This window comes from Nocardia sp. GTS18 (genome assembly GCF_013839555.1).
GTDB lineage: Bacteria > Actinomycetota > Actinomycetes > Mycobacteriales > Mycobacteriaceae > Nocardia > Nocardia rosealba.
In genome coordinates, this window is sequence record NZ_JACBIU010000016.1 from 1 (window position 1) to 96182 (window position 96182).

Below are 96182 nucleotides of genomic sequence, written 5' to 3' on the forward strand. Positions count from 1 at the left end.
CCTCCGGCCACACCGCCTTCCACCTCCCCACCCAGGGCGCCATAGCCACCGGCGACGCCCTCATCACCGCCCACCCCACCTCGAACCACCAGGGCCCCCAACTACTCCCGAAGTTCTTCCACCACAACACCGAAGAAGCCCTGAACGCCCTCGGCGCCCTCGAACCCCTCGACGCCCCCCTCGTCCTCCCCGGCCACGGCCTCCCCTTCCGGAAGGGCATCACCGAAGCCGTAACCCGAGCCCGCGAACACGCAACAATTCAGCTCCGCTGACACAGCGCTGAGAACGACCGGATCTGAAGTCCAGCAGCCGCTGACAACGCCGGCTGAAATAGGTCAGCGGAGGCGGAGTTCGGTTTCGGCGTCGAAGTAGAAGATTTCTTCGGGTTTGGGGCGGAGGTGGAGGGTTTCGCCGAGGGTGGTGTGGAAGCGGCGGTCCACGCGGACGACGATTTTGCCCGCGCGGGTGGACCAGTCGGTGCCCGCGCCGTGGGTGTAGACGAAGGATTCGGCGCCGAGTTCCTCGAGGAGTTCGGCGACGACGGTGATGCCGTCGGGGTCGGTGGTGACCTCCCAGGATTCGGGACGGATGCCGAGGACCACCCGAGCACCGGTAACGCTGCGCGGCAACGGGATTCGCAGGCCGTCGAGGACGGCGTGACCGTCGGTGACGGGGGCTTCGAGCAGGTTCATGCCGGGTGAGCCGATGAAACCGGCGACGAAGGTGTTCACCGGGTCGTCGTAGAGTTCGCGCGGTGCGGCGATCTGCTGCAGGGTGCCTTCGCGCAGCACGGCGACGCGGTGGCCCATGGTCATGGCCTCCACCTGGTCGTGGGTGACGTACACCGTTGTGGTGCCGAGGCGCTGCTGTAGGGCGGCGATCTGCGAGCGGGTGCTCACCCGCAGTTTCGCGTCCAGGTTGGACAGAGGTTCGTCCATGCAGAACACCTGTGGGCGGCGCACGATCGCCCGCCCCATCGCCACCCGCTGCCGTTGCCCGCCCGACAGTTTCGCCGGTTTGCGGTCGAGCAGCGGCTCGAGTTCCAGCATGGCTGCGGCTTCGCGCACGCGAACAAGAGTGTCGGACTTCGACATTCCCGCGTTGCGCAGCGCGAAGCCCATGTTCTGCGCCACCGTCATGTTCGGGTACAGCGCGTAGCTCTGGAACACCATCGCCACATCGCGCGCCCGGGGCGGCAGGCCGGTCACATCACGATCGCCGATGCGAATCGTGCCGTCCTCCACCGATTCCAACCCGGCGAGCATGCGCAGGCTGGTCGACTTGCCGCACCCGGACGGTCCGACGAGCACGAGGAATTCGCCGTCGGCGATATCGAGATCGAGTGCGTCGACCGCGGCGGTCTCGCTGCCGGGATAGCGGTGGGTAACACCGTCGAACTGCACTGTCGCCATGGACTTCTCCTCGAAACGCGGGGACTACTTGGGCAGCTTGGGGGTGATCTGCCGGTCGATGATCGCCTGGATGTCACCGGCGACCTTCGCGAGAACCGTTGCCGGATCGGCGTTCTGCAGACCGATCTGCTCGTATCCGGTGCCGATGATCTGGTCGGCGCCGGGCACGAACACCCGCGCGTAGTCCTGCGACTTGGTCACCGCCAGTTGGTCGATGGCGGTCTTGGAGTGCGGGTTCTTCGCGAGGAAGTCCACCTCGGTGGGATCGCTCACCGCCGACTTGCGCACCGGCATGTAACCCGTGTTCTGCGAGAAGTACGCCGTATTGGCGGCATTGGTCGCGAACTCGATGAACTTCAGCGCGTTCACCTTCCGCTCGGCGGAGATGCGCGAGGGCACCGCGAGACCGGCACCACCGGTGGTGACGCCGGGCCCACTGGGATGTGGCAGGAATGCCGTGCCGAGCTCGAACTTGCCGGTCGCGTTCTTCTGGATGCCCTTCAGGTCACCGGTGGAAGCGATGGTCGAGGCGGCGACCCCGGTCCCGAAATCGACGGCGATCTGCGGACGGATCGCCGCGTACTTCTTCACATTGATCGATTCGCGCAGGTAGGTGGCGGCCGCGATCGAACCGGGATCGGTGAACTTCAGCGCCCACTTGTCGGAGTAGGCGCCGCCGAAGGTCCAGTTCGGGCCCTGGAAGGTCCAGCCGAGGTAGTTCTTGGCATCGCCCCAGGCATGCGCGAACTTGTCGCCGCCGACCACCGACTGGATCTTGGGCCCCCACTCGTCGAACTCCTGCCACGAGTTCGGTCCACGATCGGGCAGCCCCGCCTTGGCCCACACATCCTTGTTGTAATAGAACAGCGGCGTCGAGCGCGCGTACGGCAGCGCGTAGTGCTTACCGTCGAACAGGTAGTCCGCGGCCAGCGAATCGACGTAGTCGTCGAGCTTCACCCCCGCGTCACCGAACAGCCCGTCGAGCGGTTCGATGGCACCGGTCAGCGCGTAGTTGAACCACCAGACATCGGACAGCACAACAACATCGGGCAGGTCACCACCGGTGAGCGCGGCGTTGAACTTCTGCGCCACCTCCTCGTAGTTCTTGCCCGCGTCGACGAGGTTCACCTTCAGCTCGGGGTGCTGTGCCTGGAACCGGTTGATGAGCTCGAGCTCGAGTTCCTTGGAGGTGCCGGGGTGATTGGACCAGAAGGTGATCGTGTTCGCGTCGCCGCCACCACCGGACCCGCCGCCGGTGCCCGCGCAAGCGGTGAGCGCGAGACCGGCGGCGACACCGCCGGACAGGCCGAGGAAGCCGCGACGGCTCAGCGCCGGAAATCGTGAAGTTGACACGTGGATCTCCTGTTCGAGAATCAACCCTTGACCGCACCGGAGGTGAGGCCTTTGATCATGTGACGTTGCAGCGCGAGGAACACCACGAGAATCGGCAGCATGGTGAGCACCGTGCCCGCCATCACCGGACCCCAGTTGGTGACGCTCGGGTTCTCGGTGTTCTGTAGCAGCGTGAGCCCCACCGGCAGGGTGGCGACGTCGGCGGAGTCGGCCATCAGGAACGGCCAGAGGTATTCGTTCCATTCGTTCACCAGCGTGACCACCGCGAACGCCACCATCGTCGGCCCTGACATCGGCAGCACGACACGGGTGAGCAGCCGCCACCAGTTGGCGCCGTCCATGCGGGCGGCCTCGATCACCTCACCGGGTAGCGACAGGAAGTGGTTGCGCATGAGGAAGGTTCCGAAGGCCACGCCGCAGAGCGGGATGATGATGCCCTGGAAGGTGTTGCGCCAACCGAGCTGTGCGATGAGCGCGTAGTTGGAGATGACGGTGATCTGGTTGGGCACCATCAACGCGGCGATGATCGCCAGGAACACGATGTTCTTGCCGGGGAAGCGCAGGAACACCAGGCCGTATGCGCTGAACACCCCGAGCGCGAACTTCACCGCCGACACCACCCCGGTGACGATCAGCGAGTTGCGCAGGAACGTCCAGAACGGGACGGTCGTCGTGGCGTGCCCGTAGTTCTCCGGGTGCCAGCTGTGCGGCCAGTACACCGCGGGCTGGGTGTAGATGTCGGCGCGGTCCTTGAACGAGGTGATGAGGATCCAGAACAGCGGAACCCCGACCATGACGAGCACGCACAGCATCGCCGCGTACCCGAGCAGGGTGATCGCGCGTTCCCGCCTGCGATACGAAACCGTTTCGGGACCAACGTGTTTCATCGTTCACCTCGATCCATCACGCGCACCTGGATCAGGGTCACCACGAGCAGCACGGCGAACATGATCGTCGCGACAGTCGCGCCGTAGCCCGCCCGGAAATTGCGGAACGACTCCTCGTACACCTGGAAGACCATGGTTGTCGTGCCGTTGCCGAGCGGCCCGCCACGTGTCATCACATTGATGATGTCGAATACCTGAAGCGAGTTCAGCAATACCGTGATCGAAAGGAAGAATGTAGTCGGACGGAGTTGCGGCAGAAGTACTTTGGTGAATGTCGTCCACCGGCTCGCGCCATCCATTTCGGCGGCTTCCAACAGTTCGCTCCGCACGCCCTGCAATGCCGCCAGATAGATGACGAAGGTGTATCCGAGATTCTTCCAGATGTAAGTGATCGTCACCATGAACAACGCCCACTGCGGATCCTGGTAGAAATCCGGCACATTCGTCACGCCGAGGCGGTGCAACACATCTTGCACGAGCCCGAAACTGGGGTCGAAGATGAATTGGAACGCCACCCCGATCGCCGCACCGGAGATCACGAACGGCGCGAAGATGGCAGAGCGAACCACATTGCGCCCGAACAACTTCCGGTCGAGCAACATCGCCAGCGCCAGGCCGAGCGCCATGCTCACGACCACCGCCGCGACGGTGAAGATCACGGTGTTGCCGACGACCTTCCAGGAGTCGTCGCGCTGCCACCATTCCACGTAGTTGGCGAAACCGATGGGCGTGGCGACGGGGTCGGCGATGTTCCAGTCGGTGAACGAGAGCCGGATGTTGTCTGCCAGCGGCCGGTAGACGAACATCCCGAGCAGAACCAAGTTCGGGACTACGAGTAACAGAAACAACGCGTAGTCCTGCCACGGCCGATTTCTCAGGCCACGACCTCGCTGCACGGGAAGAACCCGCTCCGGACTGCTACGCACCGCGGCAGCTTTACGGCGCATGGCGAACCGCTGGTTAACCCTGCCCGCCGATTTCCTGAACATCGGGCGCACAAAGACGAGTACAGCAAAAAGCCGAACAACACGACCTGGTTTGATCGTATTGTTCGGCTTTTGTTCAGTGCCGCTGGGGAATCAGTGGCGCCGGGCTGTTAGTTCCAGTCGCCCAGGCCGTCGCCCGCGCTCAGGGTGGGGCCCTGGGTGCCGGTGACGATCACCGCATCACCGCGACGCGAGTTCTCCAGGAACCACTTGGCATCCTCGGTGCTCACGTTCAGGCAGCCGTGGCTGGCATTGGAGTAGCCCTGCTGACCCACCGACCACGGGGCGGCGTGGATGAAGATGCCGCTGTTGGACAGGCGGGTGGCGTACTCGACCTCGAGCTTGTAGCCCTCGGGGTCGGTGACCGGCACACCGTAGGTCGACGAGTCCATCGTCATCTTCTCGAGCCGCTCGCCGACGATGTAGGTGCCGTTGGGGGTCTCGTAGCCGGGCTTGCCGAGCGAGGTGGGCATCTCGCGCACCACTTCACCGTTGCGGGTGACGGTGATGACCTTGGTGGCGTCGTCCACGGTGGCGACGAGGGCGTCACCGATGTGGAACGAGCTGGTGGTGCCGCCGGCGACGACGGTCACGTCGGTGTTGGCGGGCCAGAACTCGGTGGGCTTCCAGCGCACCTGCTTGTCGCCGGTCCAGTAGAAGTTGCCGGGCACGTTGGCGCTCGAGGTGACCTTGATGGCCCGCTCGGCGGCCGCACGATCCTCGATCGGGTCCTTGAAGGTGATGATGATCGGCTGTGCGACACCGACCGTCTCGCCGTCGGCGATGTTGATGTTCGGCGGCGCGAACGTCGCCTGCGGCGCGGGCTGCTCGACCACGGGGTTGCTGGAACCCGCGCCGGGAAGCACGGGCTGAGCCTGCGCGGGAACAGCGATGAGCGCGCCGGTGGCCGCGATCGCCGCCGTCAGCAGCAGACCACGGCGAAGCCGATGGGATTGCTGCCGGTTTGCCTCGTAGTGCATTAGGTTTCCTCGTCTATATCTTCGAATGACGCGGAGTCCGCATGGGGTCTCCACGGGGTAACGACGCCCCGACCCTGACCGCTCATTCCTACCCGTCCGGGGTGACAACGTGCCAGCTCCGTTGCATCGCGATCACGGAACGGCAACGCTGTGCGCTGTGTCACATAACAACCTGTGACTCAGCGGCTTTCGTCAAACGCCACGCTCAGGGCGGCGAGTCGGAAAGGCGTCGGCACCACGGTCCGGAAGCACACGCATGTGACTCTCAAACCTGGAGTGAGGGAGATCACGCCGTGCGTGTGAAGTGGATCGCCCGTTTCGGCGCGGTCGCGAGATTGTGCGGCACCGTGCGCGGCCGGCGGCCGAGGGCCAGCGCGGGGTCGAGGCGCAACCGGGCGCGGGTGAGCAGGGTGGCGAGCACGACGCGCAGTTCGTATTCGGCCAGCGTGGCGCCGATACACCGGCGATGACCGCCGCCGAACGGCGCGTACTCGAACGGGGTGAACTTGCGGCCGAGGAAACGGTCGGGGTGGAACATTCGTGGTGCCGGCCAGATCGACGCCTGGCTGTGCAGTACACCGACCGCCAACCCGATCGTCTGTCCGGCGGCCACGTCGACCCCACGCCAGCGCCACGGTTCGCGCAGCTGCCGCAGCACGATGGGCACCGCCGGGTGCAGGCGAAGCGTCTCCTGGCAGACGGCGTCGAGCAGCGGCGCGGTGGCCTGTTCGGCCGGGTCGTCGCCCGTCTGTGCCAGCTCGTCGGTGAGCCTGGCGAGCAGGCCGGGTTCGCGATGCAGGTGATACAACGCCCAGGTGAGTGAGGTCGCGGTGGTCTCGTGCCCGGCGACGAGCAGGGTGCGCAACTGTTCGCACAGTTCGGAATCAGTCAGCGCGGAGCCGTCCTCGTAACGGGTGGCGAGCAGCAGATCGAGCAGATCGCCCGCGGCCGGGCCCTCGGCGCGACGGCGCGCGATGCCTGCGAGCAGCCGCCGATCGAGCCGGCTCCTGGCCGCGACGAAGCGGTCCCACGGCCCGAAACCGCCGGTGGCACGGCGCAAAACGGGAGCTACGAGTAGTGGCGTGGTGAAGGTCGAGAGGAAATCGTCGACCGCGTCGGCGTATTCACTGTCGGCACCAGCGCCGAACACTGCCGCGAGGATCGTGCGCAGGGTGATGGATCGTGCCTTCGTCAGCACGTCGACCCGGCTGCCGACCGGCCAGGAAACCCCTGTACCACTGTCGGATTCGAGTTCGCGCAACGTCGATTCCCGGATCACTTCGCCCAGCGCCCGCACCTTCGCGCGGTGGAACGCGGGCGCGAGCATGGCCCGATCCGTGCGATGACGCGGCCCTGAACTGAGGATCAGTGACGCCGTGCCGACCATCGGCTCGATCGGGTTCGGCCGCGGCGGGTCGACGAGCTCGACCGGCGCCCGGAACAGTTCGCGCGCGCCCTCGGCGGTCCCGGTGAACAACACCGGCGGAAATCCCGGAAAACCGACCGCGAACGGGTCACCGCTCGCCGCACGTCGACGCAGGTAGCCCTCGAAATCGAGGCCTGCGGCCAAGCCGTGCAGCAGGGCGGGGCGTGGTGGGCGCTGACCGTTCATGCTGTGTCCGATCGGCATGCTCGGGCGGCCTCCGTGGTTACGCTTCGCTGCCGCCTCCGGCCGCTGACCTCTCATGCCGGGTACTACGGTGTGCGCCCGCGTCCGGTTCGACTACCGCTCGGCGCGGGTGCGCCGCACGGTGCCCTGGGCGATGGCGGCGAGCTTGGCCAGCCGTGCGTCCCCGAGCGCGGTCACCGCGTTGCCGAGGCGGTTGGTGACGAACGCGATCGACATGCCCAGATCGGGATCGGCGTAGGCGCCGGAGCCGCCGACTCCGTAGTGGCCGAAGGCATGTCGTGGTTGCTGCTTGGTCATCAACACGGGCCGGTGGTAGCCGAGGGTGAACCGCAACGGCAATCCGAGCACGTAGTCACGGCTCTCGGTCTGCTGCGTGCGGTTGATCTGCTCGATCGTCTCCGGGCGCAGGAACTGCACCGGCGAATCACCGTCGGCCACAGTATTTTCCGCGTCACCCGTATAAACAACGCCACCGTTGGCCAGCGCGCCGTACATCCGCGCCAGCGCCCGCGCCGAGAACACCCCGTTCCAGCCGGGCATCACCGCGTCGTGCACGCGGGGATCGCGCACCAGTTCGTCGAAACTCTCCGGCATCCCCGCCTCCGCGAGGCCACGCACGGGCCGCACCCAGGACAACACCGACGACGCGGTGTTCCAGCGGATACCCGGCGGTGCGAGATGCGGGAATATCTTCGCGATCCGGCGGCGCTGCGCGACGGGCACCTGGAACCAGAACTCGTCGGTGCCCAAGGGCTGGGCCACTTCCCGGCGCAACAGCTCGGTGAAGGATTCGCCGGTCGCGCGCTGCAGGATCTCCGAGACCAGCCAGCCGAAGGTGATGGCGTGGTACCCGGAGGTGCGGATGCGGCGCGGGTCGGCCGGACTCTCGGCCAGGGCCGTCACCACCGCGCCGTAGTCGAGAATCCCCTCGCGGCCCGGAACCAGCCCGCGCACCCGATGCAACCCGGCCCGGTGCGACAGCACATCGCGCACGGTGATGTCGTGCTTGCCGTGCGCGGCGAACTCGGGCCAGTACTCCGCGACCGGCGCCTCGTAGTCGATCAACCCCCGCTCGGCCACCCGGTGCAGCACGGTGGCGGCTACACCCTTACCGGTGGAGAAGGTGAGCGCCACATGCCCGCCGTTCCACCGCTGATCCTTGGCCGCCCACCCCGCCCAGACATCGACGACCGGGCGTCCGTCGAGGTAGATCGCCAGCGCACCGCCCCCGCGGCTCGGCTGCTGGAACATCCCGAAGAAGTGGTCGGCCAGCCGGATGAACCTCGGATCGATGCGCATCTGCCGTGGCGCGGTCGGCGTTCCCGCGTCCGGCTCGCCCGCTGTTGCTGACACCATCGGCCCAACCTCCTGATGCTGCGTAGCGATCCGCCGACCGGATCGGGTCGACGCCGGTGGCTTCGGTGGTGTATTCACAGTAGGTGTTTGCAGATCTGTCCATCCGCCGGTTGGCCGGCGCGCTCGCCATCACGGCGTTCGCGCTCGGTTCGAGCGCGTGCGGCGGCACCATCGACGGCTACGCGCAGCCGGCGATCGACGTGGTCCCCGCCACCAGCAGCGCCGCACCGACCACCAAGAAACCGGGCAAGTCGACGACGAGCAAACCGGCACCCACCACCAAAAAGGGTGGAACCACCGACTTCCAGGCCAGCGTCGGCGACTGTGTGAATCTCGGCGGTACCGCCGAGGACGCCACCATCGAGAAGGCCTCGTGCGGCAGCCGCTCGGCCAACTACAAGGTGATCGGCAAGGCGCCCAACCGCGACGGTTGTATCGCCGACAGCGACCAGAACTACTTCGAAACCCTCGACGGCGTCGAGACCGGCGCCCTGTGCCTCGACATCGACTGGGTCGTCGGTGGCTGCATGGACGTGGCCGCCGAACAACTCGTCGCACGCCGGATCGACTGCAACGCCTCGGGCAACGAGCCGGTGCGGGTCGTCACCATCAAGAGCGACGCGACCAGCGCCAACGACTGCCCCGACGACGCCGACGTGGGCTATGTCTACGACACCCGCCGCTTCGTCGTCTGCGCGCAGACGCTGTAGACACCGACGACGAGACGGGCCGCACGGTGTGACCGCGCGGCCCGTTGTCTGTTCACTCGCCGATCAGATCGGGTGGAACCCGGATCCGTGACCGCCGCGCGCGTTCATGTCGTTCATGATCGCGGACATGTTCGTGCCGACCTCGGGGCCGAAGCAGGCCACCGCGAGATAGGCGTTCACCATCCCCACCAGCGTCGAGCCGACCACCACCGGCGCACCGGAATCGCCTTCCACGACGCACATCTGCGACCACGTCTCCACATTGGTCGCGAACACGTCGCCCCAGGTGATGCCGCAGGTGTTGCCGGTGGTCCGGCCCTCCTTGCACACGATGGTCGGGAACTGGGCGGGCCCACCGACGCCGGTGATGGTGACATTGCCGATCCGGTTCACCGGGGTGATCCGGCCGGGGGTGAATTCGATGACGGCGTAGTCGAGTTCGGTATTGCTGTAGACGAACCTGCCGATCTCGCCGTATCCGCGATCGACCTCGGCGGCCACGGGTGCGCCCGCGTCACCGCAGTGCCCGGCGGTGAGGCCGACGAGCCTGCCCGCGCCGTCGTGGCCGACCGTGGTGAGGGTGCATTCGAAGGTGTTGTCGATGACGATCCCGGATCCGCCGCCGATCACCGGTGGGCCGGGTTGTGCCTGCGAGGTGCCCGCGCCGGTGCCGAGTAGAGCCGCACCGAGGGTGAGCGCGAAGGCGGCCGTGGCCACACGCGCGAGTTTGCTGAACATGTCCCTCCAGATGTCGGAAGTTCGCACGATATCAATACGGTCTGTCTATAGCCGCAGTATTCGATCCCGGGCGCGCCAGAGCGAAGCCCTCGGATTGCTGCTTACCAGGCGCCGCGACACCCCGGGCAGTGATAGCGATTCTCTATCGAAATCGTGATGAAGCCGGCCCTGGCGAGTTATACCCGTGATCCGTGCGAGAAATCAGACGTGTCATTCGTTATGTATGACAGTTTTCCGCAATATTCTTTCCGGCAGCCGCAGACGCTGGGAGTCCGTGCTCGGAAACGACATCCGGCGCAAACTCCTAAGCGGGACAATTCAGGGCTGTATGGTCCGTCATGGCAGTGGTCATAAGGGCCGCCGACAGTGATATCCATCTATGACAGCGCTCACATGTCGGTGGTGTGTTCTGCACTACTCCGTAGTAAGGTGCGTCAAGCAAACAAGTCGTCGGGGTGTTGATGGCCTGGCGTCGAGAGGGGTAATAGCAGTGCAGTCGACCAAGAGTCCGCCCGAACGTTCACGGGTCAGTGAAGCTGTGGACTGGACCAAGGGCCTTTGGGAAGACCATCCGAAGAAGTCCCTCGAAACCTTCGGTCGACAGATCACGATGGGTATCGAAGCCATCACGGAACTGATCGTCGCGATCTTCCGTAAACGCTTCCCCTTCGACGAGTTCGTCCGCCAGTGCGCGTTCATGGCCAACGTCGCCGCCGCACCGACGCTGCTCGTGGCCATCCCCATCGCCGTGATCGTGTCCATCCAGGTCGGCGCGGTCGCCGGTCAGGTCGGCGCGACCTCGTTCATCGGCGCCGCCAACGGCCTCGGCATCATTCAGCAGGGCGCGCCCCTGGTCACCTCGATCATGATCGCCGGTGCCGTCGGCTCCGCGGTGTGCGCCGACCTCGGCTCACGAACCATCCGCGAAGAGATCGACGCCATGAAGGTGATGGGTGTCGACCCGCTGCGCAGGCTGGTCGCGCCCCGCCTCGGCGCCGCCATGCTGGTGAGCTTCCTGCTCTGCGGTTTCGTCGTGTTCGTCGGCTTCATCACCGGCTACATGTTCAACATCTTCGCCCAGGCGGGCACGCCCGGTTCCTACATGAGCACCTTCGCCTCGTTCGCGGTGACCCGTGACCTCGCGGTGGCGCTGCTCAAGTCGGTCATCTTCGGCATCATCGCCGCCATCATCGCCTGCGACTCGGGCCTCAACGCCCGTGGCGGCCCCGGCGGTGTCGCCAACGCGGTGAACTCGGCGGTCGTGAGTTCCATGGTCATGCTGCTCGGCGTCAACGTCGCGATCACGCAGATCTACGCCGCTGTCTTCCCCCCACAGGTGGTCTGACCATGTCATCGACTTATGTACCTCCGCTGCTGCGGCCGATACGCCAGCTCAAGGCGGCGGGCAAAGCGCCCGTCGACATGCTCGCCCGCCTCGGCCACCAGGTGTTCTTCTTCCTGCGGTCCGTCGGCTCTATTCCGCTGGCGTTCAAGCAGTATCCGAAGGAGATCTGGCGCCTGCTCTCCGACGTCACGTGGGGAAACGGCAACATCGTCGTCGGTGGTGGAACCATCGGCGTCATCCTCATCATCAGCGCCTTCGGCGGCATGACCGTCGCCATCCAGGGCCACACCTCGCTCGACCTGCTCGGCCTGAGCCCGATCACCGGTGCCATCTCGGCCTTCGCCACCACCCGTGAACTCGGTCCGCTGCTCGCGGCGCTGGCGTTCGCGGCCCAGGCCGGCTGTCGATTCACCGCGCAATTGGGCGCCATGCGCATCTCCGAGGAGATCGACGCGCTCGACTCCATCGCCATCCGCCCGCTGCCCTACCTGGTCAGCACCCGGATGATGGCCGCGGTCATCGCGATCGTTCCGCTGTACTGCATCGGCCTGGTGATGGCCTATCTGTCCTGCGCGGTCACCGTGCAGCTCATCGGTGGCACCGCGGCGGGCACGTACTCGCACTACTTCTACCAATTCCTGGTACCGACGGACGTGCTGTACTCGCTGCTCAAGGCGATCATCTTCGTCATGATCACCACGTTCATCCAGTGCTACTACGGCTTCTTCGCCTCGGGTGGTCCCGAGGGCGTCGGCGTGGCCGCGGGCCGGGCGATCAAGATGTGCATCATCCTGGTCGTGTTCGCCGACCTGTTCATGACATTGGCGATCTGGGGCGTCGACCCCGGCATCAGGATCTCGGGGTAGGGCCAGATGATCATCGATCCCAGTGGGCGCGGCCCCACTATGAAACAGCTGTACGTCGCGGGCCTGTGCGGCCTGGTCGTCTTCGCTGTGATTCTCGCTTTCCTCATGGCCAGGTACCAGGGCTACTTCGTACCCAAGGTGAACGTGGCCGCGAACCTGTCGACCACCGGTGACGGGCTCCCGTCCAACGCCGACGTGAAGTTCCGCGGTGTGCTCGTCGGCACCGTGAAGGACGTCGACATCGTCGACCAGGGCGCCGTACAGAAGGTGAACATCGAGCTCAAGCCCGAGTTCGCCAAGGGTGTCCCGAGCAATGTCACCGCTCGCATCGTGCCGAGCAACCTGTTCGCGGTCACCTCGGTGGAACTGGTCTTCAACGGTGCCTCCGCCGACTACCTCGAAGAGGGTTCGGTCATCCAGGAGGACCGCAGCGAGGGCACCATCGCGCTGCAGGACACCCTCACCACGGTGCGCGACATCCTCAACGAGGTCGACCCGGTGCAGCTGGGTCGTGTGCTCGGCACCCTCACCCAGGCCCTCGACGGCAGCGGCCGCGTGCCCGGTTCGACCATCCAGCGCCTGGACGAGTGGATCACCACCGTCTCCGACGCGGGCCCGAACCTGGCAGGCATGCTCGACGACTTCTCGGCCTCGGCCAACGCGCTGAACCAGTCGGCGCCGGAACTGCTCGACGTGCTGGGCAGCTCGGTGCAGACCGCCAACACCATCGCCACCAAGCGCGACCAGCTGGTGGCGCTGCTGATGGGCGCGAGCGCGACCACCGACCGGGTCAACGACCTGTTCGCCAGCAACCCCGATGTGGGTAAAGAAGTCACCGTGGGCATGAACGCCACCCTCGGGGCCGTCGCGCACGAGCCGAGCTCGATCACCAAGACCTTCCAGGTGTTCGGTCCCTCGCTCGCCGCGCTGAACACCACCTTCCACGGTGGTCCCAGCGGCAAGCAGATGGTCTGGAACGCGGGCCTCACGTTCACCCCGTACCAGCCCAACACCGTCGCGGATTGCCCGCGCTACGGCGATCTGCTCGGCCCGAGCTGCTTCACCGCGCCCGCCGAGGTGAGCCTGCCGCCGCTCCCGGAGAAGCTGCGTCCACGGGCGCTCGACTCCGCCGCGGGTCTGCCGCCGCTGGTGAACATCCCCGGGCTGCCGCAGATTCCGGGCCTCACCATCCCGGCCGCACCGCTGCAGGCTGCCGCCGGAACCGAGATCACGCCGTTCGCCGGTACTCCGCTCGAGGGGCTCGTCCCGTCGTTCCAGATCCCGGGCCTGCCCGGTGCTGCGCCCGCCGCCGCACCCGCGCCTGCGCCCGCACCCGAGCAGGCACCCGCGGTGCCGTCGGGTACGCCCATCTCCTACCAGGGCAACGACGCCATCGTCGAACTCCTCGGCCGCAAACCGACGGTCTCCGAGCTGCTGCTGCTCGGTCCGATCATGAAGGGCGGAATTCTGACCGTGTACGAAAACGAGGGTGGCGTATGAGTATCCGCAAGCCACTGATCGGATTCAGCATCTTCGCGCTCGTCTCGATGCTCGTCATCGTGGTCGTGTGGAATACGCTCGCCCGTTCGGTAGACGGTGACACCCGCAAGTACACCGCCATCTTCACCGACGTCCTCGGGCTGCGCCCCGGCGACGACGTCCGGATGGCCGGTGTGCGTGTGGGCAAGGTCGAGAAGATCGAGCTCGACGGCAAGAACGACGCCAAGGTGTCGTTCATCGTGCAGAGCGACCAGGACGTCTTCGACGACACCAAAGCCCTTGTCCGCTACCAGAACCTGATCGGCCAGCGCTATGTGGCGCTCACCCCCGGCAAGTCGCCGAGCCCGCAGGTGCTGGCCAGCGGTTCGGTGATCCCGCTCGAGCGCACCGAGCCCTCGTTCGATATCTCCGCGCTGCTCAACGGTTTCCAGCCGCTGTTCCAGGCGCTGGAGCCGGCCCAGGTGAACGCGATGTCGGAAACGCTGATCCAGGCGTTGCAGGGTGACGGAGTCTCGTTGTCCTCCTTCATCATCCAGGCCGCACAGCTGGCCACCGACTTCCAGCGACGCGATGCCATCCTGAGCGATGTCATCACCAACCTGTCGGCGGTGATGGCCGGTCTGGCCAAGCGCGGCGACGAACTGGAGACCCTGGTGACCCAGACCCGCGCCCTGATCGGCGGGCTCTACGACCAGGGCCAGTCGCTGCAGAATTCGACGGCGACGCTGGCCGACGCCACCACCTCACTGGTCGCGATGATGAGCAAGATCCAGCCGCAGCTGGCCGCTACGCAGAACTCCACCACCGCAGCACTGAACCTGTTGCTCGCCAACGGCGCCAAGCTCGACCAGGTGGCCATCGACATGCCGTCGATGCTCGCCGACCTCGGCCGCATGACCTCCGAAGGCACGCACGCCAACGCCTACCTGTGTGGTCTCGATGTCTCGCTGTACGGGGTGCTCTTCCCGCGCGGCCTGTTCAGCCAGATCGGTGGCACGTCGCACTCGGAGGTGTGCCGATGAGCAAGCTCAAGAAAACCTTCCTCGGCAACCGCAACTTCTGGCTCGGTGTCATCGGCTCGCTGGTGGTCGTGCTGTTGCTGGTCGGCTCGAGCATCCTGCAGTTCATCGGGATCGGTAAGCAGACCATCGATGCCGAGTTCGTGCAGGCCGCGGGCATCAGCACGGGCGACAAGGTCGCGGTGTCCGGTGTCCAGGTCGGCACGGTGTCGGGCGCCAAGATCGAGGGCGACCACGTGGTCATCACCCTCGACGTGGACTCGAGCATCAAGTTCGGACCCGATGCGCACGCCTCGATCAAGATGGCGACCCTGCTCGGTGCCCGCTACGTCGACCTGAAGCCGGGCGACGGATCGGGCTTGAAGAACGACACCATCCCGCGCTCCAACACCGATGTCCCCTACGACATCGCCGATGTGGTGCAGGTCGGCACCCCGAAGTTCGAGGCGCTGGACACCAAGAAGCTGGCCGCCTCGCTCAACACCATCAACGGCGAGCTCGGCGATTCGCCCGCGCTGGTCGCGCAGGCGCTCGACAGCGTCGGCGCGCTGGCCAAGGTGATCGACAAGCGCAAGGGCGAGGTCGACAGCCTGCTCAAGGACCTGGACCGCGTCACCCAGCTGCTCGCCGACAACCGCAACAGCGTGCTGCTCGTCATCACCCAGGGCGAGGCCATCGCCAGCCGGGTGATGGAACGGCAGAACCTGCTGCGTCAGCTGCTCGACAACATCGCCACCCTGACCCGTCAGCTCGAGGAGATCGGCGGGCAGAACGGCAACCAGTTCGCGGGCACTATCGAGCAGCTCAACACCATGTCGCAGGGCCTGCAGAAGAACAAGGACAACCTCGACAAGCTGTTGCAGATCGGTCAGCCCACCGCGCGCTACTTCAACAACGCGCTCGGCAACGGCAACTACGGCTCGGTCGCGCTGCCGTGGTTGCTCCCCGACAACTGGCTGTGCTTCGCACAGGTGATCCAAGGGTGCGCAGGATGAAACTGAATTTCGGACGCGGTAAGGCGCTGGTTCGCGCCGTGCTGATCGGCGCGACCGCACTCACCATCGGCAGCTGCTCGTTGCTGCCCAGCCAGGTGGACGACGCCCTCGGCCGCTCGACCAAGATCACCGCGGACTTCGAGAACATCGCGGGTATGTACGAGGGCAACGAGATCATGGTCCTCGGTCTGCCGGTGGGCAAGGTCGACAAGATCGTGCCCAAGGGCACCTTCGTCGAGGTCCACATGACCATCGAGTCGGGGGTGAAGATCCCCAAGGAGGCGATCGCCGCGATCATCTCCCCCTCGATCGTCACCGACCGCCACATCGAGATCACCCCGCCCTACACCGGTGGGGAGGCACTCGAGTCCGGTGACCACCTGCCCAAGGCGCGCACCAGGACACCGGTCGAGCTGGACACGATGATCAAGACCATCGACCAGTTCGCCGCCGCACTCAAGCCCGAAGAGGGCCAGGAAGGGCTCGGCCCGCTCTCGGGCCGGGTGCTGTACCCGGTACTCAACGGCAACGGCCAGAAGATCCGCGAAACCCTCGATGCCCTGTCCTCGGCCCTGAAGGTCGGTATCGACAACAAGGACGCGATCTCCAACATCATCATCAAGCTCAACGAGCTCACCACGATGCTGGCCGACAACGACCAGTCGGTGCGCGACTTCAGCAACCAGGTCACCCAGATGTCGGGGCTGCTCGCCGAACAGGCCCCGGGCCTGCAGGCCACCCTCGACCAGCTCAACGGGTTCCTGGCCAACACCTCCACGACCTTCGGCGAGCACGCCGACACGTTGTCGGAATCGTTGACCGGGCTCACCACCGTCACCAACCAGTTGCGCGCCAACTCCGGTGCGATGGTCGAGATCGTCGATGTCGTCCCGCTGCTGATGCAGAACATCGACGGCGCGATGAACAAGGAGAAGGGCTTCGTTCGGCTGCACGCACTGATCGGTACGGCTCTGTCGGGCGAAATGATCAGCCTGTTCTGTGAGCGGATCCAGATGAAGTCCGATGGTTGCCGCACCGGCAAGATGGAGGATTTCGGTCCCGACTACGGGTTCACCGCCGCACTGCTGGGACTCACGAAATGACCGGACCTATGACGAGGAAACTCCGCCGCAGCATGCTTGCGGCCACCGCGCTCGCCACCGTGACCATCACCACCGGTTGCGGTTTCACCGTGGAAGATCTGCCGCTACCCAAGCCGGGCGCCGAAGGCGACACCTACACCATCCACGCGGAGTTCGACAACGCGCTCAACCTGCCCGACCAGGCCAAGGTGAAGATCGGTGGTTCCGACGTCGGGGTGGTTTCTTCGATCAAGACCAAGAACTTCACGGCCATCGTCGACCTGCAGATCCGCTCCGACATCGACCTGCCCAAGGGCAGCACCGCCGAGTTGCGTCAGGCGACGCCCCTCGGTGACGTGTTCATCGCCCTGAACAGGCCGAAGAACAACACCGGCACCGGCGGAAACCTGGCCGAGGGTGACACCCTCACCCAGGAGTTCACCTCCGCGGGCGCCACCGTCGAGGAACTGCTGATCTCGGTGTCGATGCTGTTCAACGGCGGCGGTGTGGCCAGCCTCAGCAGGCTCGGCACCGAACTCGGTTCCATCCTCAACGGCCAGGGCGGCAACCTGGCGCACCTCATCACCCAGATGACCGGTGTCGTCGGCGAATTGAACAACAACAGCGCCCGCGTCGACGCGGTGCTCTCGGAGTTCAACACCCTGGCCAACACCATCGAGGCGAACAAGGCCCAGCTCGGTCAGGTGGCCGACACCCTGCCGCAGGCCATCGGCGCGATCGCCGAGAACAACCGGGCCATCGGCGATCTGCTCGCCAAGGTGTCGACGGCCAGCGCCGCGCTCGGTGACTACGCCAACACCACCGGTGACCAGCTCTCCGAACTGCTCACCAACCTCGACAACCTGATGAACGCCCTCGCGGCCTCCGGTGACAGCTTCGGTTACGTGATGGATCAGCTGATCGACATCAAGCCGAAGGTCACCGAGACCTTCCAGGGCAAGTCGCTCGCGCCGTACGCGACGCTGACGAACCTCGATGTGGGCCTGCTGACCGATCCGGCCAACAGCAAGTTCCCCGATATGAAGGACGTGAACGACTTCGTCGGCAGCTTCATCCAGGTGCTGCAGATCGTCCAGGGCCGAGTGGGAGGCCACCGATGAGCAAGGTCAAGAAGTTCTTCAGCAGCAAGATCGTGCTGGCGAACTCGGCGCTCGTCGTCGTGCTGATCATCGGCGCCAGCTACCTGCTGGTCAATGTGATGCGGGTGAACCCGCTGCGCTCGGAGTACGACGTCACTGTGACGCTCGACCGCTCCGGTGGTCTGCAGCCGGGCAACGACGTGACGCTGCGCGGACACCGGATCGGCAAGGTCGACACGGTGGAGCTCATCGACGAGGGCCAGGCCATCGCGGTCAAGGCCGTGATCGACAAGACCTACAAGATCCCTGTCGACACCATGATCCAGGTGGCGGCGCTGTCGGCGGCCGGTGAGCAGTACATCGACTTCCGGCCCAACAGCGACGCGGGCCCGTTCCTGCGTGACGGCGCGGTGATCGAGTACAACCCGGAGCAGATCAAGACGCCGGTCCCGGTGTGGGCCGTGCTCGACGATACGAGTGCGCTGATCGGGCAGGTAAACCCGCAGCAGTTCAAGACCATCCTCGCCGAGCTCGACATCGCGCTCGGTGCGGGTCCGGATCAGCTGCGCGGCCTGATCAACGGTGTGAGTCTGGCGGTGGCCGGCCTGCACAGCCTGCTGCCGCAGACGGTGAATCTCATCGCCAACCTGCGGGTGATCGCCGATACCACGTCGAACGCGCAGCCGGATCTGCAGACGCTCACCAGCAATTCGGGCACCCTGCTCGCGCAGTTCAACAACGCCAACGCCGAGCTGCAGAGCGTGCTCGACAACTCGCCTGCCCAGTTCGAGGCGCTCGGTGCGGTGCTGGACAAGACCGCCGATCCGATCAGCGGGCTCGCGGCGAACTTCGTCGCCATCACCCGGGCGGCGCAGTTGCGTCAGCCGGCGCTGCGGTTGCTGTTCCCCTCGCTGGCCCAAGGCCTCGGGGCGATCGCGGTCCCCGCGCACGACGGTGAGTTCCACACCATCCTCGATATCTGGCCCCGCCCGACCTGCAACTACAACACCGAGTACCGGCGCAACGAGGAAGTCCAGGACGGGTCGATCCCGAAGTGGAACTACTGCGTGAATCCGCCCGCCGATCTGCAGATCCGTGGTTCGGCCAACGCGCCGCGCCCGAATGTGCCCAACAACGGTGCGCAGATGCCTCCGGGTGTCGATCCGAACGAACGCACCCCGATTCCGGCCAAGTGAGACCATGCCCGGTCCTACGCTCCGGCGTGGGACCGGGCATACTCGGCGGGGGACACTGTGGCCCGCCTCACGGGCCAACGAACGAAGTCGGTGCGAGTGTGTGCCGGGAAAGAGCAGGATTGATCTAGATGACCAGCGACGACGCCGAGAGCAAGAAGGACGCTACCCCGGCGGAAAAGCCCGAATCGGCCGCTCCCGAGACCACCGCCGACGAGACGGTGAAGCTCGACAAGGCCGAGTCCGAGACGCCGAAGGCGGCCGAGACCGCCGCCACGGCGGCAGCGGCCCCCGCGGAGCCCGCCGCGTCGTCCGGGGGCAAACGCCCGGTCGGCTGGCTGGTCGCGGCGGGTACGGGTGTTGTCGCTGTCGGCGCGATCACCGCCGCGGTGGTGTTCTTCCTGCAGAGCAACGACCGGGGCGACAAGCTCGACGCCATCGAGGAGTCGACGAAGGCGGCCTGCGCCTACGGCCGGGTGGCCACCAACTACGACTACTCGAACAACATCGACAAGTACTTCGAAGACATGCGCTCGGGCTCCACCGGCGACATCAACCAGCAGTTCACCGAGGCGGGCGACCTGCTGAAGGACATGATGGTCGAGCGCAAGGTGAAGTCGCGTGGTGAGGACATCCAGTGCGCGTACCTCAGCGGCGGTGAGGACCAGGCCAAGGCCATGGTGACGCTGGCGCAGTACAGCTCCAACATCACCGGTGTCGAAGAGCCGCCGATGAACATCGCGATCGAGATGACCCTCGACCGCGAGGGCGACAAGTGGCTGGTGAGCAAGATGGAGTCGCCGGTGCTGAAGAACGGTGGCGGCCTGATGGGTGGCGTGCCGGGCGGGGCTCCGCAGCAGCCCGCACCCGAGACGCCTGCTCCGGCTCCCGCGCCCGGTAACTGATCGGGTAGTACGACAGTGCCTCCGGCGGAATCGATTCCGCCGGAGGCACTGCCGGTTGCGGACGCACTCCGGTCGCGCCGCGTCAGAACAGGGTGAGTGTTCCCGACGCTGTCGGCGCGACCGGCTTCCCCGTGGTCCGCGGCTGGGTGGTTCGGTTGGTAACGGGTGTCGCGGCGTGTTCGTGGCCGTGTGCCGCGGCTTCCCTGGCGGCGATGCCCGCCAGCTTGTCGGCTTGCTCGTTGAAGTAGTTGCCCACGTGCCCGCGGACCCAGCGGAATCGCACGGGTCCTTCGCGGGTGGTGATGGCGCGGTCGATCTGCTTGATGATCTCGACGTTCTTCACCGCGCCGCCGGTGGAGGTGCGCCAGCCGTTGCGCCGCCAGCTGCCGATCCATTCCGAGGCGCATTTGATGGCGTATTGGGAGTCGCTCTCGATGAGCATCGGTTCGGTGCCGGGGTGGGCGAGGATGGCTTCGAGGACCGCGCGCAGTTCCGCGATCTGGTTGGTTCCGCTGGCCGCTCCCCCGCTGGCCACCGGTCCTTGATGATTCACCCAGGCCCAGCCGATGGCACCACCGGGATTGCGCAGGCAGGACCCGTCGGTGCTCACGATGATCATGACCGCCACCCTAGGCGATGCGGCCGACAAGATCGGTACCGTGGAATGCCTCTATCTCCCTTCGCAACCGCGATTCTGTGCGGCGCAGTGCCGATCTCGCGGCCGCGTCGACGAGGCCGTGGCACATGCGGCCGAACGCACCGCGTGGTGGTGGATAGCCGGCTTCGGCGGTCAGTACCGACCGTTCGTAGCCGAGTGGGTCGAACCGCAGTGTCACGGTTCCGTATACCCGCCCCCGCAGGGTATACCCGATCACCGCATCGCGCCGGTATTCGGTGATCTCGCAGGTGAGTGTCATCGGGATCACCCCGCCGAGGCGAACTTTCAGCGAACAGCTCGCGCCCAGTCCCTGTGCCGGTGCCGCGCCCTGTGTGGTGACGGAGGTGACGCCTGCCATCCAGTGTGCGAGGTGCTGGAAGTTCTCGGTATAGGCGAAGGCCGCGTCGGTGGGCGCGCCGACGTCGCTCGCGTACCTGATGTGGCCCACAGGCCAAAAATACTACAAGAATCCTATTTATTTGCTGGAAGCTGGATCTGGTCAACCAGGTATCGGGCGATCGGCATGGCCGAGGTGGCGGCGGGCGAGGGCGCGTTGAGGACATGGATGGATCGTGGCGTGCGCTCGATCAGGAAATCGTGCACGAGGGTGCCGTCGCGCAGCACGGCCTGCGCCCGGATGCCCGCGCGATGGGGCAGCAGGTCGGCGGTGCCGAGTTCCGGGCAGTACCGGCGGCATTCGGCCAGGTAGCCGCGTTTGAACACAGAGTTGCGCAGCTCACGCACCCCGGTGCGCAGGTGGGTGCGGGCCACCCGGTGCACGCCGGGGAAGCGCAGCACGTCGAGGGCGTCGCGCCCGTTCACGCTGCCCTTGCGGTAGCCCTCCCTGGCCAGCCCGAGCACCGCGTTGGGGCCGACGGTCAGGTCGCCGTCGATGGTCGGGCTCAGGTGCACGCCGAGGAACGGCAGGGCCGGATCGGGCACCGGATAGATCAGCGTCCGCACCAGTCCGGCGCGTTCGGCGGGCAGGCGGTAGTACTCGCCCCGGAACGGCACGATCCGGAAGTCGTTGCGGATTCCGGCCATTCGAGCCAGGCGATCGGCCTGCAAACCGGCGCAGACTACAAGAGTGTTCGCGACGACCGCACCACTCGGGCCGGAAACCGTGACAGCGGAGTCCGTTTCGACGATCGACTCGACGGTCGTGCCGAGCATGATCCGGCCACCCATGTCCTGTACCTGCGCAGCCAGCGCGGCGGTGACCTTCGCGTAGTCGATGATGCCGGTGGCGGGCACGAAAAGTGCTCCGACACCGCGAATTCCGGGTTCCCGGCGGGACAGCTCCGCGGCATCGATGGCCTCCACCTCAACACCGTTGGCGATGGAGCGCTCGTAGAGGTCGAGCATCCGGGCGTGTTCGGTGGAATCGGTTGCCACCAGCAGCTTTCCGCACACCTCGAACGGAATGTCGTTGGCGGCGGCGAACTCCTTGGTCCACTGCGCGCCCGCGCGGCACAACCGGGCCTTGAGGCTGTCGGGTGGGTAGTAGATGCCGGAGTGGATCACGCCGCTGTTGTGCCCGGTCTGATGGGCGCCGAGCGAGTTCTCCTTCTCGATCAGCACCAGGCTCGCGCCGGGGTAGGCGCTGAGCAGGCGATGCGCGGTGGCGACACCGACGATGCCGCCACCGATCACGCAGAAGTCGTACACCCCGTCATGGGTACCGCCGGAAATCACACGCCGACGGTAGTCGGCTCTTCGACGGTCTCGGATCCGGGCTGGTCGCCGGGCGCTTCGATGCGCACGGTGTGCTGTCCGAGCGTGGGGTCCGAGAGCACGAATTCCACCGCGCCCTTGCGGGTGTCGACCTCGGTGTGCAGCGAGGTGACTCCCACCGGCTCGGTGGTGATGCCGAGATACTTGCCCGCCTTGTTCAGCGCGTTCGTATCGACGGTGAAGCTGACGATGTCGGTGCGCGGCGTGGCGGCCTGGGCGCCGACATAGGTGGTGCCGATGCGCAGTCTGCCCTCGAGCGCCCGGCCGTCCAGTGCCTGGTTGCTCTGCGGTGTCGCGGCAGTGGCGGTCTGGTGCTTGACGGCCGGTGCCCGGCCTGCCTCGGGAACGAAGCGTTCGGTGGTCCAGGCCAGTTCGACCACGTCGTCGGAGACGGCGCGGACCGAGTCGTCGGCCCGGTGGTGTTCCCCCGGATCGGCGATGTCGGCGGGGGCGGGGTCGTCGTGCGGCGGCACGAGCTGGGGCATGTTGTTGACGATGTAGGCACCCGCGGCCACGGTGAGGCAGAGGCTGGCGGCCCCGGCGGCCACCGTCGCGGACAGCCGCGCGATCTGTGCAGGTCGTTGTGCGGTCACGATGCAGTCCTCCCGGTGGGTGTGGATCTACCCGAGCGCTGTGCTCGCATCGTTGAAAGCCACGCGCTGATTCCCACGTTACGCCGGTGCTAGCTGGAGTTAGCACCCCTGATGCTGAGATCAGGGTCACATCTGAAACATGCGTGTATCGCACCTGGTGGGCGCGCGTGTCGTCGGCGTGGTTGTTTTCCTCACGTCCGACGGGGTATTCCGGGAGTGCAGGCGAGCGTCATTCACGACTGCCACGGGCCTACCCCGGCCAACGTCGTCCGGGGCAGTCAAGAATGGCGCTCACGGACGACGCTCGCCTGTGCTTATTGGAGCGCTGGCGCGCTCGAGCGCGGCCCCTGGAGGGCCACGCGAACAGCGCTCGAGACTTGCGCTTCGCGCATGCGCTTCGAGCGCTGTTCGCGCGGCCGGGCCGCTACGCCGCTTCGCGGCGGACCCTCCTCGAGGTCGGGTCGTGCGGGGTTGGGAATGCGCTCATGGCGGACTTCACGTGAACTGATTTGGCTCTCGGCCGGGCCCAGGGGGGCCCGCGAAGGCTTGGGCGATGGTGAGCCAGTGGTCGGCGTCGGGGCCGTCGGTGGTCAGGGCGGTGTCTTCGCGGTGGCGGCGCTGGGTGGCTACCAGGCAGAAGTCGAGGGCTGGGCCCGATACTTTTTGGTTCGCGTCTTCGGGGCCCCAGGTCCAGAGGGTGCCGTCGGGGGCGGTGAGTTCTACGCGGAATTCTTCGGCCGGGCCGGATTCGCCGTGGACGGTGTAGGCGTAGTTCCTGGCTCGCACGCTGATGTGGGCGACGGTGCGCAGGCGGTCGGTGGGTGTTCGGGTGACGCCGAGTGCGTCGGCCACGTCCTGACCGTGCGCCCAGGTTTCCATGATGCGGGCCGAGATCATCGAGGCGGCGCTCATGGGCGGGCCGAACCAGGGCAGTTTGGTGCCGGGCGGGACGGCGGCCAGGGCGGCGACGAGCTGTTCGCGGCCCGCGCGCCAGCGGGGCAGCAGGTCGGCGGGCGGAATCTTCGCCAGTTCCTCGGCGGCCTCGTCGACGAAGGTGAACATCTTCGCGGCGGCCTCGGTGAGCAGCTCGGCGAACGCCGCGTTGTCGGTGGCGGCCAGGACGGAGACCTCGTCGGTCCAGGTCAGGTGGGCGATCTGGGTGGCGATGTCCCAGCCGGGAGCCGGTGTGGGGGTCTGCCACTGTTCGGGGGCGAGCGGGGCGACGAGTTTCTCGAGGTCCGCGCATTCGGCGGCGAAATCGTCGAGCAGCGCTGCGAGGTCAGCCATGTGATTCCTTGGGGCGAAGCGTTCGCGCCACCGGTCGGGTGCGCCGTCGTCACCCAGAATCGCAGCGCCACCCCAAAAATGCAAGCACGCGTGCTTGTTATTGCCTACCAGCCGAAGATGAGCAGGTGAATCGCGCCGACGGCGATCCCGAGCGCCCCACCGTGCAGGTACAGCAACCAGGCGTCCTGCTCAACCGACGCGTAGAACATCTCCATGAACTCGCCGGGCGTGAGCGTGCGCAACTTGCGGGCCGCGAAATCGTCGATCTTCTTGGCCTGCTCGCGCACGAACTGCTCGTCCTCGACCATGCCCGGTGCCATGCTCAGCCCGGCCCCGGCACCCGAGACGGCGAGGTTCTCGAACTGCTTCTTGCCCATCGCCGCGCGCACCATGAACGCGGTCGGCCCGAGCTGACGGTGGATCTCCTCCGACACCACCCGCTCGATGAGCTGGCGCGTCTTGTCCCCGTTGGGTCCCTCGAGCAACTCGTTGGACAGGTTCTCCACGGTGAGCACCTGGTAGGCCAGGATGTGGGCCAGATCGGTCGCGGCCTGCGGCTGGCGCTTGGCCAGCAACGCCTGGCGCCACAGGTACTTGTAGCGCGGCTGCGGGTCGCCCGGTTCGAACACCATCTTGATGGCGATCACGTTCACCGTCACGCCGATCATCGCCGAGGCGAACAGCACGATCACCCAGGCCGGAATGGCGCCCCAGTACGGGATCTGCGAGTGCACGTGCAGGTACAGCGCGAGAATCAGGCCGAAGGGCGCGCCGAGCAGACCGATGCGCGCCATGAACTTCAGCTCGGGCGCGGCGATGGTGGTGGTGAGGTCCTTGAGGATCTGCGGGTTCTTCTCCAGATACCGGATCACGAAGTTCTTCACGTCGAGCAACTGATCGATATTGTCGCCGAGGCTCTCGAACGCGCGCCGCGACAAGGTGGGCAGCTGCCGGTCCACCCGCTGGTAGACCGCCTGCTTCATCTGCCGGGGCAGCGAGCGCCACAGGTCGGGATTCTCCCGGTACATGATCTCGTCGACGATCGACTGCACCTGTGGACGGGCGTGTTCGGCCAGGTAGTCGCCGATGCCGTCGAGGTCGAGTTCGTGGATGAAGTCGCGCGGGCTGCCGATGCGCATCAGCGCCTTGTCCACGCAGATGCTCGCCATCTTCTCGGCGCGCGCGGGAATGAAGCCCTGGAAACCGAGCATCCGCCCGTCGCCGGAGAACGTCGGAAGCACCTGCACCCGGCGGGGCAGGTACGGGTAGAGGATGTGCAGCATCGGCACCCGGAAACCCTTGAAATGCAAGGGCCAGAACAGCATGAGCACGCCGGTCCAGTTGGTGAGCCAGCCGGCCAGGGCGCTGAAGATCGGGAAGCTCACGAGATCGACGACGAATTTCGACTGGCCGGTGAGCTCTTCCCAATCGATGAAGAGTCCGGAGGCCAGTGTGGTCATCGAGGAGCCCCCTAGAGCTGACGCGCGAATTTCGTGAAGAACGTGAGAATAAGGCAACCACATTCTGACCGGTCATGACGGGGTGTCAACGAACAGACCACCCGCCGCCAGCGGTGTAGCAACCGTTCGGCAGCCGGTTGGCGATAGGCTTGCCAACACGCTTGACGACGAGTTCTTCCCACCACCACCTGTGTAGAGGGAGTCACCGTGAGTGTTCCGCAGGATCATCTGAATCGTCCGGTCGCCGTGATCGGCGCGGGCACGCTCGGCAGACGGATCGCCCTGATGTTCGCCACCCGGGGCGGCAAGGTCCACATCATCGACCCGACCGCACAGGCCGGTGCCGAGGCGGTGGACTACGTGCGCGAACAATTGCCCACCGTCGCCGCGTCGGTCCCGAGCGGGTCGCCGGGTTCCGTGGAGTACATCCAGGACCAGGCGAGTGCGGTGCGGGGCGCCTGGCTGGTCGTCGAGGCGGTGCCCGAGATCCTCGACCTGAAGAAGAAGGTGTTCGCCCAGCTCGACACGCAGGCCGACGCCGACGCGATCGTCGCCTCGAACTCGTCGTCGTACGCCAGCCGGTTGTTCACCGAGGACTGCGAGACCCGCGACCGGATGCTGAACACCCACTTCTACATGCCGCCCGCGTCCACGGCGCTCGATGTGATGTCGAACGGGCACACCTCGCAAGAGGTGCTCGATTTCGTGCTGCGCACTTTCCCCGAATACGGTCTGCACCCGTTCCTGTGCCGCAAGGAGAGCACCGGTTTCATCTTCAATCGCATCTGGGCCGCGATCAAACGCGAAGCACTCGAGGTGGTCGCCGAGGGCGTTTCGGTGCCCGAGGACATCGATCAGATGTTCGTCCTGAATTTCGGGACCGAGGCGGGGCCGTTCCGGATGATGGATCAGGTCGGGCTCGATGTGGTGCTCGATATCGAGGAGCACTATCAGAAGGAGAACCCGAATCTGCCGGAGGGCCCGATCACGGTGTTGCACAAGTATGTCGACGCGGGCAAGCTCGGCGTGAAATCCGGGGAGGGTTTCTACGACGACTACCCGAAGCAGGGCTGAGCGGTGACCGAGTTGCTGGCCCTCGATCTGGCCGCCGGTGCCGTCCTCGCCGTTTCACTGGACGGCAGCGAGGTCCGCACGCTGGTGAGCGGGCTCGATCAGACACCGGACGGCATCGTCGTAGACCAGTTGCGCGGCCACATCTACTGGACCAACATGGGCCGCCCCGATCCCGGCGGTCGGCCGGGGATCGAACCGGAGTTCTTCTCCCGCAACGGTTCTCTCGAACGAGTCGACCTCGACGGCGGCAACCGCACGACCCTCCTCGCGCCCGGGTCGTTCACCACGGGTAAACAGCTCACCGCCGATTTCGAAGCGGGGCGGTTGTATTGGTGTGACCGGGAAGGCATGTCGGTGCTCACCTGCGACCTGAACGGTGACGACCTGCGACCACTCGTCCTCGCGGGCAACGACGCACAGCTGCAGACGAATTGGTGTGTAGGTATCTGCCTCGACACCGATCGCCGCCTCGTCTATTGGTCGCAGAAAGGCTCACCCGATGCGGGCGAGGGCCGGATCTTCCGCGCCCCGATCGACCTGCCTGCCGGCATGGACCCGGCCGCCCGCACCGATATCGAGATGCTGTGGACAGGATTGCCGGAGCCGATCGATCTGCACCTGCGCGGCACCCACACCCTGATGTGGACCGATCGCGGCGCCGAACCCGACGGCAACTCGCTCAACGAGGCTCTCGTCCAACCCGACGTGGGCCGGCCGAAGATCTTGTCGCGCGGGTATCGCGAGGCCATCGGGTTGGCCGGGTTCGACGCCCACTTCTATGTGAGCGACCTCGGCGGCTCGATCCGCCTGGTCGACCTGGGCGCGGGCACCGACACCGAACTGGTCCGCATCGGCAACCCGCTCACCGGTCTGGCCTTAGCCGACCTGTAGCGCCGGGCGCAGCACCACCCGGACGGTGATGTCGATCCACCGCCCGATCAGCAGCGACGGCGCGCGCAGGCCGAGTCGGGTGCGGTCGAGGACCGTCGAGGCGGTGACGGTGACGGTCGTGTCGGTGACGTCGATGGCGTCGACGGTGAAGATCAGCGGCACGGTCCGTCCGCGCGCCGAGGCGACCCCGGCGACGCGCCACCGGCCGTCCTCGGCGGTGATGTCTTCGGCGGTGAAGGTCATCCGTGGATGACGGTCGAGGTCGAGCAGGCGTGGTTTGCGCAGGTCGCGGTCGCGCCGGGCGTGGCCGGTGTCGATCGCGGCGAGGTGGATCACGCCTGGGGCGGTGACCGGTCGCCCGTCGGGTGCCAGCGTGAGCAGACCGGCCATCACCGGGGCCTCGCCGCGGACGGGATGCCCGAAATGGCCCACCTGGAAGGCGGCGGTGCTGTGTGCGGTGTCGGCCACCCAGTCGGTGGCCGTCATGATCGGGTTCACGACCGTGCTCCTTCGGCGTAGATGGTCGCCCGGTCGCGGTGCACGTGGACCGGGCAGATCTCCACCCGGTCGGGTCCGGGCAGCAGGGCCGGATCCTCACCCGGCAGCAGTTCGGTGGCGAGGATGGCCGCGCGCACGGCGTGGATGGCGGCTTCGGTTTCGGCGATGCCGATCACCAGCCCCGATCCGTCGTCGCGGCGCAATTCGTAGAAGTCGAGCAGGCCGGGCACGGTGGCGACGGCGGGCTGGATGCGGTGGGTGGCGGCGAAGTCGGCGGCCGCCAGTTCGGCGGCGCCGCGTGGGCGGTCGAACCAGACGAGGTGTGCGTACATGATGGGCTCCTGACCTGCGATGACGTGGTGATCTCAGGATTGCCGCCTGCGGGCTTGCGCGGATCAGTGCCGGTACGTATTCGCGGTACTGAACTTCGCCCGATGCGCGGATACTGGGACGATGCAGACTCCGGTCGTCGGGCGGCACGAGGAGCTCGCCCGGTTGCGGGCCGCGGTGCTGGCCGCGCAGTCGGGCTCGGGGCGTTTCGTGCTGGTGAGCGGGCCCGCCGGGATCGGCAAGTCGTGGCTCGCCGACCGGGCAGCCGAGCTCGCCGCCGAAGCGGATATGCCGGTGGCGCGCGGCAATGCCGTCGACGACGCGGGCATGCCGCCGCTGTGGTTGTGGCGGCGCGCGGCCCGTTCCATACCCGGTCTGGCCGCCGCGCTGGACACGGTCGCCGAGCCGGGCGCCGCGGCCGAACGCCGGTTCCGGATGTTCGCCGAGGTCGCCGACGCACTCACCGCCGCGTCCTCGGGGCCCGGCCTGCTGCTGATCGTCGAGGACCTGCACTGGGCAGACCCCACCTCGCTCGCCCTGCTCAGCCACATCGCCGCCCGGACCGAGCGCACCGGACTGCTCATCGTCGCCACCGCCCGCGAACCGGCGGGCGACGACCTCCTCGCCGTCCAGCCCGACTGGCTACGCCTTCCGCACGCCCATTTCCTGTCCGTCCCAACCCTTTCCGAGCCCGAGGTCCGCTACTGGCTCGAATGCCGTCATCTCCCTGCGGAATACGCTCCCCGCGTCCACGCCCGCACCGACGGAAACCCCCTCCTGGTCCGCCTGGTCATCGATTCCGATCCGGCTCGCTCCGGAGACCCCCTGATCGAGGTCCCCGGTTTCCGCCGCCTCGTTCTCACCCGCCTCGATCACCTCTCCCCCGAACAGATCGACGTCCTCGGCACCGCGGCCGTCCTCGGTGAACGGATAGACGTGGAGCTCCTTGTCCGCGTGTACAAGTCGATCTGCACGCAGTCGGCACCGCGAGACCGGCTGGATCAGGGCACGAGCGTCGAACAGGACGCCCTGTCTGCCGGCCTGCGCACGAATCGCGGTGCTGCTGGTGGTCGAAAACAACCGGAGGTGGAGGGCGCGCGGGAGCGGGTGCTTCGGGCGCTCGACGCGGCGACGGCAGCTGGGATCGTGCGCCGTTTCGCCGAGGGTGCGACCGGGTTCGCGCACGCGTTGATCCGGGATGCGGTGTATGCCGATCTGGCCCCGTCGCGTCGGGCGGTGCTGCATCGGGCGGCGGCGGTCACCTTGGCCGAGAGCTGCGGGGATGGGCTTGCGGGTCTGATCGCGACGCATTGGCGGCAGGCGAGTGGGTGTGGGGAGTCTCCGTCGTGTCTGTACTGGTCACGGGTGGCGGCGCGGTCGGCTCGGGCGGCGGCAGCGTATGCGGAGGCGATCCGGTTCGGGCAGTGGGCCATCGACGCGGCCGGGTCGGCTGCCGAGGAGCGGGCCGAGTTGCTGATCGACCTCGCGCGCGATGAGTTCGCGGACGGACGGATCGCCGACAGTCTCGAGCACTGCGTGCGGGCGAGCGATCTCGCCGAGCAGGCGGGCCGCCCCGATCTGCTCGCCGAAGCGGGTCTCGTCGTCCACGGCGTCACGACGCCGACCGTCATGACACAGCTGGATCACCTGTGTAACAGAGCTTTACAGCAGTTGGATCCCGCCGAGCACGCCGACCTGATCGCCCGCATACTCGCCCAGCGAGCCCTGTCGGCGGCCGATCGCGGTGCGGGTGCCGAGGCCAGACGTCTGTCGGAGCAGGCCATGCGCGCCGCCGAGGGTTCCACCGATCCCGATGTCGCGCTGGATGTCATCCATGCCCGTCACCTCTCGCTGGCCACCACCGAATACCTCGAAGACAGAACGGTATTGGCCGCGCGGGCGATCGAGATCGCGGTCGATGCCGAACAACCACTGGCGCAGCTCTGGGGATATGTGTGGACAGCCGACGCCGCCCTGCAACGCGGCGACCTCCCCGCCTTCGACAACGCCCTCGACCACATCGAACTCCTGGCCGACCGCCGCAAGCTACCGGTGGCCCGCTGGCACCTGCTGCGCTTGCGCGCCACCCGCGCGGCCCTGGTCGGCGAACTCGACGCAGCGCTCGAATTCGACGCCGCCGCCTATGAATTGGCACTCGGCATCGGTGACTACTCCCTCGCCGGGCTGCACCACGCCTTCCGGGGAATGCATGCGGTGATCGTCGGATACGTCGACCGCACCGTCCTGGACGAAGCCGTCGCCGCGCTGGCCTTCGCCCCGAAAATACCTATCGCACAACTGTTCTCCCCGATGATGCACGCCCTGGCAGGCGATCTCGACGAGGCACGCACCCTGTTCGAGCCGCTCCGCTCGCTGCCCGACACCCTCGAGATCGGCCCACGCTGGAACGGAACGGTGTACTCGGTCGGTTTGGTAGCCGAACTGCTCGACGACGCCGCCACCGCCGACCGGGTCTACCGTGTGCTGGCCGGCCGCGAGCACAACTACGCCGCCGACGGCACGGGTGCCCTGATCTGCGTCGGCTCCCTGGCCCGCGTCCGCGCCGACAACGCCAGGGTGGCAGGCCACCTGAACGCCGCCATCGACCTCTACCGCCTCGGCCTCACCATGGACACCGAAATAGGCGCCCACCCCTTCATCGCCCTCGGCCACCTCGGCCTGGCCCGCACCTACCTGGCCCGCGCTATCCGCGTTCCCAGCGACCCCGACCGGAGCGTCGACGACGACGCCGACCCTCATGCCGGGCGCGCCACCGGCCCGCGTGCCGATCCCACGGCCGTCTCCTCCGCCGACCTGAGCGGTGGTGGCCGGACCGCCGGCCTGCGCGCCGCCCACACCAGCCCCGGCGGGAACCGCATCACCGACCTCTCCTCGGCTCGCGCAGCCGCCGAACAGGCCGCCAACGCATTCCGCCGTCTCCACATGCCTCACCGCCTGCGGCAAGCCGACGACTTGCTCGCCGCGATCACCACCGCTACCCGCACCGCCGACCCCCTGACGGCCCGCGAGCGGGAGGTACACGACCTCGTCGCGGCGGGCGCGACCAACCGTGAGATCGCCCATCGCCTGGTGCTTTCCGAGCGGACCGTCGAAACGCACGTCCGACATATCCTCGCCAAACTCGGCATCACCACCCGCACCGAGATCCCTCGCCGCCCCGCCGAGCGCCCGCATTCCGGATAACCTCGCGAGGTAGTTCGTTCGAAGGGGGACCTCACGCGATGCAGCCGTTGAACGCCGACGACCCGCGCCGGATCGGGGACTACCGGCTACTCGGTGTCCTCGGCGCGGGCGGGATGGGCAAGGTGTATCTGGGCCGCAATTCCGGTGGTCGCACGGTGGCGGTGAAGGTGATCCGGCCGGATCTGCTCGGCGATCCGGAACTGCGAGCGAGGTTCCGGCGGGAGGTCGCGGCCGCTCGACGCGTGGTAGGCGCTTTCACCGCACCCGTCCTCGACGCCGAAGTCGACGCTCACCCGCCCTGGCTGGCAACGGGTTACGTGGCCGGAATCTCCCTGTCGGACGCCGTCACCGAGTACGGCCCGTTCCCCGAACGATCCCTGCTCGCCCTCACGCACGGCCTGGCCGAGGCGCTGGTTGCGGTGCATTCGGTCGGTATCGTGCATCGCGACCTGAAGCCGTCGAACGTGCTGCTCGCCGTCGACGGGCCCAAGGTGATCGACTTCGGTATCGCCCGGGCCGCGGAGGACACGGCGCTCACCACCACCGGAAGAGTCATCGGCTCACCGGGTTTCATGTGTCCCGAACAGATCACCGGCGAACCGCTCGGTCCCGCCTGCGACGTCTTCGCCCTCGGCGGCGTCCTGACCTTCGCCGCCTGCGGGCACGGCCCGTTCGGCACCGCCGACATAGTGCAGCTGCTCTACCGCATCGTCTACGAGCAGCCGAGCCTCGACGCCGTGCCACTGAGCTTCCGGCCACTGATCGAAGCGTGCCTGGCCAAGAACCCCGCCGACCGCCCGACGCCACAACAGGCGCTTGCCGAGTCGAGGAAGATCGGCACCCCCGACGGCGCGGGCTGGCTCCCACCGCTCGTCATGCAGGACGTGAGCATGCGCGCGGTGCGACTGCTCGACCTCGACACCGACCCAGGCGCCCGCCCGACGGCGGTTCCTCCGAGCCACCGCACGGACCCGACTGCCCTCGCGGGCATCACCACGCCCGGCCGACCGCAGACCGTGTCGTACCCGCCCCCGGTCGCGCGGACAACGACACAAGGCGGCCCTACCCAGCCGCCGGGCGGCCACGGCTCGACCTCAGGTGTCCACGCCCAGCACCCGGGCGGGCACACCTTCCCACCGGGCGGCCGTACCTCGCCACCGGGCGGCCGTACCTCGCCACCGGGCGGCCATACCAGACCACCAGGCGGGCACACCTCGGCGCCGCATGGGCATGCCCCGTCACCGGGGAACGCCCCTCATCGCACCCGAACCCGCACCCTTCTGATCGCGGCCGTCTCCGTGACAGCGGTCGTCGCCGCCGTCATGGCCTCGTTCGTCGGCATACGGCTCGGCGATCAATCGGGCACCGCCACGCTGACGATTCCGCCGGGCATGCCTCCGACCGGCACCGAGACCAGCACCCAATCGGTATCGACCGTCCCGGATTCCTTCATCGGCACCTGGACCGGCCAGGCCGCCGACGGCCTCGTCACCTTCGACATCGTGCTGACCATCGGTCCGGGCGAGGTCGGCCAGGAGCTGGCCACGGCGTCCAATACGGGCCAGATCTCGCAGACGCGTTGCGAACGGGCCGAGACGCTCACCCAGGCGACCGCCGACCGCCTGGTCTTCCGCGCGCGCCTCACGAGCGATACGTACGGCGACTGCGTCGACGACGGCAACACCTCCACGGTCACCCGCCAGCCGGACGGCACGCTTCGGTACAGCACCCCCGGAGTGTTCGGCGGTTCCATCGCGGGCACCCTGCACAAGAAGTAGGTAGAACAGGTTGCTGTTCAATTGCCGGAAGGCCGCCGAATGCGCCCCTAATCGGGCGACTGACCAGTAACCTGAGGCCCTGTCGGACGTCCTCGAATGGCCGATATCGCGATAGTGACAATCTACAAACGCACAGGTGATACCCGTCTCAGAAATTCTGCCGTTGCGACCTGAGTCACTCCTGTGCCAGACTCTCGTCCCACACTGTGAAGCCGTTCGGTCTCACAATGTCCGGAAAGGGAGTTGATTGAGTAGGCGGCAGGCGCACGTATTTGCCACCCTCTCGTCGGCTGCGCGCGAATCAATCGAAATCGACAAGTGCCAAGGCGGCACCGGTCAGCAGATCCACCAGTTCGCTGACCGGCGGCCGGGACTCGCGCAACAGCCACTCGTGGGCGACTCCCGTCACCGCACCGGTGAGCAGGGCGGTGGTGAGTTCGGCGTCGCCACGCAGGCGCACGCCGATGTCCACCAGCGCCGAACCGATCAGTACCGACCACGCGTGCCTGCGCGAGCGGCGGTGGTTCTCCATCCGGTCGCTCACCCCGACCACCTCGATGAGCGCGACCTGGGCCCGGTACGGGTCCGAGCCGAGCGATTCGAGGTACGCGCGGAAACCGGCGTGCAGCGCGAGCTCGGGGTCGGTGGGCGTGGTGAGTTCGGCGAGCGCGGCGGCGACGGCCGCGGCGGCGTCGTCCTGGATGCGGTCGTAGGCCGCCACCAGCACGTCTTCGCGGGTCTCGAACTCCTCGTAGAACTGCCGCTTGGACAGCCCGGCGGCCGCGCACACCTCGGCAAGCGAGCACGTGGCGTACCCGCGTTCGGCGAAGATTCGCGTCGCTGCTTCCAGGAATCGCTGTCGGCGCTCGGCTTTACGCGCGACGACCGTACGACCCCCATACCGTCTGTCCGCTGTAGTCACCTCTCCAAAGTATCTGAAACTCCGGATAACACAGACATTCCTGTGAATTCCGGGTCGCTCCATTTATCCACCGAACGAAGGACGGCCGACCAGTGCTGAGCACCCGAGGATCGCGGACCGCAGTGTCTGCTTTCGTACTAGCGGCGAGTGCTGTACTCGTGGCGCCCACGCCAACCCTGGCCGCACCGCAGCATGCGGCGCAGCAGAGCGTTCCCGCCATCGCGGAGAACGTGCCCTCCGAGACGCTGGCAGCGCTGGCACCGACGATCGTAGGCGCCATCTCCGGCCCCGGCCTCATCGCCGACGGCGGACAGGCCGCGATCCTGGCCCAGGCGCGCCTGCTGCTGGCAACCCCCGGCATCCCCGCGCAGGTCAAGTCGACCCTCGAGCGGATCATCAAGTTCCTCGACGGCAGCGGCGGTGGTGGCCCCGAACTGCCGCCGTCGGACGGCCCGCGCATCGCGCAGTTCCTGTACCCGACCATCGGCAAGGGCTGCATCGGCCCAACCTCCGACTCGGTCGGCACCGCGCTGGCCGTGCCCGGCCCGGCCGAACTGCCCCCGCCAGGACCCGCCGCGGGCCAGACCGGCTTCGTGTTCACCGCGCTCGGCACCAAAACCCCCACCGCCGAGCAGACCCCACCGATGACCGTGCAGTGGGTCAACATCGACAACCGCCGCACCGGCACCCAGGTGCTCACCAACGCGGCGGGCATCAACCCCGACGGGCCCGCCACCCTGTCGGCCATCGCCGACACCGGCGCGGGCCGGGTCGTCGCGGTCGTCACCGGCTCGCTCACCACCGAAACCGCCGACGGTAACCGGACCTGCTCGTTCGCCCCGACCATCGGGTTCTTCTCCGTCGCCTGAACCGGCACAACGCAATTGGAGTTCGATCTATGAAGTTTGCCGTCCCCGGCCTGATCAGCGGGCTGGCCGGCGCGATCCTCGGGGTGATTGCCGTGTTGGGCATCACCGCTGGCGCGCAACAGAATTCGATTCCCGAGCCGGAGACGACCGGTGACCCGGGTTCGTCGCTGCTCGGCAACGTCACGTACGGCAGCCGATGAGCAACGTGCGCAGGATCATCGCCTGCATCCTCGTCGGTCTCGGTGCGCTGCTGCTCGCGTGCGCCGCCATGATTCCCACCTACACCGTCGGCAAGGTGGCCAAGACGCCACTGGACCTGCGGATCACCACCATCGCCAAGAGCGTTCCCGGCGAGGAAAGCCTCGTGCTCGACGCGAAGTCGCTCACCTCGCCCGAGGGTGCGGCGACGGTGCACACCAATGTGCCGCTCTTCTCGCAGCGCTTCCTGACGGTGGAGGAGCCCTCGGACGCCGACCAGATGACCGTCCAGGCCGGTCAGACGCTGCGTCGCGACGACCTCGATCCCCAAAACGGCCTGCTCACCGCCTCGGTCGACCGCGTAACCATCGACCGTGTCTCCGGCGAGCCGATCGACGCCTCGCCCAACGGCTCGATCGCCGTGGCTCAGGATCCCAAGTCGGGCGCCGAGATCCCCACCGAGTTGCAGCGTCGTGGCCTGCAGTACCGCTTCCCGATCGGCACCGAGAAGAAGTCGTACCCGTACTTCGACCTCAACGCCCGCGCCACCTATGACATCGACTTCGTCGAGGAGTCGGAGATCAAGGGCGTGCCGGTTTACCACTTCCGGCAGACCATCCCGGTGACGAACATGTGGGACGTCGTCAAGCACCCCTCGTATCAGCTCGCCCTGCCCGCCGCCAAGTGGGGCCTCGAGGGCACCGAGCCGGTCACCATGACCCGCTACTACACCAACACCCGCGACGTGTGGGTGGAGCCGAGGACCGGCGCCGTTCTCAAGGGCGGCGAGAGCATCCACATGTTCTACGGCCGCAGCGCGGACAAGGTCGACGTCACCGTGCTGAAGTCGCACCTGGTCTTCGACGAGGAGACCATCGACGCCCAGCTCGCCGTCACCCAGGAGAGCCTCGACAAGCTCGACCTCTTCGGCAAGACCCTGCCGGTGATCCTCGGCATCCTCGGCGCGATCTTCGTGATCGCGGGCATCGTCCTCGGTGTGCTGAGCAGCCGTGGCCGCACGATTGATCCTCCGACCGAAAGGCTCCGGCGCAACCTCTAGAACCCTCGAAACACCATCAACGCACGAACGCCCTCGGCTCCCACCTACCCCTCGGGAGCCGGGGGCGTTCGGCGTTTCGTTCGCCGTGAGTGAACGGTTGCCGGGGTCGGAACAAAGTGCGATCTTCTGTAGTTGAGTCAGCAAAGCTCAACTTTTGGAAGGGTCGATATGACTACAGCTCAGAACCTGCCGGTGCTGTTCCTGACCGATCCGATCGTGCTGCCGGGCATGGTCGTGCCCATCGAACTGGACGAGTCCGCGCAGGCCGCCATCGACGCCGCGCAGGCAGGCAAGACCGGCGCCGTGCTCGTGGCGCCGCGCCTGGACGAGGGCTACGCCTCCTACGGCGTGGTCGCCACCATCGAACAGATCGGCCGGATGCGCGGTGGCGCGCCCGCGGCCGTGCTCAAGGCCGAGCGCCGGGCGCGGATCGGACACGGGGTCACCGGGCCGGGTGCTGCGCTGTGGGTCGAGGCCGAACCCGTCGAGGCGCCAGCGCCCGACGAACGGACCACCGAGCTCGCCGCCGAGTACCGCAAGCTGGTGATCGCCGTTCTGCAGCGCCGCGAGGCCTGGCAGATCATCGATATCGTCAACCAGCTCGACAACCCCGAAACCATTTCCGACACCGCCGGTTACGCGCCGTACCTGTCCAACGAGCAGAAGCGCGAACTGCTGGAGACCCCCGATGTCGCGCAGCGGCTGACCAAGCAGATCGAGTGGATCAAGGCGCATATCGCCGAGGTCGAGGTCACCGAGAAGATCAGCGAAGAAGTGCGCGACGGCATGGAGAAGAGCCAGCGCGAATTCCTGCTTCGCCAGCAGCTCAACGCCATTCGCAAGGAACTCGGCGAGGACGAGCCCGACGGCGCCGACGACTACCGCACCCGCGTGGAGAACGCCGACTTGCCCGAGAACGTGCGCGCCGAGGCGTTGCGCGAGGTCGGCAGGCTCGAACGCGCCAGCGACCAGAGCCCCGAGTCGGGCTGGATCCGCACCTGGCTCGACACCGTCCTCGACCTGCCGTGGACGGTGAAAACCGAAGACAACACCGATGTTTCGGGTGCCCGCGCCATCCTCGACGCCGATCACCACGGGCTCGACGAGGTGAAGGACCGCATGGTCGAGTACCTCGCGGTGCGCTCGCGTCGCGCGTCGCGTGGGCTCGAGGTCGTCGGCGGCCGCGGCTCGGGTGCGGTGATGGTGCTCGTCGGCCCGCCCGGTGTCGGTAAGACCTCGCTCGGCGAGTCGGTCGCGAAGGCCTTGGGCCGCAAGTTCGTTCGCGTCGCCCTCGGCGGCGTGCGCGACGAGGCCGAGATCCGTGGCCACCGCCGTACCTACGTCGGTGCCATGCCGGGCCGCATCGTCCGCGCGGTGAAGGAGGCGGGGTCGATGAATCCCGTTGTCCTGCTGGACGAGATCGACAAGGTCGGTTCCGACTTCCGCGGTGATCCGGCGGCGGCGCTGCTCGAGGTGCTCGACCCCGCGCAGAACCACACCTTCCGCGATCACTACCTGGATCTGGACCTCGACCTGTCCAACGTGCTGTTCATCGCGACCGCCAACGTCATGGACACCATCCCCGGCCCGCTGCTCGACCGCATGGAACTCATCACGGTCGACGGCTACACCGAGGCCGACAAGGTGGCGATCGCGCGCGACTTCCTCGTCCCGAGGCAGCTGGAGCGCAATGCGCTGACGGCGGAAGAGGTCTCGATCACCGAAGAGGCGTTGCGGGAGGTCGCGGCGAACTACACCCGGGAGGCCGGGGTTCGCCAGATGGAGCGTTTGGTCGCGAAAGCCTTGCGCAAGGCGGCAACCCGTCTGGTGACCGGTGATGCGGAGCCGAGTAGTGGAGCGTCCACGGACAAGGCGCAGGTCAGCGCTGCGACGGACGGCGAGGCGACTCTCGGGTACGACCCCGAACTCGGCTACGACAATGTCATCGACATCAGTACCGGTCCGCAGCCGGCGGGCCAGGTGCAGAGCCTGGTGATCGATGTGGACAACTTGACCGACTACCTCGGCCGCCCCCGCTTCACCCCGGACTCGGTGGAACGCACCGCCGTCCCCGGTGTGGCGACGGGCCTCGCGGTGACCGGTGCCGGTGGCGATGTCCTCTACATCGAGGCCAACGCCGCCGAGGGCGAGCGGTCGCTCACCCTCACCGGTCAGCTGGGTGACGTGATGAAGGAGTCGGCGCAGATCGCGCTCACCTACGTGCGTTCGCACCTGGAGGAGATCGGGATCGAGCCGAAGGTGCTCGACCGCAATATCCACATCCACTTCCCGGCGGGCGCGGTCCCCAAGGACGGTCCGTCGGCGGGTGTCACCATGGTCACCGCCCTGGTGTCGCTGGCGCTGGACCGTCAGGTGCGCGCCGATGTGGGGATGACCGGGGAGGTCACCCTCAACGGCCGGGTCCTGCCGATCGGCGGGGTGAAGCAGAAGCTGCTCGCCGCGCAGCGAGCCGGCCTGAAGACGGTCTTCATCCCGGCCCGCAACGAACCGGACCTGGACGAGGTGCCCGCCGAGGTGCTCGAGGCCCTGGACGTGCGCCCCGTCGCCGACGTGGCCGACATCCTGGCCTACGCCATCGAGCCCATCGCCGAACCGGCCGCCGACGGTACGTTCGCCGTCAGCGCCTGATCGAAAAGGGGCCGTGCATTCGTGCGCGGCCCCTTTTTTCGTGCGCCGGGCTACCGGCTGACGGTCGGCGGTAGTTCGGCCATGTCCGCGGTGACGACGGTGAGCTGGTCGGTCTCGTATTCGTCCTCGTCGTCCTCGAATTCGGTGTCCTCGTCCGTTTCGGCCGTGGGGGTCAGGTCCTTCTCGACGCGGCGGGTCGTGCCCTGGGCAACGGCGCAGTGGATCGGTTCCTCGCCCTCGGTCTCGGCGTAGACGTCGCAGTGGGTGACGGCCTGGCGGCGGGTGGCGCCGAGCACCGTGGCGTGCACGCGCAGCCGCTCCCCCTTGGCCGGGCGCAGGTAGGTGATGGTGAAGCCGCCGGTGAGGACGTTGGGGCCGAGTACGGTTCCGGCGGCGAAGGTGAGTGCGTTGTCGGCTGCGTAGGCGAGCACCCCGCCGTGCACGAAGCCGAACTGCTGGCCGTGCTCGGGCTGGATCTCGATCACCAATGTGGCTGCGCCGTCGCCGAATTCGGTCAGTTCGGTACCGACGAGACGAGCGAAGGGTTGCGCGGCGAGTACCTGCCGGGCCAGGTCGAGGTCGAGGGAGGTGGCTTCGGTCGGCATCGGGTGTTCCGTTCTTCGAGTGGCGGTGCTCGGTGACTATTCGGCGCCCTCGACCCGCAGGGTCGCCCAAGCGGCTGCGGCGAGTTCGGGAGCGACATCGGTTGGCGCGGTACGGATATTGCCACCAAGCCATTGGCGGCTGTATTCCTGTGCCGCCCCGAGCCACAGGGCGTAGACGAGGTCGAGTTCGAGGTCGCGCACCGTGCCGTACGCGACATGGGTCCGCCACCAGCGGCGGACCGAGGCGAAGAACTCCAGATTGCGCTCGCTCTCGCGCACACCCGGCGGTCGTGCGGCGGTGAGAACAGTTGCGCGGTACTGGTTTTCCTGCACCCAGCGCAGATGCGCGTGCACGCCCGCGACGACGCCGGTCTCGGCGTCGGCACAGTCGGCGACGGCGTCGTAGAAGTGCTGTTGATAGTCCGTGAGCGCGTTGACCCAGACCTGCCGGTACAGGTCGGCTTTGTCGGGGAAGTGGTGGTAGAGCGCGCCGACGCTGGCTTCGGCGGCGGCGCGGATGTCGTTGAGCGTGGCATCGAGGACACCGTGTTCGGCGAACTGCCGCTCCGCGGCGAGCAGCAACCGATCTCGGATCTTCATAACCAGAATTTAGTTCTGTTTTGCGCCGTGCGCAAGAGGTGGGCGCCGTCGCGGCGGTGATGCGATAGAACGGAACAGTGCCCCAGTGGCTCCTGCATGTCGATCTCGACCAGTTCCAGGCGGCGGTGGAATTCCGGCGTCGCCCCGAGCTGCGCGGACAGCCCGTCATCGTGGGCGGTGAGGGCGACCCAGCCCAACCCCGCAAGGTCGTGACCTGCGCTTCCTATCCGGCCAGGGCCTTCGGCGTGCGCGCGGGGATGCCGCTGAAAGCCGCGCAGCGCAAGTGTCCCGACGGTGTGTTCCTGCCGTTGGACATGGCGACCTACGAGGCCGCCTCCGAGGAGATCATGGCCACGCTCGCCCGGGTGGCCGGTGCGGTGGAGGTGTGGGGCATGGACGAGGCCTTCGTCGCCACCGACGGTGATCCCTGGCAGCTCGCCGCCGAGATCCGGAGTGCTGTCACCGAACTCGGTCTCACCTGCTCCGTCGGCATCGGGGACAACAAACTCACCGCCAAATTGGCCACCGGCTTCGCCAAGTCCACCGGCAAAACGTCTGCCGAACCCGAACACGACGCAGGTGCCGCAGGGGGGATTTTCCAGCTCACCGCCGCGAACTGGACCGAACTCATGGGCCACCGCCCCACCGATGCGCTCTGGGGTGTCGGGGCACGCATCGCCAAACGTCTGGCCGAACTCGATATCGCCACCGTCGCCGATCTGATGGCCGCCGACCGACAGCGCCTCGCCGCCGAATTCGGCCCCAACACCGGCCCGTACCTGTGGGTTCTCGGCCACGGCAAGGGCGACACCGAACTGACCACCGCTCCGCGAATACCGGTGGGCCGCAGCAAGTCCGAGACCTTTCCACGCGACCTCACCGACGCCGAGGAGATCCGCCGCGAGGTCGCCCGCATCGCCACCGAGGTCGCCGAGGAGATGTTCGCCCATCACCGCGTGAGCACCCGCGTCTCGGTCACCGTGCGAACCAAAACGTTCTACACCCGCAGCAAGCAGCGCAAACTCCCCCAGCCGACCACCGACATCGCCACCATCGTCGACACGGCCCTGGCCGTCATCGACCGCTTCGACCTCGATCGCCCCGTCCGCCTCCTCGGCGTCCGCCTCGAACTCCTGCCCCTGGACGAGTGATCACCACGCTCTGGTGGCGGCATCGGCCGGGAGGCTCGCGCCACCGGAGAGTGGTGATCGAATGTCCAGGATTTGATTCGTCGCTGGACGGGTGGATGACTCGTATGCTCGGCTCATGAACTTCTCCGCGATGGTGGCCCGTGAGTCGGATGGTGGGATCGTGCTCGGTCGGGAGGAGGTAGGGGACGATTTCCTCGGCACCGGCGATGTGACGATCAAGATCCACTACTCGAGTGCCAACTACAAAGACCTGCTGGCGATCACGCCGCGCGGTGGGGTCGTCCGCAACTACCCGATCGTCCCCGGCATCGACCTCACCGGCGAGGTGACCGCCTCGGAGTCCGAGGACTTCGCCGTCGGTGACCAGGTGATCGCGCACGGCTACGACCTGGGTGTCTCCCGCAACGGCGGCTTCGCCGAATACACCAGGGTGCCCGCCGAATGGGTGGTGAAAATCGACGGCCTCGACACCCGCGACGCCGCGACCATCGGCACCGCGGGCTTCACCGCCGCGATGAGCGTGCAGGCCCTGCTCGACCACGGCCTCACCCCCGACGACGGCGCGGTGCTCGTCACCGGCGCCACCGGTGGTGTCGGCACCGTCGCCATCGACATCCTGTCCGGCCTGGGCTTCGAGGTGATCGCCTCGACCGGCAAGACCGACGCGGGCGACCTGCTCGCCGAACTCGGCGCCAACGAGGTGATCGGTCGGCTGCCCCTCGATCCTGAGGCCAAGCCGCGTCCGCTGAACAAGGCGAACTGGGCTGCCGCGGTCGACAGCGTCGGCGGCTCCTCGCTGGCGTTCGTCCTCAGCTCCATCGGCTACGGCGGTGCGGTCGCGGCCAGTGGGCTCACCGGCGGGTCCGACCTGCCCGCGACGGTGCTGCCGTTCATTCTGCGCGGGGTGAGTCTGCTGGGTATCGACTCGGTGTTCCTGCCTATCGAGAAGCGTCGTGCGCTGTGGACGGCTCTTGGTAAAGAGCTTCGACCGCAGCATCTTTCATCGCTGGAGTCGTTCGCTCCGATCGTCGAAGTGGGCAATGTCCTGCAGTCGATCAAGGAGGGTACGCACTCCGGTCGCACGGTGATCGGGGTCGCGGGCGAGTTCTGAGGTCGGGGGCCTTTTTAGGACGCGGCACTGCCTCGGTGTTTTGTGCACCACAAAGGTATTGGGCTGTGTTTGTTGGAGCGCTGGCGCGCTCGAGCGCGGCCCCTGAGGGGCCGCGCGAACAGCGCTCGAGACTCGCGCCTGCGGCGCATGCGCTTCGAGCGCTGTTCGCGCGGCCGGGCCGCTACGCCGCTTCGCGGCGGACCCTCCTCGAGGTCGGGTCGTGCGGGGCTGGGAGTGCGGTCATGGCGGACTTAAGTGGTGCCGTGCGGCTGGGAGTGCGGTAGGTCGCGGACTCGAGCGGTGCCACGTGGGCTTGGGGTAGGCGGCCAGCTTGCGTGGTGCCACGTGGGCTGGGGGGTGCGGCAGGTGGCCAGCTTGCGCGGTGCCACGTCGGCTGCGGGGTGCGGCAGGTGGCTAGCTGGTGTGGTGCCAGGTGGACTGGGTGTGCGGTGAGTGGCGGGACTTGAGCAGTGCCGCATCGGCTGCGGGGTGCGGCAGGTGGCCAGCTGGTGTGGTGCCACGTGGGCTGGGGGTGCGGTAGGCGGCCAGGTTGTGCGGTAGGTGGCGGATTTGGGGTGGTGCCACGTGGGCGCGCAGTCGGCCGTCGGCGGGCACGGGAGCGGTGGCCAGGGCGGCGGCACAGGCCGCGGCGAGGAGGGTGCGGAATGCGGGTGTGTTCATCGGTGGGACGAGCCTGCTGACTTCTCGAAGAGCGACCGGGGGCCGGCCCCCGTGACAGAGCTGAGGGCTACTTGCCGGGCGACGGCGTGCCGCCGCTGGCCGAGATGAGCGCCTGCACGAAGGGCAACGCCGCATTGGCGGGTAGTGGGTTCGGTTGGTGCCGGGTGGGCGCGGAGTCCGGTCGGTGGTGGACTCGGGTGGTTTCCGGCCGGGTGGTGCCTGGGTCAGGCGATGGCGGGGGTCATCGGGTCGTCGGCGAACTGGGTGCGGTACAGCTCGGCGTAGCGGCCGTCGGCGTTGAGGAGGTCGGCGTGGGTGCCGCGTTCGATGATGCGGCCGTCTTCCAGGACGAGGATCTGGTCGGCGGCGCGGATGGTCGAGAGGCGGTGGGCGATCACCAGGGCGGTGCGGCCGGTGAGGGCCTCGGTGAGGGCTTCCTGGACGGCGGCTTCGGAGGTGGAGTCCAGGGAGGCGGTTGCCTCGTCGAGGATCACCACGCGGGGCTGCTTGAGCAGTAGGCGGGCGATGGTGAGGCGTTGGCGTTCGCCGCCGGAGAGGCGGTAGCCGCGTTCGCCGACGACGGTGTCGAGGCCGTCGGTGAGCGAGTCGACCAGGTCGCCGAGGCGGGCGCGGTGCAGCGCGTCCCAGAGTTCGTCTTCGGTGGCTTCGGGGCGGGCGAGTAGGAGGTTGGCGCGGATGGTGTCGTGGAACAGGTGGCCGTCCTGGGTGACCAGGCCGACGGCGCGCTGGATCGATTCGGTGGTGAGCTCACGCACGTCGGTGCCGTTGAGCCGGACCGCGCCGGAATCGACATCGTAGAGGCGCGAAACCAGTTGGGCGATGGTCGATTTGCCCGCACCGGAGGAGCCGACGAGCGCGATCAGCTGGCCGGGTTCGGCGCGCAGCGACACATCGTGGAGCACCTCCACCCCGCCGCGTGTGTCGAGCGTCGCGACGTCCTCGAGCGAGGCGAGCGACACCTTGTCGGCCGACGGGTACCCGAAGTGCACGCCGTCCAGTTCCACCGAGACCGGGCCGTCGGGCACCGCGACGGCCCCGGGCGCGTCCTCGATCAGCGGCTTCAGGTCCAGCACCTCGAACACCCGCTCGAAGCTCACCAGCGCCGACATGATCTCGAGCCGGGCACTCGCCAGCGCGGTGAGCGGGGTGTAGAGCCTGGTCAGCAGCAGCGACAGCGCGACGACCGACCCGGCGTCGAGGCTGCCCGCCAGCGCGTACCAACCGCCGAGGCCGTAGACCAGGGCCAGCGCCAGCGCCGATACCAGCGTGAGCGAGGTGACGAACGTGGTCTGCAGCATCGCCGTACGCACCCCGATATCGCGCACCCGGGTGGCCCGGACCGCGAATTCCGCCGACTCCTGCTGCGGCCTGCCGAACAGCTTCACCAGGGTGGCGCCGGGCGCGGAGAACCGCTCGGTCATCTGGGTGCTCATGGCCGCGTTGAGCTGGGCGGCCTCGCGTTGCATCTCCGCGAGCCGATTACCCGCGCGCCGGGCGGGGATGACGAACACCGGGAGCAGCACGAGCGCCAGCAGCGTGATCTGCCAGGAGATGCTGAGCATCACCGCGAGGGTGAGCAGCAGCGTCACCAGATTGGTGATCACGCCGGACAGGGTGTCGCTGAACGCGCGCTGCGCCCCGATCACATCGGAGTTCAGCCGGCTCACCAGCGCACCGGTCCTGGTCCGGGTGAAGAAGGCCACCGGCATCTTCTGCACGTGGTCGAACACGGCGGTCCGCAGATCGAGGATCAGCCCCTCGCCGATCCGCGCCGACAACCACCGGATCACCAGCCCGAGCCCCGCGTCGACGATCGCCAACCCCGCGATGGCGAGCGCCAGAATCACCACCGTGCGCGGCGCCGACCCATTCACGATGTCGTTGACCACCTTGCCCGCCAGCACGGGCGTCGCGACGCCGAGCACGGCGGCGACGACGCTGAGCAGCAGGAACGCCGAAATCCGGCGCCGATGTGCCTGCGCGAACAGCAGGATCCGGCGCGCGGTGGCCATGCTGAACGGCCGCTCCTCCTCCGGCGCGTTCATCCGCCGATACATCTGGCTGTAGGCCACGGACTCGATACTCATGTGTGCTCTCCCTCGGCTCCCCGCCCAGTCAACTCCTGCCCACCGACAGTAGAACCTCAAGTTAGGTTGAGAGCAAGCCGAAATTCGGCACCATACACCTGGACCGGGAGGTGGCAGTAACTGCATGGTGCCGAGTGCAGGGGCCTGTGCGGGGGTGATCCGCTGCCCCTTCTGCAGGCTGACCGGCCGGTCCTTGCTGAGGCTGGCCTCCCCGGTCAGCTGCGGCGGCACGGCCGGAGGTGGTCGACCCGAGTAGTGGAATGGCCCGGCGTGCGTCCGGGTGGGCGCCCGGGCCGAGGCAACTACCGGGAATAGGCTGGACGAGTGACGAATCGCGTGGATGCGGAGCGGGCGGCCGATGCTTTGCGAGCGCGGGTCGGCTGTGTCGTCGATGTGTCCTCGCGCAGGCTGGCGGAGTACTCCTCCGACGCCTCCAACTATCGCGTCCGGCCCACCATGGTCGTGTTCCCGCGCGGCGACGACGATGTGGCGGCGACGCTCGAATTCGCGCGCGAGAACGGCCTGTCCGTGACCCCGCGCGGGGCGGGCACCTCCGTCGCCGGAAACGCGATCGGCCCCGGGATCGTCGTCGACTTCAGTCGCCATATGAATGCCGTGCGTGCGGTCGACGTGGAGTCCGCAACCGCACGGGTCCAACCGGGTCTCGTACTCTCCGACCTCCAAGCCCACCTGCGCCCGCACGGCCTGCGTTTCGGTCCCGATCCCTCCACCCAGGACCGCTGCACCCTCGGCGGCATGATCGGCAACAATGCCTGCGGCCCCCACGCCCTGGCCTGGGGCCGAACCTCCGACACGGTCCGTGAACTGCGCATTCTCGACGGGACGGCCACCGAGCGTCGCTTCGGCACCGACTCTTCCATCTCTGCGCGGTCGAGCGCCGACGGCCGATTGCTCGACACCGGCCACCGAACACCCTTTCCGCCAGGACTTTCCGCGATACCGGGCCTGGCCGAATTCACCCGCGACAACCTCGCGGTGCTGCGGACAGAACTCGGCCGGTTCGACAGGCAGGCGTCGGGATACAGCCTGGAACACCTCTTGCCGGAACGAGGTTCGTCGATAGCGAAGGCCTTCGTCGGCTCGGAAGGAACGTGCGGCTTGCTGCTCGAGGCCGAAGTCGAGCTGGCCCCCCTGCCGGGCGCGACAGTCCTCACCGTGCTCGGCTACTCCGATATCGCCTCGGCCGCAGACGATATCGCGGCCGTCATGCAGTGCGCACCGATCGCGGTGGAGGGAATCGATGCCGGTCTGGTCGACGTCGTGCGCACCCACCGTGGCACGGTCCCCGACCTCCCACGCGGCCGCGGCTGGCTGTTCGTCGAAACCGCCGGCGCCACACCCGCCGAAGCCCTGGCGGTAGCCCGGCAACTCGTCAGGGAAGCTCACGCCGACGACCACCGCATCGTCACGGATGCCGCTGAGACGAAAGCACTCTGGCGTATCCGGGCCGACGGTGCGGGACTCGCCGGCCGCTCCCCCGACGGCAAGCCTGCCTGGCCTGGTTGGGAGGATGCCGCAGTCCCGCCGGTAAATCTCGGGACCTACCTGCGCGAATTCGCCTCGCTCACCGAAGAATACGACGTATCCGGGCTCCTCTACGGCCATCTCGGTGACGGCTGCATCCATGTCCGCCTCGACTTGCCCATCGCCGACGCCCCACAGCGCTTCCGCTCCTTCCTCTTCGACGCGGCGCATCTGGTTGTGCGCCACGGTGGTTCACTGTCCGGCGAACACGGTGACGGACGCGCCAGATCCGAACTGCTCGAGGTCATGTACTCACCGGCCGTACGCACGGCCTTCGCCGGCTTCAAATCCCTGTTCGACCCGGACGACATCCTGAACCCGGGCGTGCTGGTCGCCCCGCGCCCCGTCGATACCGACCTGCGCGTAGCCGGTCTGAGCCCGGTCCGCGCCCATGGCTTCGCCCTCCACAACGACAAGGGTGATTTATCCACAGCTGTGCACAGATGTGTAGGAATCGGCAAGTGCCGAGCCGACACCGGTGCATCGGGTGGCTTCATGTGCCCGTCGTACCTGGCGACGGGCGATGAAAAGGACACCACACGTGGCCGCGCGCGGGTCCTCCAGGAAGTGGTCCGTGGGGAACTGGACTGGCGCGCAAAGGAAGTCGAGGAATCCCTCGACCTGTGCCTGTCGTGCAAAGCCTGTTCCTCGGACTGCCCGGCAGGCGTCGACATGGCCACCTACAGGTCCGAGACGCTCTACCGCCGCTACCGCCGCCGCCTTCGCCCTGTGGATCACTATGTGCTCGGCCAACTCCCGCGCTGGCTCGCCCTGGCTCAACGTGCCCCACGCCTGGTCAACACCCTCGCCGCCGCGACCTTCTTGCGCCGACTCGGAATGCGACTGTCTCGCATAGACACTCGCCGTGAGATGCCGACGCTGGCACCGAAGTCCTTCCGCCGAACATGGTCGGCGCTGGGCGGAAACCAGCGCACCGAGCCACTGTCGCGCGCGTTCTCCCCCTTCGCGCAGCTCGCGATCGGCCGGGAGCCCGGCACTCAGCCGGGTGAGCGCGGCACCGTCATGCTCTGGATCGACACCTTCACCGACACCTTCGACCCCGAAAACGCCCTCGCCGCAACCGAACTCCTCGAACGGCTCGGCTACCGGGTCGTCGTCCCCGCCACCCGGGTCTGCTGCGGTCTCACCTGGATCAGCACCGGCCAGCTCGACGGCGCCCGCGCCCGCCTGCGCGCCACCGTCGACGCGCTCGCCGCGCACGTGGCCGAGGGCGGCAAGGTGGTCGGGCTGGAACCCTCCTGCACCGCCACCCTGCGCGCCGACCTCCCCGAGCTCCTCCCCGACGACCCACGCGCCGCCCGGGTGGCCGCGTCGGTCCGCACGCTCGCCGAATTCCTCCTCGAGCACCCCGACTGGCGCCCGCCCGCCCGGGCCGACACGGTCGTCGTCCAGCCGCACTGTCACCAGCATGCCGTCGGTGGCTTCACCGCCGAACGGACCATCCTCGCGGCGATGGGCGTGACGGTCCGGGAACTGGCCGGTTGCTGCGGGCTCGCCGGAAACTTCGGCATGCAGCACGGCCACTACGATCTCTCCGTAGCGGTCGCGAACAATGCTCTGCTTCCGGCGCTGGAAACGCTGGCACCGGACGCGATCTTCCTGGCCGACGGCTTCTCCTGCCGCACCCAGGCCGCCCAGCTGGCCCGCAGACCCGGCCTGCATCTGGCCAGGTACCTGCTGGAACGGTGAGCAGGCTCAGCTGCCGAAGGGCAGGGTGCCCGGCGGGATCTGATACCCGGAGCTGCCTGCGAAGATATTGCCCCATGCGGCGAGCAGCCAGTTGAGCGCGTCCGTGATCATCCGTTGCCTCCTGTGACGAGGGGATGCCGACTGTTTGCCGACGAGGGTTTCATCGTCGCGAATGCGGTCGGTATTACGAAATGGCGTCGCCGGGGGAGAAGGGCGCACAATGGGTCGGTGCGTGACCAGACCCTGAACCCGGACCTGGCCGGGCTGTCGCGGACGGTCCGGTCGAGCAGGCCCTTCGACGTGGGGCTCACGGTGGCGCCCCTGCGCCGGGGAATGGGCGATCCCTGCCATCGCACCGACCCGGACGGCTCGCACTGGCATGCCTCGCGCCTACCGAGCGGCCCGGTCACCTACCGGCTCACCCAGGACGGTCGTGACGGCGTGCACGCGCGCGCTTGGGGCCCCGGTGCCGAGGAGTTCCTCAGCGGCCTGGACCGCATGCTGTGCCTCGAGGAGAACGTCGAGGATTTCGCCCCCGAGCATCCCAAGCTGGTCGAGGCGCACCGCCGCGTCCCCGGCCTGCGGATGCTGCGCACCGGCCTGGTGCTCGAATCGCTGATCCCGGCGATTCTCGAACAGAAGGTGCACACCAAGTCCTCGTTCGCGGCGTACCGCACGCTGGTGCGCGAGTTCGGCACCAAGGCCCCCGGGCCGGGTGACCTGATGATCGCGCCGGACGCCGACACCTGGCGGCGGATCCCGTCGTGGAAATTCCATCGCGCCAATGTGGGCCCACAGCGCGCGCAGACGATCGTGCGCGCCGCCCGCGTGGCCGACGCCATCGAACGCACCGCCCGCCTCGACCCGCGGGAAGCGGCGACCCGGCTGCGCAGCATCCCGGGCATCGGCGTGTGGACCGTCGCCGAGACCGCACAGCGCGCGTTCGGTGACGCCGACGCCCTCTCCGTCGGCGACTACCACCTGGCCGCCACGGTCGGCTGGAGCCTGCTCGGGCGCCCCATCGACGACGACGCCATGGTCGCCTACCTGGAACCTCTTCGCCCACACCGGTATCGGGCCGTGCGTCTGCTCATGCTCAGCGGCCAGGCCCACAAACCGAAATTCGGCCCACGCACCCCGATCACCGATCACCGCGACCGCTGATCGATCGGTCCCAATTCACTGCACGGAACCCAAGGGAGAGTGCAGGATTCCCCACAGCGCGAATCGAAGGAGCACGGCTGTGGCCACTGCATCTAACCGAACTCCGGCGGCGTCTACGCTGCCGCGCCGTCAACTCGGCCGCCATCTGCGTGAATGGCGGACCAAGGCGGGCCTGACCATCGCCGAGGCGGCCAAACGCATGGAATGGGGCGCGAGCACCCTGCAACGCCTGGAAAAGGGCCACGCCGACCGCATCCGCACCATCGATATCAACGAACTCTGCCGCATCTACGGCGTCCCGCGCGAGGTGACCGACGGGCTGGCCGGCCTGGCTCAGCAGGCCGCCGTCAAGAGCTGGTGGCACGCATACGGCGACCTCATTCCCGAGAATTTCGACATCTACATCGGATTGGAGGCCTCCGCCCGCAGCCTGCGCACCTATCAATCCGAGCTCGTCCCCGGACTGCTGCAGACCGCGGACTATGTGCGCACACTGAATCAGCTTGCCTGCCCGAAAGATTCACCCGCCGAACTCGAACGGCGCGTATCACTGCGCATGCAACGCCAGACCCTGATCGGGCGCGAACACGAACCGGCCGAACTCGATGTCGTTGTGCACGAGTCGGTCTTGCATCGCGTCGTCGGTAATGCCAAGGTGATGGCTGCGCAGTTGCGCCATCTTGCCGATTTCGGTACCCGGGGCAATGTCGCACTGCGTATTCTGCCGTTTGCCGCCGGTGTTCCACTCGGAGTCTCCACCGGACCTTTCACGGTTCTCGAGTTCGGCACCGATGGCAGCGGTAAACCGGTCGAACCACCGGTGGTGTACGCCGAAGGCTTTACCGGCGACCTCTACCTGGAACGACGCACGGATGTCACACGGTACGACCGGGCTCACGAGTGCCTCCGGCGCCATGCGCTGGATTGTCAACCGAGTAGAGACCTGCTCCGGCGGGTCGCGAAGGAGTATGTGGCATGAGTTTCGATCTCGTCGACGCACACTGGTTCAAGAGCACCCGCAGCAGCGCGAACAAAGATTGCGTGGAAGTTGCCTTTCTGTTCGGCGGTCACGTCGGCGTGCGTGACAGCAAGAATCCGGCCGGGCCCGCGCTGGTCTTCGACGGACCGAGCTGGGACGCCTTCACCCGCAGCATCGACACCGGGGTACTGGCGTGAACACCAAACGCGATATTGATCTCACCGGGGCCACCTGGCAGCGCGCCGGCGACGGTGACGACGCGAGCGTCGAGGTGGCGATGCTCGACGAGGGCAACGTAGCCCTGCGTGACGGCAAGAACCCCCACGGCCCGGTGCTCATCTTCACCCCGAGCGAATGGGCGGCGTTCACGGCGGGCGTGCACGACGGTGAGTTCGACCGCCCGTAACGTTTGCCGAATGCCCCCGGTGGGTAATCTTTCTTCATGGACCGAGGGTTGAAGAAAACTGCACCCCGGTACCGGAGGCTGGCGCCTGAGGACGGGGTGGAACGCCTGATCGTGATCCTGCTTTTCGCGGTATCGGCGATCGGAATCTACACACTCACCGGATCGTTGCTCGCGGCGCTGTTCATCGGATTGCTGGTCGGATCGGTAGCGGTAGGGACCGTGGCTGTCTTGTAGCGGACAGCCACGGCCTCACCGCCGGAACAATTTATTGCCGAGCCAGACAATCGGATCGTATTTACGGTCGACCACCCGTTCCTTGAGCGGAATCAACGCATTGTCGGTGATCTTGATGTGTTCCGGGCACACCTCGGTGCAGCATTTGGTGATATTGCAATAGCCGAGACCCGCGTCCTCCTGGGCGAGTTCACGCCGGTCGGCGGTGTCGAGCGGATGCATCTCCAGTTCCGCGATGCGCATCAGGTAGCGCGGCCCGGCGAATTCCTGCTTGTTCTCCTCGTGGTCGCGCACCACGTGACAGGTGTTCTGGCACAGGAAACACTCGATGCACTTGCGGAACTCCTGCGAGCGTTCCACGTCGACCTGCTTCATCCGGTACTCGCCCGGCGCGAGGTCCGGCGGCGCGAAAGACGGTATCTCCCTGGCCTTCTCGTAGTTGAACGACACATCGGTGACGAGATCTTTGACCACCGGGAAGGTGCGCATCGGGGTGACCGTGATGACCTCGTCGGGAGCGAACGTCGACATGCGGGTCATGCACAGCAGCCGTGGCCGCCCGTTCACCTCCGCCGAACACGAACCGCACTTGCCCGCCTTGCAATTCCAGCGCACCGCCAGATCGGGCGTCTGGGTGGCCTGCAGGCGGTGGATGATGTCGAGCACCACCTCGCCCTCGTTCACCGCGACGGTGTAGTCCTGCAGGTCGCCGCCGTCGATGTCACCGCGCCAGACCCGGAAACGAGCGTCGTATCCCATGGTCACGCCTTTCCTTCGGCCGCCGGGTGGGCCGCCAATTCTTGCTCGGTGTAGTACTTTTCGAGCTCGGAGAATTCGAACAGGGCCAGCAGGTCCTCGCGCATGGGAGTCTGTTCCTTGCGGGTGACGGCGACGCCGGGCACCAGTCCGCCCGAGCGCGCCGGATCCAGCGCGCAGACCAGCAGCGAATTGCGCCAGGTCGGATCCATGCCCGGGTGGTCGTCGCGGGTGTGTCCACCTCGGCTCTCGGTACGCAACAGCGCCGCCTGGGCAACGCATTCGCTCACCAGCAGCATGTTGGCCAGGTCGAGCGCCAGGTGCCAGCCGGGATTGAAGTGCCGGTCGCCGACGACGGTGACCCGCGCGTACCGGGCGCGCAGGGCGGCCAGTTTGTCGATGGCCTCGCGCACCTCGTGTTCCTTGCGGATGATGCCGACGAGGTCGTTCATCGTCTCCTGCAGCTCGGCGTGCAGGGTATAGGGGTTTTCGCCTGCGCCGTCTGTCGGCGGATCGAACGGTGCGAGAGCGATTTTCGACGCCGACTCGATATCGGCGTCGGTGGGTGCGGGGCGCTCGGTCAGCCCGCCGACGTAGGCCGCGGCGCCGAGACCGGCCCTTCTGCCGAACACCAGCAGATCCGACAGGGAATTCCCGCCCAGCCGATTGGAACCGTGCATGCCGCCGGAACACTCACCGGCAGCGAACAATCCGGGTACCACGGCCGCACCGGTGTCGGGATCGACCTCGATGCCACCCATCACGTAGTGGCAGGTGGGCCCCACCTCCATCGGTTCGGCGGTGATGTCCACATCGGCCAGTTCCTTGAACTGGTGATGCATCGACGGCAACCGCCGCACGATCTCCTCGGCGGGCATCCGGGACGCGATATCCAGGTACACCCCACCGTGTTCGGTGCCGCGACCCGCCTTCACCTCCTCGTTGATCGCGCGTGCCACTTCGTCGCGGGGGAGCAGGTCGGGGGTGCGGCGCGCGGAGTCGTTGTCGCGCAACCACTGATCGGCCTCGTCCTCGGTCTCGGCGTACTGGCCCTTGAACACCGGCGGGATGTAGTCGAACATGAACCGCTTGCCCTCGGAGTTCTTCAGCACACCACCGTCGCCGCGCACACCCTCGGTGACGAGGATTCCCTTCACACTCGGCGGCCACACCATGCCGGTCGGATGGAATTGCAGGAACTCCATATTGATCAGCGTGGCGCCCGCGCGCAGCGCGAGGGCGTGCCCGTCGCCGGTGTACTCCCAGGAGTTCGAGGTGACCTTGTAGGACTTGCCGATACCGCCGGTCGCGAGCACCACCGCCGGCGCCCGGAACAGGACGAATCGCCCCGACTCACGGTAGTAGCCGAACGCGCCGGCGATCTTTCCGTCCTCGGTGAGCAGCTCGGTGACCGTGCACTCGGCGAAGACCTTGATCCGCGCCTCGTAATCGCCGGTCGCCGCGTAGTCCTCCTGCTGCAGCGACACGATCTTCTGCTGCATGGTCCGGATCAGTTCCAGCCCCGTCCGGTCACCCACATGCGCCAGACGCGGGTAGGTGTGGCCGCCGAAGTTGCGCTGGGAGATGCGTCCGTCGGGCGTTCGGTCGAACAGCGCCCCATAGGTTTCCAGCTCCCACACCCGGTCGGCTGCCTCGCGGGCGTGCAGTTCGGCCATCCGCCAGTTGTTGAGGAACTTGCCGCCGCGCATCGTGTCCTTGAAGTGGGTCTGCCAGTTGTCCTTCTCGTTGGCATTGCCCATCGAGGCCGCGCACCCGCCCTCGGCCATCACGGTATGTGCCTTGCCGAACAGCGACTTACACACCACCGCCACCGAAAAGCCTTGCTCGCGTGCCTCGATCACGGCTCGCAGACCCGCGCCGCCCGCCCCGATCACCACGACGTCGTAGTCGTGCCGTTCCACCTCTGGCATCGAAATGAAGCTCCTCGCGTTGTCGCGGTTCAGTTCACGAACCGCAGATCCGAAATGGTCTGGCTCGCCACCAACATCACGTAGAAGTCGGTGAGGACGAGGGTGCCGAGCGTGGTCCAGGCCAGCGCCATGTGGCGGGTGTTGAGTTTGGACACCTGGGTCCAGAACCAGTACCGCACCGGGTGAGCCGAGAAATGCTTGAGCCTGCCGCCCGCGATGTGCCTGCACGAATGGCACGACAGCGTGTACGCCCACAGCAGGATGACGTTCACCAGCAACACCACATTGCCCAAGCCGAAGCCGAAACCGCCGCCGCTGCCGTGGAACGCCGACAGCGCGTCATAGGTGTTGATCAGTGAAACGACCAGCGCCACATAGAAGAAGTAGCGGTGCGCGTTCTGGATGATGAGCGGCAGACGTGTCTCGCCGCTGTAGCGTGCGTGCGGTTCGGCCACCGCACACGCCGGCGGCGACATCCACATCGACCGGTAGTAGGCCTTGCGGTAGTAGTAGCAGGTGAGCCGGAACCCGAGCAGGAACGGCAGCACCACGAACCCGAGCGGAATCCACATCGGCAGCTCGGGAAACGGCGTACCGAAATGGCTCGAACCCGGCACGCACGAATCGCTGAGGCAGGGGGAGTAGAACGGCGTCAGGTAGTGGTACTCCGGCACCCAATAGGCCGTGCGCACAAACGATCTGACCGTCGCGTAGGCGACGAAGGCGGTCAGGCCGAGGGTGGTGAGCAGCGGCGGCAGCCACCAGCGGTCGGTGCGCAACGTGCGCGCGGCGATACGGGCCCTTGTTCGGCTGAAGACGCCGGTCCCCGCGGCGGGGGTGGTGGTCGGTGCGGCACTCACGGTCGATGCCTCGCTGCTCTGCAGGTGTGCGGCGGCAATCATTCCCCACCGCTGTGGACTGTGATGTGGAGCACCATACGCCTGTGTTCCGGCCGCTCGAGTCGGGTCGCACGCACTCACCTGCCTCGCATGGCGGTGATCTCCATCACAGCGGTGCGCCTGTGAAGGCGCGTCATGCCCGTGCAACAAACGTGTGGTGCCCTATGGCCATGAGAAGAGCCGCGATCGTGGCGCCGGTCCGCACCCCGAGCGGGGTGGAGGGCGGGGCGCTGTCGGGAATGCCCGCCGAGTGGCTGGCGACGACGGTCCTTTCGGCGGTGATCGAACGCTCCGGCATCGACCCGCTGCGCATCGAGGACGTCGCCATGGCCTGCGTCGACGGCGGTCTGGCGAACGTGCCTGCCGTCGGCGCGCTGGCCGCCCGGGGCGCCGGACTGCCGTTCGCGGTGCCCGGCTTTCTCACCGACCGGCACGGCGGCAGTGGGCTGCAGGCCGTGATCACCGCCGCCATGATGGTGCAGACCGGCGCCGCCGACGTGGTGGTGGCCGGGGGCGTGGAATGCGTGACCACCCCGGCCGGACTACCCGGTGGCGTCGAGGGCCTGCACAATGCCGAGCGGCTGGCCGGCTACTACGGGATCGATCGCACCGCGGCCGACGAGTTCGCCGTGGCCAGCCATCGCAAAGCCGCGCGCGCCTGGCGCCAGGGCGCGTTCGGTGCGGAGGTGGTTCCGGTGGATGTCGGCCCGGGACACGGTGGGCACCAGATCGGCCGCGACGAAGGCGTGCGCGACGACCTGTCCACGCACACCCTGGCCGGCCTGCGGCCCCTGCTGCCCGACGGCGTGGTGACGGTGGGGAACATGAGCAGCCATCGGCTCGGTGCGTCGGCCTGCCTGGTCGTCGCCGAGGACCGGCTCACCTCGCTCGGCTTGACCCCGATGGCCTTCCTCGCGGGCTGGGCCGCCGCGGGCTGTGACACCTCGGGTCCCGCGCTCGGCGCCGCACCGGCGGTCGCCAAACTGCTCGGCCGCACCGGCCACACGCTCGACGATGTCGACTTGCTCGAGATCAACGAGGGCTACGCGGTGGAGGTGCTGGCCCTGGCCACCGCCTGGGAACTTGACCCGCTCGACCGCCTCAATGTGAACGGCTCCGACATCGCGCTCGGTCACCCGGTCGGTGCGACCGGCCTGCGGATCATGACCACGATGCTGCACGAACTCGGCCGCACCGGTGGGCGATTCGGGTTGGAAGCCATCGCCCTCGGCCACGACCACGGCATTGCCGCGCTGTTCGAATCGGCCGAATCCGACGAGCCGGTGGAGACCCCACGCGGCGCCCGCTTCCACGGTGTCCGCGGCGGTCGGCGATTGGGTAGACACCGCGCCTGACCGGTCGGCCTGCACCGCGGGCGAGCCACACGCGGCAGTGTGTCAGGCCCGTGCACCGCGGACAGGGATCGGCGCGGCAACCCGGAGGCTGCCGCGCCGAGGTCGTGCTCCTACTTGGTCCTGGGCCGCGAGTGGAAGCCGAGGCCCTCGTCCTGCGCACCCATCCAGGCCGCCTCGTCGGACTTGCTGTCGGGAACATAGATCGGTTCCGCCCGGCGCGGTACGGCCAGTTCCGGCGGGGGCGCCTGCTCGAAGTCCTCGGCGTCGATGACGAGCCGCTCGAGGTCGTTCTCCAACCGGCGCACGGTGGCCGCGTCGCCGTAGTTGGAGCGCAGTGCGCCGATCGATTGCCGGAGTTGGCCGACCGCGTAGCGCAGTTCCGCGATATCGCTGCGTGTCATCGTTACCTCCTGGGTATATGGCGGGCATACCGACTCGCCGGATCACGGGCACGCCCGAAAAGCTCCCGGGCCGCACTGCACCGAGCCGTGTGACTCACCACACAACGTGATCTCCACCACAGTAACTGATCTTTTCGGTTTACGCCCGAAGTTGCTGGGGATTCGGCGGTTGCCGTCGGATAACTGTTGGATGTCAGCCCGCGATGGCGTAGCGGTTGTGAATGCTCACACCGGAGCGCTCCACCAGCGCGGCGATGGCGTGGGCCACCTCCTCGGCGTGTTCGAGAATCACGCTGTGACCGGCACCTTCGATCCGTACCAGCTCGGCACCGGCCAGTTCCGAGGCCAGCGCGATCGAATGCGTGAACGGCACCATCAGGTCGGCGGATCCGGCGAGCACCAGCGCGGGCAGGTCGCCGAAGCGGCGCAGGGTGTGCGCCTCGTCGAAGGTGAGCAGCGAGTTCAGGAAGCCCGCCATGGTGAGCAGGGCGGTCTCGTTGAGGATCGCCGTGGCGATCGCCGTCGTGCGGGTGCGCTCCCGGCCCTCGCGGATCAGCGGCCCGAACACCCAGCGTGACAGGCGCTTCGAGGCCTGCATCACCCGTGGCGCGTGGACCACCGCACGCTGCAGGGAGGCGACGGCGTGCCGGTTGAGCAGTCTGCCGAGACCCAGCTCGGTGAGCCCGCCCGCCGCGCCCGCGATGAGGCCGACGCCGGTGACCCGCGTACCGATGGTCTCCGGGTACAGCCGGGCGTAGGCGAGCAGCACCATCGCGCCCATCGAGTGCCCGACCAGCACCACCGGGCCGGCCGGTGCGATCGTGCGCAGCACCGCGTCGAGGTCGGCGGCGAGCTGGTCGATGGTGTAGGTGTCGTGGTGGGCGTGGCCGGATTCGCCGTGGCCGCGGTGGTCGTAGAAGACCATCTTGGTGTCGGAACTCCAGCGGGTGTGCAGCTGTTCGCGCAGGCGGGCCCACGATTCGGTGTGCAGGCAGTGGCCGTGCACGAAGACGACGGTCATGGGGGCGTCGGGGGACCCGTAGGTGCGGGTGGCGATCGGCGTGCCGTCGTCGGCGACGACGGTGCAGCGGCGGGCCTCGGCCGTTGTGGTGTCCATGGGCTGGGCCTCCTGGTCGACTGCGTGCGCGGGCTGTGGTGGTGTTTCGACCTAGGTAGCCCTGGCGTTAACCGGGCATGCCTCGCGTTATTCAGCCGATGCGCAAAAGACTCCGGGGTGGCCGTTCTCGTGATCGCAGGAAGCTCTAAAGGAATCTAGGGTTTCATCCAGAAACCCGAAGACGAGTGTCGAGAGGGCCTTCGTCAGCCACTTATATCGATATCTAGTGAAATGACTATAGAGGTGAATATTTCTATACGCTGCGCAGATAGCGCCCGAAATGCGGAACGGTGAAGCCGATCGTCCCGCGCTCGGCGGAGTAGATCAGGCCCTTCTTGATGAGCCCGTCGCGGGCAGGGGAGACCGAGGCGGGCTTACGGCCCAGCTCGGCGGCGACCGCGGCCGTGGCGACCGGGCCGTCGTCCCCGGCCAGATCGGCCATCGCCCGCATGTACTCGCGCTCCGCGGGGGTCGCGCGTTCGTAGCGCGAACCGAAGAAGCCGACGGCGAGTTCCTCCTCGGCGGCGGGGGAGGCCACGGCCACGTCCTCGGCCGTGATCGGGCTCTCGGGCGCCTGGTCCCAGGCCGCCTTCCCGTACGCCTGCACGAAATACGGGTAACCGTCGGCCCTTTGGTACAGCGAATCGAGCGCCTCGGAGGTGAACTTCACCTCCTCACGCTCGGCGGGCGCGATCAGCGCCTGATCCGCCGACTCCCGGTCGAGCCGATCGATGCGGTGATAGCTGAACAGACGCTCGGAATAGCTCTTCGAGGCCGACAGCACCGCGGGCAGGTGCGGCAGACCCGCACCGACCACGATCAACGGCGCGGCATCCTGGCTCAATTCATGGCAGGCGCCGCAGATCGCCGACACATCGGCGGGCCCCAGATCTTGCATCTCGTCGATGAATATGCCGATGCCCACGCCGATCGCGGCGGCGAGCGCCGCGGCCTCCTTGAACAACTCGATCAGATCGATCTCGATATCGCCGGAATCGGCCCGGCCGGTCACCGCGGGCACATCGATACCAGGCTGCCAGCGTTCCCGCATGCCCTTGTCGGCGGTGGCGCGCAACGCGAAAGCCTTGAGGATGCCGAGGAAATCGTCGACCTGTTCCGGATTGCGATGCGCCATCGCGACCGCGCGCACCGCCATGTGCAGCGCCGAGGACAGCGGCCTGCGCAGATCCTGATCGGGCCGTGCCTCGATCTTGCCGGTACCCCAGCCGCGCGACACCGCGGCCGACCGAAGCTGATTGAGCAGCACGGTCTTTCCCACTCCACGCAGCCCGGTGAGCATCACACTGCGCTCGGGCCGCCCGCGTGCCACCCGTTCCAGGACGATGTCGAAGGCGGCGAGTTGCTTGTCGCGCCCGGCCAATTCGGGCGGACGCTGACCGGCGCCGGGAGCATAGGGATTGCGCACGGGGTCCATGCCTGGCAACCGTAGCGCGTGTGCACGGCAGAATCTCGGTAACTCTGTGCCGTGTCCTAGATACTGCTAGCGAACCCGAGAAAGAACGGAGCCCGATGTTCGAGGAGCCAAGCTCGGAGCAACCATCGCGAGACGAGGACGCCACGTCACCGGTCTACCTGACGCCCGCCCAGGTCGTCGCCGGCTGGCGGGTGCCACCCGGCGCGCACCGGGCCGACACCATCAAGCGTGGCGTGCTGGCAGCCCTCGCGGCGGGAACCGGCGACATGAACCCCGTGGAGGCCGTCGCCCACATCGCCATCGGTCCGGTCGTCGCGGCGCTGGGCCGCCTCGAGGCCGACCTCGCCGATGCCCGCAGCCGCATCGCCGAACTCGAACAGGCGCTGCGCGACCGCGACGGGCAGTGACATCGGGAGACCGCGCGACATCGGGAGACCGGACCGTTATCCCTCTCGACACGCCGTGGCAGCGCGCTGAACAGGGCTTTGGCTGCAGCGGGAAAACAACTTGCGGGCACCGCTGGACACCGTGGATCACAGGCCGTAATCTTCTCGTGACTTAGTGGAGTCTGTCGCTTCGTCAGAGAAGCGGCGCCACGGGTCACCGCCGAATAGTCGTGTTTCCCAAGCGAACACGACAGCGCGGCGGGTGAGCAGCAAGATCGGAGACTCGTCTCGGTGGGTAAACACAGCTTGCAGCGGGATTCTCGTCTGCCGAATTCCGTCAAGGGTGCACTCGTCATGGGTGCGGTGGCCGCCACAACCGGTGCGATGCCAGCGATTTCGCAGGCCGCCACGATCAACATTCCGGGCCTCGGCAATTTCGATCTGCCGCCCGAACTCGAACAGCCCGCCCAGCAGGTGGAAAAGCAGCTGCAGTCCATGGTCGCCCCGCAGGGCCAGGCCGCGCCGCAGCTGCCGAGCGTGCAGTTCGACAACCCCTTCGAGCAGCAGCAGCAGTCGGCGGGCAACATCGCCCTCGACGCCGCGCGCAGCAAGCTCGGCGCCTCCTACAACTGGGGCGCCGCGGGCCCGTCGAGCTTCGACTGCTCCGGTCTCGTGCAGTGGGCCTACCGCCAGGCCGGTGTCGAGCTGCCCCGCACCAGCTTCGAGCAGTCCCACGTGGGTGCGCCCGTGTCCTTCGACAACCTGCAGGCCGGTGACATCGTCATCACCAACGGTGGCGGCCACGTCGGCATCTACGCGGGCAACGGCCAGCTGTTGAACGCCGTGCAGTCGGGCACCCCGGTGTCCTACACCCAGCTCTCCGCCGACGACGTCGTAACGGCACGCCGTATCGTCTAAGGGGTGTCCCCAGCGGAACAACGATCACCCGACCAGGCCCGCATCGATGCGTGGACCTGGTCGGTTCGTCTGTTCAAGACCCGGTCGGCGGCGGCCGATGCCTGCCGCGCCGGGCACGTGCGCGTCAACGGGGTGACGGTGAAACCGGCCCAGCCGGTGCGTCGCGGTGACGAGATCAGGATCCGGCATGCCGGGACCGAACGCATCGTCGTGGTCGAGCAGATCATCCACAAGCGCGTCGGCCCACCCGTGGCCGCCCAGTGCCTGATCGACCGCAGTCCACCGCCCCCACCGAAGGAAGTCCTGGCCACCTTGCCGCGCCGCGATCGTGGTGCGGGCAGGCCGACGAAACGCGAACGCCGCGAGACGGACCGGCTGATGGGACGCATCGACTGATAGCCCGGTATTCGCTGGATGTGGATGCGGAATCATTGCGGTAGTCGGTCGTCGCCGCCATCGCCTACGGTGGCACTCATGGGTGAGCACAGAGCTATGTTGACGACGCTTCTCACCTGTGGTGTCGCCGCGATCGCCTCGGGCCCACGGCTGCTGTGGCCGCGCGGCGCCGACACCCGCTTCCTCGCCGCACTCGAGCAGGCGCCGCTGCCACCGGCCCGGCACACCGTCTCGCTCGCCGCGCTCACCCAGGCCGAGTTGTCGGCACCGACCGCGGCGGTCGTCGAGGGTACCCGGACGTTGCGCTGCACACCACTCACCATGTCGGCCTTCCTGATCCGCCACCCCGAGGCCACCTTCCTGGTCGACCCCGCCCTCTGTGCCGGTGTGCACCAGCGGGTGCTGCCCGAACTCGCCTTCCCCATCGCGCACGTGGTCGCCCTCGACGACCCCGTGCGCGGCCTGAGTGAGGCGCTCGCCGACCACGAACTCACCGGCGCCGACATCGACTTCGTGCTACCGACCCACCTGCACTGGGATCACGTCTCCGGGCTCTACGAGTTGCCCGGCTGGGTGCCGATCCGCGTGCCGGGAGCCGAATACCGCTGGGCCATGGGCGATTCCGGTGCGCCGTTCGCCGTGGCGCGTGGCCCGCTGCGTGGACGGGTGTTCGACCTGTACGACCTCGACGGCCCACCGGTACTCACCTTCCGTCGCAGCCACGACCTGTTCGGCGACGGTTCGGTCCTCATCGTCGACCTGGTCGGCCACACGCCCGGCAGCGTCGGCGTACTCCTGGCCGTGGACGACGGCAGCCGTGTGCTGCTGGCGGGCGACGCGGTGTGGAGCAGGCGGCAGATCGAACTGATCCGCGAAAAGGCGCCGATTCCCGGCGATTTCGTCGACCACGACCGCACCGCCGCGTTCGAGACCATCCACCGCCTGCACGCCCTGCCGCCGGAGATCGAAGTGATCCCCGCCCACGACCGCGCCGCCGTCAACGCCCGCGTCGCCGCATCCTGACCGCGCGAGCAGGTCAACGGGCCGCGAGTCCTTCGGCGACGCTGGAATACTTGGGCTGCCAACCCAATTCCGCGTGCGCGAGTTCGCTGGATATCCGCATCGACGTATCACCCATCAGTGCGGCGATATAGGGCACACCGAGCCGGATCAGCCACAGCGGCAACCGGATCGGCCGCGGCGCCTGCTTGCTGTGCCGCACCAGGCGGAAGAACTCACCCCAGGTGATCGGGGTGTCGTCGGCCAGGTTGTAGGCGCGACCGGCGACCCCGCGTTCCAGCGCGGCCACCGTCGCGGCGGCGGCGTCCTCGGTGTGCAGCCAGCTGTTCACCCCGCCCTCTCCGCGCGGGCCCACCGGCTGATGCTTGCGCATCATGTCGCCGAAGAGGTCGCTGAACGCGCCCGGACCGTAGAACAGCCCGTAGCGCAACGCGATCGCCTCGAGGCCGGGCGCCGCGAACGCCTGCTCCTCCGCCGACACGCACGCCCGCACGACTTCGTCGGCCACGCCGCCGTCGTACACGCCGAACGTGTCGCGTTCGGTGAGCGGAACCGTGCCGTGGTCGCGGTAGCCGTAGCCGAGGATCAGCGACTGGGTGAGAAAGCGCCGCGCACCGACCAGCTCGGCCGCCTCGAGCAGATGGGCGGAACCGACCGTGCGCAACAGGCCGGTCGGATCGTCGGCGGGGATGCGGCGCTGGGGCTTGGCATCGCGCAGCGCGGTGGCCTGATGGATCACCGCGTCGGCGCGCAGACCGTCCAGCGCGCGCAGCAGTGCGTCGCGGTCGAGGACATCGGCGGTGAGGGGTTCGGCACCGAGTTCGCGAACCAGCCCGTGGTTGGCCGGGTTGCGCACGATGGCGGTGACAGTGTGCCCGTGGGCGGTGAGTGCGCGGATCAGAGGGCGCCCGATGGCACCGGTCGCCCCGGCGAGCAGAACCTGCATGATCGTTCCTTCCGATGAGGTAGTTCCTTGCTTCCTGGACGGGACGCGGCGTCGTAATGTGACGGTCTGTGACCCGGTTCACGCTGGTCAAAGGCGACTACGAGATTGGGTGATGTCACGGCGGTTCCACGGCGTGTCGGTGTGTATCGTGCGGCTCATGCGAGTCGACGGGCGGGAGATCCCGGTCACGGGGAGTCTCCTGCAGCCGAGGATCAGGCGGACGAGTGACATCGTCCGCGTGGTCGCGGCGTCGTTGGGCGTCGGCGTCGTGGTGGCGGGTTCGCTCATCACCCGGCCCGAATGGCTGGCGCTGGAACGGTCCGTCGCCAAGATCGTCGACTTCCTCAGTCCCGAGCAGTCGACGCTGGTCTATCTGATCTACGGGATGCTCATCCTGGCGTTGCCGTTCGCCATCTTCATCGAACTCGTGGTGCGCCGGCAGTGGAAACTGCTGTTCGGCTACGGCGCGGCGGGATTGCTCGCGGTGCTGGCCCTGTCGATCACCGGGGCGGGCATCTCCACGCCCAAATGGCATCTGCCGGTGCCCGACCGGTTCGACACGTTCCTTTCCCAGTTCCTCGACGATCCGCGCTGGATCGCGATGCTCGCCGCCATGCTCACCGTGTCGAGCCCGTGGTTGCCGGTGCGGCCGAGGCGCTGGATGTGGTTTCTGCTGCTGATGTTCGCGCCGATCCACCTGGTGGTGAGTTCGGTGGTGCCCGCGCGGGCGATGCTCGGTCTGGTCGTCGGCTGGCTGGTCGGCGCCGTGATCGTCTGGCTGGTCGGCACACCCGCACTCGAGGTGCCCCTCGACGCCGCCGTGCGGGTGCTGGCCGAACGCGGCTACACGGTGAACTCGTTCCGGGTGGTCCGCCCCGCCGGTCGCGGGCCGCTGCTGCTCGCCACCGCCGTCGACGGGCCCGAATCCGAACTCATCGTCGAGCTGTACGGCAAGAACCAGCGCAGTTTCGGTGCCATCCGCCAGCTGTGGCGCTGGCTCACCTTCCGCTCCAGCGAGACCGCGCCACTACACGGCTCGCTGCACCGCGCGGTGGAACATCGAGCGCTGCTCGGTATCGCCATCGGCGATCTCGGCATGGCCTCGGCGCATCAGGTCGCGGTGGCGAGCCTGAACCGTGGCTGGATGCTGTACGCGCACACCGTCCCTCGCGGCACCCCCTTGCGCAAGCTCTCCGCGCAGGTGCTGCCCGGGGTGTGGCGCTCGCTGGTCCGCCTGCACGACAACCAGATCAGCCACGGCGACCTGCGCCCCGATCATGTGCGAATGTGCCAGGGCGACACCCTGTTCAACGGTTTCGCCGCCGCCGAATTCGGGGCGTCGGACTCCCAGCGCCAAACCGATATCGCGCAGCTGCTCGTGTCGACCACCGCGCTGTTCGGCAAGCACGAGGCCGTGTCGGCGGCCGTCGCCGTACTCGGCGAGAGCGCCGTCGTCACCGCCGCGGGCAGGCTCACCAAATCGGCCATGCCGGCGGGCATCCGCAAGACGGTGCCGAAGTGGGCCAAGGTGATGGCCACCGCGCGGGAAGAGGTGCGGGAGCAGACCGGTCACGACCGCATCGGCTCCGAACAGCTCACCCGGTTCACCCGCAATCAGGTGATCCAGCTGGTGCTGCTCGTCGCGCTCGTCTACGTTGCCTACCCGTTCTTCAGCCAGGTGCCCACGTTCTTCAGCCAGCTGCGCACCCTGAATTGGTGGTGGGCGCTGCTCGGTCTGGTCATCACCGCGTTCACCTACGTCGGCGCGGCGGCCGCGCTCGGCGCCTGTGCCGATGGGCTGGTCCGGGTCCGTGACCTGTTCCTCGAACAGTTCGCCAACACCTTCGTCGCCACCACCACCCCGGCCGGTGTCGGCGGACTCGCCCTGAGCGTGCGGTTCCTCGTGCAGGCGGGCATGTCGACCGCGCGGGCCACCGGCGCTGTCGCCCTGCAGCAGTCCATGCAGGTGCTCACCCACCTGGTGCTGCTCGTCGTGTTCAGTGTCGTCGCTGGCACTTCGACCAACCTCGCCCACATCGTGCCCGACGCCACCGTGCTGTACCTGGCCGCGGGGGTGGGCGTCGGGTTGATCGGCGCGTTCATGTTCGTGCCGAAACTGCGCCGCTGGGTGAACCATTCGGTGTGGCCGCAGATCCGGGAGGTGGTGGGCGAGGTCGTCGCGCTCGCCCGCAACCCGATGCGGTTCTCCGTGATCGTCGGCGGGTCGGCGGTGATCACGCTCGGTAAGGCATTCGTGCTGTGGGTGAGCGTCGAGGCCTTCGGTGGCGGAACCGATTTCGTGGCCGTCACGATCGTCACCATGATCGGCGGCACCCTCGCCTCGGCCGCGCCGACCCCCGGCGGTGTCGGCGCGGTGGAAGCGGCCCTGATCGGTGGTCTGGCCGCCTTCGGGGTGCCCGCCGAGATCGCGGTGCCGGCCGTGCTGCTCTATCGCGTGCTCACCTGCTGGATCCCGGTGGCGCTCGGCTGGCCGATCATGCGCTGGATGGGCGAGAAGAACATGATCTAGTTCGCCCGCAGCGCGATGGTGAGCCCGTCTTTCTCGCAGACCGACGGGACGGCCGGGTCGGGCTGGGCGCGGCAGCTCCAGCCGTCGACCTCGAGCTCGTCGGACGGCTGGATCGTCGTCACGTAGGTGGCGGCGACGTCGATCGCCTCGGTGCAGCCGGGTCGGCCCGCAGGCGAGCCGACGGCGATCACCGTGCGGGTGCCGCCGACAGCGTCGGTGACCGGCCCGCAGTCCACGTCCTCGACGGGCTCGTCGGGGGCCGCGCTCGTGGTCCTCGACGCGGTGGCAGTCGCCCTGGTCGTGCTCGATGCCGCTGCGCGGGTCGACTCGACGATCTCACTCGGCGGGGCGATCACCTGGGCCGATGTGGTCGGCGCGACGGTGCTGCTCGGGTGTGCGGACCGATTGCCGGAGTCCTCACCACAGCCGGAAGTTCCGGCGATCACGGTGAGCGCGGCGACCGCACACGCGACGAAATGAATCTGCTTCAACGCATCCTCCAGAGTCTGGGGTCCCGCCGATACGTGCGCATTCAATCACGATGCGGCGCAACGCTGTCTGATCCGCGCGCAGCCGAATCGGGAATTCTCGCTGCCCGAATCGTCGGTTGCCTGCCGGTCGCTGAACATGCCGGTCGGTCGGATCGGTTTGCTGATCGGCCGGGGTGGGGAATCACCGCGAGGATTGCCGACCGTGCCAAGCGTCGTGTCCAGCGCCTAAGCTGTCTGGGACGTAGCCGGATCATGACCGAGAGGTGTTTCTTCGATGGGATCCCGGACGGTGGTCGCCGACGTCGCCGACGAGCTGGCCCGCCGTGTCGCCACCGGCGAGTACCGGCCGGGCGAGCTGATGCCCTCGGTGCGCCAGGTCGCGGACGAATTCGGGATGAACCGGGCCACCGCCCAGCTCACCCTCGGCAGGCTCGAGTCCTACGGCTTCGTCGAGGCGCGCCGCGGCAAGGGCTTCACCATTCGCGATGTGCGTTCCGAAGGCGGGATGGACGCCTACCGGCACCTGTTCCGCTTCTCCCTGTCGGCGCCGGATATCGCGGCGGAGATGTTCGCCGACATCGTCGAGGTGGAACGCGGCATCGTGCTCGAGGCCTTGCTCACCTACACCGGCGCGGCGAAAACGCTCGACCACCGCGACTTCGCCGCAACCGTCGACGAGCTGGAGGCGCTCGCCCGCCACACCGTGCCCGACTATCCGCGCATCATCGCCACCGAGATCGCCCTGATCCGGCGGATACTCGGTGCGCTCGGGATGAGCATGCAGCGCGCGGTGCTCAACACGATCGGCGACATGGTCGCCGAGGTGCCCGAGGCGGTCACCGCCTACTTCGCCGTCGCCGCCGACCTGCACGTGCTCGTCTGGCGTGCGCTGCTCGCGGTGTGGGAGTCGGGCTCCGAGCCGACAGAGGCGCAATCGGCCCTGTTCGTCGACCTTTTCGCGCTGTACCACGAGAAGGTGATCGCCCGGTTCGACGATCTGCTCGGCATCACCGCCCCTGCGGCCGAGGCCGAATCAGCCTGAGCTGTCTGGGTCGCCGTGGCGGCGGGCGTCGGCGGCGTGCCGCGCGTCGGCCGTGTGATGCCACGGCAGGTGCGCTCTCGGCACGATCGAATCGAGGATCGGTCCGACGTGCGGCGGGTAGGAGGCCCGCAGGCCCGAACCGACCATCACGCCGAGCGCGATCGACATCACCGACAGCAATGCCGAGGCAATCACTTCCAGTCCGCCGCTCGCGGCACCACCATGGGTGCGCAGCACCAGCTCCGAGATGCCGGTGAGGCTGATGCCGCCGGGCACGAGCATCCAGAACGCGGGCAGGAAAGCCACCTGCGTCGGCGGTGCGTTCTTGCGGTTCCGGATCAGATAGGCCGCGGGCACGGCGACGAGACCGCCGAGAAACGTGCCGGTCAGCGGGCCCGACAGCGCCTTTCCGGCGAACTGCGCGAGATAGGTGATGTAGAGGACGAGCAGCAGCCAGCCCACCGAATTCTGCGGCGCGCTCGACCGCCACGAATGCCCGTACCCGATCAGCAGCACCCCGAGCAGTGGTGCCCACCAACCCAATTGGGCCGAACTCACCGGAACCGTCTGTAACTGCCCGAGCAGACTGATACCGACGAACAGCCCGAAAGCCAACAGGAACAGCATGTTGATGCCGTAGACCAGCCGGCTGGCCCCCGCCACCATCGACCCGGTCGACAGCTCGATCGTGCCGTTGGTGAGCATGGCCCCGGGCAGCAGCGTCGCCACGGCGGGGATCAGCAACTGCTGCGGCTGACCACCGGCCAGCGCGCCGGGGAACCCGAACGACAGCATCGCGACCACGGCCGCCGCGACCACCGGCAACGACGACTTCAACAGCCGGAATCGGTCGGCCAGCTGGGTGAGCAACCCGACGATCAGCCCGAGCACCACGTACCCGACCAGTGCCCGCGCCCCGGGATTGAGCATCATGCCGATACCGACTGTCAGCACCACGTGACCGAGCAGGATCACCAACGGCGGACTGCCCGGTTTCGCCGACAGGATCTTGTCGAGGTCGGCCGATGCCTCGGCCGGCGGCGGCGCGTCCTGCTCGATCTTGTCGATGAGCTTGTAGAGCCCGGCGATCTGGTCGAGCGGCAGGGTGCCGACCCGCGCGTCGAGCATGTCGACCGCGGATCCCTCGTGCGTGCGAACGCGCACGAACACCGCCGTGGGCAGCACCATGAAATGGATGTTGTCGGTGGCGTATCGCTTGGACAGCCGGTCGAGGATCTGCTGCACACCCTGGGAGGTCTCGCCCGAGCCGACCAGCGCCACGCCGAGGCGGCACAGCAGGTTCAGCAGATCGGCCGGTACCGGTGGGTCGTCCACCGGCGCCGGCCGGCCGGGGTACTGCGCGCGGGTGGTCGCCACTGCCTCGGCGACTCGCTTGCGCGCCGCCGCCCACGTGCTGATCCTGTGTTCGGAAGCCATGTCACCGCCGTCCGCAACCGTTGGGCACTGTGCACCTGGGTGAGATACCGCGAGTCTAGGCGAGCAGTGCCGCTGACACGGTGTGGCGCCGGCAACCTACCGGCATCCGGACGGTCAGGAGTTGAGAGTGCTGAGCCGATCGCACGCGGTGACGTATTCGTTCACCAGTCGCTCGATCACGTCGGCACTGCGCTCCACCTTGTTCATCATGCCGACCACCTGGCCCACCGGATTGAAGTTCACGTCCTTGGCGGCCTCGGGGTAGCGGTGTCCGCGCTTGACGCCGTCGAGGGCCACCATCATCTGCAGCGGCATCGGCAGCGGGTCGGGAGTGTCGGTCGATTCCCAGGCGTCGGTCCAGTCGTTGCGCAGCATGCGGCACGGCTTGCCCGTCCACGACCGCGAGCGGATGGTGGAGTGGCTGTCGGCCTCGAGGTAGGTCTCCATCTGCGCGGGTGGCACATTGGCCTCCTCGACTGTGAGCCACAGCGAGCCCGTCCACGCACCCGCCGCGCCCATCGCCAGCGCCGCCGCGACCTGCGCTCCGTTGCCGATACCACCGGCCGCCAGCACCGGCGTGTCGCCGATCGCCTCGATCACCTGCGGCCACAGCACCAGCGAGGACACCTCGCCGCAGTGCCCGCCGCCCTCGGTGCCCTGGCATACCACGAAGTCCAGGCCCGCGGCCTTGTGGTTCATCGCGTGCTTCACCGAACCGCACAGCGCGCCGATCACCCGGCCGGAGTCCTGGATGCGCTTGATGACATCGTCGGGCGGGGTGCCGAGTGCGTTGGCGACGAGCTTGGCCTTGGGGTGGTTCAGGATGACGTCGACCTGCGGGCCGGCGGTGGTCGCGGTCCAGCCGAGCAGCTCGTTGTGGTGTTCGCCGTCGGGCAGCGGCGGCACGTTGTGGTCGGAGAGGATCTGCTGGGCGAAGTCGCGATGGCCCTGCGGAACCATCTGCGCCAGTTGCTTTTCCAGCTGCTCGGGGGGTCAGGCCGTCGACACCCTTGCCCTCGTACTTCGAGGGGATCACCAGGTCGACGCCGTAGATGCCGTTGACGTGTTCATCGAGCCAAGCCAGCTCCACCTCGAGCTGTTCGGCGGTGAAGCCGACCGCGCCGAGCACCCCGAGTCCGCCCGCATTGCTCACCGCCGCCACGACGTCGCGGCAGTGGGTGAAGGCGAAGATCGGGAATTCGATGCCGAGCTGTTCGCAGAATTCGGTACGCATACCGAACTGTAACACGTTCTAGTTTGGTGGAGAATGCCCAATTTCTAGAGTGCCGCGTCCTCCAGTGCCGACAGCGAATCCTCCAGGTGGTCGAGCAATCGATGCAGGTCGGGCAGGGTGCGGCGGCAGCCGACCAGGCCGAAATCGAGGTTGTCGGCATTGGAGGTGAGGGTGATGTTCACGGCCTGGCTGTCCAGTGGGATGGAGAGCGGGAAGACCGCGTCCAGCCGCGCGCCGTTCCAGTACATCGATTCGCGCGGACCTGGCACATTGGAGATGACGATGTTGAACGGCGGCGCCGTCATCGACGCGAAGCCCGGGAGCAGCATCGCCGCCATCGGGCTCACCACCGCCCCGGACACGGCGAGCGTCTGCAACGGGCCGAGACCGTGATACACCTGCTTGTTGCGCCGCATCGAATCGCTCACCACCCGAAGGCGTTCGGCCGGGTCCTCGATATCGGTACCGAGATTGCACAGCAGCGCAGCAACTTTCACGCCCTGCGTGTCGAGGTCGTCCTCGTCGCGCAACGACACCGGAACCATCGCGATCAGCGGCTTGTCCGGTAAGGCGCTGTGCTCCAGCAGGTATGCGCGCAGCGCGCCGGCCGACATCGCGAGCACCACATCGTTGAGGGTGGTGCCGGTCGCCTTCTTCACCTGCTTGAGCCGATCCAACGACCAGCTGCGCACCGCGCACTTACGGGCGCCACCGATCGGCACGTTCAGCAGGGTGCGCGGCGCCTCGAACGGCAGGGTGAGCTGCTGCTCGAGCAGTCCGGTCCGGGTGGCTTTCAGCAGCGCGGCCGCCGACGAACTCGCCGACGACAGCGCTCCGAGCAATCCCGTCTTCGGCTCCTGGGTTCGCGGTGTGCGCTCCTTGCGCGGCAGGTTCCACGGCACGGTCACCTCGGTCGCGAACGGGTCGGTGGTGAGGGTGCGCTGCATGATCCGCTGGGCGGAGACCCCGTCGATCAACGCGTGGTGCATCTTCGCGTACAACGCGAAGCGGCCGTCGGCCAGACCTTCGATGAAATGCATCTCCCACATCGGGCGGTGCCGGTCGAGCAGCGCGCTGTGCAGGGTCGAGACGTGGTCGAGCAGCTGGTCCATCCCGCCGGGCGCGGGCAGTGCGCTGTGCTGCAGGTGATAATCCAGGTCGACCTCGTCGTCCTGGGTCCACGCCAGCTGCGGAGCACCCAGCCAGGTGGCGGGCCGCCTGCTGAAGGTGGGCCGAACGGTGTTGTCGGCCAGTAGCGTTTCGCGCAGTTCGCGAAGATAGTCCGGCCCGGCATCCTCGGGCGGTTCGAACAGTTGCAGTGACCCGACGTGCATCGGGTGTTCCCGAGATTCCGCGAGCAAGAACAGCGCATCCAACGGCGCTATGAGATCCATGCGAGATCGCCCCCTGACGACAGGTGATGGCAAAGATTTCAGATGATCGACCACGCTGTCGGGTACGGCACCCCTGCGTGCCGTATGTATCCACGCTACCCGGTGGTACGGGTGACGTCAGCCGAACGTCGCGACCCTGCCGAACTTCCACAGCGCACCACTGCTTCACCTCGTACTGGGAAACAGCGGTCCGGACGAGCACACCGAGCCGCGAATCAGTGCGCCCGTCGGTCTCGCATGCGAAGGCGGATCAGGCCCTGACCGTTTCGGCTTCGCGTGGGTCGGCCGCGTCGCGCGGATCGTTGTCCAGTGCGTCGGTCGGGTGCGGTGATTCCGCGATCGGCTGAGTCTCGGTGACCTGTTCGGGTTGGGCCTGGGGGTCAGCGGATTGCGGTGGCACGGAAGGTTGCTGCTCCTGCTCCACGGATTCGGCTGCGTCGGAATGGGCTGTCGGCGACTGGGTTTCGGCAACCACGCGAGCAGGTGCCGGAGCCGGTTCCGCGCCTACGGTTTTCGAGGCGATCTCGATCCCGAGTTCGATCCGGGTGGTCTCCACCAGCGCCCGCTCCTGCTCGGCCGCATGCCGCATCGCCTTCTGCCACAGCGACGCCATCTCCTCGAGCTCCTCGACCGTCGCCTCCACATCGATGTGGAGTTTCAGGCGCTGCATGGTGATGTGCTGGGCGACGGTGAGCGTGCGCAACAGGTCTTCACACTTGTTGGGGATGCGGCGATGGGCAACCACCCGCAATCGAGTGAGCATCCCGCTCGGGCCACCCCAGATCAGCTTGTGGATCTGCGCGCCCGCATTGTCGATCTCCTCGGTCGTCAGCAGTTCCCAATCGCCACAGCTGGCCAGATCGGCCCGCACCGACGCCGAGGTCTCCAGGATCGAAGCGACCGCGGCGAGCACGGCCTCGCGCCGCCACGCCTCGTGATCGCGTTGGTCACCGACCATGTTCGACAGCTCGACATGGCGTTGCGCGGCGTCGAGCGCCTGCCTGCCACGCTCGTCGGCCGCCGCGAGTGCATCGCGGTGGGTTCGGTTGTTGGCGATCACGCCGACCAGAACTGCGCCGGCGACGGGGAGCGAGCCGAGGAGTGGGAGCCACTGAGTCACCCGCCGATCATTGCACCGAGGCCCGTCACAGTCACCATGATCGGCGCGTCGGACCGCGATGTCGGTGCGTTCCCGGCGGGCGCGGACACGAAAAACCCGGTGCGACACGAGGTCACACCGGGTTCTTCGGCGTCGATCAGTTCGTCGCGGTGGTGGACGGCGCGACAGTGGTGCTCGGCGCGACCGTTGTGGTCGGAGCCACCGTTGTGCTCGGCGCGGGCGCCTGGGTGGTGGTTTCCGGGGCGGCGGCCTGGTTGGTCGCCGGCTCTTCGGTGGTGGTCTGCGGGGCCGTCGTGGTGGACGGTGCGACGGTCGACGATTCGACGGTGGTCGACGGCTTCGACGTGCTGGTCGCCGCCTTCGACGTGCTCGACGTGGGCTCGGCGGCCTTCGACGTGCTCGGCGCCGCCGAGGTGGTCGTGGTCGCAGGCTTGGTCGGCGCGGCGAGCGCGGCCGTCACATCGGAGTCCTCCGGAGCCGACTTCGCGTCCACCGTCTCGCCCGCCTGCGCCTGCTTGGCCAGGTGTGTCAGCCAGGCGGCGGCGTACTCCGCCGAGGTCAGCGGCTTACCGTTGGCCGCATCGGAATCGCGCCAGTAGTCGAAGTGATGACCGGTGCCGTTGGGGCCGAGGGTGAGCTGGTACGGATCGCTCAGCGCCACCGGGATGGTGTTCTGGTTCGTCACGATCAGCCCGACGATCTCGTTGAACACCTTCTGCGGCAGGTACGCCAGCGGCGAGATCTTCTCGGCCGCAATCGTGTCCGCCTTCGCCGGCGCCTTCGTCTCACCCGGCTTGTAATCCGGGTCCGACACCTTCAGCAGCACATCGAGGAAGGTTTCGTCGCTGGCCATCCAATTGGGGTTCGCGGCGATATCGGAGAAGGCGGCCATCGCGATCCGGCCCAGGGTGAACGCCATGTCCTGGCCCGTCGCCGGGGTGAGACCGTCGCGTTGCAGATCGTCGACATTGATCTGCCTGCCCACGTTGGCGGCCAGTTGCAGCAGCGAAATGTTCTCCGGCGCGGCACAAGTCAGGTCGCCCTCGGAGCAGAACGAGGCGATCTTGCCGTTGAGGGCGCCGAAGTCGCCGCCCGTGGTGACGCCCTTGCCCGAGATCGGCTTCGTGCCGTCCTGGTACTTCTGGTCGAAACCGTCCGGGTTGGCGAAGGGGTCCTCGGCGCCGATGAACGGGCCCTCACCCGCTCCGCGGCCGGCATCGGCGAACATCACCACACCGAGCACGTCGTCGGGGTCGACCACTCCGTAGCCGTCCGCCGGGTCGTCGTTGCCGATGCTCTCGGCGACGCGGCGAACCACGTCGGCGCCCTCGCTGTAGCCGACGATGGAGAACTTGGTGTCCGGGCACGCCGCGGAGATCTCCCGCATCACCCGCTCGGTGTTGGCGACACCCGCGTTCACCGCGTCCTCGTAGGTCGACATGTCGGCCGGGTACGCGATGTACACCGCCGCGTACTCGCCTTCGGCCAGATCGTCACGTGGCGCGTTCACCACCGGGTCGACCCACACACTGCTGTGGTCGCCCGACAGCGCGGCGGGCAGCGGGTTGCCGTTGGCGTCGAGCAGCATGGCGGTGGTGCCCTCGACCGGGGTGTCGTTGCGTCCGGCCACCGAGATGGTCACCATCTCGCGGCACTCGGTCACCGATGTGGTGAGGGTGTATTCGGGGGAGGCGGGCTTCGATGTCACCGCGAACGACGCGGCGACGATGGCCGCGACCCCCAACGCCGCAGGCGCGGCAACAGCAGAAGCGATGCGATGTTTCGCGAGAAACGCACGCAGATTCATATGTTGATCCCGTTCGAACGACCTACAGGTGGGCAGGCCCCCCGACGGGCCGCATGTCACGAACCATGTCGCCCCCACCTGCAAGATCGTTACTGCGGCGTACGGGGACGTATGCCCCTATTTCCGTGGTCATGCGGGCTCGCTATCGCGGTGAGAGTGGTGGCGCGGCCCGGGTGATAGCGTCCGAATGGAACAATTACGACGTGAACCGACCCGTCATCCCCAGGTAGGACTATGACCTCGCACCTCCCGGCCGACACCGTGCACCTCGCGCTGCTGCCCGGCTTCCTCGACCCGGTGAACCTGCTCAACTCCTTCGGCACCTGGATGCTCGCCGGGCTGCTGCTGGTGGTGTTCATCGAGTCCGGTTTGCTGTTCCCGCTGCTGCCCGGCGATTCCCTGCTGTTCACCGCCGGGTTGATCGCGGCGTCGAAGTCGACCGAGATCGAACCGTTCGCGCCGATCGGGGTGCTGCTCGTGCTGATCCCCGTCGCCGCGATCCTTGGCGACCAGGTCGGGTACGTGATCGGCGCGCGCGGTGGGACCGCGTTGTTCAAGAGCAACGACGCCCGGTTCTTCAAGAAGCGCTATATCGACGAATCCCACGAATTCTTCGAAAAGCACGGACCGATCACCATCGTGCTCGCCCGCTTCGTCCCGATCGTGCGTACCTTCGCGCCCGTCGTGGCCGGCGCGTCGGCCATGCGATACCGCACCTTCGCGCTCTACAACGTGATCGGCGGTGTTGCGTGGGGCGCGGGCGTCACCTACCTCGGTTACCTGCTCGGGCAGATCGCCGTGGTCCGTGACAATGTCGACCTGATCTTCCTGCTCATCGTCGCCGTCTCCGTGCTGCCGATCGTCGTCGAAGTGGTCAAGCGGATGCGCCGCAAGGGTTCTCCCGACGACGACCCCACCGAGCGCGTCAACTCCTGACCGGCCCGGCCGGGAAGTCTGTCGCTTCCCGGCCCCGTCGGCCTCATCCGGCGATTTCGCGCACCGAATCCGCGATCGCCCGGAAATCCTTGCGCAGGATCGCACCGTGATTGCTCGGCACCTTCGCCCCGAGCTCGATGTTCTCGTTGCGGGCGACAGCCGAATCCAACCCCTTGCGGATCTTCTCCTGCTCGTCCTTCTTGCTGCCGAACGACGTTCCCGAAGCGATCACATACCGCACCGGAACTGTGATCGCGTCCAGCACCGGACCCAGCGCACTCTCCCGCGAGAGTTTCCCGAGCTCGATATTGCTCTCGGCCTGCTCGGCCGCTGACAACCGCGGCGTCAACCCCGTCGGCCGCAGCAACGGCATCACCCAGTTCAACCGCTTGAACAGTTTCCGGATCCGCTGCTCCATCGCGTCATCGAGCCAGTCGTACGGAAACGCGCCGTCCACGAGCACCGCCCCGATGGTCCGCTCCGGATTCCGTTGCGCCCAATGCGCTCCCACGACCGCGCCATAGGACCACGCCACGACAATGGCCCGCTCCACGCCCCTGGCCGCGAGCACGGCATCCACATCCCGCACCGCCGCCTCGAACGAGTAGTCCGTGGACGTCTTGGACTTCCGCCCGCGCCCCCGCTCGTCGAAGGTGATGTGCCGGAAGCCGTCACCCAGTTCGGCGATGGTCTTCTTCCAGTAACCCTGGGTAGCGAACTGCCCGTTCAGGTAGATCACCGGAATACCGTCGCCACCGGTGTCGGTCACGGCCAACGCGGTGTCGTCCACCTCGACCATGCCGCTCCACGCATTACCCCGATTTGTTCCCTGAGCAGTCATCACTCTTGCCTTCCAGTTCGTTCTCGCCGTTACGAGAACCACTGTCACGCCACCTCCTGACACCGCCCTGACACCCGACCTACACGCCCGCTGACACGGGGGCGTCCGCCGTTTCCAAGTCCGCTCCTAGTGCCTTCCAAACCCCGGCGCGCATTCTCGGACATACGAGAAAGCCCCAGGAAGGGAAGCCGAAAATGCTTGTTGTCACCGGCCAGATCATTGCCACCGTCGCCGTACTCGCCAATGCCGTCGTCTACGGCACCGACGTCTGCGGGGCGGTGATCATGCGGTCGGTCTACCGGAAGCTCGACGACGCGACCGTGACGGTGAGTGCGGGGTGGGGGCATTACTACGGCGACAAACGGATGCCGGTCGTCGGTGCGGGCGGCATCGTCACCGCCGTACTCACCCTGCTGATCGCGCTGCTCGCCGGCCAACTCGGCGCCGCCGTGGCGGCAGGTCTCGCGGTAGCCGCGCTACTCACCTGGCTCGCCCTCTACGTGCGCATCGCCAAGCCGATCAATTCCCGGCAGACCGCCGCCGCCCTGAGCGGCATCATCCCCGCCGATGCCCGTGCACTGCAGGACAAGTGGGACAGCATCCTGAAATACCGGGTAACCCTGCAGTTCACCGCCATCGCCGCCCTGTGCACCGCACTGATCCTGTTCTGATCCGCATCCACCCGACCGGATCATCTCCTGGTGCATCGATGGCGACCCCTTCGACTTCACCAGTCGCGCAGCCTGGCTGTAGATATCTTCTGGGTAAGCGCACCGCCGAAAAACGTTGCGTCCCTTCGCTCCGAAAGTCGTGACCCGATGAAATTCGCATTGCTGCGTGCGCTCGCCTTGCTCGCCACCGGCCTACTCGTCGGCGCCTTCGGTTACGGCGCCGCGAATCTGATCCCGACGTTCCACCGGGTGCCGCTACAGATGCGCCTCGAATTCCACACCGAGCTGATGCGCAACAACAGCATCAGCATGCAACTCACCATGGCCGTGGCCGCACTGAGCTGCCTCGTCCTCGCCGTGGTGTCAGCCCACCGCGAACGTCTACTCGCCGCTGCGGCAACAGTCTTCGTGATCGGCTCGTTCCTGATCACCCGCCTCGGCAACGTGCCGATCAACCACCGGATCAACGACTGGGCGCGCAACGGTGTCTCCGCCGACTACACCACCCTGCTCACCCGCTGGGACATCTTCCACTTCCTGCGCACCGGAACAGCATTGGTTGCGTTCGTGCTGATCATCACGCTGGTAGTGGCGGCGCCGAGGAAGCGGTAGGTCGGTGCGCGCGACGACCCCCCGCGCACCGATCAGCCGTAGGACTAGGTATCCGCGAGGATTTCGAATCCATCGAGGATGGTGGCGATGTCAGGTCCTAGGTTTTCCAGGTCGGTCACCTTGGTTCGACCGGTCAGTTGGATCGTCATGACACCGCCGCCACAGCTGCATACGATTTGACGTCGGTCTTCCCACCAGTCTTCCGACGAGTTGGTAAAAGTGCCGACGACACGCCGCCCGTTCCGGCCGCAGGGAGCGATGGGCTCATCGACCTGAATCAGTTGGCCAGGGGGGAGATTCGACTTCCTGTGGAGGCTTTCGAGAGCATCCTCCTCGGTCGCTGACGGGCCGGAAATGGAGATGGTGACCATCGCCGTGGGTGCGGCGAAGCTCTTCGGGACCCGATCCCTACGCCAGAGAGACAGGCCGTCGCTCCCCGTATCGGGTACTTCGTTGCGTACCCACCCCGGCAATTCTGGAACCAGCAGTTCGAACCCATGATGAGGTGAGGACCCGACCGCGAACACCCGGCCTGAGGCAGCGTGAGCATCACACGAGTTGTTGGCCTGGGGCGCATGACCTCGTGAGGTCGAGGTGGGTGCGAGCGGTTCATGACTGGTTGGGGGAGCGCAGGCCGCGGCAAATGCCAGAGCGAGCAGACCGACGGATGCCCGGCGCGCGATACGCAGCACATCGCTCGGAGCCTCTTGCAAAAAATCAGCCCCGTGCCATATCCACGAACCGGCTCAAATGCAGCTGGTGCGCGACGGTGATCGTGGCTGTCGGACCGTTACGGTGCTTGCCGACGATGAGGTCTGCCTCGCCGCCGCGTGGGTCGTCACGTTCGAACGCGTCCGGGCGGTGCAGCAGGATGACCATGTCGGCGTCCTGCTCGAGCGAGCCGGACTCGCGGAGGTCGGACACCATGGGGCGCTTGTCGGTTCGCTGTTCCGGACCACGGTTCAGCTGGGAGATCGCGATCACGGGAACTTCGAGTTCCTTGGCGAGCAGCTTGAGGTGACGCGAGAATTCCGAGACTTCCTGCTGCCGGGACTCGACCTTCTTGCCCGAGCTCATCAGCTGCAGGTAGTCCACCACAACGAGTTTCAGGTCATGACGCTGCTTGAGCCGCCGCGCCTTCGCCCGGATTTCCATCATCGTCAGGTTCGGCGAATCATCCACGAACAGCGGCGCCTCACTGATCTCACTCATCCGCCGCGCGAGCTTCGTCCAGTCGTCATCACTCATCCGGCCCGACCGCATATCGCCCAGCTTGATCTTCGCCTCGGCCGAGAGCAGACGCATCACAATCTCGGTCCGGCTCATTTCGAGCGAGAAAATAACACTGGCCATGCCGTGCTTGATCGAGCAACTACGCATGAAATCCATTCCCAGGGTCGATTTGCCGACGCCAGGCCTGGCCGCGACGATGATCATCTGACCCGGGTGTAGACCGTTGGTGAGCTCGTCCAGTTCGGTGAAGCCCGTGGGGACGCCGAGGGAGAGTCCGCCTCGGGAGGCGATGGAGTCGATTTCGTCCATCGTCGGCTGGAGGAGTTCTTCTAGGGGGGTGAAGTCCTCGGTGGTGCGGCGTTCGGTGACCTCGTAGATCTCGGCCTGGGCGCGGTCGACGACCTCGGCGACGTCCTGGCCGTCGGCGCCCGCATAGCCGAACTGGACGATGCGGGTGCCCGCCTCGACCAGGCGGCGCAGGATGGCCTTCTCGGCGACGATTTCGGCGTAGAAGCCGGCATTGGCGGCGGTGGGGACGGTCTGGGTGAGGGTGACCAGGTAGGCGGGGCCGCCGATGCGTTTCAGTTCGCCACGACGGTCGAGGCCCGCGGCGACGGTGACGGGGTCGGCGGGTTCGCCGCGACCGTACAGGTCGAGGATGGTGTCGTAGACGGCCTGGTGGGCGGGGCGGTAGAAGTCGCCGGGACGCAGCACCTCCACCACGTCGGCGATGGCGTCCTTGCTGAGCAGCATGCCGCCGAGGACGGACTGTTCGGCAGCCATGTCGTGCGGGGGCTGACGGCCGAAGTCCTCGCCCGGGGGCTCGGGTGGAAACTCGGTATGCGCGCGGTCACCGGTGGTAGTCACCAGAATCGACCGTCCTCTCTGCCCGCAGAACCGGGGGTTTCACATCGATGTACTCGTTGTACTCCCGGGCACCGACACGAGTGCCAGCAATCGGTTCCCTGCACGATTCCCGGGGTCACGTGCGAGGCGATGCGATGAACCTAGGCGACGTTTTCGAGCCACGCCAAACCGACATGTGCACACAACTGTGGATAACTTGGGGGTAGTTCACCTGTTGTTGTGCAGCCCCTGTGGAAAACGTGGGGAAAACCCAGGTCAGTGCGGTAGAACGCCCTGATAGATCGCCCTTTACCAGACTCCGGCCCTGTGGATTAAAGAAGTTGCGGCGTGTCGTCCAACGTGAACAACCGGGCGTGTTGGGTAAACAGCGGGCGTTCACGTTATGACCGGAGTCACAATTCTGCCGGTCGGTTTCCTCGGTAATCCACAGGCTGAATAACAGGAGGTCAGGCAGTTGCCGACTGTGGGCCGGGTTACCCGACCACGATGAACCCGAATCCCGGCTACTCGCCAGCTATCGGAGAAGATCTCTCGACAAGGGCAGCAGAAACCACCCCCGTGACAACACGGGGGTGGTTTCCGGCGAAACTAGTTCGCAGCGACCTCGAGGTCGAACTTGGCAACCACATCGGGGTGCAGGTGCACCGCGATGCCGTGCTTGCCGGTCGCCTTGATGTGCGACTTCGGCAGCTCGATGCTGCGCTTGTCGACCACGGGGCCACCGGCGGCCTTGATGGCCGAAGCCACGTCGGCGGTGGTGACCGAACCGAACAGCTTGCCGCTGTCGGCGGTCTTCACGGCCAGCGAGACACCGGTCAGGCCCTCGATAGCCTGCTTCAGCTCGTTGGCGTGATCCAGGTCGCGCACCTTGCGGGCGTCCTGGGCGCGGCGGATGCCGTCGACCTGCTTCTGGGCGCCACGGGTGGCCTGGATGGCCAGACCGCGGGGCAGCAGGAAGTTGCGGCCGTAGCCGTCCTTGACCTCGACAAGGTCGCCGGGGGCGCCGAGATTGTCGACATCAGCAGTGAGGATGAGCTTCATCTGTCCGACTCCCTTTCTCAGCGAGCAGTCGACACGTAAGGCAGCAGAGCCACCTCACGCGAGTTCTTGACGGCAACGGCGATGTCACGCTGGTGCTGCACGCAGTTGCCGGTGACGCGGCGGGCGCGGATCTTGCCGCGATCGCTGACGTACTTACGCAGCAGCGTGGTGTCCTTGTAATCGATATTGACGATTCCGGACTTGCTTTCCTTGCAGAAAGCGCAGGCCTTCTTCTTCAGTACCTTTTCGCGCGCGGGCGCTTTAGGCATGGTTTTCTCTCCGTACTATGAGTGCCGTTCGATCAGAACGGCGGTTCGTCATCCATGCGGCCGCCGCCCCCGAAGGAGCCGGCCGCGGGCGCGCTACCCCACGGGTCGTCGTCGCCGGCATTACCTGCCGGGCGTCCGCCGCCACTGTTGGCGTTGTAGCCGCCTGCGCTTGCACCACCACCGGCATTACCGGAACCACCACCGAAGCCACCGCCTCCGCCACCACGACCGGCCTTGGAGACCTTCGCGGTCGCGTACCGCAGCGACGGGCCGACCTCGTCGACCTCGAGCTCGACGACCGTGCGCTTCTCACCCTCGCGGGTTTCGTAGGAGCGCTGCTTGAGCCGTCCGCTCACGATCACGCGAGCGCCTCGGGTCAGGCTTTCGGCGACGTTCTCCGCTGCTTCGCGCCAGATGTTGCAGCGCAGAAACAGTGCCTCGCCGTCTTTCCATTCGTTCGAATTGCGATCGAACACACGGGGAGTCGAAGCGACGGTGAAATTAGCCACCGCTGCGCCCGCGGGCGTGAAACGAAGCTCGGGGTCTGCCGTCAAGTTTCCGATGACGGTGATGACCGTGTCGCCTGCCATGGGGTTCCTCCTGCTCGGGGTGCAGTCCACATCTCGGGATTTGCGCTGAGCCTAAAGCCAGGCTCCGACACAAAAGATGTGAACTACTTGTCGTTGCGCAGAACCTTGGTGCGCAGCACCGTCTCGTTCAGGCCCAGCTGGCGGTCGAGCTCGCTCACGGTGGCCGGGGTCGCGGTCAGGTTGACGATCGCGTAGATGCCTTCGGCCTGCTTGGCGATTTCGTAGGCGAGCCGGCGGCGGCCCCAGATGTCGACCTTGTCGAGCTTGCCGCCCTCGGTCTTCACGACCGAGAACAGAGTATCCAGGGACTGCCCGACGATGCGCTCGTCCAGGCTGGGGTCGAGGATGACCATCACTTCATATTGACGCACGGACCAATCACCTCCTGTGGACTGGTAAACGGCCACGGACTTTCCGTGGCAGGAGGGTTCGTTGCGTCAGCAACCCGACAAGGCTACATGAGCCGCTGAGTGGAATCGAAACCGGTCGGCGCGGCGGGTGATCGCCGGGCTCCGGCGCCGGTTCCGCTTAATGTGGTCGACATGACCACGGCCGTACCGCAGCAGCATTCGGCACGCCGTGCGGCGACAGCCACGGCGCTGACCTTCCTGATCGTGCTGTTGTGCGGGCTCACCCTCGCCCTGGCGTATGCGAACAAGGCCCGGTGCGCGGGCGGCGCGATCGACGAATCGGGCCGCAGCCTGGTCTTCGAGGAGCGCAAGGACACCGCTGTCTGTTATTCGGATATCCAGTTCCTCTGGCTTGGCCGCGATATCGACAATCACGTTTTCCCGTACGTCGACGGTGCCATCACCGACGACGGCGCGCTCACCGGCGGCGCCGTCGAATACCCCGTGCTGAGCGGCCTGCTGATGTGGGCGGGCGCGATCGGCGCGACCAACGACGCCGACTTCCTGTGGCATTCGGCGCTGCTGCTCACCCCGTTCGCCCTGCTCACCGCCTGGATGCTGGCGCGAATGGCAGGTCCGGCCGCGCTGTTGTGGGCGATCGGTCCGCCGCTGGTGCTCTACGCCTTCCACAACTGGGAACTGCCGGTGGTGTGCACGGCGGTGGCGGCGGTCTATGTGATGACGATGCTGACCGGTCTGTCCGTGCGGACAAGGGGAATCATCGCCGGGGTACTGCTCGCGCTCGGTTTCTGCCTCAAGATCTATCCCGGAATCTTCGTGCTGCCCTTGGCTTTCTATGTCCTCACCGAGGGTGCGCCGCGCGACGGGCGCCGGTTGCGCGAACTCGATGTGGCAGGCGCGTCGCAGACATTGCTCGCGGCGATGGCGACGGTGGTCGCGGTGAATCTGCCGTTCGTGGTCGCGGGGGTGGAAGGGTGGCGGGCCTCGATCACCTTCCAGCAGATGCGTCAGGCCGACATCACGACCAATTCGATCTGGTACTGGGGTCATCAGGCGTTGTTCGGCCGGACCGCCGACACCTCGCAGAGCTGGCACACCATGGTCTCGGTGGTCTCACCGCTGCTGATCTTCGCGTCGTTCGCCCTTGCCCTGTGGCTCGGTTACCGGCGCTGGACCCCGGCCTCGGCGTTCCCCTGGGTGGGCGTGAGCGGCGCGATGCTCGCCGGTTTCCTGCTTTTCCACAAGGTGCACTCACCCCAATACACCCTGTGGATAATTCCGTTCCTCGTGCTGCTCGAGGTGCCGTGGACACTCGTCGCGGGCTACCTGATCGCCGACATCGCGGTCGGCGTCGGCGTCTTCCGCTACTTCGCGGCGATGGGTGAGGGGAAGAACGTGCACCTCATGGAAGGCATCGTCCAGTTCGGTGTCTGGACACGTATCGCCCTGCTCATCATCCTGTTCTTCGTGTTCCTGCGGGCTGGCCCACGCCGCACCGACCAGCGCGTCGCCGGACAGCTCCGGCGCGAACTGCAACCGGCCTGAGAAACGACAACGGCGGCGGATCCGTCGAGGATCCGCCGCCGCAGGTCACCACATCTAGACCGACGCGGGTTCCTTGCTGTCTTCGATCGCGTCCGGCTCCGCCTTGCGGTTGCGGATGATCGAGCTGATCAGCGCCGCGCCGATGAACGCCACACCGATCAGGCCGGTGATGAGCTCGTCGACGTGCACGCCGATCGAGACCAGCAGGATCGTGGCCAGCGCGCCGATCGCCCAGTGGGCGCCGTGCTCGAGGTACACGTAGTCCGCCAGCGTGCCCTGGCGGACCAGGTACACCGTGATCGACCGGACGAACATCGCGCCGATCAGGCCGAGGCCCAGCGCGATGATGATCGGGTCGGAGGTGATGGCGAACGCGCCGATCACACCGTCGAACGAGAACGAGGCATCGAGCACCTCGAGGTAGAGGAACAGGAAGAACGCGGCCTTACCGGTGGCCTTGACCAGCGTGGACGGGCCGCCCTGCGGGCCTTCCTCGAGCTCCTCGGTGTGGAACATCGAGCCGAGACCGTCGACGAGGATGTAGGTGATCATGCCGAGCAGGCCGGCGATGAGCACGGTCGAACGCTTGTCGTCGGCGGCGAGGAACTCCGCGACCAGCACCAGGCCGGTGCCCGCGACGACGACGGAGAGCATGTCGAGCTTGCCCGCCTTCGCCAGCGGCTTCTCCAGCCAGCTCAGCCAGGTGATCTCGCGCTCTTCGAAGATGAAGTTCAGGAACAGCAGTGCGAGGAACATGCCACCGAAGGCCGCGATCTGCGGATGCGCGTCGGTGAGCAGCTTCTCGTAGCTGGGGCTGCCGTCGGGGAACTCGAGGGCATCGTTGGCCGGCGGGTTCAGCGCCAGGTCGAAGGCCTCGACCGGGTTCAGTCCGGCGGTGGCCCACACGATGGCGAGCGGGAACACCAGACGCATACCGAACACGGCGATGAGGATGCCGACGGTCAGGAAGATCCGCTGCCAGAATTCGCTCATCCGTTCCAGCACGGTGGCGTTGATGACGGCGTTGTCGAACGACAGCGACACCTCGAGGATGCCGAGGATCGCACACAGTGCGAGGGCGGTCAGACCACCGTAGAGGTAGGCCACGACCAGCGAGAGCACCGTGATGACGATGGACAGGCCGAAGATGCGCGTTATCACGCGGAGGGACCTTTCTGTGTCACACGAACAGGGGGCCCCGGAAATCGAGCCCCCTGCTCATGATGGTGACTAGACGTTGACGCCGTAGTCGCGGGCGATACCGGCCAGACCGGAGGCGTAGCCCTGACCGATGGCGCGGAACTTCCATTCGGCACCGTTACGGTACAGCTCACCGAAGACCATAGCCGTCTCGGTGGAAGCGTCCTCGGACAGGTCGTAGCGGGCGAGCTCGGTGCCGTTGGCGCGGTCGACAACGCGGATGTAGGCGTTGCGCACCTGGCCGAACGACTGCTGACGGGTCTCCGCGTCGTAGATCGAGACCGGGAAGAAGATGCTCTCGATGGTCGGCGGGGTGTTGGCCAGGTCGACGTTGATGACCTCGTCGTCGCCCTCGCCCTCACCGGTGGTGTTGTCGCCGGCGTGCTCGATCGCGCCTTCGGGGGACTTCAGGTTGTTGAAGAACACGAAGTGCTTGTCGGACACGACCTTCTTGTCGGCGCCGGTCGCGATGGCGCTGGCGTCGAGGTCGAAGTCGGTGCCGGTGGTGGTGCGCACGTCCCAGCCGAGGCCGACCGCGACCGCGGTCAGGTTCGGGGCCTCTTTGGTCAGCGAGACATTGCCGCCCTTGGACAGACTGACACCCATGCGGGAATCCCTTCGGTTAGTCCGGTGTGTCGTTTCCCAGCATGTCCGAATCGCCGGGTACCGCTACGACAGTAATAGGTTTCGGCGAACTTGCGTAGGAACAGCCGAGAGCCCTGGTAGCGATGGGGAATCTCCTACGATCGGGTCAGCGGGCGGGTGACCGCTGCGTGGTTCGGAAAGGGGATACGCCGGTGACACCTCGCAGACGCGGATGGTTCAGGTCGGGGCCGGACAATGCCTGGATCAGTGGGGCGCGGGCCGCGACGGCCGCCGCCTTCCTCGATATGGATCGCAGGCAGACGGCAGCGGAGGCGGGTGTGGCGGCGAGCGAGCAGGTGTTCCCCGAGCGTCACATCGGCGCGGTATGGGAACCGGTGCGTGCGCGGTGCTATGCCGCGTCGGGCGCCTATCTGAGTTTCACCGACGAACTCGACAGCGCCGAGGCCGCGGGGACCGCCATCGCCGACGGCCCGGCCAGGGCCGACGCGCTGGTCCGCGAACTCGCCGACGCCGCGCGCGGGGTCGACGAGTTCTATCACGCGCACCGGGCCGGACTCGAGCACGCGGTGAGCGTGCGGGCCTCGGTGCCGCAGTTGCTGGCGCAGGTGCGGGGCGAGGCCGAGCAGGAGCTCGCCGCGGCCGAGTCGTCGGAGTACGCCTCCTACCCCTCGGTGACCGCCGGCGTGCGGAAATTGAGTGAGGCACTGGTCACAGCGGCGGGTGTCGATCCGGGTACTGCTGTGGCGGCCGCGCGGGAGGTCGCGACGGAGGTGCGCCAGGCGTGCGTGGAATTGCGGGAAGCGTTGGTGCAGGCACCATCTCGGGCCAATGCCGCGACCAACGCGATCGCCTCGGTGACCACCCGGCTGGCGGCCGTGCGCAACCGCGCCGACGCGCTCGGCCCCGCGTACTCGGCATTGCTGCGCGAATTCAACGCTGCGAGTTCGGCGGATCTGACCAACAATGAACGCGAAAGCCGGCGCGGTATCGAGGCCGCGGACGCGGCGCTGGTACGCGCGCGTGTCGCGGCTGCCGACCGCGACCCGGAGACCGCCCTTGACCTGACAGCGACCGCGCGCGAACACCTCGCCGAGTCCGAACAGCTCGTCGACGCCGTCACCCGGCGGCTCGAACTGTTGCGCCAGGTGCGTGCGGACCCCGAAGCGCAGCTGCGCACCGTACGATTCCGGCTGCGGGACGCGCAGATGCTCGCCGTCGATCGAGGGCTGGTCGGCGAGTGGGGTTCGGTGCTCGACGCGCAAGCCGAACGCCTCGATCGCATGACGGCCGGACTGACCGGTCGTCATCCAGACTATTGGGCGTATGTTTCTGAACTGCGAACCGTCGCGGAGTTCATCGCCGGAGTGGTCGATCGCATGCGAAAAACCGTAGGAACCGACAGCACTTAGGACCGCACACGACATGACACGGGTCGACGAATGAGGTGGGGGGAATGACCGCAGGCTACGCCATCGCACCGGAGGTGAACCTGCGAAAGCAGGTGCCGCTGCGCCACTTCCACAATTTGCAGGGCCCGCGCAGCCGTGAGTTGTTCCTGGTGGAACCGGAACCGATTCCGGGAACCGCCGACCGCGAACTGCTCGCCACCGCTCTCGGCGCCACCTTGTACGTGCCCGCGACCCGTCCCGATCTGGCCGCGACCATCCTGCGTCGCGCCGCGCGCGGGGTGTGCTCGATGGTGATCGACCTCGAGGACGCCGTGGCCGACCATCAGGTCGACGCCGCGAAGGAACACGCGGTCGCCACCCTCGACCTGCTCGCCGGTGTCGCCGACCCGGTGCCGATGCTGTTCGTCCGGGTGCGGGACGTGCAGACTGTCACCGAATTGGCCGACCGGCTCGGCCCGGGCGCCGACATGCTCACCGGTTTCGTCTTCCCCAAGTTCGACGCCGTCACCGGGCCCGCCTACCTGGCCGCGCTCGACGCGGCCGGTGACCGCCTCGGCCGCCCCGTCTACGGCATGCCGGTGCTGGAATCGGCGAACCTCGTGCATCGCCAGACCCGCGACGAACAGCTCTCGCGCATCGCCGAGCTGCTCGCCGAGCATCGGGACCGGTTGCTCGCGGTGCGCATCGGCGCCACCGACATGTGCTCGACCTTCGGTATCCGCCGCGACCGCGATCTCACCATCTACGACGTGCGGGTGATCGCCGACGTGATCGCCGACATCGTCAACTACCTCGGCCGCGCCGACGGCACCGGGTTCATCATCACCGGCCCGGTGTGGGAGTACTTCGCCGACCACGAACGCATGTTCCGCCCGCTGCTGCGCACCGCCCCGTTCGAGGAATCCGACGCGGTGCCGTTCCGTCAGTACCTGGTGAGCCGCGACCTCGACGGGTTGCTGCGCGAGATCACCCTCGACCGCGCCAACGGCATCCAGGGCAAAACGGTGATCCACCCGTCGCACGTGGCCGCCGTGCACGCGCTGTCGGTGGTGACGCACGAGGAATACGCCGACGCGCTGCACATCATGGAGGCCGATGTCGGCGGGGTGGCGGCCTCCGAGTACCGCAACAAGATGAACGAGATGCGCCCCCATCGCAGTTGGGCCCGCCAGACGCTGGTCCGGGCTCGTGCGTTCGGGGTGGCGAACAAGGGAGTGTCCTTCGTGGATCTGCTGACAGCGATGGTTGCCGAATGACCGCGGTGAGCACGATCGAAACGCCTTGGGCTACCCGGCATCTCGGGATCCGCCTGCACCACGGGGAGGCTTTCTCCGCCGACGTATCGGATGCGCTGCCCCGCGACCTGTCGATCGGTGAATTGGTGCGTCCGGGGCTGCGCCGGAATCCGCGTCGCGCGCATCTGCTGGTCTCGACCGTGCTCGGCAAACACCTGCCGACCGACCCGCACGTGGTGATCGGGGCGGGCAACCGTCTGGCCGACCTGGTCGCCGACAAGCTCGGCGGGCGGGAGGCAGTGGTCCTCGGATTCGCGGAAACGGCAACAGGTCTCGGGCACTGCGTGGCCGCGCGCCTCGACGCGGGGTGCTACCTGCATTCCACCCGTCGACACGAATCGCGTGCCACCACGCTCACCGGTTTCGAGGAGGGGCATTCCCATGCCACCTCGCACCTGCTGCAACCGGCACCGGCCGACATCTTCGCCAACGATCTGCCGCTGGTCCTCGTCGACGACGAGATCTCCACCGGCGATACGGCTATCGATGCCGTGCGGGCCCTGCACGAGTTCGCACCGCGTTCGCACTATGTCCTGGCCTCGCTGGTCGACCTGCGGACCGCCGCCGACCGGGAAAAGTTCGAGAAGTTCGCCGCCGAGCTCGGTGCGCGTATCGATACCGTCTGTCTGGCAACAGGTCTGGTCGATCTGCCCAACGGTCTGGTCGACGCGGTCGCGGCGCTGCCCGAGCCGCGACTCAATCCTGAAGCGGCTGAGCCCGGTTCGTACAGCCGATTCGAACTCACCTGGCCGAACGATGTTCCCGAGGGCGGACGCCATGGTGTCCTGCGCGTCGACGCCCCGGCTTTCGGTGCCGCGCTCGACGATGTCGTCGGCGAGGTACGCGCACGGCTGGACGCCGAGTTCGCCGGACGGCCGGTGATCGTGCTCGGCCACGAGGAACTCATGTACATGCCGGTCCGCCTGGCTGCCGGACTGGCCGACGCGGGCATCCCCGCTCGCTTCCAAACCACCACTCGCTCACCGGCTTACGTCCTCGACGAACCCGGATACCCCCTGCGCAGAGGTTTCCGCTTCACCGCCCCCGAACCCGACCCGATCGCACAGCGCTACCTCTACAACGCGCAGTGGGACGGTGAGAACCCAGTTCTGCTGGTCGTCATCGACCCACCCGCCGACACCGCGGAACTCGTCGCACCGGGTGGATTGGTGGATGTACTCACGACATCCGGCGCGGATGTGCTGGTCGCCGTTGTCCCGGGGGCCGACCCTCGCGTGCTGAACTCCTCGCGCACTGCGCAGGTATCGGACGAGGGTACGCAAGCAGGGGATGGGCTGATCCGGGCCACGAACGGCGCACCGGGCAGTGCCGCCGGCCGGGACGAGCTGGTGGCCCCAGATCACGAGCCCGTGGAGGCGCGGGCGTTCCCGGCGCCACTGCACGGCCCGGATTTCGGCTCCTACGCGCGCGAAGACGTGTCGTGGCTGCTCAAGGATCTCTCCGATGTCGACCTGGAAGCCGATGTGGCCGAACGGGAACGGCGCATCCAGGCGGGCAAGGCTCATTACGCCGAGTCACTGCCGGTGGAGTATCAGCCCGACGCCGCCTACCGCGAACTCTTCGATCGGGTGCTCGCCGACAGCGCCGAGCGGCTCGCCCTTGCCGTGGCGACGGTGGCCGAACTTGTCGTCGCCGAACGTGGCGAGAACATCGTGCTGGTGTCGCTGGCGCGCGCCGGGACACCGATCGGTGTGCTGATGCGGCGCTGGCTCGTGAGCGGGATCGGGCGTCCGGCCCTCGACGCACCGCATTACGCGGTGTCCATCGTCCGCGACCGCGGCATCGACTCGGTCGCCCTGGATTACCTTGCTCACCACCATGATCCGTCCACGATCGTGTTCGTCGACGGCTGGACCGGCAAGGGCGCCATCACCCACGAACTCACAGCCGCCCTGGACGCCTATCACGCGGCGGGCGGCGCCAGGTTCGACGACGAACTCGTCGTGCTGGCCGACCCGGCCAACTGCGTGCGAACCTTCGGTACCCGTGACGATTTCCTCATCGCCTCGGCCTGCCTGAATTCGACTGTCTCCGGCCTCGTTTCACGCACGGTCCTGAACGAGAAGCTGATCGGCCCGCGTGACTTCCACGGCGCCAAGTTCTATCGCGAACTGGCCGCCGACGACGTGTCGAACAAACTGATCGACACCGTCACCGCCGCCTTCGAATCCATTCGCGACAAGGTGCCCGCCGCCGTCGCCGCGATGCGGGATTCCGATCGAACACCCGACTGGTCGGGGTGGGCGTCGGTGGAGAAGGTCCGTGCCGAATACGGCATCAGCACAGTGAATTACGTGAAGCCCGGCGTCGGCGAGACCACCCGGGTGCTGCTGCGTCGCGTACCGTGGCGGGTGCTGGTACGGGAAGCCGACGCACCCGAGCACGCCCACATCCGCCTGCTCGCCGCCGCACGCAATGTCCCGGTGGAGGTGGTGCCGGATCTGGCCTACTCCTGCATGGGCCTGATCAAGGAGCTATCGCAGTGACCGCCCTGTTCGCCACCGACCTGGATCGCACGATGATCTTCTCGCGCAACGCCTTCCACGGCGCCGACAGCGTCGAGAAAGAATGCGTCGAGTACTACGAGGGCGAACCTCTGTCCTATATGACCACCACCGCCATCGCCCGTTTGCGCGAGCTGGCCGCGAACGCGCCGGTGGTCCCGACGACCACCCGCACCATCGAACAGTTCCAGCGCATCGAATTACCCGGTGCGCCGTGGCGTTTCGCCATCACGAGCAACGGCGGCAATATCCTCGTCGACGGGATTCCCGACCCGGCGTGGCGGTTGTCCATCGACGATCAGGTCAACGCCACCGGCGCGACCTTGGCTTCGGTCGGCGCCGAGTTACGTTCGCGGATCAGCGATTCCTGGGTCACCAAGTATCGCGAGGCCGACGAATTGTTCTGCTACCTGGTCGTCCGCCCCGAGGCGGTCCCGGTGGGCTTCCTCGCCGAATGGGACACCTGGTGCCGCGCCAACGGCTGGTCGGCCTCCCAGCAGGGCCGCAAGATCTACACCATGCCCGACGCGGTCTGCAAGAGCCTCGCCGTCGCCGAAGTCCGTCGCCGCCTCACCGAATCCGGCGAATTACCCGACGGCGCGCGACTGTTCGCCGCGGGCGACGGCGCCCTCGACGCGAAAATGCTCGAATCCGCCGACGCCGCCATCCGCCCCCGCCACGGCGAACTCGAAGAACTCGCCTACACCGCCGCCAACCTCACCGTCACCACCACCGCAGGCATCCTGGCGGGCGTGGAAATCCTCGACTGGTTCCACGCCGCCCTGCCCGTCGCGGATCCGGTCTAGTACTGCTGCTGACCGGCGAGTTTCTGCGTGACGACGGCCTGGATGCGTTGCAGGCCGCCCACGCTCACTCCGCTCTGCAGCTGGCCCTCGATGGTGCGGACCAGGGCGTTGTCGCTCATCACCTTCTCCGAGGACTGGATGAGGACGGTGCCCGCGCCGGTGAAGTCGAACTGGCGTTCCTCGCCGGAGGTGGCGCCCATCGCGGCCGCGCCCGCCGACAGGAAACCGGTGATCCAGCCCTGGTCGTAGTGGTGGCTCGGGGACGGGCAGTCGGCCCAGCCGACCAGCGCCTCGGGGTCCACCCGCAGTGGTGGTTCGGCGAACATCACCGGTCCGTTGGACGAGGCGAGGAACTTGCCGGTGCCGATGAGGGTGAGGAAGCCGGGCACGATCGACTGTTTCAGCGCCAGGCCCGGTTCGAACGCGAGCAGGTTGGCGCCGCGGATCGTGAGGTTGCCGTCCTCGAGATCGTAGGAATTGATGTCGTAACCCCGGTCGCCGATGATGAGCTTGCCGTGGCCCTCGGCCACCACGTACTCACCGGCGAACAGCGGCGCCGAGAACTGGCTGCTCACCATTTGGGTGAGATGGCCCTGCAGACCGTGCGTGAGCAGCTGGAAATTGATCTGGCCGTAGTAGGCGATCATGGCGCCCTTGCGCATGAACCACGGCCCGGTCAGATCGATGCAATAGGCGTAGCTGTTGTTCGGAATATTGTCGCTGGCACCGAGATTCGCGGGGGAGAGGATTTCGCTCATGACTCACAACTTCTCTTCGGAGGCCTGCACATACACGACACCCTGACCGTGGCAATGCAATTGCATCGCCTCGCCCGATCCGCGACCCACCGCGTCGCGCCAGCTCATCGCCGCCTTCAATTCGGTCTGCACGTTTCCGTACGCCGCGACGAATGCCTGCGGGTCGACGACCACCGGATTCGGCCCGCCCACTTGCAATTCCAAGAATCCGCCGTGCGCCAGCAGCACCGCCGAACCCTGACCGCTCAGTTGCGTGGTGAACATGCCCTGCCCGGTCGCCACACCCGCGGCGGCCCCGCGCAGCGCACCCATCAGGCCGCCACCGCCACCACCACCGGAACTGGCCACCGACACCACCGAGGCCTGCAACCCGGCGGTGTTCGCCAGCAGCCGCGAGGCCTCCACTCGCAGCACCGCACCGGGCTGCATCTGCACCACGTGCACCTCGAGCCCGGCGAATCCGTAATGGACGGAACCGTTTCCACGAGCCAGCATCGTTCGTTCGTGTTCGCCCGCCATCATGGCCCCCGCCATGCGAATTAGCCCACCGCCGCCCATGCCGCCACCCGCGCCGGGAATCTGGTGCGGGGAGAACTGCACCTGGCCGGTGTAGAACAGCATCGCGCCGGTGCGCCCGACCACCCCGCCCGCCTGGGCGACGTCGACCTTGACGACCTTGCTGTTGACCTTCTCGAACATCGTCGCTTCCCTTACCGTTCCGCGGGCTGGATCAGCACAACGCCCTGGCCTTCCCACCGCAGCGAGAACGCCTCGCCCGCGTCCTGGCCGACCATCGTGCGCCAGGAGACGTCGGTGACGAACGACTGGTTGAGATTGCCGCGCGCCGCGACGAACGCATCGGGGTCGACGATCAGCGGGTACTGCGGCGACACCTCGAGGTGGATCAGCGGCCCACCGGCCGACAGCAGCGCCACCTGGCCCTGACCGCTGACCGTGGTGGTGAAAAGCCCACTCCCCGAGGACATCCCACCGACCCCGGCGAACCGCACATCGGTGCGCAGATTGCCCGCGAAGGCCAGCAACTGCTGCGACTCGACCTGCAACGTGTCGTTGTTCAGGTTCACCACGGTGACGTTCTGGCCGTTGACCGCGAAGAACACCCGGCCGTTGCCGGTGCACTCCATCAGCGACAGCTTCTCGCCGGTGGCGCGGCGCTTGAGACCGTTGAGCACGCCCTCGCCGCCGCCGAAACCCGCCGATTTGAACTGCACATTGCCCTCGTAGGCAACCATCGAGCCCGCGATCGCGCGGATACTGGTCCCCGCGAGATGTGCCTCGATCACTTTCTTCGATTGTTCGAACAACTGCGCCATTCCTGGCCCCTTTGTAAGGCGGGTGCGACGCCCCGTTCCGACAGCGACGTCACCCTAACCGATCGGGAGGCTGAACGCCCGGGCCCGGTTTCTCGTACAGTGACAACAAGACCGCACCGACAAGCGAAGGGTCGAACTTGTCTGCAACACTCGCCAAAGGCCAGAACGGTCCATTGGCCGTCAGTGACGTGGTGATCTCACTCCAGCTCACGGCACCGGCCGATCTGTCCGCGCTGCTCGTCACCGAGCAGGGCAAGGTCCGCACCGACGCCGATTTCGTGTTCTACAACCAGCCGAGCGGTCCGGGTGTGGACCTGCGACCCGGTCCGGCCGGGCAGCCCGCCTCGCTCGCGGTGTCGCTGTCCGCCGTGCCCGCCGAGATCGACCAGATCCGCGCGGTCATCACCCTCGACGACGCGACGAGCAATTTCGGTCGTTTCGCCCCGCCGACCGCGATCGTCTCCGACGCCGCGGGCAATCAGCTGTACTCGTATCTCATCGAGGGCCTCAACGCCGAGTCGATCGTGATCGCGTTGGAGCTGTACCGCCGTCAAGGTGGCTGGAAGGTGCGCGCCGTCGGTCAGGGGTACGCCGGCGGGTTCGCCGCGCTGGTCACCGATCACGGTGTGCAGGTGGATGATTCGCCCGCCCAGCCCGCCGCCGCACCCCAGCAGGCCGCGCCGCCGCCCGCGCCGAGCTATCAGCAGCCCGCGCCCGCCTACGCGCCGCCCGGTGGGGGATACCCGCCGCCCGCGCCGCCGCAGCAGCCCCCCGCGGGCGGTGGCTATCCGCCGCCGCAGCAGGGTGGTTACCCGCCGCCGCCCGGTGGGGGATACCCGCCCGCCGCCTCGCCGGCCGCGCCGCCGCAGCCGACCGGGGAGGTCAGCCTGAGCAAGGACCGGCCGGTCAGCCTGCAGAAGGGGCAGCGGGTCACCCTGCGCAAGGAAGGCGCCGCGCTAACCTTCGTGAAGATGGGTCTCGGCTGGGACCCGGTGCGCACCCGAGGCATGTTCGGCAACCGCACCGTAGACATCGACCTCGACGCCTCGGTGTGCCTGTTCGCCGACCAGAACCTGGTCGACGTGGCCTACTACGGTCAGCTCTCGTCCAAGGACGGATCGGTGCGCCACCAGGGTGACAACCTCACCGGTGAGGGCGAAGGCGACGACGAGATGATCCTCGTCGACCTCACCCGCATCCCCGCCCACATCTCCACGCTGCTGTTCATCGTCACCTCCTACAAGGGGCACACCTTCGAGCAGGTGCAGAACGCCTTCTGCCGCCTGATCGACGGCACGACCAACGGCGAACTCGCCCGCTACACCCTCGCGGGCGGCATGCCGTTCACCGCTATGGCGATGGCGAAGGTGTACCGCTCCGGTGGTGACTGGAAGATGCAGGCGCTCGGCGAGGGTTTCCAGGCCAAGCATCCCGGCGAGGCCGTCCCACAGCTCGGCCGTTTCCTCGGCCGCGACTGACCTTCCGCACCACACAGCAAGGCAGACACCGTGATTCACCTGAAGGCAGGGCAGAACACCGCACTGACCGCCGACTCCGTGCGCTTCACCGCGCAGACCACGGGCACCGTCGAACTCGGCGCGCTCGTGGTCGGCGATGACCTGCGGGTGCGCGACGAACACGATCACGTGTGCGCGTCGCGCCCCTCGGCTCCCGGTGTGCGGTTCGGTGGCGGTTCGGTGGAACTGACCCTGTCCCAGGTGCGTTCGGACGCGCACGCGGTGCTGTTGTTCGTCGCCGCCGGGCACGTGCTCGGGCCGGTGACTGCATCGTTCGCCGAGAACGACGTTCCCGCAGCGGAATTCGTCATCTCGCCGACGTCAGGTGAGAGTTCGCTGATCTGCCTCGAAGTGTATCGGCGGGGTCCGGGCTGGAAGTTGCGTGCGCTCGGCCAGGGTTATGCCGGTGGTGTGGCTCAGTTGTTGAGCACACATGGCGTTCCCGGCCAAAGTGCTTCGGGTGCCGCCGCTTTCGGGCACAACGCGGTAAATGGCGTGCCGTCGGCGCCCGGTGGTTTCGGGTCGGGCGCGCAGGGCGATTCGTTCAGCGGTAGTGCCCACGGTGGCGTACCTGGCGGTGCTGCCTTCGGCGGTGTGCCTGGCGGTGCTGCGCACGGCGGTCACGTTCCGGACGGGACGGTGCCGGTGGCGCCGGTTCATGGAGCAGGCGCGTCGGCGGGACCGGCTTCGGGCCATGCTGCTGCCTCGACCGAATCGCTCGCCCAACCGACGCCTGCCCCCGGCATCCCCCTCGAAGTCGACCACGGCCTACAGCGCATGTGGATGATCTTCGAGGACGCCGCACGCTCCGCCGCAGCACTCATCTCGGCGCGCGACTACGCCGCCAAACGCTTGGATCAGGAACTGTCGGAAGCGGTGTCGAATCCCGCCACCCGCAACACCCCCGCCGCCGAGGCCGCCCGTCAGGCCGCGCAACGCCGCCACGACGAGCTGGTCGGCCGCGCCGATACCGACCACCGCCGCGACAGCGACATGCTCGCCCGCGAGATCGCCGAGGCCGATTCCGTGATGCCCGCGGCCCTGGCCTCCTGGCTCGCGCCCGCCTGGACCACCCGCGCCGCCGCCAGCGACGGCATCCGCCTCGGCGAGCTCTACGCCCCCGACCGAGGCGACCTCCGTGTCCCGTATTGCGTTCCGGTGCCACTGAACCGGCCGCTGTGGGTCGACACGGAGTCCAGCGCCGCCGCCTCCCGCGTGGTCGGCGCCTTGCTGGCCCGCCTCGTCGCCGCCATCCCCGACCGGCCGACCCGCATCGACCTGATCGACCTCACCGGTGGCCTCCGCAGCCTCGCCACACCCCTGTCCCCGCTACTCGCGGGCCCGGTGATCACCGACCACCTCGACATCTCCCCGCGCCTGGCCGAACTGGCCAATGCCGCCGAACTGGCCGAAATCGCCTACCACGCAGGCGAAGTCGCGCCCCCGAAAGAACATCGCATCCTGGTAGCGGCCGACTTCCCCCACGGCTACCAAGCCACCGACGTAGTCCGCCTCGGCCAGCTCATGGTCCGCGGCGACCTCATCGGCCTCTTCCTCGACTGGCGCAGTCGCCCGACCAAACTCT

The 96182-nt window shown here is 67.2% G+C and carries 86 protein-coding genes and 3 pseudogenes; 44 read left to right on the forward strand and 45 right to left on the reverse strand.

From position 1 onward, the window contains the following. Positions 1-272: pseudogene (locus tag HYG95_RS14910) on the forward strand (MBL fold metallo-hydrolase); the annotation flags it as partial. Between the two features lie 63 nt (positions 273-335). Here the strand turns inward: HYG95_RS14910 and HYG95_RS14915 are convergent. The 7 genes from HYG95_RS14915 to HYG95_RS14945 form a co-directional block, all read right to left on the reverse strand. Next, positions 336-1412: an ABC transporter ATP-binding protein gene (locus tag HYG95_RS14915; RefSeq protein WP_181698545.1), complete on the reverse strand. Its 1077-nt coding sequence runs from the start codon at positions 1410-1412 to the stop codon at positions 336-338. 24 nt (positions 1413-1436) lie between these two features. Next, positions 1437-2765, reverse strand: coding sequence for an ABC transporter substrate-binding protein (locus HYG95_RS14920; RefSeq protein ID WP_181698546.1), 1329 nt, complete (start codon positions 2763-2765; stop codon positions 1437-1439). 20 nt (positions 2766-2785) lie between these two features. Further along, positions 2786-3652 (reverse strand): carbohydrate ABC transporter permease, encoded by an 867-nt coding sequence (locus HYG95_RS14925; RefSeq protein WP_181698547.1) that lies wholly within the window; start codon positions 3650-3652, stop codon positions 2786-2788. Further along, positions 3649-4599 (reverse strand): carbohydrate ABC transporter permease, encoded by a 951-nt coding sequence (locus HYG95_RS14930; protein ID WP_181698606.1) that lies wholly within the window; start codon positions 4597-4599, stop codon positions 3649-3651. The genes HYG95_RS14925 and HYG95_RS14930 overlap by 4 nt, the downstream gene beginning before the upstream one ends. 149 nt (positions 4600-4748) lie before the next feature. Continuing rightward, a complete protein-coding gene (locus tag HYG95_RS14935; protein ID WP_181698548.1) occupies positions 4749-5618 on the reverse strand; it encodes an Ig-like domain-containing protein in 870 nt (289 codons plus the stop codon). 286 nt (positions 5619-5904) lie between these two features. Continuing rightward, positions 5905-7248 (reverse strand): cytochrome P450, encoded by a 1344-nt coding sequence (locus tag HYG95_RS14940; protein WP_255495373.1) that lies wholly within the window; start codon positions 7246-7248, stop codon positions 5905-5907. A 93-nt stretch (positions 7249-7341) separates the two neighbouring features. Then, positions 7342-8604, reverse strand: a complete 1263-nt coding sequence (locus HYG95_RS14945) for a serine hydrolase domain-containing protein (RefSeq protein ID WP_255495374.1) — start codon at positions 8602-8604, stop codon at positions 7342-7344. Positions 8605-8687: 83 nt separating this feature from the next. On the opposite strand from HYG95_RS14945, the gene HYG95_RS14950 reads away from it, so the two are divergent. Beyond that, entirely contained in the window at positions 8688-9314 is a 627-nt protein-coding gene (locus HYG95_RS14950; RefSeq protein WP_181698549.1) for a hypothetical protein, read from the forward strand. 63 nt (positions 9315-9377) lie between these two features. Here HYG95_RS14950 and HYG95_RS14955 read toward each other — a convergent pair whose 3' ends face one another. Beyond that, the gene (locus HYG95_RS14955) at positions 9378-10052 is read right to left on the reverse strand and encodes a S1 family peptidase (protein ID WP_181698550.1); all 675 of its coding nucleotides are present in this window, start codon (positions 10050-10052) and stop codon (positions 9378-9380) included. Between the two features lie 490 nt (positions 10053-10542). Between HYG95_RS14955 and HYG95_RS14960 the strand changes: the two genes are divergently transcribed. The 9 genes from HYG95_RS14960 to HYG95_RS15000 all read left to right on the forward strand — a co-directional run bounded on the left by HYG95_RS14960 (position 10543) and on the right by HYG95_RS15000 (position 20057). Continuing rightward, a complete protein-coding gene (locus tag HYG95_RS14960; RefSeq protein WP_181698551.1) occupies positions 10543-11397 on the forward strand; it encodes an ABC transporter permease in 855 nt (284 codons plus the stop codon). A 2-nt stretch (positions 11398-11399) separates the two neighbouring features. Further along, positions 11400-12263: an ABC transporter permease gene (locus tag HYG95_RS14965; RefSeq protein ID WP_181698552.1), complete on the forward strand. Its 864-nt coding sequence runs from the start codon at positions 11400-11402 to the stop codon at positions 12261-12263. 6 nt (positions 12264-12269) lie between these two features. Further along, positions 12270-13763, forward strand: coding sequence for an MlaD family protein (locus tag HYG95_RS14970; RefSeq protein ID WP_255495375.1), 1494 nt, complete (start codon positions 12270-12272; stop codon positions 13761-13763). Further along, complete coding sequence (locus tag HYG95_RS14975; RefSeq protein WP_181698553.1) at positions 13760-14785, forward strand: MCE family protein; 1026 nt, start codon at positions 13760-13762, stop codon at positions 14783-14785. The genes HYG95_RS14970 and HYG95_RS14975 overlap by 4 nt, the downstream gene beginning before the upstream one ends. After that, positions 14782-15777 (forward strand): MCE family protein, encoded by a 996-nt coding sequence (locus HYG95_RS14980; protein ID WP_181698554.1) that lies wholly within the window; start codon positions 14782-14784, stop codon positions 15775-15777. The genes HYG95_RS14975 and HYG95_RS14980 overlap by 4 nt, the downstream gene beginning before the upstream one ends. Next, positions 15774-16880 (forward strand): MCE family protein, encoded by a 1107-nt coding sequence (locus tag HYG95_RS14985; protein ID WP_181698555.1) that lies wholly within the window; start codon positions 15774-15776, stop codon positions 16878-16880. The genes HYG95_RS14980 and HYG95_RS14985 overlap by 4 nt, the downstream gene beginning before the upstream one ends. A gap of 8 nt (positions 16881-16888) precedes the next feature. Beyond that, positions 16889-17980 carry an MCE family protein gene (locus HYG95_RS14990; RefSeq protein WP_181698556.1) on the forward strand — a complete coding sequence of 364 codons (1092 nt, stop codon included), beginning with the start codon at positions 16889-16891 and terminating at the stop codon, positions 17978-17980. Continuing rightward, complete coding sequence (locus HYG95_RS14995; protein WP_181698557.1) at positions 17977-19155, forward strand: MlaD family protein; 1179 nt, start codon at positions 17977-17979, stop codon at positions 19153-19155. The genes HYG95_RS14990 and HYG95_RS14995 overlap by 4 nt, the downstream gene beginning before the upstream one ends. Before the next feature lie 128 nt (positions 19156-19283). Continuing rightward, on the forward strand, positions 19284-20057 hold the full coding sequence (locus HYG95_RS15000; protein ID WP_181698558.1) for a hypothetical protein: 774 nt from the start codon (positions 19284-19286) through the stop codon (positions 20055-20057). 82 nt (positions 20058-20139) lie between these two features. Here HYG95_RS15000 and HYG95_RS15005 read toward each other — a convergent pair whose 3' ends face one another. The 6 genes from HYG95_RS15005 to HYG95_RS15030 form a co-directional block, all read right to left on the reverse strand. Continuing rightward, positions 20140-20676, reverse strand: coding sequence for a ribonuclease H (locus tag HYG95_RS15005; protein ID WP_181698559.1), 537 nt, complete (start codon positions 20674-20676; stop codon positions 20140-20142). Between the two features lie 10 nt (positions 20677-20686). Further along, a complete protein-coding gene (locus tag HYG95_RS15010; protein WP_181698560.1) occupies positions 20687-21163 on the reverse strand; it encodes an SRPBCC family protein in 477 nt (158 codons plus the stop codon). A 23-nt stretch (positions 21164-21186) separates the two neighbouring features. After that, a complete protein-coding gene (gene lhgO, locus HYG95_RS15015) occupies positions 21187-22410 on the reverse strand; it encodes an L-2-hydroxyglutarate oxidase (protein WP_181698561.1) in 1224 nt (407 codons plus the stop codon). Beyond that, positions 22407-23042 carry a hypothetical protein gene (locus tag HYG95_RS15020; RefSeq protein WP_181698562.1) on the reverse strand — a complete coding sequence of 212 codons (636 nt, stop codon included), beginning with the start codon at positions 23040-23042 and terminating at the stop codon, positions 22407-22409. The genes lhgO and HYG95_RS15020 overlap by 4 nt, the downstream gene beginning before the upstream one ends. Positions 23043-23537: 495 nt before the next feature. After that, positions 23538-24329, reverse strand: a complete 792-nt coding sequence (locus tag HYG95_RS15025; RefSeq protein ID WP_181698563.1) for a TIGR03084 family metal-binding protein — start codon at positions 24327-24329, stop codon at positions 23538-23540. Positions 24330-24433: 104 nt separating this feature from the next. Beyond that, positions 24434-25789 (reverse strand): hypothetical protein, encoded by a 1356-nt coding sequence (locus HYG95_RS15030; protein ID WP_067643933.1) that lies wholly within the window; start codon positions 25787-25789, stop codon positions 24434-24436. A 207-nt stretch (positions 25790-25996) separates the two neighbouring features. Between HYG95_RS15030 and HYG95_RS15035 the strand changes: the two genes are divergently transcribed. Both HYG95_RS15035 and HYG95_RS15040 read left to right on the forward strand, forming a co-directional pair. Continuing rightward, positions 25997-26863, forward strand: a complete 867-nt coding sequence (locus HYG95_RS15035) for a 3-hydroxyacyl-CoA dehydrogenase family protein (protein WP_225281614.1) — start codon at positions 25997-25999, stop codon at positions 26861-26863. Between the two features lie 3 nt (positions 26864-26866). Beyond that, positions 26867-27754, forward strand: coding sequence for a hypothetical protein (locus tag HYG95_RS15040; RefSeq protein ID WP_181698564.1), 888 nt, complete (start codon positions 26867-26869; stop codon positions 27752-27754). Here the strand turns inward: HYG95_RS15040 and HYG95_RS15045 are convergent. Continuing rightward, positions 27740-28252 (reverse strand): YceI family protein, encoded by a 513-nt coding sequence (locus tag HYG95_RS15045; protein WP_181698565.1) that lies wholly within the window; start codon positions 28250-28252, stop codon positions 27740-27742. The genes HYG95_RS15040 and HYG95_RS15045 overlap by 15 nt on opposite strands. Continuing rightward, positions 28249-28584 (reverse strand): hypothetical protein, encoded by a 336-nt coding sequence (locus tag HYG95_RS15050; protein WP_181698566.1) that lies wholly within the window; start codon positions 28582-28584, stop codon positions 28249-28251. Before HYG95_RS15050 ends, HYG95_RS15045 begins: the two co-directional genes overlap by 4 nt. A 121-nt stretch (positions 28585-28705) precedes the next feature. Between HYG95_RS15050 and HYG95_RS15055 the strand changes: the two genes are divergently transcribed. Further along, complete coding sequence (locus tag HYG95_RS15055; RefSeq protein WP_181698567.1) at positions 28706-31786, forward strand: LuxR family transcriptional regulator; 3081 nt, start codon at positions 28706-28708, stop codon at positions 31784-31786. A 38-nt stretch (positions 31787-31824) separates the two neighbouring features. Next, positions 31825-33564, forward strand: a complete 1740-nt coding sequence (locus HYG95_RS15060) for a protein kinase (RefSeq protein WP_181698568.1) — start codon at positions 31825-31827, stop codon at positions 33562-33564. A 301-nt stretch (positions 33565-33865) separates the two neighbouring features. Here the strand turns inward: HYG95_RS15060 and HYG95_RS15065 are convergent, their stop codons facing one another. Further along, positions 33866-34486 carry a TetR/AcrR family transcriptional regulator gene (locus HYG95_RS15065; protein WP_067643913.1) on the reverse strand — a complete coding sequence of 207 codons (621 nt, stop codon included), beginning with the start codon at positions 34484-34486 and terminating at the stop codon, positions 33866-33868. Between the two features lie 92 nt (positions 34487-34578). Between HYG95_RS15065 and HYG95_RS15070 the strand changes: the two genes are divergently transcribed. From HYG95_RS15070 to lon, 4 genes are all read left to right on the forward strand, one after another. Then, the gene (locus HYG95_RS15070; RefSeq protein ID WP_181698569.1) at positions 34579-35355 is read left to right on the forward strand and encodes a hypothetical protein; all 777 of its coding nucleotides are present in this window, start codon (positions 34579-34581) and stop codon (positions 35353-35355) included. 29 nt (positions 35356-35384) lie between these two features. Further along, positions 35385-35555 carry a DUF2613 domain-containing protein gene (locus HYG95_RS15075; RefSeq protein WP_084457534.1) on the forward strand — a complete coding sequence of 57 codons (171 nt, stop codon included), beginning with the start codon at positions 35385-35387 and terminating at the stop codon, positions 35553-35555. Next, entirely contained in the window at positions 35552-36613 is a 1062-nt protein-coding gene (locus HYG95_RS15080; protein ID WP_181698570.1) for a DUF3068 domain-containing protein, read from the forward strand. The genes HYG95_RS15075 and HYG95_RS15080 overlap by 4 nt, the downstream gene beginning before the upstream one ends. Before the next feature lie 168 nt (positions 36614-36781). Then, positions 36782-39262, forward strand: a complete 2481-nt coding sequence (gene lon / locus HYG95_RS15085) for an endopeptidase La (protein ID WP_181698571.1) — start codon at positions 36782-36784, stop codon at positions 39260-39262. A gap of 176 nt (positions 39263-39438) precedes the next feature. Here lon and HYG95_RS15090 read toward each other — a convergent pair. Together HYG95_RS15090 and HYG95_RS15095 are read right to left on the reverse strand one after the other, a co-directional pair. Beyond that, a pseudogene (locus HYG95_RS15090) lies at positions 39439-39867 on the reverse strand (PaaI family thioesterase); the annotation flags it as partial. A gap of 36 nt (positions 39868-39903) precedes the next feature. Further along, on the reverse strand, positions 39904-40467 hold the full coding sequence (locus HYG95_RS15095; protein ID WP_181698572.1) for a TetR/AcrR family transcriptional regulator: 564 nt from the start codon (positions 40465-40467) through the stop codon (positions 39904-39906). A gap of 77 nt (positions 40468-40544) precedes the next feature. Here HYG95_RS15095 and HYG95_RS15100 point away from each other — a divergent pair, with 77 nt between their 5' ends. After that, entirely contained in the window at positions 40545-41618 is a 1074-nt protein-coding gene (locus HYG95_RS15100) for a DNA polymerase IV (RefSeq protein WP_181698573.1), read from the forward strand. A gap of 115 nt (positions 41619-41733) precedes the next feature. Next, positions 41734-42729 carry an acryloyl-CoA reductase gene (locus tag HYG95_RS15105; protein WP_181698574.1) on the forward strand — a complete coding sequence of 332 codons (996 nt, stop codon included), beginning with the start codon at positions 41734-41736 and terminating at the stop codon, positions 42727-42729. A gap of 414 nt (positions 42730-43143) precedes the next feature. Here the strand turns inward: HYG95_RS15105 and HYG95_RS15110 are convergent, their stop codons facing one another. Together HYG95_RS15110 and HYG95_RS15115 are read right to left on the reverse strand one after the other, a co-directional pair. Beyond that, positions 43144-43410: a hypothetical protein gene (locus tag HYG95_RS15110; RefSeq protein ID WP_181698575.1), complete on the reverse strand. Its 267-nt coding sequence runs from the start codon at positions 43408-43410 to the stop codon at positions 43144-43146. Positions 43411-43634: 224 nt separating this feature from the next. Beyond that, positions 43635-45518 carry an ABC transporter ATP-binding protein gene (locus HYG95_RS15115; RefSeq protein ID WP_181698576.1) on the reverse strand — a complete coding sequence of 628 codons (1884 nt, stop codon included), beginning with the start codon at positions 45516-45518 and terminating at the stop codon, positions 43635-43637. Between the two features lie 324 nt (positions 45519-45842). On the opposite strand from HYG95_RS15115, the gene HYG95_RS15120 reads away from it, so the two are divergent. From HYG95_RS15120 to HYG95_RS15145, 6 genes are all read left to right on the forward strand, one after another. Further along, positions 45843-48773 carry an FAD-binding and (Fe-S)-binding domain-containing protein gene (locus HYG95_RS15120; protein WP_370465804.1) on the forward strand — a complete coding sequence of 977 codons (2931 nt, stop codon included), beginning with the start codon at positions 45843-45845 and terminating at the stop codon, positions 48771-48773. Between the two features lie 228 nt (positions 48774-49001). Further along, positions 49002-49937 carry a DNA-3-methyladenine glycosylase 2 family protein gene (locus HYG95_RS15125; RefSeq protein ID WP_181698577.1) on the forward strand — a complete coding sequence of 312 codons (936 nt, stop codon included), beginning with the start codon at positions 49002-49004 and terminating at the stop codon, positions 49935-49937. A gap of 79 nt (positions 49938-50016) precedes the next feature. After that, positions 50017-50916, forward strand: a complete 900-nt coding sequence (locus tag HYG95_RS15130) for a helix-turn-helix transcriptional regulator (protein WP_181698578.1) — start codon at positions 50017-50019, stop codon at positions 50914-50916. Beyond that, a complete protein-coding gene (locus tag HYG95_RS15135; protein WP_067497279.1) occupies positions 50913-51113 on the forward strand; it encodes a DUF397 domain-containing protein in 201 nt (66 codons plus the stop codon). The genes HYG95_RS15130 and HYG95_RS15135 overlap by 4 nt, the downstream gene beginning before the upstream one ends. Continuing rightward, entirely contained in the window at positions 51110-51322 is a 213-nt protein-coding gene (locus HYG95_RS15140; RefSeq protein WP_181698579.1) for a DUF397 domain-containing protein, read from the forward strand. The genes HYG95_RS15135 and HYG95_RS15140 overlap by 4 nt, the downstream gene beginning before the upstream one ends. A 96-nt stretch (positions 51323-51418) precedes the next feature. Then, positions 51419-51556 carry a hypothetical protein gene (locus tag HYG95_RS15145; protein WP_243749793.1) on the forward strand — a complete coding sequence of 46 codons (138 nt, stop codon included), beginning with the start codon at positions 51419-51421 and terminating at the stop codon, positions 51554-51556. A gap of 15 nt (positions 51557-51571) precedes the next feature. Here the strand turns inward: HYG95_RS15145 and HYG95_RS15150 are convergent, their stop codons facing one another. The 3 genes from HYG95_RS15150 to HYG95_RS15160 are packed head-to-tail and all read right to left on the reverse strand — an operon-like array spanning position 51572 to position 55145. Beyond that, the gene (locus HYG95_RS15150; protein WP_181698580.1) at positions 51572-52315 is read right to left on the reverse strand and encodes a succinate dehydrogenase/fumarate reductase iron-sulfur subunit; all 744 of its coding nucleotides are present in this window, start codon (positions 52313-52315) and stop codon (positions 51572-51574) included. A 2-nt stretch (positions 52316-52317) separates the two neighbouring features. After that, positions 52318-54243 carry a fumarate reductase/succinate dehydrogenase flavoprotein subunit gene (locus tag HYG95_RS15155; RefSeq protein WP_181698581.1) on the reverse strand — a complete coding sequence of 642 codons (1926 nt, stop codon included), beginning with the start codon at positions 54241-54243 and terminating at the stop codon, positions 52318-52320. 29 nt (positions 54244-54272) lie between these two features. Then, the gene (locus HYG95_RS15160; protein ID WP_255495376.1) at positions 54273-55145 is read right to left on the reverse strand and encodes a hypothetical protein; all 873 of its coding nucleotides are present in this window, start codon (positions 55143-55145) and stop codon (positions 54273-54275) included. Positions 55146-55312: 167 nt separating this feature from the next. Between HYG95_RS15160 and HYG95_RS15165 the strand changes: the two genes are divergently transcribed. Continuing rightward, positions 55313-56497: an acetyl-CoA acetyltransferase gene (locus HYG95_RS15165; protein WP_181698582.1), complete on the forward strand. Its 1185-nt coding sequence runs from the start codon at positions 55313-55315 to the stop codon at positions 56495-56497. A gap of 110 nt (positions 56498-56607) precedes the next feature. Here HYG95_RS15165 and HYG95_RS15170 read toward each other — a convergent pair whose 3' ends face one another. The 3 genes from HYG95_RS15170 to HYG95_RS15180 form a co-directional block, all read right to left on the reverse strand. Further along, a complete protein-coding gene (locus HYG95_RS15170) occupies positions 56608-56898 on the reverse strand; it encodes a hypothetical protein (RefSeq protein WP_067497270.1) in 291 nt (96 codons plus the stop codon). A 193-nt stretch (positions 56899-57091) separates the two neighbouring features. Beyond that, positions 57092-58015, reverse strand: a complete 924-nt coding sequence (locus HYG95_RS15175; RefSeq protein ID WP_181698583.1) for an alpha/beta fold hydrolase — start codon at positions 58013-58015, stop codon at positions 57092-57094. Between the two features lie 253 nt (positions 58016-58268). Continuing rightward, positions 58269-59450, reverse strand: a complete 1182-nt coding sequence (locus HYG95_RS15180; protein ID WP_067497266.1) for an AAA family ATPase — start codon at positions 59448-59450, stop codon at positions 58269-58271. A gap of 95 nt (positions 59451-59545) precedes the next feature. On the opposite strand from HYG95_RS15180, the gene HYG95_RS15185 reads away from it, so the two are divergent. From HYG95_RS15185 to HYG95_RS15200, 4 genes are all read left to right on the forward strand, one after another. Continuing rightward, the gene (locus HYG95_RS15185; RefSeq protein WP_255495377.1) at positions 59546-59857 is read left to right on the forward strand and encodes a hypothetical protein; all 312 of its coding nucleotides are present in this window, start codon (positions 59546-59548) and stop codon (positions 59855-59857) included. A 333-nt stretch (positions 59858-60190) separates the two neighbouring features. Then, positions 60191-60754: a C40 family peptidase gene (locus tag HYG95_RS15190; RefSeq protein WP_067497265.1), complete on the forward strand. Its 564-nt coding sequence runs from the start codon at positions 60191-60193 to the stop codon at positions 60752-60754. A 3-nt stretch (positions 60755-60757) separates the two neighbouring features. Continuing rightward, positions 60758-61150, forward strand: a complete 393-nt coding sequence (locus HYG95_RS15195) for an RNA-binding S4 domain-containing protein (protein WP_370465805.1) — start codon at positions 60758-60760, stop codon at positions 61148-61150. 78 nt (positions 61151-61228) lie between these two features. Then, positions 61229-62173: an MBL fold metallo-hydrolase gene (locus HYG95_RS15200; protein ID WP_255495378.1), complete on the forward strand. Its 945-nt coding sequence runs from the start codon at positions 61229-61231 to the stop codon at positions 62171-62173. 13 nt (positions 62174-62186) lie between these two features. Here HYG95_RS15200 and HYG95_RS15205 read toward each other — a convergent pair whose 3' ends face one another. Further along, positions 62187-63116, reverse strand: coding sequence for an NAD(P)-dependent oxidoreductase (locus tag HYG95_RS15205; RefSeq protein ID WP_181698584.1), 930 nt, complete (start codon positions 63114-63116; stop codon positions 62187-62189). Between the two features lie 157 nt (positions 63117-63273). Here HYG95_RS15205 and HYG95_RS15210 point away from each other — a divergent pair, with 157 nt between their 5' ends. Further along, positions 63274-65646, forward strand: coding sequence for a lysylphosphatidylglycerol synthase transmembrane domain-containing protein (locus HYG95_RS15210; protein ID WP_181698585.1), 2373 nt, complete (start codon positions 63274-63276; stop codon positions 65644-65646). Here HYG95_RS15210 and HYG95_RS15215 read toward each other — a convergent pair. Continuing rightward, positions 65643-66137: a hypothetical protein gene (locus HYG95_RS15215; protein WP_181698586.1), complete on the reverse strand. Its 495-nt coding sequence runs from the start codon at positions 66135-66137 to the stop codon at positions 65643-65645. The two genes, HYG95_RS15210 and HYG95_RS15215, sit on opposite strands and share 4 nt — an antisense overlap. Before the next feature lie 274 nt (positions 66138-66411). Here HYG95_RS15215 and HYG95_RS15220 point away from each other — a divergent pair, with 274 nt between their 5' ends. Then, positions 66412-67179, forward strand: a complete 768-nt coding sequence (locus HYG95_RS15220) for a GntR family transcriptional regulator (protein ID WP_181698587.1) — start codon at positions 66412-66414, stop codon at positions 67177-67179. Here HYG95_RS15220 and HYG95_RS15225 read toward each other — a convergent pair. From HYG95_RS15225 to HYG95_RS15245, 5 genes and pseudogenes are all read right to left on the reverse strand, one after another. Further along, positions 67171-68616, reverse strand: a complete 1446-nt coding sequence (locus HYG95_RS15225; RefSeq protein WP_181698588.1) for a threonine/serine exporter ThrE family protein — start codon at positions 68614-68616, stop codon at positions 67171-67173. The genes HYG95_RS15220 and HYG95_RS15225 overlap by 9 nt on opposite strands. A 114-nt stretch (positions 68617-68730) precedes the next feature. Beyond that, positions 68731-69850: pseudogene (locus HYG95_RS15230) on the reverse strand (NAD(P)H-dependent flavin oxidoreductase). Between the two features lie 44 nt (positions 69851-69894). Next, positions 69895-71244: a wax ester/triacylglycerol synthase family O-acyltransferase gene (locus HYG95_RS15235; protein ID WP_181698589.1), complete on the reverse strand. Its 1350-nt coding sequence runs from the start codon at positions 71242-71244 to the stop codon at positions 69895-69897. Between the two features lie 250 nt (positions 71245-71494). After that, positions 71495-72364: a hypothetical protein gene (locus HYG95_RS15240; RefSeq protein ID WP_181698590.1), complete on the reverse strand. Its 870-nt coding sequence runs from the start codon at positions 72362-72364 to the stop codon at positions 71495-71497. Positions 72365-72500: 136 nt separating this feature from the next. Next, entirely contained in the window at positions 72501-74171 is a 1671-nt protein-coding gene (locus HYG95_RS15245; RefSeq protein WP_181698591.1) for a cutinase family protein, read from the reverse strand. A gap of 234 nt (positions 74172-74405) precedes the next feature. Between HYG95_RS15245 and HYG95_RS15250 the strand changes: the two genes are divergently transcribed. Further along, positions 74406-75107, forward strand: coding sequence for a VTT domain-containing protein (locus HYG95_RS15250; protein WP_181698592.1), 702 nt, complete (start codon positions 74406-74408; stop codon positions 75105-75107). A gap of 43 nt (positions 75108-75150) precedes the next feature. Here the strand turns inward: HYG95_RS15250 and HYG95_RS15255 are convergent, their stop codons facing one another. Further along, positions 75151-75906 (reverse strand): alpha/beta fold hydrolase, encoded by a 756-nt coding sequence (locus HYG95_RS15255; RefSeq protein ID WP_255495381.1) that lies wholly within the window; start codon positions 75904-75906, stop codon positions 75151-75153. A 236-nt stretch (positions 75907-76142) separates the two neighbouring features. Here HYG95_RS15255 and HYG95_RS15260 point away from each other — a divergent pair, with 236 nt between their 5' ends. Together HYG95_RS15260 and HYG95_RS15265 are read left to right on the forward strand one after the other, a co-directional pair. After that, positions 76143-76619 carry a DUF1772 domain-containing protein gene (locus HYG95_RS15260; RefSeq protein WP_181698594.1) on the forward strand — a complete coding sequence of 159 codons (477 nt, stop codon included), beginning with the start codon at positions 76143-76145 and terminating at the stop codon, positions 76617-76619. Positions 76620-76766: 147 nt separating this feature from the next. Then, on the forward strand, positions 76767-77231 hold the full coding sequence (locus HYG95_RS15265; RefSeq protein WP_181698595.1) for a DUF1772 domain-containing protein: 465 nt from the start codon (positions 76767-76769) through the stop codon (positions 77229-77231). A gap of 717 nt (positions 77232-77948) precedes the next feature. Here HYG95_RS15265 and dnaB read toward each other — a convergent pair. The 5 genes from dnaB to rpsF form a co-directional block, all read right to left on the reverse strand. Then, positions 77949-79331, reverse strand: a complete 1383-nt coding sequence (gene dnaB / locus HYG95_RS15270; protein ID WP_181698596.1) for a replicative DNA helicase — start codon at positions 79329-79331, stop codon at positions 77949-77951. A 588-nt stretch (positions 79332-79919) separates the two neighbouring features. Further along, entirely contained in the window at positions 79920-80372 is a 453-nt protein-coding gene (gene rplI / locus HYG95_RS15275; RefSeq protein ID WP_181698597.1) for a 50S ribosomal protein L9, read from the reverse strand. 17 nt (positions 80373-80389) lie between these two features. Further along, positions 80390-80641, reverse strand: a complete 252-nt coding sequence (rpsR, locus tag HYG95_RS15280; protein WP_067497238.1) for a 30S ribosomal protein S18 — start codon at positions 80639-80641, stop codon at positions 80390-80392. 32 nt (positions 80642-80673) lie between these two features. Next, positions 80674-81231 (reverse strand): single-stranded DNA-binding protein, encoded by a 558-nt coding sequence (locus HYG95_RS15285; RefSeq protein ID WP_067497236.1) that lies wholly within the window; start codon positions 81229-81231, stop codon positions 80674-80676. 83 nt (positions 81232-81314) lie between these two features. Beyond that, positions 81315-81602, reverse strand: coding sequence for a 30S ribosomal protein S6 (rpsF, locus tag HYG95_RS15290; RefSeq protein ID WP_181698616.1), 288 nt, complete (start codon positions 81600-81602; stop codon positions 81315-81317). A 171-nt stretch (positions 81603-81773) separates the two neighbouring features. On the opposite strand from rpsF, the gene HYG95_RS15295 reads away from it, so the two are divergent. Next, the gene (locus tag HYG95_RS15295) at positions 81774-83147 is read left to right on the forward strand and encodes a glycosyltransferase family 87 protein (protein WP_181698598.1); all 1374 of its coding nucleotides are present in this window, start codon (positions 81774-81776) and stop codon (positions 83145-83147) included. Positions 83148-83201: 54 nt separating this feature from the next. Here the strand turns inward: HYG95_RS15295 and HYG95_RS15300 are convergent, their stop codons facing one another. Both HYG95_RS15300 and HYG95_RS15305 read right to left on the reverse strand, forming a co-directional pair. Further along, positions 83202-84308: a DUF475 domain-containing protein gene (locus tag HYG95_RS15300; protein ID WP_181698599.1), complete on the reverse strand. Its 1107-nt coding sequence runs from the start codon at positions 84306-84308 to the stop codon at positions 83202-83204. Positions 84309-84377: 69 nt separating this feature from the next. Next, positions 84378-84953 carry a TerD family protein gene (locus HYG95_RS15305; protein ID WP_067497229.1) on the reverse strand — a complete coding sequence of 192 codons (576 nt, stop codon included), beginning with the start codon at positions 84951-84953 and terminating at the stop codon, positions 84378-84380. A gap of 191 nt (positions 84954-85144) precedes the next feature. Between HYG95_RS15305 and HYG95_RS15310 the strand changes: the two genes are divergently transcribed. The 4 genes from HYG95_RS15310 to HYG95_RS15325 are packed head-to-tail and all read left to right on the forward strand — an operon-like array spanning position 85145 to position 90988. Continuing rightward, on the forward strand, positions 85145-86362 hold the full coding sequence (locus tag HYG95_RS15310) for a hypothetical protein (protein WP_370465806.1): 1218 nt from the start codon (positions 85145-85147) through the stop codon (positions 86360-86362). Positions 86363-86406: 44 nt separating this feature from the next. After that, the gene (locus HYG95_RS15315; RefSeq protein ID WP_181698600.1) at positions 86407-87618 is read left to right on the forward strand and encodes an HpcH/HpaI aldolase/citrate lyase family protein; all 1212 of its coding nucleotides are present in this window, start codon (positions 86407-86409) and stop codon (positions 87616-87618) included. After that, the gene (locus HYG95_RS15320; RefSeq protein ID WP_181698601.1) at positions 87615-90164 is read left to right on the forward strand and encodes a phosphoribosyltransferase; all 2550 of its coding nucleotides are present in this window, start codon (positions 87615-87617) and stop codon (positions 90162-90164) included. Before HYG95_RS15315 ends, HYG95_RS15320 begins: the two co-directional genes overlap by 4 nt. A gap of 32 nt (positions 90165-90196) precedes the next feature. Then, positions 90197-90988, forward strand: coding sequence for an HAD family hydrolase (locus tag HYG95_RS15325; RefSeq protein WP_220139473.1), 792 nt, complete (start codon positions 90197-90199; stop codon positions 90986-90988). Here HYG95_RS15325 and HYG95_RS15330 read toward each other — a convergent pair. Genes HYG95_RS15330 through HYG95_RS15340 form a run of 3 tightly spaced genes read right to left on the reverse strand, consistent with a single transcriptional unit; the run spans position 90985 to position 93080 of the window. Continuing rightward, entirely contained in the window at positions 90985-91746 is a 762-nt protein-coding gene (locus HYG95_RS15330) for an AIM24 family protein (RefSeq protein ID WP_181698602.1), read from the reverse strand. The genes HYG95_RS15325 and HYG95_RS15330 overlap by 4 nt on opposite strands. A gap of 3 nt (positions 91747-91749) precedes the next feature. Beyond that, positions 91750-92445, reverse strand: coding sequence for an AIM24 family protein (locus HYG95_RS15335; protein ID WP_181698603.1), 696 nt, complete (start codon positions 92443-92445; stop codon positions 91750-91752). Between the two features lie 11 nt (positions 92446-92456). Further along, the gene (locus HYG95_RS15340; protein ID WP_181698604.1) at positions 92457-93080 is read right to left on the reverse strand and encodes an AIM24 family protein; all 624 of its coding nucleotides are present in this window, start codon (positions 93078-93080) and stop codon (positions 92457-92459) included. A 137-nt stretch (positions 93081-93217) separates the two neighbouring features. On the opposite strand from HYG95_RS15340, the gene HYG95_RS15345 reads away from it, so the two are divergent. Next, entirely contained in the window at positions 93218-94558 is a 1341-nt protein-coding gene (locus HYG95_RS15345) for a TerD family protein (RefSeq protein ID WP_181698605.1), read from the forward strand. 30 nt (positions 94559-94588) lie between these two features. Further along, the coding region (locus HYG95_RS24880; RefSeq protein WP_370465807.1) for a TerD family protein at positions 94589-96182 on the forward strand (1594 nt) is incomplete at its 3' end.

Excerpts from the sequence above, each read along its gene's own strand:
- HYG95_RS14915 (WP_181698545.1), bottom strand. The coding sequence starts at position 1,412 with ATGGCGACAGTGCAGTTCGACGGTGTTACCCACCGCTATCCCGGCAGC.
- HYG95_RS14925 (WP_181698547.1), bottom strand. The coding sequence starts at position 3,652 with ATGAAACACGTTGGTCCCGAAACGGTTTCGTATCGCAGGCGGGAACGC.
- HYG95_RS14930 (WP_181698606.1), bottom strand. The coding sequence starts at position 4,599 with ATGCGCCGTAAAGCTGCCGCGGTGCGTAGCAGTCCGGAGCGGGTTCTT.
- HYG95_RS14935 (WP_181698548.1), bottom strand. The coding sequence starts at position 5,618 with ATGCACTACGAGGCAAACCGGCAGCAATCCCATCGGCTTCGCCGTGGT.
- HYG95_RS14940 (WP_255495373.1), bottom strand. The coding sequence starts at position 7,248 with ATGCCGATCGGACACAGCATGAACGGTCAGCGCCCACCACGCCCCGCC.
- HYG95_RS14945 (WP_255495374.1), bottom strand. The coding sequence starts at position 8,604 with ATGGTGTCAGCAACAGCGGGCGAGCCGGACGCGGGAACGCCGACCGCG.
- HYG95_RS14955 (WP_181698550.1), bottom strand. The coding sequence starts at position 10,052 with ATGTTCAGCAAACTCGCGCGTGTGGCCACGGCCGCCTTCGCGCTCACC.
- HYG95_RS14965 (WP_181698552.1), top strand. The coding sequence starts at position 11,400 with ATGTCATCGACTTATGTACCTCCGCTGCTGCGGCCGATACGCCAGCTC.
- HYG95_RS14970 (WP_255495375.1), top strand. The coding sequence starts at position 12,270 with ATGATCATCGATCCCAGTGGGCGCGGCCCCACTATGAAACAGCTGTAC.
- HYG95_RS14975 (WP_181698553.1), top strand. The coding sequence starts at position 13,760 with ATGAGTATCCGCAAGCCACTGATCGGATTCAGCATCTTCGCGCTCGTC.
- HYG95_RS14980 (WP_181698554.1), top strand. The coding sequence starts at position 14,782 with ATGAGCAAGCTCAAGAAAACCTTCCTCGGCAACCGCAACTTCTGGCTC.
- HYG95_RS14985 (WP_181698555.1), top strand. The coding sequence starts at position 15,774 with ATGAAACTGAATTTCGGACGCGGTAAGGCGCTGGTTCGCGCCGTGCTG.
- HYG95_RS14990 (WP_181698556.1), top strand. The coding sequence starts at position 16,889 with ATGACGAGGAAACTCCGCCGCAGCATGCTTGCGGCCACCGCGCTCGCC.
- HYG95_RS14995 (WP_181698557.1), top strand. The coding sequence starts at position 17,977 with ATGAGCAAGGTCAAGAAGTTCTTCAGCAGCAAGATCGTGCTGGCGAAC.
- HYG95_RS15000 (WP_181698558.1), top strand. The coding sequence starts at position 19,284 with ATGACCAGCGACGACGCCGAGAGCAAGAAGGACGCTACCCCGGCGGAA.
- HYG95_RS15005 (WP_181698559.1), bottom strand. The coding sequence starts at position 20,676 with ATGATCATCGTGAGCACCGACGGGTCCTGCCTGCGCAATCCCGGTGGT.
- HYG95_RS15025 (WP_181698563.1), bottom strand. The coding sequence starts at position 24,329 with ATGGCTGACCTCGCAGCGCTGCTCGACGATTTCGCCGCCGAATGCGCG.
- HYG95_RS15030 (WP_067643933.1), bottom strand. The coding sequence starts at position 25,789 with ATGACCACACTGGCCTCCGGACTCTTCATCGATTGGGAAGAGCTCACC.
- HYG95_RS15050 (WP_181698566.1), bottom strand. The coding sequence starts at position 28,584 with ATGTACGCACACCTCGTCTGGTTCGACCGCCCACGCGGCGCCGCCGAA.
- HYG95_RS15055 (WP_181698567.1), top strand. The coding sequence starts at position 28,706 with ATGCAGACTCCGGTCGTCGGGCGGCACGAGGAGCTCGCCCGGTTGCGG.
- HYG95_RS15060 (WP_181698568.1), top strand. The coding sequence starts at position 31,825 with ATGCAGCCGTTGAACGCCGACGACCCGCGCCGGATCGGGGACTACCGG.
- HYG95_RS15075 (WP_084457534.1), top strand. The coding sequence starts at position 35,385 with ATGAAGTTTGCCGTCCCCGGCCTGATCAGCGGGCTGGCCGGCGCGATC.
- HYG95_RS15080 (WP_181698570.1), top strand. The coding sequence starts at position 35,552 with ATGAGCAACGTGCGCAGGATCATCGCCTGCATCCTCGTCGGTCTCGGT.
- lon (WP_181698571.1), top strand. The coding sequence starts at position 36,782 with ATGACTACAGCTCAGAACCTGCCGGTGCTGTTCCTGACCGATCCGATC.
- HYG95_RS15095 (WP_181698572.1), bottom strand. The coding sequence starts at position 40,467 with ATGAAGATCCGAGATCGGTTGCTGCTCGCCGCGGAGCGGCAGTTCGCC.
- HYG95_RS15105 (WP_181698574.1), top strand. The coding sequence starts at position 41,734 with ATGAACTTCTCCGCGATGGTGGCCCGTGAGTCGGATGGTGGGATCGTG.
- HYG95_RS15110 (WP_181698575.1), bottom strand. The coding sequence starts at position 43,410 with ATGAACACACCCGCATTCCGCACCCTCCTCGCCGCGGCCTGTGCCGCC.
- HYG95_RS15115 (WP_181698576.1), bottom strand. The coding sequence starts at position 45,518 with ATGAGTATCGAGTCCGTGGCCTACAGCCAGATGTATCGGCGGATGAAC.
- HYG95_RS15135 (WP_067497279.1), top strand. The coding sequence starts at position 50,913 with ATGAGTTTCGATCTCGTCGACGCACACTGGTTCAAGAGCACCCGCAGC.
- HYG95_RS15150 (WP_181698580.1), bottom strand. The coding sequence starts at position 52,315 with ATGGGATACGACGCTCGTTTCCGGGTCTGGCGCGGTGACATCGACGGC.
- HYG95_RS15155 (WP_181698581.1), bottom strand. The coding sequence starts at position 54,243 with ATGCCAGAGGTGGAACGGCACGACTACGACGTCGTGGTGATCGGGGCG.
- HYG95_RS15160 (WP_255495376.1), bottom strand. The coding sequence starts at position 55,145 with ATGATTGCCGCCGCACACCTGCAGAGCAGCGAGGCATCGACCGTGAGT.
- HYG95_RS15165 (WP_181698582.1), top strand. The coding sequence starts at position 55,313 with ATGAGAAGAGCCGCGATCGTGGCGCCGGTCCGCACCCCGAGCGGGGTG.
- HYG95_RS15170 (WP_067497270.1), bottom strand. The coding sequence starts at position 56,898 with ATGACACGCAGCGATATCGCGGAACTGCGCTACGCGGTCGGCCAACTC.
- HYG95_RS15175 (WP_181698583.1), bottom strand. The coding sequence starts at position 58,015 with ATGGACACCACAACGGCCGAGGCCCGCCGCTGCACCGTCGTCGCCGAC.
- HYG95_RS15180 (WP_067497266.1), bottom strand. The coding sequence starts at position 59,450 with ATGGACCCCGTGCGCAATCCCTATGCTCCCGGCGCCGGTCAGCGTCCG.
- HYG95_RS15185 (WP_255495377.1), top strand. The coding sequence starts at position 59,546 with ATGTTCGAGGAGCCAAGCTCGGAGCAACCATCGCGAGACGAGGACGCC.
- HYG95_RS15190 (WP_067497265.1), top strand. The coding sequence starts at position 60,191 with ATGGGTGCGGTGGCCGCCACAACCGGTGCGATGCCAGCGATTTCGCAG.
- HYG95_RS15200 (WP_255495378.1), top strand. The coding sequence starts at position 61,229 with ATGGGTGAGCACAGAGCTATGTTGACGACGCTTCTCACCTGTGGTGTC.
- HYG95_RS15205 (WP_181698584.1), bottom strand. The coding sequence starts at position 63,116 with ATGCAGGTTCTGCTCGCCGGGGCGACCGGTGCCATCGGGCGCCCTCTG.
- HYG95_RS15210 (WP_181698585.1), top strand. The coding sequence starts at position 63,274 with ATGCGAGTCGACGGGCGGGAGATCCCGGTCACGGGGAGTCTCCTGCAG.
- HYG95_RS15220 (WP_181698587.1), top strand. The coding sequence starts at position 66,412 with ATGGGATCCCGGACGGTGGTCGCCGACGTCGCCGACGAGCTGGCCCGC.
- HYG95_RS15225 (WP_181698588.1), bottom strand. The coding sequence starts at position 68,616 with ATGGCTTCCGAACACAGGATCAGCACGTGGGCGGCGGCGCGCAAGCGA.
- HYG95_RS15235 (WP_181698589.1), bottom strand. The coding sequence starts at position 71,244 with ATGGATCTCATAGCGCCGTTGGATGCGCTGTTCTTGCTCGCGGAATCT.
- HYG95_RS15245 (WP_181698591.1), bottom strand. The coding sequence starts at position 74,171 with ATGAATCTGCGTGCGTTTCTCGCGAAACATCGCATCGCTTCTGCTGTT.
- HYG95_RS15250 (WP_181698592.1), top strand. The coding sequence starts at position 74,406 with ATGACCTCGCACCTCCCGGCCGACACCGTGCACCTCGCGCTGCTGCCC.
- HYG95_RS15255 (WP_255495381.1), bottom strand. The coding sequence starts at position 75,906 with ATGGTCGAGGTGGACGACACCGCGTTGGCCGTGACCGACACCGGTGGC.
- HYG95_RS15260 (WP_181698594.1), top strand. The coding sequence starts at position 76,143 with ATGCTTGTTGTCACCGGCCAGATCATTGCCACCGTCGCCGTACTCGCC.
- HYG95_RS15265 (WP_181698595.1), top strand. The coding sequence starts at position 76,767 with ATGAAATTCGCATTGCTGCGTGCGCTCGCCTTGCTCGCCACCGGCCTA.
- rplI (WP_181698597.1), bottom strand. The coding sequence starts at position 80,372 with ATGAAGCTCATCCTCACTGCTGATGTCGACAATCTCGGCGCCCCCGGC.
- rpsR (WP_067497238.1), bottom strand. The coding sequence starts at position 80,641 with ATGCCTAAAGCGCCCGCGCGCGAAAAGGTACTGAAGAAGAAGGCCTGC.
- HYG95_RS15285 (WP_067497236.1), bottom strand. The coding sequence starts at position 81,231 with ATGGCAGGCGACACGGTCATCACCGTCATCGGAAACTTGACGGCAGAC.
- HYG95_RS15295 (WP_181698598.1), top strand. The coding sequence starts at position 81,774 with ATGACCACGGCCGTACCGCAGCAGCATTCGGCACGCCGTGCGGCGACA.
- HYG95_RS15305 (WP_067497229.1), bottom strand. The coding sequence starts at position 84,953 with ATGGGTGTCAGTCTGTCCAAGGGCGGCAATGTCTCGCTGACCAAAGAG.
- HYG95_RS15315 (WP_181698600.1), top strand. The coding sequence starts at position 86,407 with ATGACCGCAGGCTACGCCATCGCACCGGAGGTGAACCTGCGAAAGCAG.
- HYG95_RS15320 (WP_181698601.1), top strand. The coding sequence starts at position 87,615 with ATGACCGCGGTGAGCACGATCGAAACGCCTTGGGCTACCCGGCATCTC.
- HYG95_RS15325 (WP_220139473.1), top strand. The coding sequence starts at position 90,197 with ATGATCTTCTCGCGCAACGCCTTCCACGGCGCCGACAGCGTCGAGAAA.
- HYG95_RS15330 (WP_181698602.1), bottom strand. The coding sequence starts at position 91,746 with ATGAGCGAAATCCTCTCCCCCGCGAATCTCGGTGCCAGCGACAATATT.
- HYG95_RS15335 (WP_181698603.1), bottom strand. The coding sequence starts at position 92,445 with ATGTTCGAGAAGGTCAACAGCAAGGTCGTCAAGGTCGACGTCGCCCAG.
- HYG95_RS15340 (WP_181698604.1), bottom strand. The coding sequence starts at position 93,080 with ATGGCGCAGTTGTTCGAACAATCGAAGAAAGTGATCGAGGCACATCTC.